This window comes from Corynebacterium sp. zg254, assembly GCF_024701495.1.
Classification (GTDB): Bacteria; Actinomycetota; Actinomycetes; order Mycobacteriales; family Mycobacteriaceae; genus Corynebacterium; species Corynebacterium zhongnanshanii.
Genome location: NZ_WIAR01000001.1, coordinates 1 through 115,343 on the forward strand (window position 1 = coordinate 1; position 115,343 = coordinate 115,343).

104 protein-coding genes, 2 tRNA genes, 2 rRNA genes and 1 pseudogene (1 of these 109 running past the window's edge) are annotated in these 115,343 nt (G+C 60.1%); 56 read left to right on the forward strand and 53 right to left on the reverse strand.

Annotation, left to right across the window (positions count from 1 at the left end):
- The 18 genes from GC425_RS00005 to der all read left to right on the forward strand — a co-directional run.
- A 23S ribosomal RNA gene (locus GC425_RS00005) occupies positions 1-119 on the forward strand; the annotation flags it as partial.
- Between the two features lie 117 nt (positions 120-236).
- Positions 237-353, forward strand: a 5S ribosomal RNA gene (gene rrf, locus GC425_RS00010).
- Between the two features lie 215 nt (positions 354-568).
- Positions 569-1,645 carry a lipopolysaccharide assembly protein LapB gene (locus tag GC425_RS00015; RefSeq protein WP_151844224.1) on the forward strand — a complete coding sequence of 359 codons (1,077 nt, stop codon included), beginning with the start codon at positions 569-571 and terminating at the stop codon, positions 1,643-1,645.
- Positions 1,646-1,649: 4 nt separating this feature from the next.
- On the forward strand, positions 1,650-2,726 hold the full coding sequence (locus tag GC425_RS00020; RefSeq protein WP_151844223.1) for an HAD-IIA family hydrolase: 1,077 nt from the start codon (positions 1,650-1,652) through the stop codon (positions 2,724-2,726).
- A 40-nt stretch (positions 2,727-2,766) separates the two neighbouring features.
- Positions 2,767-3,021 (forward strand): hypothetical protein, encoded by a 255-nt coding sequence (locus GC425_RS00025; protein ID WP_151844222.1) that lies wholly within the window; start codon positions 2,767-2,769, stop codon positions 3,019-3,021.
- A 4-nt stretch (positions 3,022-3,025) separates the two neighbouring features.
- On the forward strand, positions 3,026-3,859 hold the full coding sequence (locus GC425_RS00030) for a TlyA family RNA methyltransferase (RefSeq protein ID WP_151844221.1): 834 nt from the start codon (positions 3,026-3,028) through the stop codon (positions 3,857-3,859).
- Positions 3,856-4,821: an NAD kinase gene (locus GC425_RS00035; protein WP_151841440.1), complete on the forward strand. Its 966-nt coding sequence runs from the start codon at positions 3,856-3,858 to the stop codon at positions 4,819-4,821. The genes GC425_RS00030 and GC425_RS00035 overlap by 4 nt, the downstream gene beginning before the upstream one ends.
- Positions 4,822-4,852: 31 nt before the next feature.
- Positions 4,853-6,547 (forward strand): DNA repair protein RecN, encoded by a 1,695-nt coding sequence (gene recN, locus GC425_RS00040; protein WP_151844220.1) that lies wholly within the window; start codon positions 4,853-4,855, stop codon positions 6,545-6,547.
- Positions 6,548-6,614: 67 nt separating this feature from the next.
- Positions 6,615-7,796, forward strand: a complete 1,182-nt coding sequence (gene steA / locus GC425_RS00045) for a putative cytokinetic ring protein SteA (RefSeq protein WP_151844219.1) — start codon at positions 6,615-6,617, stop codon at positions 7,794-7,796.
- Entirely contained in the window at positions 7,793-8,692 is a 900-nt protein-coding gene (locus tag GC425_RS00050; protein ID WP_151841443.1) for a copper transporter, read from the forward strand. Before steA ends, GC425_RS00050 begins: the two co-directional genes overlap by 4 nt.
- Before the next feature lie 259 nt (positions 8,693-8,951).
- Positions 8,952-10,610 carry a CTP synthase gene (locus GC425_RS00055; protein WP_151844218.1) on the forward strand — a complete coding sequence of 553 codons (1,659 nt, stop codon included), beginning with the start codon at positions 8,952-8,954 and terminating at the stop codon, positions 10,608-10,610.
- Between the two features lie 74 nt (positions 10,611-10,684).
- Positions 10,685-11,374, forward strand: a complete 690-nt coding sequence (locus tag GC425_RS00060; RefSeq protein WP_151844217.1) for an NUDIX hydrolase — start codon at positions 10,685-10,687, stop codon at positions 11,372-11,374.
- 2 nt (positions 11,375-11,376) lie between these two features.
- Entirely contained in the window at positions 11,377-12,291 is a 915-nt protein-coding gene (locus GC425_RS00065; protein ID WP_151844216.1) for a site-specific tyrosine recombinase XerD, read from the forward strand.
- A gap of 111 nt (positions 12,292-12,402) precedes the next feature.
- Complete coding sequence (locus GC425_RS00070; RefSeq protein WP_187767981.1) at positions 12,403-13,221, forward strand: ParA family protein; 819 nt, start codon at positions 12,403-12,405, stop codon at positions 13,219-13,221.
- A gap of 34 nt (positions 13,222-13,255) precedes the next feature.
- Positions 13,256-14,080: a ScpA family protein gene (locus tag GC425_RS00075; protein ID WP_374707630.1), complete on the forward strand. Its 825-nt coding sequence runs from the start codon at positions 13,256-13,258 to the stop codon at positions 14,078-14,080.
- 36 nt (positions 14,081-14,116) lie between these two features.
- Positions 14,117-14,743, forward strand: a complete 627-nt coding sequence (scpB, locus tag GC425_RS00080; protein WP_231699716.1) for an SMC-Scp complex subunit ScpB — start codon at positions 14,117-14,119, stop codon at positions 14,741-14,743.
- Positions 14,744-14,872: 129 nt separating this feature from the next.
- Positions 14,873-15,904, forward strand: a complete 1,032-nt coding sequence (locus tag GC425_RS00085) for a pseudouridine synthase (RefSeq protein WP_374707616.1) — start codon at positions 14,873-14,875, stop codon at positions 15,902-15,904.
- 31 nt (positions 15,905-15,935) lie between these two features.
- Positions 15,936-18,299 carry a bifunctional cytidylate kinase/GTPase Der gene (gene der / locus GC425_RS00090; protein WP_151844215.1) on the forward strand — a complete coding sequence of 788 codons (2,364 nt, stop codon included), beginning with the start codon at positions 15,936-15,938 and terminating at the stop codon, positions 18,297-18,299.
- A 33-nt stretch (positions 18,300-18,332) separates the two neighbouring features.
- Here der and GC425_RS00095 read toward each other — a convergent pair whose 3' ends face one another.
- Positions 18,333-19,067: a hemolysin III family protein gene (locus GC425_RS00095; RefSeq protein WP_231699715.1), complete on the reverse strand. Its 735-nt coding sequence runs from the start codon at positions 19,065-19,067 to the stop codon at positions 18,333-18,335.
- Positions 19,068-19,185: 118 nt separating this feature from the next.
- The gene (locus GC425_RS00100; RefSeq protein ID WP_151844214.1) at positions 19,186-20,874 is read right to left on the reverse strand and encodes a formate--tetrahydrofolate ligase; all 1,689 of its coding nucleotides are present in this window, start codon (positions 20,872-20,874) and stop codon (positions 19,186-19,188) included.
- 228 nt (positions 20,875-21,102) lie between these two features.
- On the opposite strand from GC425_RS00100, the gene GC425_RS00105 reads away from it, so the two are divergent.
- From GC425_RS00105 to GC425_RS00140, 8 genes are all read left to right on the forward strand, one after another.
- Entirely contained in the window at positions 21,103-22,557 is a 1,455-nt protein-coding gene (locus GC425_RS00105) for a glyceraldehyde-3-phosphate dehydrogenase (RefSeq protein WP_151841450.1), read from the forward strand.
- A 38-nt stretch (positions 22,558-22,595) separates the two neighbouring features.
- Positions 22,596-23,375, forward strand: a complete 780-nt coding sequence (locus GC425_RS00110; RefSeq protein ID WP_151844213.1) for an MOSC domain-containing protein — start codon at positions 22,596-22,598, stop codon at positions 23,373-23,375.
- Positions 23,376-23,496: 121 nt separating this feature from the next.
- Positions 23,497-24,465 (forward strand): ABC transporter substrate-binding protein, encoded by a 969-nt coding sequence (locus GC425_RS00115; protein ID WP_151844212.1) that lies wholly within the window; start codon positions 23,497-23,499, stop codon positions 24,463-24,465.
- The gene (locus GC425_RS00120; protein ID WP_151844211.1) at positions 24,462-25,352 is read left to right on the forward strand and encodes an ABC transporter permease; all 891 of its coding nucleotides are present in this window, start codon (positions 24,462-24,464) and stop codon (positions 25,350-25,352) included. The genes GC425_RS00115 and GC425_RS00120 overlap by 4 nt, the downstream gene beginning before the upstream one ends.
- Positions 25,353-25,364: 12 nt before the next feature.
- Positions 25,365-26,156 carry an ABC transporter ATP-binding protein gene (locus GC425_RS00125; RefSeq protein WP_151844311.1) on the forward strand — a complete coding sequence of 264 codons (792 nt, stop codon included), beginning with the start codon at positions 25,365-25,367 and terminating at the stop codon, positions 26,154-26,156.
- An 86-nt stretch (positions 26,157-26,242) separates the two neighbouring features.
- Positions 26,243-27,721 carry an NAD-dependent succinate-semialdehyde dehydrogenase gene (locus GC425_RS00130; RefSeq protein ID WP_151844210.1) on the forward strand — a complete coding sequence of 493 codons (1,479 nt, stop codon included), beginning with the start codon at positions 26,243-26,245 and terminating at the stop codon, positions 27,719-27,721.
- 93 nt (positions 27,722-27,814) lie between these two features.
- Positions 27,815-28,243: a CD225/dispanin family protein gene (locus tag GC425_RS00135; protein WP_151844209.1), complete on the forward strand. Its 429-nt coding sequence runs from the start codon at positions 27,815-27,817 to the stop codon at positions 28,241-28,243.
- Between the two features lie 124 nt (positions 28,244-28,367).
- Positions 28,368-28,673, forward strand: coding sequence for a DUF2752 domain-containing protein (locus GC425_RS00140; protein WP_374707631.1), 306 nt, complete (start codon positions 28,368-28,370; stop codon positions 28,671-28,673).
- Position 28,674: 1 nt separating this feature from the next.
- Here the strand turns inward: GC425_RS00140 and GC425_RS00145 are convergent, their stop codons facing one another.
- Positions 28,675-29,559, reverse strand: a complete 885-nt coding sequence (locus GC425_RS00145; protein WP_192930380.1) for a hypothetical protein — start codon at positions 29,557-29,559, stop codon at positions 28,675-28,677.
- 374 nt (positions 29,560-29,933) lie between these two features.
- Here GC425_RS00145 and GC425_RS00150 point away from each other — a divergent pair, with 374 nt between their 5' ends.
- Positions 29,934-31,139 carry a pyridoxal phosphate-dependent aminotransferase gene (locus GC425_RS00150; RefSeq protein ID WP_151844207.1) on the forward strand — a complete coding sequence of 402 codons (1,206 nt, stop codon included), beginning with the start codon at positions 29,934-29,936 and terminating at the stop codon, positions 31,137-31,139.
- A 54-nt stretch (positions 31,140-31,193) separates the two neighbouring features.
- On the opposite strand, the gene GC425_RS00155 is transcribed toward GC425_RS00150, so the two are convergent.
- From GC425_RS00155 to GC425_RS00170, 4 genes are all read right to left on the reverse strand, one after another.
- Positions 31,194-31,706 carry a Fic family protein gene (locus tag GC425_RS00155; RefSeq protein ID WP_231699712.1) on the reverse strand — a complete coding sequence of 171 codons (513 nt, stop codon included), beginning with the start codon at positions 31,704-31,706 and terminating at the stop codon, positions 31,194-31,196.
- A 324-nt stretch (positions 31,707-32,030) separates the two neighbouring features.
- Positions 32,031-32,107: transfer RNA gene (locus tag GC425_RS00160), tRNA-Pro, on the reverse strand.
- A gap of 106 nt (positions 32,108-32,213) precedes the next feature.
- Positions 32,214-32,711 (reverse strand): ribonuclease E activity regulator RraA, encoded by a 498-nt coding sequence (gene rraA / locus GC425_RS00165; RefSeq protein WP_151843474.1) that lies wholly within the window; start codon positions 32,709-32,711, stop codon positions 32,214-32,216.
- A 104-nt stretch (positions 32,712-32,815) separates the two neighbouring features.
- Complete coding sequence (locus tag GC425_RS00170) at positions 32,816-33,748, reverse strand: alpha/beta hydrolase (protein WP_151844205.1); 933 nt, start codon at positions 33,746-33,748, stop codon at positions 32,816-32,818.
- A gap of 96 nt (positions 33,749-33,844) precedes the next feature.
- Between GC425_RS00170 and secA2 the strand changes: the two genes are divergently transcribed.
- The 5 genes from secA2 (at position 33,845) to GC425_RS00195 (ending at position 38,917) form a co-directional block, all read left to right on the forward strand.
- Positions 33,845-36,139 carry an accessory Sec system translocase SecA2 gene (gene secA2, locus GC425_RS00175; RefSeq protein WP_151844204.1) on the forward strand — a complete coding sequence of 765 codons (2,295 nt, stop codon included), beginning with the start codon at positions 33,845-33,847 and terminating at the stop codon, positions 36,137-36,139.
- A gap of 157 nt (positions 36,140-36,296) precedes the next feature.
- On the forward strand, positions 36,297-36,728 hold the full coding sequence (odhI, locus tag GC425_RS00180; protein WP_151841463.1) for an oxoglutarate dehydrogenase inhibitor Odhl: 432 nt from the start codon (positions 36,297-36,299) through the stop codon (positions 36,726-36,728).
- A gap of 143 nt (positions 36,729-36,871) precedes the next feature.
- Complete coding sequence (locus tag GC425_RS00185; protein WP_151844203.1) at positions 36,872-37,612, forward strand: MerR family transcriptional regulator; 741 nt, start codon at positions 36,872-36,874, stop codon at positions 37,610-37,612.
- A gap of 88 nt (positions 37,613-37,700) precedes the next feature.
- A complete protein-coding gene (locus GC425_RS00190) occupies positions 37,701-38,177 on the forward strand; it encodes a hypothetical protein (RefSeq protein WP_151844202.1) in 477 nt (158 codons plus the stop codon).
- A 158-nt stretch (positions 38,178-38,335) separates the two neighbouring features.
- The gene (locus tag GC425_RS00195) at positions 38,336-38,917 is read left to right on the forward strand and encodes a MerR family transcriptional regulator (protein WP_374707617.1); all 582 of its coding nucleotides are present in this window, start codon (positions 38,336-38,338) and stop codon (positions 38,915-38,917) included.
- On the opposite strand, the gene GC425_RS00200 is transcribed toward GC425_RS00195, so the two are convergent.
- Positions 38,918-39,517: a hypothetical protein gene (locus tag GC425_RS00200; RefSeq protein ID WP_151844201.1), complete on the reverse strand. Its 600-nt coding sequence runs from the start codon at positions 39,515-39,517 to the stop codon at positions 38,918-38,920.
- Positions 39,518-39,690: 173 nt separating this feature from the next.
- On the opposite strand from GC425_RS00200, the gene GC425_RS00205 reads away from it, so the two are divergent.
- Positions 39,691-40,743: an NAD(P)-dependent alcohol dehydrogenase gene (locus tag GC425_RS00205; protein ID WP_151844200.1), complete on the forward strand. Its 1,053-nt coding sequence runs from the start codon at positions 39,691-39,693 to the stop codon at positions 40,741-40,743.
- A gap of 24 nt (positions 40,744-40,767) precedes the next feature.
- Here the strand turns inward: GC425_RS00205 and GC425_RS00210 are convergent, their stop codons facing one another.
- Both GC425_RS00210 and GC425_RS00215 read right to left on the reverse strand, forming a co-directional pair.
- The gene (locus GC425_RS00210) at positions 40,768-41,670 is read right to left on the reverse strand and encodes a 3-methyladenine DNA glycosylase (protein ID WP_225723432.1); all 903 of its coding nucleotides are present in this window, start codon (positions 41,668-41,670) and stop codon (positions 40,768-40,770) included.
- Positions 41,671-41,675: 5 nt separating this feature from the next.
- On the reverse strand, positions 41,676-42,548 hold the full coding sequence (locus GC425_RS00215; RefSeq protein ID WP_151844199.1) for a DMT family transporter: 873 nt from the start codon (positions 42,546-42,548) through the stop codon (positions 41,676-41,678).
- Between the two features lie 47 nt (positions 42,549-42,595).
- Between GC425_RS00215 and GC425_RS00220 the strand changes: the two genes are divergently transcribed.
- Positions 42,596-43,483 (forward strand): LysR family transcriptional regulator, encoded by an 888-nt coding sequence (locus GC425_RS00220; protein ID WP_151844198.1) that lies wholly within the window; start codon positions 42,596-42,598, stop codon positions 43,481-43,483.
- Here the strand turns inward: GC425_RS00220 and GC425_RS00225 are convergent.
- The 5 genes from GC425_RS00225 to gndA form a co-directional block, all read right to left on the reverse strand.
- Positions 43,480-44,943 carry an MFS transporter gene (locus tag GC425_RS00225; RefSeq protein WP_151844197.1) on the reverse strand — a complete coding sequence of 488 codons (1,464 nt, stop codon included), beginning with the start codon at positions 44,941-44,943 and terminating at the stop codon, positions 43,480-43,482. The genes GC425_RS00220 and GC425_RS00225 overlap by 4 nt on opposite strands.
- A gap of 16 nt (positions 44,944-44,959) precedes the next feature.
- Positions 44,960-46,024: a hemolysin family protein gene (locus GC425_RS00230; RefSeq protein ID WP_257821479.1), complete on the reverse strand. Its 1,065-nt coding sequence runs from the start codon at positions 46,022-46,024 to the stop codon at positions 44,960-44,962.
- Positions 46,017-47,426, reverse strand: a complete 1,410-nt coding sequence (locus GC425_RS00235; RefSeq protein WP_151844195.1) for a hemolysin family protein — start codon at positions 47,424-47,426, stop codon at positions 46,017-46,019. Before GC425_RS00235 ends, GC425_RS00230 begins: the two co-directional genes overlap by 8 nt.
- 9 nt (positions 47,427-47,435) lie before the next feature.
- Positions 47,436-48,605, reverse strand: coding sequence for a DEAD/DEAH box helicase (locus GC425_RS00240; protein WP_257822376.1), 1,170 nt, complete (start codon positions 48,603-48,605; stop codon positions 47,436-47,438).
- Positions 48,606-48,854: 249 nt separating this feature from the next.
- The gene (gene gndA / locus GC425_RS00245; RefSeq protein ID WP_151844194.1) at positions 48,855-50,324 is read right to left on the reverse strand and encodes an NADP-dependent phosphogluconate dehydrogenase; all 1,470 of its coding nucleotides are present in this window, start codon (positions 50,322-50,324) and stop codon (positions 48,855-48,857) included.
- Between the two features lie 82 nt (positions 50,325-50,406).
- On the opposite strand from gndA, the gene GC425_RS00250 reads away from it, so the two are divergent.
- Positions 50,407-50,910, forward strand: a complete 504-nt coding sequence (locus GC425_RS00250) for a PaaI family thioesterase (RefSeq protein WP_151843462.1) — start codon at positions 50,407-50,409, stop codon at positions 50,908-50,910.
- 66 nt (positions 50,911-50,976) lie between these two features.
- Here GC425_RS00250 and GC425_RS00255 read toward each other — a convergent pair whose 3' ends face one another.
- Positions 50,977-52,407, reverse strand: coding sequence for an NAD(P)/FAD-dependent oxidoreductase (locus tag GC425_RS00255; RefSeq protein WP_257821480.1), 1,431 nt, complete (start codon positions 52,405-52,407; stop codon positions 50,977-50,979).
- A 280-nt stretch (positions 52,408-52,687) separates the two neighbouring features.
- On the opposite strand from GC425_RS00255, the gene GC425_RS00260 reads away from it, so the two are divergent.
- Positions 52,688-53,989, forward strand: a complete 1,302-nt coding sequence (locus tag GC425_RS00260; protein ID WP_225723434.1) for a class I SAM-dependent methyltransferase — start codon at positions 52,688-52,690, stop codon at positions 53,987-53,989.
- 21 nt (positions 53,990-54,010) lie between these two features.
- Here the strand turns inward: GC425_RS00260 and GC425_RS00265 are convergent, their stop codons facing one another.
- A complete protein-coding gene (locus GC425_RS00265) occupies positions 54,011-55,378 on the reverse strand; it encodes an MFS transporter (protein ID WP_151841476.1) in 1,368 nt (455 codons plus the stop codon).
- A gap of 254 nt (positions 55,379-55,632) precedes the next feature.
- Here GC425_RS00265 and GC425_RS00270 point away from each other — a divergent pair, with 254 nt between their 5' ends.
- The 3 genes from GC425_RS00270 to GC425_RS00280 all read left to right on the forward strand — a co-directional run bounded on the left by GC425_RS00270 (position 55,633) and on the right by GC425_RS00280 (position 60,487).
- Complete coding sequence (locus tag GC425_RS00270; RefSeq protein ID WP_151844193.1) at positions 55,633-57,345, forward strand: FAD-binding dehydrogenase; 1,713 nt, start codon at positions 55,633-55,635, stop codon at positions 57,343-57,345.
- Entirely contained in the window at positions 57,329-58,699 is a 1,371-nt protein-coding gene (locus GC425_RS00275; protein ID WP_151844192.1) for an amidase family protein, read from the forward strand. Before GC425_RS00270 ends, GC425_RS00275 begins: the two co-directional genes overlap by 17 nt.
- A 201-nt stretch (positions 58,700-58,900) precedes the next feature.
- Complete coding sequence (locus tag GC425_RS00280; RefSeq protein ID WP_151844191.1) at positions 58,901-60,487, forward strand: lipase family protein; 1,587 nt, start codon at positions 58,901-58,903, stop codon at positions 60,485-60,487.
- A gap of 403 nt (positions 60,488-60,890) precedes the next feature.
- Here the strand turns inward: GC425_RS00280 and mgtE are convergent, their stop codons facing one another.
- Genes mgtE through GC425_RS09880 form a run of 4 tightly spaced genes read right to left on the reverse strand, consistent with a single transcriptional unit; the run spans position 60,891 to position 63,692 of the window.
- A complete protein-coding gene (mgtE, locus tag GC425_RS00285; RefSeq protein WP_151844190.1) occupies positions 60,891-62,237 on the reverse strand; it encodes a magnesium transporter in 1,347 nt (448 codons plus the stop codon).
- A gap of 3 nt (positions 62,238-62,240) precedes the next feature.
- Positions 62,241-62,420, reverse strand: a complete 180-nt coding sequence (locus GC425_RS00290) for a hypothetical protein (protein ID WP_151844189.1) — start codon at positions 62,418-62,420, stop codon at positions 62,241-62,243.
- 2 nt (positions 62,421-62,422) lie between these two features.
- Positions 62,423-63,118, reverse strand: a complete 696-nt coding sequence (locus tag GC425_RS00295) for a YceI family protein (RefSeq protein ID WP_257821481.1) — start codon at positions 63,116-63,118, stop codon at positions 62,423-62,425.
- A gap of 58 nt (positions 63,119-63,176) precedes the next feature.
- Positions 63,177-63,692 (reverse strand): hypothetical protein, encoded by a 516-nt coding sequence (locus GC425_RS09880; RefSeq protein WP_308240232.1) that lies wholly within the window; start codon positions 63,690-63,692, stop codon positions 63,177-63,179.
- 140 nt (positions 63,693-63,832) lie between these two features.
- Here GC425_RS09880 and GC425_RS00305 point away from each other — a divergent pair, with 140 nt between their 5' ends.
- The gene (locus GC425_RS00305; protein WP_151841483.1) at positions 63,833-64,210 is read left to right on the forward strand and encodes an RNA polymerase-binding protein RbpA; all 378 of its coding nucleotides are present in this window, start codon (positions 63,833-63,835) and stop codon (positions 64,208-64,210) included.
- 136 nt (positions 64,211-64,346) lie between these two features.
- Here the strand turns inward: GC425_RS00305 and GC425_RS00310 are convergent, their stop codons facing one another.
- From GC425_RS00310 to GC425_RS00320, 3 genes are read right to left on the reverse strand one after another with little or no spacing between them, the layout of a single operon-like run.
- Positions 64,347-65,144 carry a polyprenol monophosphomannose synthase gene (locus GC425_RS00310; protein ID WP_151841484.1) on the reverse strand — a complete coding sequence of 266 codons (798 nt, stop codon included), beginning with the start codon at positions 65,142-65,144 and terminating at the stop codon, positions 64,347-64,349.
- Between the two features lie 46 nt (positions 65,145-65,190).
- The gene (gene lnt / locus GC425_RS00315) at positions 65,191-66,897 is read right to left on the reverse strand and encodes an apolipoprotein N-acyltransferase (protein ID WP_151844187.1); all 1,707 of its coding nucleotides are present in this window, start codon (positions 66,895-66,897) and stop codon (positions 65,191-65,193) included.
- Complete coding sequence (locus tag GC425_RS00320; RefSeq protein WP_151844186.1) at positions 66,887-67,378, reverse strand: FxsA family protein; 492 nt, start codon at positions 67,376-67,378, stop codon at positions 66,887-66,889. The genes lnt and GC425_RS00320 overlap by 11 nt, the downstream gene beginning before the upstream one ends.
- 167 nt (positions 67,379-67,545) lie before the next feature.
- Between GC425_RS00320 and GC425_RS00325 the strand changes: the two genes are divergently transcribed.
- Entirely contained in the window at positions 67,546-67,881 is a 336-nt protein-coding gene (locus GC425_RS00325) for a hypothetical protein (protein WP_151844185.1), read from the forward strand.
- A gap of 28 nt (positions 67,882-67,909) precedes the next feature.
- Here the strand turns inward: GC425_RS00325 and GC425_RS00330 are convergent, their stop codons facing one another.
- From GC425_RS00330 to GC425_RS00380, 11 genes and pseudogenes are all read right to left on the reverse strand, one after another.
- Positions 67,910-68,686, reverse strand: coding sequence for an SDR family NAD(P)-dependent oxidoreductase (locus GC425_RS00330; RefSeq protein ID WP_151844184.1), 777 nt, complete (start codon positions 68,684-68,686; stop codon positions 67,910-67,912).
- Complete coding sequence (locus GC425_RS00335; protein ID WP_374707618.1) at positions 68,676-71,411, reverse strand: DEAD/DEAH box helicase; 2,736 nt, start codon at positions 71,409-71,411, stop codon at positions 68,676-68,678. Before GC425_RS00335 ends, GC425_RS00330 begins: the two co-directional genes overlap by 11 nt.
- A 32-nt stretch (positions 71,412-71,443) precedes the next feature.
- A complete protein-coding gene (gene tatC, locus GC425_RS00340; RefSeq protein WP_308240233.1) occupies positions 71,444-72,529 on the reverse strand; it encodes a twin-arginine translocase subunit TatC in 1,086 nt (361 codons plus the stop codon).
- Between the two features lie 62 nt (positions 72,530-72,591).
- On the reverse strand, positions 72,592-72,912 hold the full coding sequence (gene tatA, locus GC425_RS00345) for a Sec-independent protein translocase subunit TatA (RefSeq protein WP_151841489.1): 321 nt from the start codon (positions 72,910-72,912) through the stop codon (positions 72,592-72,594).
- An 88-nt stretch (positions 72,913-73,000) separates the two neighbouring features.
- Positions 73,001-74,041, reverse strand: coding sequence for a YafY family protein (locus GC425_RS00350; RefSeq protein WP_257821487.1), 1,041 nt, complete (start codon positions 74,039-74,041; stop codon positions 73,001-73,003).
- The gene (locus GC425_RS00355) at positions 74,038-75,045 is read right to left on the reverse strand and encodes a YafY family protein (protein WP_257821489.1); all 1,008 of its coding nucleotides are present in this window, start codon (positions 75,043-75,045) and stop codon (positions 74,038-74,040) included. The genes GC425_RS00350 and GC425_RS00355 overlap by 4 nt, the downstream gene beginning before the upstream one ends.
- 145 nt (positions 75,046-75,190) lie before the next feature.
- Positions 75,191-76,591 (reverse strand): annotated as a pseudogene (gene pafA / locus GC425_RS00360) (Pup--protein ligase); the annotation flags it as partial.
- A gap of 71 nt (positions 76,592-76,662) precedes the next feature.
- On the reverse strand, positions 76,663-76,866 hold the full coding sequence (locus GC425_RS00365) for a ubiquitin-like protein Pup (RefSeq protein WP_257821491.1): 204 nt from the start codon (positions 76,864-76,866) through the stop codon (positions 76,663-76,665).
- A gap of 50 nt (positions 76,867-76,916) precedes the next feature.
- Positions 76,917-78,500: a depupylase/deamidase Dop gene (gene dop / locus GC425_RS00370; protein WP_257821492.1), complete on the reverse strand. Its 1,584-nt coding sequence runs from the start codon at positions 78,498-78,500 to the stop codon at positions 76,917-76,919.
- A 27-nt stretch (positions 78,501-78,527) separates the two neighbouring features.
- On the reverse strand, positions 78,528-80,168 hold the full coding sequence (gene arc, locus GC425_RS00375) for a proteasome ATPase (protein WP_151844178.1): 1,641 nt from the start codon (positions 80,166-80,168) through the stop codon (positions 78,528-78,530).
- 109 nt (positions 80,169-80,277) lie between these two features.
- Positions 80,278-81,111 (reverse strand): tRNA (adenine-N1)-methyltransferase, encoded by an 834-nt coding sequence (locus GC425_RS00380; RefSeq protein ID WP_151841495.1) that lies wholly within the window; start codon positions 81,109-81,111, stop codon positions 80,278-80,280.
- A gap of 206 nt (positions 81,112-81,317) precedes the next feature.
- Here GC425_RS00380 and GC425_RS00385 point away from each other — a divergent pair, with 206 nt between their 5' ends.
- Positions 81,318-81,995 carry a YoaK family protein gene (locus tag GC425_RS00385; protein WP_151844177.1) on the forward strand — a complete coding sequence of 226 codons (678 nt, stop codon included), beginning with the start codon at positions 81,318-81,320 and terminating at the stop codon, positions 81,993-81,995.
- A gap of 293 nt (positions 81,996-82,288) precedes the next feature.
- A complete protein-coding gene (locus GC425_RS00390; RefSeq protein ID WP_151844176.1) occupies positions 82,289-83,095 on the forward strand; it encodes a RecB family exonuclease in 807 nt (268 codons plus the stop codon).
- A gap of 88 nt (positions 83,096-83,183) precedes the next feature.
- On the opposite strand, the gene GC425_RS00395 is transcribed toward GC425_RS00390, so the two are convergent.
- The 6 genes from GC425_RS00395 to GC425_RS00420 form a co-directional block, all read right to left on the reverse strand.
- Positions 83,184-84,815: a hypothetical protein gene (locus GC425_RS00395; RefSeq protein ID WP_151844175.1), complete on the reverse strand. Its 1,632-nt coding sequence runs from the start codon at positions 84,813-84,815 to the stop codon at positions 83,184-83,186.
- Between the two features lie 227 nt (positions 84,816-85,042).
- Complete coding sequence (locus tag GC425_RS00400) at positions 85,043-85,786, reverse strand: hypothetical protein (protein WP_151844174.1); 744 nt, start codon at positions 85,784-85,786, stop codon at positions 85,043-85,045.
- Positions 85,787-86,607: 821 nt separating this feature from the next.
- Complete coding sequence (gene aspA / locus GC425_RS00405) at positions 86,608-88,191, reverse strand: aspartate ammonia-lyase (RefSeq protein WP_151841501.1); 1,584 nt, start codon at positions 88,189-88,191, stop codon at positions 86,608-86,610.
- 52 nt (positions 88,192-88,243) lie between these two features.
- Positions 88,244-88,999: an anti-sigma factor gene (locus GC425_RS00410; RefSeq protein ID WP_151844173.1), complete on the reverse strand. Its 756-nt coding sequence runs from the start codon at positions 88,997-88,999 to the stop codon at positions 88,244-88,246.
- Positions 88,996-89,592, reverse strand: a complete 597-nt coding sequence (locus GC425_RS00415) for a sigma-70 family RNA polymerase sigma factor (protein WP_192930379.1) — start codon at positions 89,590-89,592, stop codon at positions 88,996-88,998. The genes GC425_RS00410 and GC425_RS00415 overlap by 4 nt, the downstream gene beginning before the upstream one ends.
- 26 nt (positions 89,593-89,618) lie before the next feature.
- On the reverse strand, positions 89,619-89,978 hold the full coding sequence (locus GC425_RS00420) for a hypothetical protein (RefSeq protein ID WP_151841503.1): 360 nt from the start codon (positions 89,976-89,978) through the stop codon (positions 89,619-89,621).
- Between the two features lie 345 nt (positions 89,979-90,323).
- Between GC425_RS00420 and GC425_RS00425 the strand changes: the two genes are divergently transcribed.
- A complete protein-coding gene (locus tag GC425_RS00425) occupies positions 90,324-92,045 on the forward strand; it encodes a cytochrome c biogenesis protein CcdA (protein ID WP_192930394.1) in 1,722 nt (573 codons plus the stop codon).
- A 26-nt stretch (positions 92,046-92,071) separates the two neighbouring features.
- Here GC425_RS00425 and hisG read toward each other — a convergent pair whose 3' ends face one another.
- From hisG to GC425_RS00440, 3 genes are read right to left on the reverse strand one after another with little or no spacing between them, the layout of a single operon-like run.
- Positions 92,072-92,917 (reverse strand): ATP phosphoribosyltransferase, encoded by an 846-nt coding sequence (gene hisG, locus GC425_RS00430; protein WP_151841505.1) that lies wholly within the window; start codon positions 92,915-92,917, stop codon positions 92,072-92,074.
- Between the two features lie 33 nt (positions 92,918-92,950).
- Positions 92,951-93,241, reverse strand: a complete 291-nt coding sequence (locus GC425_RS00435) for a phosphoribosyl-ATP diphosphatase (protein ID WP_225723436.1) — start codon at positions 93,239-93,241, stop codon at positions 92,951-92,953.
- A gap of 20 nt (positions 93,242-93,261) precedes the next feature.
- Positions 93,262-93,981 carry an HAD family phosphatase gene (locus GC425_RS00440; RefSeq protein WP_151844171.1) on the reverse strand — a complete coding sequence of 240 codons (720 nt, stop codon included), beginning with the start codon at positions 93,979-93,981 and terminating at the stop codon, positions 93,262-93,264.
- Positions 93,982-94,109: 128 nt separating this feature from the next.
- On the opposite strand from GC425_RS00440, the gene GC425_RS00445 reads away from it, so the two are divergent.
- Complete coding sequence (locus tag GC425_RS00445) at positions 94,110-95,051, forward strand: thioesterase family protein (RefSeq protein WP_231699711.1); 942 nt, start codon at positions 94,110-94,112, stop codon at positions 95,049-95,051.
- Here the strand turns inward: GC425_RS00445 and GC425_RS00450 are convergent.
- The 3 genes from GC425_RS00450 to GC425_RS00460 are packed head-to-tail and all read right to left on the reverse strand — an operon-like array spanning position 95,048 to position 97,778.
- The gene (locus GC425_RS00450) at positions 95,048-95,560 is read right to left on the reverse strand and encodes a hypothetical protein (protein WP_151844170.1); all 513 of its coding nucleotides are present in this window, start codon (positions 95,558-95,560) and stop codon (positions 95,048-95,050) included. The two genes, GC425_RS00445 and GC425_RS00450, sit on opposite strands and share 4 nt — an antisense overlap.
- Before the next feature lie 14 nt (positions 95,561-95,574).
- Positions 95,575-96,897: a cysteine--1-D-myo-inosityl 2-amino-2-deoxy-alpha-D-glucopyranoside ligase gene (gene mshC, locus GC425_RS00455; RefSeq protein ID WP_151844169.1), complete on the reverse strand. Its 1,323-nt coding sequence runs from the start codon at positions 96,895-96,897 to the stop codon at positions 95,575-95,577.
- Between the two features lie 38 nt (positions 96,898-96,935).
- Positions 96,936-97,778 carry an undecaprenyl-diphosphate phosphatase gene (locus GC425_RS00460; RefSeq protein WP_151844168.1) on the reverse strand — a complete coding sequence of 281 codons (843 nt, stop codon included), beginning with the start codon at positions 97,776-97,778 and terminating at the stop codon, positions 96,936-96,938.
- Positions 97,779-97,844: 66 nt separating this feature from the next.
- Here GC425_RS00460 and GC425_RS00465 point away from each other — a divergent pair, with 66 nt between their 5' ends.
- Together GC425_RS00465 and GC425_RS00470 are read left to right on the forward strand one after the other, a co-directional pair.
- On the forward strand, positions 97,845-99,044 hold the full coding sequence (locus tag GC425_RS00465) for a hypothetical protein (RefSeq protein ID WP_151844167.1): 1,200 nt from the start codon (positions 97,845-97,847) through the stop codon (positions 99,042-99,044).
- A gap of 97 nt (positions 99,045-99,141) precedes the next feature.
- Entirely contained in the window at positions 99,142-100,251 is a 1,110-nt protein-coding gene (locus GC425_RS00470; RefSeq protein WP_151844166.1) for a quinone-dependent dihydroorotate dehydrogenase, read from the forward strand.
- On the opposite strand, the gene GC425_RS00475 is transcribed toward GC425_RS00470, so the two are convergent.
- A complete protein-coding gene (locus GC425_RS00475; RefSeq protein ID WP_151841513.1) occupies positions 100,248-100,805 on the reverse strand; it encodes a YbhB/YbcL family Raf kinase inhibitor-like protein in 558 nt (185 codons plus the stop codon). The genes GC425_RS00470 and GC425_RS00475 overlap by 4 nt on opposite strands.
- Positions 100,806-100,972: 167 nt before the next feature.
- Between GC425_RS00475 and GC425_RS00480 the strand changes: the two genes are divergently transcribed.
- From GC425_RS00480 to GC425_RS00490, 3 genes are all read left to right on the forward strand, one after another.
- A tRNA-Leu gene (locus GC425_RS00480) sits at positions 100,973-101,058 on the forward strand.
- A 42-nt stretch (positions 101,059-101,100) separates the two neighbouring features.
- Positions 101,101-101,814, forward strand: coding sequence for a TVP38/TMEM64 family protein (locus tag GC425_RS00485; protein WP_151844165.1), 714 nt, complete (start codon positions 101,101-101,103; stop codon positions 101,812-101,814).
- A 10-nt stretch (positions 101,815-101,824) separates the two neighbouring features.
- On the forward strand, positions 101,825-102,469 hold the full coding sequence (locus GC425_RS00490) for a DNA-binding protein (RefSeq protein ID WP_151844164.1): 645 nt from the start codon (positions 101,825-101,827) through the stop codon (positions 102,467-102,469).
- Here the strand turns inward: GC425_RS00490 and GC425_RS00495 are convergent.
- The 3 genes from GC425_RS00495 to GC425_RS00505 form a co-directional block, all read right to left on the reverse strand.
- The gene (locus GC425_RS00495) at positions 102,463-103,590 is read right to left on the reverse strand and encodes an SPFH domain-containing protein (RefSeq protein WP_151841516.1); all 1,128 of its coding nucleotides are present in this window, start codon (positions 103,588-103,590) and stop codon (positions 102,463-102,465) included. The two genes, GC425_RS00490 and GC425_RS00495, sit on opposite strands and share 7 nt — an antisense overlap.
- Before the next feature lie 36 nt (positions 103,591-103,626).
- Positions 103,627-104,067, reverse strand: coding sequence for an NfeD family protein (locus tag GC425_RS00500; RefSeq protein WP_151844163.1), 441 nt, complete (start codon positions 104,065-104,067; stop codon positions 103,627-103,629).
- Positions 104,068-104,151: 84 nt separating this feature from the next.
- Positions 104,152-104,997, reverse strand: a complete 846-nt coding sequence (locus GC425_RS00505; protein ID WP_151844162.1) for a DUF3097 domain-containing protein — start codon at positions 104,995-104,997, stop codon at positions 104,152-104,154.
- Between the two features lie 19 nt (positions 104,998-105,016).
- Here GC425_RS00505 and GC425_RS00510 point away from each other — a divergent pair, with 19 nt between their 5' ends.
- On the forward strand, positions 105,017-105,949 hold the full coding sequence (locus tag GC425_RS00510) for a hypothetical protein (protein WP_151844303.1): 933 nt from the start codon (positions 105,017-105,019) through the stop codon (positions 105,947-105,949).
- A gap of 44 nt (positions 105,950-105,993) precedes the next feature.
- On the opposite strand, the gene GC425_RS09885 is transcribed toward GC425_RS00510, so the two are convergent.
- Both GC425_RS09885 and GC425_RS00520 read right to left on the reverse strand, forming a co-directional pair.
- Entirely contained in the window at positions 105,994-107,949 is a 1,956-nt protein-coding gene (locus tag GC425_RS09885; protein WP_269434219.1) for a DIP1281 family NlpC/P60 protein, read from the reverse strand.
- 474 nt (positions 107,950-108,423) lie between these two features.
- Positions 108,424-109,002, reverse strand: a complete 579-nt coding sequence (locus GC425_RS00520; protein ID WP_151844161.1) for a DUF6676 family protein — start codon at positions 109,000-109,002, stop codon at positions 108,424-108,426.
- A 296-nt stretch (positions 109,003-109,298) separates the two neighbouring features.
- Here GC425_RS00520 and acnA point away from each other — a divergent pair, with 296 nt between their 5' ends.
- The 5 genes from acnA to GC425_RS00545 form a co-directional block, all read left to right on the forward strand.
- Positions 109,299-112,082 carry an aconitate hydratase AcnA gene (gene acnA / locus GC425_RS00525; protein WP_151841521.1) on the forward strand — a complete coding sequence of 928 codons (2,784 nt, stop codon included), beginning with the start codon at positions 109,299-109,301 and terminating at the stop codon, positions 112,080-112,082.
- Between the two features lie 160 nt (positions 112,083-112,242).
- Positions 112,243-112,803 carry a TetR/AcrR family transcriptional regulator gene (locus GC425_RS00530; protein ID WP_151841522.1) on the forward strand — a complete coding sequence of 187 codons (561 nt, stop codon included), beginning with the start codon at positions 112,243-112,245 and terminating at the stop codon, positions 112,801-112,803.
- A gap of 156 nt (positions 112,804-112,959) precedes the next feature.
- Entirely contained in the window at positions 112,960-113,229 is a 270-nt protein-coding gene (locus GC425_RS00535) for an ACT domain-containing protein (protein ID WP_151841523.1), read from the forward strand.
- Positions 113,230-113,353: 124 nt separating this feature from the next.
- A complete protein-coding gene (locus tag GC425_RS00540) occupies positions 113,354-114,724 on the forward strand; it encodes a PFL family protein (protein WP_151842371.1) in 1,371 nt (456 codons plus the stop codon).
- On the forward strand, positions 114,724-115,343 hold the 5' portion of the coding sequence (locus tag GC425_RS00545; protein ID WP_151841524.1) for a hypothetical protein. It continues 136 nt past the right edge of the window; only the first 620 of its 756 coding nucleotides appear in the window; the start codon lies at positions 114,724-114,726; its stop codon lies beyond the right edge, outside the window. Before GC425_RS00540 ends, GC425_RS00545 begins: the two co-directional genes overlap by 1 nt.

The window sequence follows — 115,343 nt, forward strand, 5'->3', positions numbered from 1 at the left end:
TGTTTCGAGATGAGGTTTCTTTTGAGGTTCCCTATAGATTATGGGGTTGATAGGCCGGATCTGGAAGCGCTGTGAGGTGTGGAGGTGACCGGTACTAATACACCGAATAAAACACAACCTGTTTTGCAGGGTGTTTACAAAAATGTTTGAGTTGTTGCTCGCGTCTGTTATGCAGTGTCTGGGATGACACGGCACACCCCCTTGGTGGGTGGTGTGTGTTTTCCTTTGTTTGGTTTGTCGGTGGTTTTAGCGATGGGGTCACGCCCGGTCCCTTTCCGAACCCGGAAGCTAAGCCCGTCAGCGCCGATGGTACTGCACCTGGGAGGGTGTGGGAGAGTAGGTCACCGCCGGCTTCAAAAATTTCATAGAGGGAGGGTGGGCGTTATCAATCACATGTTGTGGTTGGTAACGCCCACCCTCCTTTTTCGCTTGCGCGGATAACGTAGCGAAGGGGGTCTGTCGGTTTCTTGACTTACTGTGTGCCTTTGCCGTACAAGCATTCGCAATACAAGTACACAAGCGCTAACATTGAGTCCGCTATTTAATTACACAGGGAAGGCGTCCACACATGGTTGGAGAACACGGCAACGGCCGTTCACATCGAGGCAACTCTCATGGCCGAGGCGGCCGGCCCTCCTCATCCAACGGACGCTCTCACTCCCGCAACTCCGACCGTCAGGACGGACGGAGTTTCGATCGCAATGGTGGTCGCGACGGCCGTCGCGATGGCGGTCGTAACGGCGGACGGAATTCTGAACATCGCGGTGAACGCCGGTTTGAGCGCCGCGACGACCGCAACGGCGGTCGCAGCGGAGGCCGCACATTCGGCAATAAAAACGGCCGGAACTCCGACCGTCAGGGACCTCGGAATAAGGGCGGCTTCACACCGAACCGGGGCGGCGCACGCCGTGATGGTGTGGATCGCGCACGCGCTGCTGGCCCGCAGCGCTCTGGTTACCGTGAAGAGCGCATCGCCAAGCGGATGAACGAGCCCACGATTCCTGAGGACATCAATCCGAAGGACCTGGACCCATCCGTACGCCAGGAGCTGCGCAGCCTGTCGAAGGACAACGCCGACATGGTCGCCAAGCACCTGATCATGACAGCACTGCTGCTGGACAACGAGCCAGAGAAAGCGTTGGAGCACGCTCGCGCTGCAAAGGATCGTGCGGGCCGGGTGGCCGTTGCCCGCGAGACCTGCGGTATTGCCGCCTACCACTGTGGCGAGTGGAAGGAAGCCATCTCCGAGCTCCGTGCCGCGCGCAGGATGTCCGGTGGTCCAGGCCTAGTGTCCGTGCTCGCCGATGCGGAACGTGGGCTCGGCCGCCCTGAGAAGGCCCTCGAGGTCGCCGGCGACGTCACCGTCGCAGACCTCGATGCTGAATCCCAAGTGGAGCTCGCCATCGTGGTGTCCGGTGCTCACCAGGACATGGGCAACCTGAACCAGGCCGTGGAAGCTCTAGTAGGCCAGCTGGACAACCAGGACGCTCCGGAGGTGAGCCGCATGCGCCTGTTTTACGCCTACGCGGACGCCCTGGCCCAGCAAGGCCGCAAGGACGACGCCATCACCTACTTCACGAAGGCCCAGGAGCTGGATACCGAGAAGCTGATGGACGCCGCGGCACGCATCGAGGAATTGAGCTAGCGCTGTGCCTGCTCACCCGCTACTGAAAGATTACGACGCCCTGCTGGTCGATCTTGACGGCACCGTCTTCGAAGGTGGGCGCCCCATCGACGGGGCTGCCGAAGGCCTGGCAGAACACGCCGCGAGGAACCGGGTCATGTACGTGACCAACAATGCCTCCCGATCACCGGAGCAGGTTGCTGAGCATCTCACGCGGCTCGGCTTTCCCACAGAACCCAATTTCGTCCTCACCTCCGCTATGGCGGCCGTAGACCTTGCGGTGGCACATGTGCGCGCTGAGGGAATAGACACCCCCACGGCCTACGTCATCGGGGCTGAGTCCTTTCGGGAGCTTGCACGGACAGCGGGCTTGGGCGTCGTAGATAATGCGGATGGCAACCCGGATGTCGTCCTGCACGGCCACAGCCCCGACAACGGCTGGGCCACGCTCTCAGAGGGAGCATTGGCGATTCGTCGCGGGGCCACCTACATCGCATCTAACTTGGACACCACCCTGCCCTCGGAACGCGGCCTGCTGGTGGGTAACGGCTCGATGGTGGCAGCCGTGGTTAGTGCCACGGGAGTGGCCCCGCAGTCGGCGGGAAAGCCGGAACCTGCGATGTTCGTCAACGCGCAGGAACGGCTGGGCTCAGTGCGGCCGCTGGCGGTGGGGGATCGTTTAGACACGGACATCGCTGGCGGAAACGCTGCGGGCATTGACACGCTGTGCACGCTCACGGGCATTTCGGGACACTGGGACGTGCTAAAGGCACCCGTGTCGCAGCGCCCTACCCACATCGTGGGCTCGCTGCGGGATCACCTGGACGGCTGGTCGGCGGAGCAGGAATCCCTGGTTGATGGAACACATCGGATTGTGATTGCATCCGGCGAGGTGCCCGATGAGAGTGTCAGCGGGGGAGACGCGCTCGACGACCGCGCGGTGGCGCTCATGGCCGCCGAGGCTGTAGCCGTGGCCGCACCCTACGTGTGGTCCTTGCTGGACTCTGGCGTGCCGTGGGAGGCCATCACGTGCGTGCCAGCAACCACGAACGGGGTGGACCCAGATGCTTTCGCCGAGGCTGCAGTGAGCGTGTGGCGATAGGTTTCGTTCCGCGTTGTGTGAGCAAGTAACATAAAGCGCTATGACGCAACCACGCCCAGGACAGGGAGAGGCAACCAGCCCCGCCACGCTCGCAGCGGACGCGGCCCGTCGGCAGCACGAGGCCCAGATGCCTCCGGAGCAGCGGGTCCAGGAGTTGAGCGAGGAGTTGGCACGCGCGGTCGATGAGCTGTTGGCCCGGGACGTCGATGGGGCCGAAGAGGCAGCAGTCTTGGAGCGGGCCCAGAAGGTTGTGAATGACGCGCTTGGCGAGCACGGTCTGGGACGGGGGATTTAGAAGCATGGCGAAGAAGGGGCAGAAACTCCAACGCCTGGATGCGGAGCTGGTGAAGCGAAAGATCGCACGCAGCCGTGAGCACGCTCAAGACATGATCAAAGGCGGACGCGTGAGCGTCAACGGCATGGTTGCCACGAAACCGGCCACGGGCGTGACTGGGGAGGTATCCATCAAGGTCACGGAGAGCGACGACGACCGCTGGGCTAGCCGAGGAGCCCACAAACTGATCGGTGCCCTGGAGGCCTTCGAGCCGCTAGGCCTCAGCGTGAGCAACAAGACCGTACTGGACGCTGGTGCCTCCACCGGAGGTTTTACCGACGTGTGCCTAGATCGCGGAGCCTCCAGGATCGCAGCCGTGGACGTGGGCTATGGGCAGCTGATCTGGAGACTGCAGAACAACCCCAGGGTGGACGTGTTTGACCGGACCAACGTCCGCACCCTCACACCTGAGATTCTGGGCGGGCAGATGGACATGATGGTGGGAGACCTCTCCTTCATCAGCATCGAACTTGTCCTCCCGGCGCTGGCGGAATGCATCACTGAAGGGGGTGACCTGCTGCCCATGGTCAAGCCCCAATTCGAGGTCGGGAAGGACCGCCTGGGTTCCGGAGGGGTGGTACGTAGCCCCGAACTACGTACAGAAGTGACTTTGTCAGTGGCGCGGGCCGCAATGAAGTATGGTTTATCTACGAAGGCTGTTGTGGCCTCGCCCCTGCCCGGGCCAAGCGGGAATGTGGAATATTTCCTGTGGTTGGTGAAAGACGGTGGGTACGAAGCACCAACAGAAGAACAATTGTGCACCATGGTAGAGACCGCTGTGAAGGAGGGACCTCAGTGACAACAGCAGCACCGGACGACCAGCAGGACACTGCGGGTCAGAACCAGTCCGCCCCTGCGAAGCGCGAGGTTCTTCTCGTGGCGCACACGGGAGTGCATGAAAATCTCAGCCTGGCTGCGGAGGCGGCGTCGAAACTCAAAGACGGCGGGATCGATGTGCGCGTCATGGCGACCGCAGACCCGGCCCCCGTGGCACGGCACGAAATCCTCGGCCGCTTCCGTCGCTTCGGGCACACGCGTGAGGCTGCAACCGGAGTGGAAATGGTGCTGGTGCTCGGCGGTGACGGCACGTTCCTGCGCGCCGCGGACATCGCCCACTCGGCCGACGTTCCTGTACTGGGGATCAACATGGGGCACATTGGCTTCCTCGCGGAATGGGAGCAGGAATCCCTCCAGGAGGCCATTGATCGAGTGATCGCCCGCGACTACCGCGTGGAAGACCGCATGACCTTGTCTATCACGGCCCGGGACATGGATGGCCGCGTGCTGGGCACGGGATGGGCTTTGAACGAGTGCTCGGTGGAGAACCTGAACCGCCAGGGTGTGCTGGACACGATCCTGGAGGTTGATGAGCGTCCCGTGTCCTCCTTTGGCTGCGACGGCGTGCTGGTGTCCACGCCGACGGGCTCCACTGCCTATGGTTTCTCGGCGGGTGGCCCGATTCTGTGGCCCGAGCTGGACGCCATCTTGGTGGTCCCGAGTAACGCCCACGCCCTATTTAGCCGCCCGCTGGTCGTGTCACCTAACTCGTCCGTGGCCGTGGAGACGAACCCGTCGACCTCGCCGGCTACGGCCGTGATGGATGGTTTCCGTCAGATTCACATGCCGCCTGGCGCCCGCGTGGAGATTCGCCGTGGTCCGCAGCCCGTGCGGTGGGTGCGCCTGGATCAGGCTCCGTTCACGGACCGTCTGGTGCACAAGTTCCGTCTGCCTGTGACGGGGTGGCGCGGTCCACGTCACTAGGCACGAGAGTCGATAGCAAGGGAGCATCACCATACTTTCTGAACTGCATATCCGGAATCTTGGAGTGATCGAGGAAGCAACCGCGGAGTTCGCCGGTGGCTTCACCGTTCTTACCGGTGAAACGGGTGCCGGTAAGACGATGGTGCTTTCCAGCCTGCGTCTGCTGTCCGGCCACCGCGCGGATGCCTCCCGCGTGCGGGCGGGGAGTGACAAGGCCACAGTGGAGGGCATCTTTGATGTCTCCACGCTGGGGGCCGATCAGGATGTGCAGACTGTTCGCACCATGATCGCCGAGATCGATGGCTTTGCCGACGACGGCGAAGTAATCGCCACCAGAACTGTATCCTCCGCGGGCCGGTCCCGGGCACATTTGGCCGGGAAGACCGTGGCTGCAGGCATGCTGTCCCAGTTCTCCTCAGCCGTGTTGACCATCCACGGTCAGAACGATCAGCTGCGTCTCTTGGATCCCGCGCGCCAGTTGGAAGTGCTGGATGAATTCGCCGGCCACCACGAACTGCTGGGTGAATATCGGGAGGCGCGGCAGAGATGGCTGTTGGCGTCGAAGGATTTAGAACGACGATTGAAGGATCGCCGCGAGCTGGCCCTGGAATCCGAAACATTGCAGCGCGCGATCGGCATCATCGACGACATCGATCCGCAGCCCAACGAAGACGAGGACGTGAAGGCGCAGATTCGGCGGCTGCAGGACGCCGATGACATGCGGCGGAACCTCCAGCAGGCGCTGGCCATGGTGGATGGCAGCGAGGCCGAGGACCCGGAGATGGGCAACGCGCAGGATTTCCTGGCGCAGGCGGCATCCCTCCTGGCGGGGGAGGATGAGGAGCTGCAGGGCCTGGCTGATCGCCTGAACGAGGTGAGTGCGTTGCTCACCGATATTGCCCACGACGCCGGGCGCGCGTTGCTTCATGTTCCCGACCCGGAATCGCTGGAATCCTTGCTGGAACGGCAGCAGAGCCTGCGTGAATTGCGGAAGTTCGCAGTGGACGTCAATGGCGCCCTGGAGTGGAGGAGTCAGGCGCAGGAGCGTTTGGCGGCGATTGATGTCTCCGACGACGTGATCGAGGCGCTGCAGGAGCAGGTCGCGGCGGCGGAGAAGGATATGCTGGCGCTTGCTCAGCGCTTGTCGAAGGGGCGCCAGGCTGCGGCAGCGGAGTTTGGGAAGGCGGTGACCGCAGAGATCACTCGGCTGCATATGTCCTCCACGGTGACGGTGTCCGTGCAGCAGCAGGATCCGGGGGCGTCGGGAATCGATGCAGTGGAGTTTCGCCTGACCCAAGGCGGCCACGAGACAGCCTTGGCATCCAGCGCCTCGGGCGGTGAGCTGTCCCGCATCATGCTGGCGCTGGAGGTCATTTTGGCGCAGGGGACAGCGTCCACGGGTCGGACGATGGTCTTCGACGAAGTGGATGCGGGAGTGGGCGGCAAAGCTGCCGTGGAGATTGGCCAGCGCTTGGCGATGCTGGCGGAGGACAATCAGGTGATTGTGGTGACACACCTGCCCCAGGTGGCGGCGTTTGCAGATACACACTTGTATGTGGCGAAGCAGGCGACGGATTCTTCTGTGTCCTCGACGGTGCGAGCTCTCAGCGACGAGGAGCGTGTGGAGGAGTTGTCGCGGATGCTGGCGGGGCTGGAGTCCGAGACGGGGCGTGCACATGCCGAGGAGCTGATGGAGATGGCTCGGGCACGGCGAGGTATCAGCTAGGTATTGTTTTGGGAGGCAGTCGGCGCGCCTAACGCACCATCAGTCACATCCGTATCACAATGTGATCATGCTATTCTCTCGCTCTGACCTTCCAGGTATTCAGGGTGCAACCCGCGACCTCACTGGCCCAAAGGGGATCAACAAGCGTAAGTTGCACGAAGGTGATATTGCCGTCATCGACCAGCCCGACTTAAGCCGGGCCGATGCGCAAAAACTCATCGATGCCAAGGTAGCTGCGGTGTTTAACTTTGATAAGTTCAGCACCGGGCAAGTGCCTAATTTTGGTCCTCAGATGCTGCTCGATGAGGATATTATCCTGGTTGAAAAAGACGAGGAAAAGCCAGCCAACAAAGTGAAAAACGGCAAGAAAGGCCGGCTGGATAGCGGGGCGCTGTATTACGGCGAGCGCCTGATCGTTCGCGGTGATGAGCTGGACACGGAAACCGCCGCTGACCGATTCGACGAAGCCCGCGAAGCCCTGGGCGATCACATGGTTGCCCTGTCCGGAAACCTCGCTGAGTTCACTCGTTCGGAAGCGCCTCTGCTGGTGGATGGCCTGGGCATTCCCGACGTGGATGTGGACATGGACGACCGGAAGGTTTTGGTGGTTAGTCCCGATGAGGACGTGCAGGAGAAGCTCAAGGACCTGCGCTACTTCTTGAGGGAGTATGAGCCCGTCATCATCGGCGTGGGAACCGCCGCAGACGTGCTGGTGGAGACCGGCCACAAGCCGCAGGTGATCCTGGGAGACCCTGAGTCCTTGGCGACCGACACCCTGCGCAGTGGCGCCACCGTAGTGGTTCCCGCTGGTCCAGATGGGCACGCTCCGGGTCTGGAGCGAATCCAAGATCTGGGTGTGGCAGCCATGACCTTCCCGGCTGCCTCCTCCAACCAGACGGATCTTGCACTGCTGCTGGCGGACTACCACGGTGCGTCCATGGTGGTTCACCTTGGTGAGAATATGGATCTGGATCATGTGTTTGCGCAGTCGCAGGATCCAGAGACGCCGTCGGCGATCATGTCCCGTCTGCGTGTGGGCAGCAAGCTGGTGGACTCCACGGCGGTTGCCGAGTTTTATCGAGTGTCCAAGTCGAGCACTGGGTGGCTGTGGGCTATCCTCGGCATTCTGTTGGCGCTCGGTGTGATTATCGCTATCGCGGGACTATCCGGTGACTCTGGTTTTGTGGATAACTTGATTAATTCATGGAATAGCCTTGCGTTGAATGTCCAGGAGCTGTTTAAGTCATGAGTAAATCTTCAGTGATTGCAGGATTGGGCGTGGGTATTGCGCTGGGCACGGCGTTTGGCTTTTTCGCGCTAGCCCCCAATGTCGAGGGTGGGCCTGCGGGCAATTCCTCGGCGATTCAGCAGGAGCTTAATGCTGAGAAGAAGCGCGCTGATGTGGAGGAATTGCAGTCCAACGCGGCCAATGACCTTCTGAATCAATTCAACGGGGACATTGTGGATGGTTCGCTGGCTGACACGTCCGTTGCTGTGGTCCTTGCTCCTGATGCGGTAGACGCAGATGTTGATGCCCTCAAGAAAGTCCTGGAGAATGCAGGCGCCACGGTGAATGCAACCATCGAACTGACGGACAAGGCCACGTCCACGGACGGTGCGGATTCGTTGAAGTCGCTGGCGTCCAAGTCTTTGCCGTCGGGTGCGACCTTGTCTGAGGATAAGCTCTCCCCAGGAATGCACACGGGCCAGCTGCTCGGAGCGGCGTTGAGCGACAAGACCAGCGAGTCTGATCGCGCTGTGGCGATCGGTGCGTTGGAGAAGGAAGGATTCCTTTCCCACGATGGGGAAGTGAAGGACGCCTCCCTGGTGGTGGTTGTTGCTGGAAACGCGGACAAGGACGACCAGGACGGCAACTACTCCAATACGTTCCTGTCTGACCTGGCCTTGGGCGTTGACTCGTCCACCGATGGCGCCGTACTGGCCGCACGCCCATCCTCGGCGGCGAAGGGCGGTGCCGTGGCACTGGTGCGCGGAAGTCGTGAGCATGTGGAGAACGTCTCCACGGTGGACAACATCAACGCGGACTCTGGCCGTATCAGCGTGATCCACGAGCTGGAGAAGCAGAAGGATAACCAGAGTAAGCACGTAGGAGTGGGGGAGAACGCCTCGGCGCTGACGGCGTAAGCCCTGCACGTCAATCCGACCGCTGCTACGTTAACCCGGCCACCCGAGGCCGACACCAACTCACAGGCGAACGCTGCCGTGGCCAGCCCACTAGTGCAATTCTTTGCACCTGTGTTAGGCTGAAGTCCCGTAGGTATTCACCTGTGGGTTTTGTGTTTTTCGGACACGTTTCCTTTCGACTCCGAAGCGCCACGCGCTGCGAGGAATCCCGAGGAGATTGAACGCGCACAATCCCGCACCTTGACCATGGGGAGCGCATATGGGCAGCAGCCGCCTGGATAAAGACACCAAGTTCATTTTCGTGACAGGCGGGGTTGCCTCCTCGCTGGGTAAGGGCCTCACCGCCGCGTCCCTGGGGCAGCTGCTGAGCGCGCGCGGCCTACGTGTGACCATGCAGAAGCTGGATCCGTATCTGAACGTTGATCCGGGAACCATGAACCCTTTCGAGCACGGTGAGGTGTTCGTCACGGAGGACGGCGCGGAGACGGATCTGGACCTGGGCCACTACGAGCGTTTCTTGGACCGTAACCTGTCCGCCGCGGGCAATGTGACCACCGGCAAGGTGTACTCCAATGTCATCGCCAAGGAGCGCCGCGGCGAGTACTTGGGCAAGACCGTCCAGGTCATCCCCCACATTACGGACGAAATCAAGGAATCTGTTCTGGCGATGGCTAAGCCCGACGCCGACGGTGTGGTGCCTGATGTGGTGATCTCTGAAATTGGCGGCACGGTGGGTGACATCGAGTCCCAGCCGTTTTTGGAGGCAGCACGTCAGGTCCGCCACGCGGTGGGACGGGACAACATTGTGTTCATCCACGTGTCCTTGGTGCCGTACCTGGCTCCGTCCGGTGAGCTGAAGACGAAGCCCACGCAGCACTCCATCGCTGAGCTTCGCTCCATCGGTATTGTGCCGGATGCGATTGTTCTTCGCGCTGACCGTGAGGTTCCGCTGCCGATGAAGAAGAAGATCGCTCTGATGAGCGATGTGGAGCTGGAAGGCGTGGTGAGCTGCCCAGACGCGCCGAGCATTTACGACATTCCTAAGGTGCTGCACTCCCAGCATCTGGATACCTATGTCATCCGACGCCTGAACTTGCCATTCCGTGACGTGGATTGGAGCACGTGGGGCCAGCTGTTGGATAGCGTCCACAACCCGCAGGGTGAGGTGACCATCGGCATCGTGGGCAAGTACATCGACCTGCCTGATGCGTATCTGTCGGTCGCAGAGGCAGTGCGCGCTGGCGGCTTCGGCGCGGGCGTGAAGGCTCACGTGAAGTGGATTACGTCGGATGATTGCGAAAACGGCCAGGCTGCCGAGGCCCTGGCGGGCGTGGACGGCATCGTCATCCCCGGTGGCTTCGGTGTCCGTGGCATCGAGGGCAAGATCGCCGCGATTCGCTATGCTCGCGAAACCGGCCTGCCGACCTTGGGAATCTGCCTGGGTCTGCAGTGCATCGTGATTGAAGCAGCGCGCACCGCGGGTCTGGAGGATGCGTCCTCCACGGAGTTCGATCCAGAGGCTTCCACCCCGGTGATCTCCACGATGGAGGAGCAGCAGGCGGCCGTAGCAGGTGATGCGGATCTGGGCGGCACGATGCGTTTGGGCGCCTACCCGGCAACGCTGCAGGAAGGCTCCGTGGTCGCTGGGCTCTATGGCACCACCGAGGTCAGCGAGCGTCACCGTCATCGCTTCGAGGTTAACAACGCTTACCGGGAGCAGATCACCGAGGGCTCTCAGCTGCAGTTCTCCGGCACGTCTCCGGACGGCACCCTGGTGGAGTTCGTGGAGTACCCGAAGGATGTGCACCCATACTTTGTGGCGACGCAAGCTCACCCAGAGTACAAGTCCCGTCCAACCCGTTCCCACCCGCTGTTCCAGGGTCTGATTGACGCTGCCTTGGAGCGCCGCTCTCAGTAGCATGCCCGTCCGCGAGGTTGTCCGTCAGCGAGGAAGCGCGCTAGGCAGGCGGTCTGCCCGCTACACTGGTGAGCATGACTTCTGACTCACAACCCCACTCGGATTCCCAGCCTCTCTACGAGGTCAAGGAGTCCGAGTTACTCGTTGATGCGCCCATTATCGCCCTGCGACGGGATACGATTTCCACCGCCACAGGGGATGCGGTCCGGGAGGTTGTCGAGCACTTTGGCGCGGTGGCTGTGGTTGCCGTGAAGGACGGGTGCGTCCAGCTCATTCGCCAGTACCGCCACGCCGTGGGCGAATATCTGTGGGAGCTGCCCGCGGGCATCCTGGACAAGGTGGGGGAGAATCCCCTAGTGGCGGCGCAGCGGGAGTTGGCGGAGGAAGCACAGCTGAAGGCTGAGTCCTGGCATCTCCTGGGTGACGTGGTGACGTCACCGGGCTTCGCGGAGGAACGCGTGAGGATCTTCCTCGCCGAAGATGTCTCCGAGCTCAGCGAGCAGGACCAGGACGAGTTGGGGTTGGAAACGCAAACGGGTGAGGAGGCGGATCTGGACGTCTGCTGGCTGCCGGTCGAGGAGGCCGTGCAGTGGGTGCAGGAGGGCAAGATCATCAACTCCATCGCCGTGGCGGGTATCGCCCACCTCGCGCTGGGTACCCGCCGGAGCACGAACGAGCCGTTCACACACGTGTCTGGCCTGAAGAACCGCCGGGAGAACTCCGAGGGAGTGGAACCAGGCACCGACATGAAGAGCGTGCGCTAGGCATGTCTGCCGCCGAGGATAACCAACGCATCGCCACGAGGTGGTTTCGTCATCTGAAGACGGAGCGTCATCTTTCGGCGCACACGGTGGATAACTACCAGCGGGATATTCGTCGCTATGTGCAGTGGTTGGGGGATCGTGCGCTGAAGGATGTGCGTACGGACGAGGTGGAGCAGTTCGTGACGTGGTTGCGTACTGATGCGGGCACGGGCCGGGGGCTGGCGAAGTCGTCCGTGGCCCGTACCTTGGCGGCTGTGCGCGGGCTGCATAATTTTTGCCAGTCGGAGAGATACGTGGACCTGGATGTCACGGCGGACGTGCCGGTGCCGTCCTTGCCCCGGCCGATTCCGAAGGCGTTGAGCGTGGCCCAGGTGGAGGCGTTGTTGGACGCGATACCGTCAGGGGATTCAGCCTCTGCCCTTGACTTGAGGGATAAAGCCCTGGTGGAGATGCTGTATTCTACTGGTGCGCGCATTTCGGAGCTGATGGATCTGGACGTGGATGATCTGGATCGCGACCTCAATATCGTGCTCGTGCGGGGTAAAGGCGGCAAGGAAAGGATCGTGCCCGTGGGAATCCCTGCCCTTCATGCGATCGACGCCTACCTCACGCGCGCCCGGCCCGCGTTAAATACCACGGGCTCACCTGCGCTGTTCCTGAACAATCGCGGCCGGAGGATGGGGCGCCAGTCTGGTTTCAAGGCGGTGTCCCAGGCGGCTGAGGCCGCGGGCATCGGTCCTGTGTCCCCGCACAGCCTGCGGCACTCGTTTGCCACGCACCTTCTGGAGGGCGGCGCGGATGTCCGTGTGGTGCAGGAGCTGTTGGGTCACGCCAGTGTGGTGACCACGCAAATCTATACCAAGGTCACGCCTGATCACTTGAGGCAAGTGTGGATAGAATCTCACCCACGGGCGTAGGGCTGCTAATCTTAAGGATGTAATTCTCGACGGAAAGGGCTGCACGCAGTGTCACAACCAGACGCATTGTTCGATAAGCCCGAACAAAACATCGGCTTGACTGGCCGTCCCATGGCGGAGCTGCCAGATCCCGCGCCGTTGTCTTCGCACGGGCCGGCCAGCATCATCTCCATGTGCAATCAAAAGGGCGGGGTGGGAAAGACCACGTCTACGATCAACATGGGTGCGGCTCTCGCCGCGTTCGGGCGCAAGGTGCTCCTTGTGGACTTGGACCCGCAGGGTGCGCTCTCGGCCGGGCTGGGTATTCAGCATGATGAGCTGGATATCACCGTGTATAACTTGCTGGTCGATTCCGGCTCCTCCATCCTGGACGCTATACATAAAAGTCCAGTCGATAACCTTGACGTTGTTCCTGCGAACATCGACCTGTCCGCCGCGGAGATTCAGCTAGTGAACGAGGTGGGCCGCGAGCAGGCCTTGGCTCGCGCCCTGCGTCCGGTGGCAAAGGACTATGACTTCATCATCATCGACTGCCAGCCCTCCCTGGGGCTGCTGACCGTCAACGCCCTGTCCTGTTCCGATTCGGTCATCATCCCCGTGGAATCCGAGTACTTCTCTCTGCGCGGTCTGGCGCTTCTGATGGACACGGTGGATAAAGTGCGGGATCGCCTGAACTTCCGCCTGGAAGTGCTGGGCATTCTGGTCACGATGTTCGACCGCCGCACACTACATTCGCGGGAAGTGATGGAGCGTCTGGTGGAGGCCTTCGGGGATAAGGTGTTTGATTCGGTCATCACCCGCACCGTCCGCTTCCCAGAGACGTCCGTGGCCGGAGAGCCCATCAACACGTGGGCCCCGAAATCCTCGGGCGCCATCCAGTACCGCAATCTAGCTGCAGAAGTCATCAAGAGAGTCGCAGAACAGGCCTAACGTGACCAGCCCTCATCCGCCGAACTCCAGCGTGGTGGAGCAGTCGCCCGCCGCACCGGAGCCTGTGCAGCCCGAGATCACAGGCTTCCGTGTGGCCTTGGCTAATTTCGATGGGCCGTTCGATCTGCTCCTGCAGCTGATTAACTCCCACAAGCTGGACATCACGGAGGTGGCCCTGGCCACCGTCACGGATGAGTTCATTGCTTACACCCGGACGTTGTCCAAGTCCGCCGAGGATCTGGACGAGGTCACCGAGTTTTTGGTGGTGGCTTCCACGCTGTTGGATCTGAAGGCCGCCCGCTTGGTTCCGCGTGGCGAGGTGGAGGACGAAGAGGATCTGGCTCTGTTGGAGTCCCGCGACCTCCTGTTCGCCCGCCTGCTGCAGTACAAGGCCTACAAGGCGGTGGCGGACATGTTCGCCCAATGGCAGCGGGATGCGGCGCGCCGGTTCCCCGTCGCCTTGGCGTTGGAGGAACGTTTCACGTCCCTGCTTCCTCCCGTGAAGCTGGGGCACACCCCGGAGAGCTTTGCGGAGCTTGCCGCAGCGGTCTTCCGCCCGGCGAAGACAGAGGTGGATACCGGGCACATCCACCAGGTGGCGGTGAGTGTGCCGGAGCAGGCCGGCCGCATCTTGGACACCCTGAAGATTGCCGGTGCCGATACGTGGGTGAGCTTCGGGTCGCTCATCGCGGATTGCGACCTGAATATGACGATTGTGGGGCGCTTCCTGGCGCTGTTGGAGCTTTACAAGGCCCGCGCGATCGGCATTGAACAGCCCGAGCCTTTGGAAGAGATGTCCGTGGCGTGGACGGGCTTGGACGTGGACCCGGCTGTGGTCGCGGCGTCCAACTGGAACTAGGTACAGCAGAGTCGACACAACGGAAGAAGGATCAGCGTGAACCACTCCAACGGCAACCAGCCCGACGGCAACATTCTGCCCCCGGTATCCGTGGTGCGCAGCCGCGTGGAATCCTTGCTGCTCATCAGCGATGAGCCGGTGCAGCCCGAAGATCTCGCGCGAGTGCTGAACGCAGAACACCCCGATACCCCTGAGACGACCACCTCTGCCAGCGACGTTACCGCCGACGATGTCCGCGAGGTGCTGCGGGAGATTGCCATGGAATTCGACGCCCGCGGTTCTGGATTCGAACTGCGCGAGCAGGAAGACGGCTGGCGTTTGTACACTCGCCGCGCCAACGCCCCCGTGGTGGAGGCCAAGGTGTTGGACGGCTCGCAGCAACGCCTGTCCCGAGCCGCGTTGGAAACCTTGGCTGTGATTGCCTACCGCCAACCGGTGACCCGTGCCCAGGTCTCGGCTGTGCGCGGTGTGAACTGTGATGGTGTGATCCGCACGCTGACCGTGCGCGGCCTCATCGCCGAGGAGGCCGAAGAGACCGGTGCAGGGGGCGCGCACCTGTACTCCACCACCCCCTTGTTCTTAGAGCAGTTGGGGCTCAGCTCCTTGGATGAACTTCCTGACCTTGCGCCGCTGCTGCCCGAGGTCGATGCGATCGAAGAGTAGAACCGTCAGTGTGGGGTCAGTCGAGTAGAATGACCACGTAACAATGCGTTAGGCTTGAGAACTTCACCTCATCAGGTCTACACACCCAGGAGAATGAACATTCTCCACAAAGATGAATAGGAACATTCCTTGAATACACCCGCTCGCCGAGATGGCACACCGGACAAGAAAAAGGGACGCAAGAAGCCTGCCCGCCCGCAACGCAGCGGCGCCCGCCGCACCCACCGCGGACAGGATAAGCCCTTAAGCCGCGCACAGCGGCAAAGCCAGGAGATGAAAGCCGCACACGCCGCCGCCATGGCAGCGCAGCGCGCCCAGGATGAGGCCGCCGCGGTGTATGTCTCCAACGCGAAGCCAGCCAAGCGTCAGCACATCACGGACGAGGAACGCCGTGCAGCGTTGGCGTCGAATAAAAATAAGGACAGCCAGAACCTGGTACGCCTGCAGAAAGTCCTGGCCAGCGCGGGCGTGGCGTCCCGGCGCATGAGTGAGAAGCTCATCGCCATGGGGCGCGTGGAGGTCAACGGAGAGATCGTGCAGCAAATGGGCCTGCGGATCGACCCGCACACGGACATCGTGCGCGTGGACGGAACTCGCGTGCAGGTCAACGACCAGATGGTGTACTTCATCCTCAACAAGCCTCGCGGCGTCCACTCCACCATGAGCGATGAACTGGGCCGGCCCTGTGTGGGTGACTTCATCACGGAGCGTCTGGAGCAAGGCCAGGGACTGTTCCACGTGGGGCGTCTGGACGCAGAGACCGAAGGGCTGCTGCTGCTGACCAACGACGGCGAACTGGCTAACCGCCTGATGCACCCCAGCTACCAGGTCACCAAAACCTACATGGCGACCGTGCTGGGCGAGGTCAACCGCGGAATCATCCGTGAGCTGAAGGACGGCGTGGAGCTCGAAGACGGCATCGCTCGCGCCGATGACGTGCAGATCGTGGACGTGTGGCAAGGAAAGTCGCTGCTGCGTGTGGAACTGCACGAAGGCCGCAAGCACATTGTGCGCCGCATGCTCAAAGAACTGGGATACCCCGTTCAGGCCCTGGTGCGCACGAAGATTCACACCGTGCAGCTGGGCGATCAGAAACCAGGTTCGGTGCGCGCCATGAACGCCAGCGAACTCGCAAGCTTGTACAAGGTCGTTGGACTGTAACAGGTCGACAGGAAAGCACGAGAGTAACACTATGACTGATCACAACAATCAGGCCCCTCACGGCCTCGCGGATGTCGACAACGTGGTCGGCGGTGGTTTCATCATCGCAGTCGACGGCCCGTCCGGAACCGGAAAGTCCACAGTCTGCCGGCGGGTGGCCGAAGCGGCGGAGGCACGCTACCTGGATACTGGCGCAATGTACCGCGTCGCGACGCTCCACGTCCTGCGCGCCGGGATCGACGTGGACGACCCCACGCAGACCAACGCCATCATCGACGCTACGGCGGACCTGCCCCTGGAGATCAACGAGGACCCCCGCAGCACCGAGGTCATTCTGGACGGCGAGGACGTCTCCGGAGAGATCCGTGGTCCGCAGGTAACCGCCGCCGTGTCTGCCGTCTCCGCTATCCCCGAGGTGCGAGAGAATCTGGTGGAGCTGCAGCGATCCCTGGCGACGAAGGCCGGCCGCTGCGTGGTGGAGGGCCGGGACATCGGCACCGTGGTACTGCAGGATGCGCCACTGAAGGTGTTCATGACCGCCTCCGCGGAGACCCGCGCCCAGCGCCGCTACGACCAGGACGTGGCTGCCGGACGTGATTCTGATTTCGACGCCGTGCTCGCCGACGTCATCCGCCGCGACGAGGCGGATTCCTCCCGCGCTGTGTCCCCTCTGCGGGCGGCTGACGATGCCGTGCTGATCGACACCACGGAGATGGACATCGACGATGTGGTGAACCGGATCGCGGAGCTGGCGCGCGACAGCGCCGTGGAGGCCGCCACGGACACTGAGGGTGCGGACGACGACCTGGTGTTCCGCACCGCCGATGGCACCGTCATCGGCGACGACGTAGATCTCGTCGCGGAAGACTCCGACGGTGAGTTCGCGGATGACATCGCCAGTGACGCGGCGGGTGGCGTCGAATGGGATGATCAGGCGATACTGGCCGAGGACGAGGATTTCCCCGAGTTCATCGACGCGGACGACTTCGATCTGCTCACCGCCGACGGCCAAGAGACCGACTGGGACGCTGTGGAGGAAGCCTTCGGCTCCCTCGGCGAAGACGTGGCCGAGCATGAGTCCCTGTGCACCGTGGCCATTGTGGGACGGCCGAACGTGGGTAAGTCCACCCTGGTGAACCGCTTCATCGGCCGCCGCGAGGCCGTGGTGGAGGACTTCCCGGGCGTGACCCGCGACCGCATTTCCTACCTGGGAGAATGGACCGGCCAGCGTTTCTGGGTTCAGGACACCGGCGGCTGGGATCCCGATGCCAAGGGCATTCACGGCGCGATTGCCCGACAGGCTGAAACAGCCATGGAGACCGCCGACGTGATCGTGTTCGTGGTCGACACGAAGGTGGGTATCACCTCCACCGATGAGGTCATCGCCCGCAAACTTCAGCGCTCCACGGTGCCGGTCATCCTGGTCGCCAACAAGTTTGACTCTGACAACCAATACGGAGACATGGCCGAGTTCTGGTCCCTAGGCCTCGGGGATCCGTACCCGGTCTCCGCGCAGCACGGGCGCGGCGCGGCCGACGTGCTGGACCTCGTTCTGAAGTCCTTCCCGGAGGAACCACGGCAGACCTCCATCGTGTCCGGTCCGCGCCGCGTGGCACTGGTGGGCCGGCCGAATGTAGGCAAGTCCTCCTTGCTCAACAAGATCACCGGCGAGGAACGCTCCGTAGTGGACAACGTGGCCGGTACCACCGTGGATCCCGTGGACTCCATCGTGGAGCTGGAACAGCGCACCTGGCGATTTGTCGACACTGCGGGTATCCGCAAGAAGACCAAGACCGCCCGCGGCCACGAGTTCTACGCCTCCCTGCGCACCCGCGCGGCGATTGATTCCGCCGAGGTGGCCATTTTCCTGGTGGACGCCTCCGAGCCCATCGCCGAGCAGGACCAGCGCGTGCTGCGCATGATCCTAGACTCCGGCCGTGCGCTGGTGGTGGCATACAACAAGTGGGACCTGGTGGACGAGGACCGCCGGGACCTGCTGGAACGCGAAATCGAGCTGCAGCTGGCGCATGTTCCATGGGCACGCCGTGTGAACATCTCCGCGAAGACGGGCCGCGCGTTGCAGCGCCTGGAGCCTGCCATGATTGAGGCGCTGGACAGCTGGGATCAGCGCATCTCTACCGGCCAACTGAACACCTGGCTGCGGACCGTGATTGCGGAAACTCCACCTCCGATGCGCGGCGGACGTCTGCCTCGCGTTCTGTTTGCTACCCAGGCATCCACCAAGCCGCCGGTGATCGTGCTGTTCACCACCGGCTTCCTGGAGCACGGCTACCGCCGCTTCCTGGAGCGCAAGCTGCGTGAAACCTTCGGTTTCCAGGGCTCGCCGGTGCGGGTGGCTGTGCGCGTACGCGAAAAGAAGCAGCGCAAGCGCTAGCGGTCACGCACGCGCTTGCGGTCGCGTGCACCGCTAGTGCAGGATCAGCAGCCAGATGCCGATGTGGTGAAGGAGCGCGGCGATGATCGTCGCCGCGTGGAACACCTCATGGAAGCCGAACCACCTCTCGGAGGGGTTCGGCCATCTTTTTGCGTAAATGATGGCACCCACGCTGTAGACAAGACCACCGGCCACAAACAGGGCGCTCACGGCCACGCCAAGCGCCTGGTAGTACCCAAGAGCTGCGATCGCAGCCAGCCAGCCGAGGGAAAGATACACTGCGGCGTCGAGCCATCGAGGATGGTTGATCCAGACCACGTTGAGGATCACTGCGGCCAGAGCGGCCACCCAGCTGACCCCCAGGATCCATGTTCCACCCCAGGATAAGAAGCCGTCGATGGCCCAGAAGCGATCCCCGTAGGCGGCGACAGTGACCGGCCCGTAGGTGCCGGCGATGAACACGGCGATCATGGCGTGGTCGGCTCGCCGCCACACGTTAACGGCGGTGGTGCTGCGCCACGGTGCGCGGTGATACACGGCGCTGACCAGCAGCATTCCCACCAGGCAGAAGGAGTATAGGACGGTGACGAAGCTTAACCAGCTCAGACCGTTGTAGGCGAATGTCACGGCGCTTAAAGCCGTGGACGCTCCGCCGAAGTACCACGCCGCCGCGCTGTGCAGCCGCCCGCGCATAAATGGGCGGGGTCCGCGGTCGACGACGGGGCGTGGTGTGGCACTCGATGTGAGAGTGACTGTGTGACTAGACATGGGCTCAACTTTAGGCCTCCGCATTGTTTTTGTCAGAAAAACGCACGCGGTGTGCCGTGTGACACTGGTCAAGTCTCGATCACATCAGCACGGCGTCACTCAACCCAACTCAGCAGGTCTAGAACAATCCGCTGATGGTGCCATGCGCGTCCACGTCAATGCCCTCGGCCGCGGGCTTTTTCGGCAGGCCGGGAAGCGTCATGACGTCGCCGGTCAGCGCCACGATGAAGCCCGCGCCGATCCTGGGCAGGAGTTGGCGAACGTGCAGCGTGTGACCGGTGGCGGCGCCCAGCTGGGACGGATCATCGCTGAACGAGTACTGCGTCTTGCTGATCACCACGGGCAGCTGATCCCATCCATTGTCCTGAAGAAACGCAAGATCCTTCATCGCCGCGGAGGAGAATTCCACGTCACGCGCGCCGTAAATGGTGGTTGCGATGGTCCGAATTGATTCTTCGACGCCGAGGCTCGGGTCATACAACTGATGCTGAGAGGACTCGGCTTGCTGTGCCGAGGAGCTTCCAGCGTCCAGTACCTCCAATACCTCGTCAGCAAGCTCGGTGGCGCCGGCGCCACCGTTGGCCCACACCGTTGTCCGAGCGATGCGCACTCCAAACTTTTCAGCCCATTGCTCCACCAGCGTGAGCTCTTCGTCCGTATCGGAGGAAAAGACGTTGAGGGCTACCACGGGCTCTACATTGAACTTGCGGATGTTCTCCACGTGACGCTCCAGGTTTGCCAGACCGTCGCGCAGCGCTGGGAGGTCCTCGGAGGTGAGCTGATCCTTGGGCTTGCCGCCGTTGTACTTCAGGGAGCGGATGGTGGCGACCACCACAGCGGCACCGACGGAGAGGTCTCCAGCGCGGGCCTTGACGTCGAAGAACTTTTCAGCACCCAGATCAGACCCGAATCCGGCCTCGGTCAGCACCACATCAGCCAACTTCAGCGCCGTGGTGGTGGCGATCAAGCTATTGCAGCCGTGGGCGATGTTGGCAAAGGGGCCACCGTGTACCAGGGCCGGGGTGCCGCCGAGGGTCTGGACGAGGTTGGGGTTGATGGCATCCCGCAGGAGGGAAGCCAGAGCACCCTGGGCGTTGAGCTCACCTGCGGTCACGGGCTTGCGGTCATAAGTCTGGCCCACCACGATGCGAGCCAGGCGCTCCTTCAGATCAGCGAGGTCCGTGGCCAGGCACAACACCGCCATAATCTCGCTGGCTGCCGTGATGTCGAAGCCGGCCTCCCGTGGGGTGCCCTGGACGGGCCCACCCAGGCCGGTGACGATGTTGCGCAGAGAACGGTCGTTGACATCCAGGCAGCGGCGCCACGTCACCCGGCGCGGGTCGATGCCCAGGGCATTGCCGTGCTGGATGTGATTGTCCACCAGTGCCGCCAAGGTGTTGGTGGCGCTGGTGATGGCGTGAAGGTCGCCCGTGAAGTGGAGGTTGATGTCTTCCATGGGGACGATCTGTGCGTAACCACCACCGGCGGCTCCGCCCTTGATACCCATGACCGGGCCCAGGGACGGCTCACGGATGGCCACGAAGGTGGAACGACGCGACGCGATGGCGTCGGCCAACCCAATGAGTACGGTGGACTTGCCCTCTCCGGCGGGGGTAGGGCTCATGCCGGTGACCAGAACCAGCTGACCGGTGGCGGACGCATCCTCCGGCAGTGCCGTGACATCAATTTTCGCTTTGGTGGTGCCAAACGGGACAAGCGCCTGTTCAGGGATTCCGCCGCGTTCAGCGATGGTGTGGATGGGCTCTAATGTGTGAGCTTGGGCGATTTCGACATCGGTATTAGACATATATGTGACTGTAATGCCCAGCACGCACGCATGCCGGAAGCTTTTCCTATTTCAACACCCGAATAAGGGTGAATGTGGTACTGCCGGGGTGTTGGCACCACGTATTTCGGGGCAGATGCCGTTACCATGAGGGGGTGCGCTACACGAGGCCCACAGGTCTTATCAGAGGCCACAAGCCTTCAACACTCTGGCGCGACAACCGTAATGAAGCGACAAGCGAGGACAACGATGACCCTAGATGCACACAACCAATCCGATTGGGCAGAGCGCCTTCAGCTGGCGCAACAGATGCTGCCGCTGATCAGCAAGCTCCACAATGAGCACAACGTGGTGGTGTCCGTCTACGGTCGTCTGCTGGTCAACGTCACCGACATCGACATCATCAAGTCCCACCGCTACGCACGCCGCATCGTGGACAAGGAACTGTCCCTCAACTCCACGCTGGAGATCCTGAAGGAACTGGTGAACCTTGACCTCGGCACCGCGTCCATCGACCTGGGGTCCCTGGCTACTCGCTTTGAGAACCAGGGCGAGGGCGCATCCCTACGCGAGTTCCTGGAAAGCGAACTGACCGAAGTCATCGGCGAGAGCGCGAAGACCGAGCCGCGCGACGTAGTGCTCTACGGCTTCGGCCGCATCGGCCGCCTGCTGGCCCGCATTCTGGTGAGCCGCGAGGGCACCTACGGCGGTGCACGGCTGCGCGCCGTCGTCGTACGTTCCAAGGGCAAGGGCGACCTGGAAAAGCGCGCATCGCTGCTCCGTCGCGACTCCGTGCATGGAGCCTTCGACGGCACCATCTCCCTGGACAAGGAAAACAACATCATCTGGGCCAACGGCACCGCCATCCAGGTGATCTACGCCAACGATCCCGCTGAGATTGACTACACCGACTATGGCATCAACAACGCCATCGTGGTGGACAACACCGGCGTGTGGCGCGACCGCGACGGTCTGTCCAAGCACCTGGAGTCCAAGGGTGTGTCCAAGGTTCTGCTCACCGCGCCGGGCAAGGGTGATATCAAGAACATCGTCTACGGCATCAACCACGGCGACATCGATCCATCGGACAACATCCTGTCCGCAGCATCCTGCACCACCAACGGCATCACGCCAGTTCTGAAGGTCATCAACGACCGCTACGGTGTGCAGCACGGTCACGTGGAGACCGTCCACTCCTTCACCAATGACCAGAACCTGATTGACAACTTCCACAAGGGAGAGCGCCGTGGACGCGCCGCTGGCCTCAACATGGTTCTGACCGCCACGGGTGCAGCATCCGCTGTGGCTAAGGCTCTCCCAGAGCTGAAGGGCAAGCTGACCGGTAACGCCATTCGCGTTCCTACCCCAGATGTGTCCATGGCCGTGCTGAACCTGACCCTGGACAAGGCTGTCGAGGTGGACGAGGTCAACGACTTCCTCCGCAAGGTATCCCTGCACACCAACCTGCGTCAGCAGATCGACTTTATTAAGTCCCCAGAGGTTGTTTCCACGGACTTCGTGGGCACCACCCACGCAGGCATCGTGGATGGTCTTGCCACTATCGCCACCGGCAACCACCTGGTGCTGTATGTGTGGTACGACAACGAGTTCGGCTACTCCAACCAGGTTGTCCGCATCGTGGAGGAGATCGCAGGCGTGCGGCCAAAGGTACTGCCGAAGCGTAAGGACGCGTCCGAGCTCTAACAGCACGAGACGTGTTGGCACCGGTTACACTGTGAGTTATGACTGGTGCCACATCGTCCACAGCCTCTGAAGACTCCACAGCCTCCACGGGCCGAGCAGCCTTCGCTGCATCGTTGCCTGAGAGTACAACCGCTGGTGCATACCTTGGTGAGTGCGGGACAGTCCGCTCCACCAATATCGCGCAGGTCCAACCGGATCCTGGGGGCGCGGATCGCGAATCTGGCATCCACAAGGTGCCCGTGGATCACCTGGAGGTATTTGCACCGGGGCCCAATTATGGGGACGGCTCCGGTGTCGTGGGGGATTTTGTTGGGGATTCAGCACACCACGGGGGTGCGGATAAGGCAGTGTATGCCTTTGCTCGCGAGGAATTAGATTTCTGGAGTGGGCAACACTCGGACGCTCTTCCGGAGAACACTGAGCGTTTCCCCGACGGCTATTTTGGCGACAACCTGACCACCGAGGACGTGGATTGGACGCGCGCGGTCATTGGCCAGCAGGTTCGCGTGGGGGAGGCACTGCTCGAGGTATCGGTGCCGCGCCAGCCTTGTCGCACCTTCGGTGGATGGCTCGATATCCGAGGATGGATGAGAATCTTTACGCAGCATGCCGATTGCGGTTGCTACTTCCGAGTGGTGGAGCCGGGTGTGATTCGCCCAGGTGACGCGATTGAGTTCCTGCCAGCACCTGACCATGGCGTGACGATGCAACAGGCTTTCAAAGCCAAGATGGGAGATAAGGAGCTGGCCGCACTTGTCGTGGAGGCACAGTGCCTGCCGCCTCATCATCATGACCAGCTGGTGAAATTGCTCCGTTAGCAGGGAAGAGTGGGGCATCACCGGGGGTAATACGGTGACTTTTCCACAACAAGCCTTTTTCTATTGCTAAGTTAAGTTCCAAGACGTTTTCACGAGAACTTGCACAGAAAAGGAAAGAGGAATGTTGACATCCCGCTCCCGTATTTTCGCTGGTATCTTGGCGGTCAGCACAATGGTCCTGGCCGGCTGTGGAGGCACAGATTCGGCCTCCGGTGATACCTACAAGATCGGTATCAACCAACTGGTTCAGCACCCCGCGCTCGATTCCGCGGTCAAAGGCTTCAAGGAGGCCTTTGACGAGGCCGGAATCACAGCGGAGTTCGACGAGAAGAACGCCAATGGTGAGCAATCCACCGCGCTGACCATCGCCCAGCAGTTCGCGAGCGACAGCAAGGACCTGGTCCTGGCAGTGGCAACCCCTGCCGCGCAGGCCACTGCACAGAACATCACCGATAAGCCCGTGCTATTCACCGCGGTCACGGACGCCGTGTCTGCAGAACTGGTGGACTCCAACGAGAAGCCAGGAGCCAACATCACGGGCACCTCTGACGAAGCTCCCATTGAGGACCAACTGAAGCTCACCAAGGAACTCGTTCCCGATGCGAAGACCGTAGGAATTGTCTACGCCTCAGGCGAGGTGAACTCTCAGATCCAAGTGGATCAGGTGAAGAAGGCCGCCAAGCCGCTGGACTTGGATGTCAAGACCCAGACCGTCAGCTCCGTCAATGAAATCCAGCAGGCCGTGGAGGCGCTGGGTGATGTGGACGCCATCTACGTTCCTACGGACAACATGGTTGTGTCCGGCATTGCGTCCCTGGTGCAAGTTGCTGAACAGAAGAAGATCCCTGTGATCGGTGCTGAGGAAGGAACGGTGAAGGGCGGCGCCGCAGCCACGGTTGGTATCGACTACGAAGAGCTGGGTAAGCAGACCGGAAAGATGGCCATCAAAATCCTGAAGGACGGGGCCGATCCGGCAGACACTCCCGTGGAGACCGCCTCCGAGGTGACCTACTACGTCAACGAAAAGGCAGCGAAGAACTACGGCATCGAGATCCCACAGGCGATTCTGGACAAGGCTGAGCGCGTATGATCGGCGCCCTTGAGGTCGGTCTGATCTATGGCGTCATGGCGCTGGGCGTGTACCTCACGTTCCGTGTCCTCAACTTCCCCGACCTCACGGTCGATGGTTCCTTCACCACCGGCGCCGCAGTGGCGGCTACCGCGATTCTGGCAGGCTGGAATCCTCTTGTGGCCACGCTTGCGGGTTTTGGGGCTGGCTTCGTCGCTGGTCTCGTTACAGGGTTATTGCATACCAAGGGCAAGATTGACGGGCTCCTCGCCGGTATTTTGACCATGATCGCGCTGTGGTCGGTGAACCTGCGCATCATGGATGGTGCCAATGTTCCGCTCTTGCGAGCTCAGACGATGTTTACTCCTTTAAAGGACGCAGGCATCAAGGGCACGCCAGTGAGCATCGCTATTTTTGCCCTGGTGGTTATTCTGTTAGCGCTGGTGGTCTGGTGGTTTTTGAATACGGACCTTGGATTAAGCATCCGCGCAACGGGTGACAACGGTCCGATGATTACTAGCTTTGGTGTGTCCACGGACTTTACGAAAACGCTCACCTTAGGTCTTTCCAATGGGCTAGTGGGCATGTGCGGTGCACTGATTTCCCAGTATCAAGGATTTGCCGATATCTCCATGGGAATTGGCTTGATTTTGGTGGGCCTGGCGTCGGTCATAATGGGACAGGCGATCTTCGGCCAACGGTTCCTCTTGCTCGCTATCGTGGCTGTGATCGTTGGAAGTGTGCTGTACCGCATCATTATTTTCTGCGCCCTGCAGGTTGGCCTGGATCCGAACGATATGAAGGCAATCACCGCCGTGCTGGTGATTGTGGCGCTGGTGGTGCCTCGCTGGCGCGGCGCGCTGAGTGCATTCACGAAGAAAACGGCGAGCGCGAAGGCAGGTGCGTAGGACATGACTTCTATGTTGTCCATCAACTCCATTGCAAAAACCTTTTTCCCAGGAACTGTGAATGAGCGCCGCGCTCTGGCACAGGTAAACCTGAAATTAAAGAAAGGTGATTTCGTCTCTGTCATCGGTTCCAATGGCGCCGGAAAGTCCACTCTGCTGAATGCCATTTCCGGCCGCATGACGGTGGATAGTGGCTCCATTGTGGTGGATGGGAAGAACGTCACGTCCTTAGCCGAGCACAAGAGAGCTGCCTATATTGGCCGCGTGTTCCAGGACCCGCTGGCCGGCACGGCCCCGGACCTCACTATTGAGGAGAATCTGTCCCTGGCCTACCTGCGCGGACAAGGTCGCGGACTGGGGCGTGGCTTATCCTCCAAACGGCGCGCAGTGTTCGTGGAGGAACTCAAGAAACTGGAGCTGGGGCTGGAGGATCGGCTGACGGCGAAGGTAGGCCTGTTGTCCGGTGGTCAGCGCCAGGCGTTGTCCCTGCTGATGGCCGGTTTTACACAACCGAAGATCATGCTGCTTGATGAGCACACCGCCGCACTTGATCCCTCCCGCGCCGCCTTGGTGTCGGATCTGACCCACCGCATCGTAGAAGAAGGCGGGCTGACCACACTGATGGTGACGCACAATATGGAACAGGCGATCCGTCTGGGCAACCGCCTGATCATGATGCATGAAGGCCAGATTGTGTATGAGGCAGATCAGGACACGAAGAAGAAACTGACAGTGCGTGACCTGTTGGGCGAGTTTGCCAACATCAAGGGTGCCACGCTGTCCGATAAGGCGTTCCTGGGCTAACGCTCGTGTGATTTTTCGTTAGGGTGGGGTAGAAGAACGTTCATAGAGTAAACGCACTACCTCTTGATTTGAAGGAGCTTCACCCCATGACTAACTCCACCACTTTTCGTACACTGCCCAAGGATCTCCAGACTGGTCTGTGGCTAGACGGCGCTAATGTGCCAGCCCAGGATGGTGGCACGTTTGACGTGATCAACCCTGCCACGGAGGAAGTTCTGACGTCCGTGGCGGATGCCCAGTCTGCTGATTGGATGAAGGCGTTGGACCTCGCGGATCAGGCCTTTGCTGACTTTGCTGCGATGAGCCCACGGCAGCGTTCGGCGATTCTGTATGACATCTTTGAGGCCGTCAAGGAGCGCGAAGATGATTTCGCGCGCGTGATGACGTTGGAGATGGGTAAGCCGTTGGCCGAGGCCCGCGGCGAGGTGGCCTATGGCGCGTCCTATTTCCAGTGGTTTGCGGAAGAAGCCGTCCGCGCGGGAGGTCGAACTGCCCAGAGCCCCGCAGGTCAGGGCTCTATTGTGACCGTCCGTAAGCCCGTGGGTCCGGTGCTGGCCATTACCCCGTGGAACTTCCCGTTGGCGATGGCGGCGCGCAAGATTGCTCCTGCACTGGCCGTGGGGTGCCCGGTGATTGTGAAGCCGGCTGGGCAGACTCCGTTGACCATGCTGCTGCTGGGTTCTGTCATGGCGGAGGTGCTTGAGCGGCATGATGCGCCGGCGTCGGCTGTGGCGATTATCACGAGCTCCAGTTCGAAGGACTTGTCCAGCGAGTTGATGGCGGATCCTCGGTTGAAGAAGGTCACCTTTACTGGTTCTACGGGGGTGGGCCAGGTGCTGGTGAAGCAGTCCGCGGAGCACCTGCAGCGCACCTCGATGGAGCTGGGTGGCAATGCGCCCTTCGTGGTTGCGGAGGATGCGGACCTGGATCTGACGATCGAGGCTGCGGTGGCTGCGAAGATGCGCAACGGTGGCGAGGCGTGTATCTCCGCGAATCGTTTCCTCGTGGCGGAATCCATCGCGCAGGAGTTCACCGAGCGTTTGGTGGCGAAGATGCGCGAGTTCGTCCTGGGGGACGGACTGGACGAGGGAGTGACGTTGGGGCCGTTGATCAATGCTGAGCAACGCGATGGTGTTGCCGAATTAGTCGACGACGCCCGGCGCGCTGGAGCCTCGGTCCTCGTCGGAGGTGAGGTTCCGGATCGTTCAGGTTATTTCTATCCCGCCACGGTGGTGGTTGATGTTCCGAAGGGAACCCGCATCCTTGAGGAGGAGATTTTCGGGCCCGTGGCCACGGTGGTCACCTTCAAGGATCTGGATGAGGGCATTGCCATGGCGAACGATACACCGTTCGGCCTGGCTGCCTATGGCTTCACCACGAATATGGCGACCGCGCAGCGCTTTGCAGAAGAGTTGCAGGCCGGCATGGTGGGAGTGAACCGCGCCGGGATTTCGGATGCCGCCGCCCCATTCGGTGGTATTGGACTGTCCGGATTTGGTCGCGAAGGTGGCCTGGAGGGCTTGGACGAATACACATACATTAAGTATGTGGCTTTCCCGGCATAAATTGTCCTGCGGAGATCAATAATAGGTTTTTCTGACGAAAACTTCGTAAGCTGCTAGACTGGAGCGCACCCATATCAACGCAGGAGGATTCTCATGACCAATCCATACGCTGGTAATAGCTTTGATGACAACGATGCCAACAGCAACGCTCACGATGTGAACAGCGATGCTCACGATGTCAACAGCAGCGATGCTGACAGTCAGAACACCTTTGGCCAGTTCCCCAACGGTGACAATGCCCAAGAATTTGCAGATCTCGGGGGAGCGGCTCGCCCGAACACCTACTTGGTTTGGACGATTCTTGCCACTGTGGCGTGCTGCTTGCCGGTGGGTGCCGTAGGCATTTACTTCTCCACTCAGGTGGATAGCCGGTGGCATAAGGGCGACTTGCAGGGTGCTGAGGACGCTTCCGCGAAGGCAAAGAAGTTTGCGATCGCATCTGCTGTCCTCTCTGTGATCTTCTTTGCGCTGTACATGGTGCTCCTGTCCACGGGCGTTATTAGCTCTGACGACCTGAGCTAGTAGTTGAGGTTTTCGCAACACGGTGACGAACGTTCGGAATAAAGCACTCCCGCTTGCTGTGGGAGTGCTTTCCCTGTGTGCCTGTGTGGCGATCGCTGCAGCGGATCCAGAAACCCCGGGCGGTGTGATTCCGACGTGTCCTACGAAGGCACTGTTCGGTATCAACTGCCCGGGGTGTGGCTCGATGCGCGCAGTTCAATGCCTTGTTCAAGGGCGTGTAGCGGATGCTGCACACTACAATGCGCTGCTGTTGGTTTTCTTGCCCTTCTTAGTGTGGGCGTGGATAGCGTGGGCTGCAAAAGGCTGGGGGATTCGGCTACCCCGGTGGCAAGACATCCGCTATGCGCCGATCGCGGTGGGAAGTCTTTTTGCGCTGTGGTTTATTGCGCGACTGCTACCGTGGGAGCCTTTCCTCAGCCTTCGCGTATGAGTTAGCCCTGCTGAGGCGGCTGCTGGTTGTCGTCTTGCTCCCAGTTGTGCTGAGGTTGGGTCTGCTGCGGATCTTGGTTCCAGCTTTGCTGAGGTGGCTGCTGGTTGCCCTGATCCCAGCTCTGCTGGGGCTGGGCCTGCTGTGGGCCTTGGTTCCAGTTTTGCTGGGGCTGGGCCTGCTGCGGGCCCTGGCCCCAGTTTTGCTGAGGCTGCGCCTGCTGTGGGCCTTGGTTCCAGTTCTGTTGAGGCTGATGCTGTCCCTGGTAGCCGCCGTTTCCTACAGCTCCGGGGTTGAACTGCTGGCCTGCGGTAGGGCCATTCTGAAGGTAACCCATCTGGTTCTGGAAACCCTGAGAGTTCGACGCGTAGGCGTCGTTCCAAGAGGTTCCGGCACTCGACGCAGTGTACACGTATTCGTTCAGATGGTTCTTAAACTCGTTCAGCTTCGACTGCTCCAGGCAGGACACGAGGACTTCGTTCACGGCACCACCGTTGTTGGTGACCCCGAGGGCGCCACGAATGGCGTTGGCAGCAATGGCGAGGAGCATGATCGCCAGGAGAATCAGGAAGAATCCCGCTGCGCCATTGCTTCCCATAGCAAGGAATCCGAAGACCAGCAGCATGAGGCCGAGCAGCAGGAAGGTGATAAAACGTCCCGCCTGAACCTTGATGGATGCGTTGACGCCCGCAACGGAGCCGACGGGCATGCTGTTTTCCTGGTATCCCAAGGGGATGATGCCCAGAATCGTGTTGGGTGCCTTGACCGCGATCCTGCGGTTGGTGACGACGATGTTGGTCTTCAACCAAAACAGCACGAGGTTGGGGCTGAATTGCTGAGAGAATACGCCCTTTTCTCCTGGGGTGAGGAGGATGTCTGCATTGGACATGCTGTCGAAATTCCTTTCATGTGGCTGTAAGTCCACGTAGGTGGGGTGAGCAGGATGCGTGCACTTTTGTTGCAGTAACAGTGCAAGAGTCCGATTCAACGCGTCAGTGGGATGTTAGCATTAACCTCATAAGTTTCTCTGAGGTTTATCAGTCTATTCTCATGTAGTACCCCTGTCTACCCCCCCCCGAAACGCGCTGCGAGCAGCGTAAACAAGACTCCTTACCTAAGGTGCTCTATTTTCGCCGGGGATGTTAGGGGATCCATCATGTGTATTTCTTAAACTTTTCCACGCCTTTTGGGGTGACTGAGTGTTCGGCCTTCGGCGTGAAACTATACGACACGAGCCTCAGCGTGCGCGATATGATCGTCCTCATGACAGGGCAACAACAGCAACAGCAGTCGTCACGTCTCAACGATCCGGGAGTGACACGCCTTCGGTCATTCGGAGATTCCATCTTTGGGTCGATGAGTGCACGGGCAATGGAGCTGGGGGCCATTAATCTCGGTCAGGGATTCCCTGATAGCGATGGGCCGGCGTCGATGTTGGAACGGGCACAGGAAGAAATGGCCAGCGGAAACAATCAATACGCACCGGTGCAGGGATTGCCCGAGCTGCGCGAGGCTGTGGCCCGGCACCAGGGCCGATACGGGTTGCACGTCGATCCCGACACAGAGGTCCTCGTGACGGTGGGGGCGACAGAGGCGATCACCGCCACGATTCTCGGCCTTGTTGAACCAGGTCAAGAAGTTATTGTGCTGGAACCCTATTTCGATTCGTATGTCGCGGCCATTGCCCTGGCGGGTGCGCAGCGGGTTGCGGTTCCGCTTCGTGAGGTGCAGTGCGGCGATGGCAGAGCGTGGGATGTGGATCTGGAGGCGCTACGCGCCGCTGTGACAGAGAAGACCGCGATGATTGTGGTGAATTCGCCCCATAATCCCACGGGATCGGTGCTGAGTCGCGAGGGGCTGGAAGGAATCGCGGAGCTGGCCCGCGACAGGGATCTGTTTGTGTTGTCGGACGAGGTTTATGAGCATCTCGTGTTCAGCGGGCATGAGCATGTGTGCTGTGCCAGCTTGCCGGGCATGTGGGAGCGCACCATCACAGTCTCGAGTGCTGCCAAGAGTTTTAATGCCACGGGATGGAAGACCGGGTGGGCCGTAGCCCCTGAGAATCTGTTGCGTCATGTGCTGAAGGCTAAGCAGTTTCTCACTTATGTGGGCGTGACTCCCGTGCAACCGGCAGTGGCGCAGGCGCTGGACACAGAATTGTCGTGGGTGGAGGATATGTCCGCACGCTTGGAGGAGAAAGTTCGTAAGGTAGCCACAGCCTTGGAGGAGTGTGGCCTGGACGCATATGTGTCGCACGGAACCTATTACGTCATCGCCAGGATCCCAGAGCGTTTTAAGGACGATGTTGAGTTCTGCCGTTTCCTCGTTGAAGAGGTGGGAGTAGCGGCAATTCCGGTGTCCGCATTTTCCGATCACACGGAGCAGTGGAAACGTTTCGTTCGCTTCGCATGCTGCAAACGTGACGAGGTTTTGGACCAGGCGATTGAGCGATTGAAGGGTGCTATGTAGCGCTATGCAGCGACATTTCTTCTTGATGGCTTCTGCTAGGCGTGAGGAGCCGGGCTATCGGGATGATTCTGCAAGGCAGTCGTAGAGGAACTCCATGAGTTCAGTGGCATCGTCTGTGGAAAAGAGTTGGTCAAGGGCCAGGTTAAATTCCAGGCGGCGGGCGTTGGGAATATTCAGCGCGCTATATCCCGCCGTCATCAACATTCCGGATGCTATGAGCCGGGCTGTGCGCTTGTTTCCATCAAAATAAAACTGTGTTCGCGTGGCGGAACAGAAATAGGCGAGTGCGCGCTCCACGGGATCGTCGAGAAGATTGAGCGACTCCACGAGATCCGAGAAGGCCTCATGTAATCCCTCGGCGGGATCAAAATCAACGAAGCCACCGTTCATGAGCCTTACCCCGCCACCATCGCCCGCGACGGCGCCGTCGCCGCGAAACATGCCTGCGTCTAATGCTTCATTGCGTGCGACGGCTGTGTGAATGCGATGACTGACGTGGGACGTGACCGAGAATTCCCCTGTTGACACTAGAGTGTGGAGTTCTCCGAACGCTTCCGAGAGGTCCAAGATTTGTTGCTGCTCCTCCGGGGATTTACTGTGTACAGCCTGACCCGTGAGTAGCGCTTGTACATCCGTCAACGTGCATGAATTGTCTTCTAATGCCGCAGCGTTCCAGACAAGATCAGTCTTTCGTTCGAGGAGGCATTCTAACGAATTCTCTGTCCCTACTGGGTCTACGGGCGGGCGTTCTTGTGCGCGCCACGTGACGCGACTGGTGTGTTTAAACAACGACATATTTTGTGACCTAGGGGAGCGATTTTCTAGGACGTGTTCTTGCGTCCGATGCGGCAAAAGCCGGGCATAGCTTTCGCTATGTCCCGGCTAAAAAATTGGTCGGACTGACAGGATTTGAACCTGCGACCCCCACACCCCCAGTGTGGTGCGCTACCAAACTGCGCCACAGCCCGATTCTGACCGCATGGCCAGAGTCCCTATTATGCTACACACAGTGGCATGTAAGAAAATCGCCACGTCAGGACGTTTTTTCGGTAGTTGTTACTGAAGCAGTAGCCGTTACTGCGGCTGGACCGGCTCCTCCGTGATCACGATGCCATCGGAATCGCAGTAGACGTAGTGGCCAGGAACGAAGTCCACGCCGCCAAAGGACACCACAACATCACGCTCACCAGCGCCCGTCTTCGTGGATTTACGAGGGTTCGTGCCCAAGGCCTTGCAGCCAAACTCCATGCCACCAATCACCTTGGAGTCGCGGATCGGGCCGTTGATAATTACGCCATTCCAGCCGTGATCCTTGCCCAGCCCCGCAATGATGTCGCCCACCAGTGCCGTGTGCATCGACGCCTCACCGTCCACCACCAGCACACCGCCGGGATTGTCCTCACCCAGCACGGACTTCAGCAGCGCATTGTCCTGGAAGCACTTCACTGTGGTGATCTTGCCTGCAAATTCAATGTTTCCGCCGAGATCCCGGAACTGGGTATCGCAGGAGCGTACGTCCTCGCCGATAATGTCCACAAGGTCAGCGGTAGGGATGAAAGTCAACTCACTCATGGTCTTCAACCATACGCGCCACTGCCGCCCTGAGTGCCTTCATTCACCCCACGAGCGCCTTCATTCACCCCACACGGGTACCCCGGACGACTCACCACACGCATTCACCCCAGATACGCCTGCGCCCACAACGCGATCAGCTCACCCACACGCTGACCACTGCCAGGCTTCTTCAGCAGATGATCCGCCTCTGGAATAGAAATCAAAGACTTCGGCTGGCCTGCCGCCGCATACAGCTTCTCCGCATGCTCGTAGGGAACCAAGTCATCGGACGGCGGATGAATAAACAACGTCGCAATCCCCTGGGCGCTGGGCTGGGCCGCATCGGCGGCGGCGTCGAATGTTGATAGATCATCCAGGAGTGGACGCCCGAGCTTCACGCCACGGCCGGGGATCTCGACGGCGTGGATCGAACGATCTTCCCGCAAGCGTTGCTCCAGCTTCGGCATGGTGCTGGTGACATGTGAAGGATTAAACGGTGCGCCCACCGTCGCCACCGCACGGACATTCGCCACCCGCGGCGCTGCCCGCAACACCGCAGCCCCACCCAGCGAGTGCCCAACCAGGATCCTGCCCGGATTGTCCTCGCGCGTGGAGGAATGCTCATCGAGCCATTCCGCGGCGCGACACACGTCGTCGATCTGGCGAGTCAGCGTGGAATCCTCCATCCGCCCATCGGAATCGCCCAACCCCTCCATGTCGATCCTCAAAGACAGGAAACCCAACCTCGCCAACGTCTTGGAGATCTTCGACGTGCCCACGGCCCGGCGGTTACAGGTGAAGCAATGCACCACCACCGCAGTCGGGAGATTGGCATGCGGCAGCTTCGCCACGGACCCGATATGCGCAGGAAAGTCCAGCGTCCCGGCGATGTTCCGGCCGTCGCGGGCGGTGATGGACACCGTGACGCTGCGCGCAGGGGCTAAACGACGCGGCGCGACTGCATCAGGAACAGCCCCAGTAGCGGAGCCAGCACTGGAGCCAGCAACGGGGTCAGAAACGGGGTTAGAAAAAGCATCACCGGAAGAAAAGCTCATAAAGATACTTATACCCGCGCGAGGGGATAGGTAGACTCAAGAATCTACAGGCAACACGCACGTACACCAACGCACACAAGCAAAGGATGACCGTCAATGGCGATGGACTGGTTCTGGAAAGCAATGGGAACCTCACCCAAGAAGAATCAGAAAAAGAGCAGGGCGGTTGTGGCGCAGGCCAGCGCCGAGCGCTTTGCTGGCGTTGATGATGATGCGCTCCGAGCTGCCGCCCGCGAGGCCGTGCGTACGAGCAATGGCCAGCCGGATTACCCGGCCTTGCTCGCCGCCCTGCGCGAAGCCGTCAACCGCACCCTGGACGTGCAGCCCTTCGATGTGCAGATGGAGGGCACACACCGACTGCTTCACGGCGACATCGTGGAAATGGCTACGGGCGAAGGCAAGACTCTCACGGGCGCGATGGCCACTGTGGGCTACGCCTTGCGCGGCCAGCGCGTCCACGTGATCACCGTTAACAGCTACCTCGCCGGGCGCGATGATGCGTGGATGGGCCCCTTGTTCGACTTCTTCGGACTCAGCCACGGAGCCATCCACGAGGATCTCGACGCCGACCAGCGCCGTGACATCTACCGCAGGGATGTCATCTTCGGCGCCATCAACGAAATTGGGTTCGACGTCCTGCGCGACCAACTCATTACCCGCCGCGAAGACCAGGTGCGCACCCCCGCCGACGTGGCCGTGATCGACGAGGCGGACTCCGTGATGGTGGATGAAGCCCTGGTGCCGTTGGTGCTTGCCGGATCTGAGCCAAGCCCGGCGCCTACCAGCGAGATCACCCGCATGGTGAAAACCATGGAGGAGGACGAGCATTTCCAGATCTCTGCGGATCACCGAAATATCTACCTGACCGATACCGGCGCCAGCTACGCAGAAAAATACCTGGGCGTGGAATCGCTCTATGGGTCCGAGGAACACGGGGGAGGGGACCTGCTGGTCCAGATCAACGTTGCACTGCACGCCGAGCATCTTCTGGCTCGCGATGTGCACTACATTGTGCGCGACGGCAAGGTGGCCCTGATCGACGGGTCTCGTGGACGCGTGGCAGAGCTGCAGCGATGGCCGGATGGACTCCAGGCAGCGGTGGAAGCGAAAGAGGGCTTGGATGTCACCGACGGCGGGCGCATCCTGGACCAGATCACCATTCAGGCTCTGGTGGGGATGTACCCACACAAGTGCGGCATGACCGGAACGGCGATTGCCGCCAGCGACCAGTTCCGGCAATTCTATGACCTTAAGGTCTCCGCCATCGACCCGAATGTCCCCACCCAACGCTTCGACGAAGCCGACCGGATCTATGCCACCCTGGAGGAACGCGACCAGGCTGTGATCCGACACATCATCGAGGTGCAAAAGACCGGCCAGCCTCAACTGATCGGAACCCAGGACGTCGCGGAGTCCGAACGACTTGCCGACGCCCTGGTGCTCGAAGGTGTGGAGTCCAACGTCCTCAACGCCAAAAATCACGAGGCTGAGGCGGCCATCATCGCCGAAGCCGGCCGCCCCGGACGCGTCACTGTGTCCACCCAGATGGCCGGACGTGGAACCGACATCAAACTGGGTGGTATGAACGAGGAGGAGCGCAGCGTAGTTGTCGACGCCGGCGGTCTCCACGTTGTCGGCGTGGGCCGCTTCCGCTCCACACGCCTGGACAACCAACTCCGCGGACGCGCAGGACGCCAAGGCGATCCAGGATCCAGCGTGTTCTTCTTGTCCTTGGAAGACGACATGATTGCCGCCGGCGGCAGCGACCAAGAACTTCACGCCACCCCGGACGAGGACGGCTTGCTGGCCCAGAAGCGCGTGTTGCAATTCGTGGACCACTGCCAGCGCGTCACCGAGGGGCAACTGCTGGATATTCATGCCACGACCTGGAAGTACAACAAGCTGATTAAAGACCAGCGGGACATTATCGCCGCGCGCCGGGATGATCTGTTGGATACGGATGCGGCGTGGAAGCACCTCTCCCGTGTACACGGGAACAAGGCTGACGAACTGGCTGAGCGCGTAGATCAGGAAGTCCTGGAGCAAGCTGCACGAGAAATCATGCTGTACCACCTGGACTTTGAGTGGAGCGAGCATCTGGCGTACCTGGATGACATCCGTGAATCCATCCACTTGCGCGCCATCGCCCGTGAATCGCCCATCGATGAGTTCCACCGGATGTCCATTGCCGCATTTGCTGATCTGGCAGAACGTGCGGTAGCGCGAGCAGAGGAGACCTTTGCTGAGGTGCACATCGACGCCGATGGCGCTCACCTGGAGAATCTGGGACTGCAGAAACCGAGCGCTACCTGGACATATATGGTCAACGATAATCCGCTATCCGCGGACGGACGATCGGTCCGAAACTCAATTGCTAGAATGTTTAAATAACTTTTTGAACAAGATTTCCCGCTATCCGCCTTCCGGCTCCCCAGCTAGGGCGGAGGGGTAGTATGGTGGACAACGTCCATCTAATGACCCCCTGAACAACTGATGGTTGATTCAGTGCGGTGGCTTCGGCGTCAGCCGAATAATGAGAGGAAAAGATATGAGTGAAAACACTGGCCACTCTGAGGCATCCGTAGAGACTACCTCTGTGTACCGTTCCGACCTGCTGAAGGAAATGGAAGCAGGACAGAATGATGCATCACCTGCCAGTGTGGAGGGTCTGCCAGAAGGCTCCGCGCTGCTGGTGGTTAAGCGAGGACCTAACGCTGGTTCCCGCTTCCTGCTCGATCAGGAGAACACCGCTGCGGGTCGCCACCCAGATTCCGACATTTTCCTGGATGATGTCACCGTCTCCCGTCGCCACGCAGAGTTCCGTCGCAACGGCGACGAGTACGAAGTTGTAGACGTGGGATCCCTGAACGGAACCTACGTGAACCGTGAGCCTAAGAACTCCTCTGTTCTGGCCAATGGCGATGAGATCCAGATCGGTAAGTTCCGTCTGGTGTTCCTCAACGGTACAAAGGACGCGTAAAGCAAGTCCTTCGCCAACCTAAGCAGTCAAGCATTTTTGCTTGACTGCGACCCGTTTTCGGCAGGGGTTAACTGCCGGACTGTGAGTGCTTTAAAATAGTCACAGACCATAAGCTTTTTGCGTTCATTTGGGAGAAATACGACGTGAGTGCACAGCCACAGCCAGCACATGATTCCGCCGTTCGCCGCGGTGCCGCATCGACATCCGGTGTGCTTCCGACCATTGGAATTGGCGATGTGCTGAAACAGCTGAAGGCTGACTTTCCCGATGTGACGGTCTCCAAGATTCGCTTTCTGGAATCCGAGGGCCTCATCAGCCCTCGCCGTAGCCAGTCGGGCTACCGTCGCTTTGCGCCAGAGGACATCTCCCGCCTGCGCTACATCCTGACGTTGCAGCGCGATAACTACCTGCCTCTCAAGGTGATCCGCGAGCAGCTGGAGGCTATGGATTCCGGCAAGGTCACCGCGGTTTCCTCGAAGCGCGCGGTCCAAGGTGCCGTGAGTGCCGAGCAGATGCGCTCCGTGGGGACACGCCGCCTGACCCGCTCTGATGTGTCTACTCGGGCGAGCGTGGAGGATTCCTTCACGAACTCCCTGATCCGCATGGGGTTGATTAATGCCGACGCCTCCGGTTTCTTTTCCGTGGACGATGTACACATCGTCCAGCTCGCTTACCAGCTGACGGAGTTTGGTTTTGACGGCCGTCACCTGAAGTCCCTGATGACCATTGCAAACCGCCAATATGACATGGTGGCGGCCGTGTCCGAGCCGCTGGCGCATGCGCGTGATGAGAACGCGAAGCAGCGCTCTGTCGAGACAGCACATGAGGTATCGGCGCTGTTGATCTCATTGAACACCGCATTGATTAAGGGGAACCTTGGCTGATTGTAAAGTCCGGTTGCTGGGACGTCTGAGGACTCGCCGTGAAGGTGGGCCAGATGTCCTTCTGTTTTACACTCTGGATTACACTCGCGTGCTTCCGATATGGATTGACGGCGCACGAGACCTGGGAGGGCGCCCTGCCCACGGAAAATTGTTCGCCCAGGCGATGGGGGCTGATCTTGACTCGGGTCGCTGGGAGGCAGAGATTTCCACGGTATTTCGCGGGCAGTTCACCGCCACGTTGACTCGTCAGGAGCAACGACTGGATGTTCCACCGTCGACTGTGGAGTTTCTGAGTCATGCCGGCATCCTGGAGAACATCTCTGTGAAGGAAACCCTGGTGGACAAGATGCTGGACGTGAACCCGGAGTGGGTCCAGGCGATGATCGAGCTTGTGGGGGAGCAGGCGTTTGCTGATAACGCTGATAGCTCTGATGAACGGGGCGTGGTGTATCTTGAGCCTGACCTGGAACCCTTTGAAGCAGACGGCCACACGCCGGAGCTGCAGATCGATGCGCTGAGTGACGCGGACTTCGATGATGAGCTGAAAAAGCTCCTCGGAGAATAACAGGGGAATAACACGCGTGTTGTTACAATTGTGAAATTTGTGACTCGTGTTAAAGTAGACTCTAAACCACTGCTTGAGGCTTTGGTGGGTGTCATGTTGACTCCCACGGCTTGCTAGCAGACAATGACACAGTGGGTTACATGTCAGGAGTGTAGGATATGCGCGAGCGCAACCAAGTCGACACCGAGATGGGCGTTGATGGTCCAGAGCAGGGTGCTTTGTTCGACATCTACGGTGCCGAGGACGAGGTTGGGTACCGTGTGCCCATCGCCTGCCAAGTCGCAGGCATTACCTACCGCCAATTGGACTACTGGGCACGTACCAACTTGGTGAACCCCACCGTCCGTGGCGCTCACGGCTCCGGTAGTCAGCGCCTCTACAGCTTCCGGGACATCCTGGTCCTTAAGATTGTGAAGGGCCTGCTGGACACGGGCATCTCCCTGCAAAATATCCGCAAGGCCGTGGAGAAGCTGGAGAACCTGGGCATCGATGACCTCTCGGGTATCACCTTGGTCTCCGATGGCACCACGGTCTACGAATGCCGCTCCCCAGAAGAGGTCATTGACCTGCTCAATGGCGGCCAGGGCGTGTTCGGCATCGCCGTGCCAGGGCTGCTGAAGGAGCTGAGCGGCACCATCAAGGCGTTCCCCAGCGAGAAGATCACCCCTGCTGCATCCGTTGCAGAAGACACGACCGTGGACGAACTGGCCGCGCGCCGACGCCTGCGTGGCGCGTCCTAACTAAGGCCGGGGGAACTCCAGGTCGCTGAGTGGGACCTGGGCCTCGGCGCCTAAGACCTCAGCGGCGAAACTCGCGAAGGCTGACCCCGCCGATTGGTTGACGATGGTCTCTGCCTCCGGGGTGCTGATCGGAAGAAGCGCGTACGTCGCGCTGCCGTTACTCATCATGCTTACCACTGACGTGTTCACCGCGATCTGGGCGTCGCGCGCCGCGCCGATAGCCTTCGTAGTGTCCTGCGGGATCCATATTCCGGCCATAGTCTGGGCGCTGCCGTGATCAATGGACGCCGCGTCCAGGCGCGCGATGGCCTCCGCATCGCTTAATGCCTTGACCGTTGCCTTAATGCAATGCTGCGCGGCCACCGGCTGGGACGTGTTGAAGCGCTTCGCCAGCGCTTTCGTGGAATCTTTCGCCTCCGGCGTGGCCCACACCGTCATGGTGAAGGAGCCGTCCGGGCAGTGCCGGGCCTGTTCTTCGGTGTCCCGATAGATGGACCAGCAGATCGTGAGCGTCATGATGACGACCGCAATGCCCACGGCGGTCAGCAGCCGCGAGCGCGCAGGGGCGCTCGGCGCTGGTGGCTGTGCATGACGACCCACAGGTAAACCTCCCCACGCGCACGTTGGTGTGTAACTGACTCTGACAGTGTAGCGAGTGGAGGAGCCATTGCCGGGGCACGCCACGGGCGTGGAGGTGAACTGTGGTGGGGTGCGCTGGGCGTCGGATAAAAAATTATTGAACATGTACTGAAAACACGCGTAGGCTTGTTGTCATGACAATTACCTCTCGAGTACTCCAGAAGACTGCACCGGACGCACCCTTCCAGATCGCAGAGATCGAACGCCGCGATCCCCGCGAGGATGACATCGTCATCGACATCAAAGCAGCCGGGATCTGCCACAGCGACATTCATACCATCCGCAACGAATGGGGCGAAGCCCACTTCCCCCTGACCGTCGGCCACGAAATCGCCGGCGTGGTGGAAGCCGTGGGGAATAAGGTCACGAAGTTCAAGGTGGGTGACAGGGTCGGTGTGGGCTGCATGGTGAACTCCTGCGGCGAGTGCGAACAGTGCCTGAACGACCAGGAGCAGGATTGCCTCGAGGGCAACGTGGGCACTTATAACGCCGAGGACGTGGACGGCACCATCACCCAAGGCGGTTACGCCCAGAAGGTGGTGGTCAACGAGCGTTTCGTGTGCACCATCCCGGACTCCCTCAGCTTCGACGAGGCCGCGCCGTTGCTCTGTGCCGGCATCACCACCTACTCGCCGCTGGCCCGCTGGAACGTGCAGAAGGGCCAGAAGGTCGCCGTGGTCGGCCTGGGTGGATTGGGCCACATGGGTGTGCAGATCGCCGCGGCCAAGGGAGCAGATGTGACTGTTATTTCCCGTTCCAAGCGTAAGGAAAAAGAAGCTCTGGAATTGGGTGCGCAGCGTGTGTTGGCGTCCGGCGAGGAGGAGGATTTCTTTAAGAATCACCGCGGTGAATTTGACCTGATTCTCTCCACCATTTCTGCCACGTATTCGCTCAATGATTACCTGAAGTTGCTGAAGCCGCACGGCATTATGTCCGTGGTGGGATTGCCGCCCGAACAGCTGAAGGTGGGCATGGGCAACCTGATTATCGGTGGCAAGGTCCTGACCGGAAATAACATCGGCGGCATCAAGGAAACCCAGGAGATGCTGGACTTTTGCGGCGAGCATGGCCTGGGTGCGGTCATTGAGAAAATCAGCGTGCACGAGGTGGACGAGGCCTACGATCGAGTTGTCGCGGGCGACGTGAAATTCCGCGTGGTCATCGATACCTCAACGTTTGAGGATTAATTTTTATTCGACGCCCAGCTGGCCCTACCCGGCCAGCTGGGGAAAAGCGCACTCCACCGAGGCGAGTAATTCCTGACGGAGTTGCTGCCCGCGTTCCATGAGCGCTTGTTGGCGCCGGACATACTCGGCCCGCCCGGCGGGGGTTTCAATTTTTACGGGGGAAAAGCCCCAATCCGTGAGGTCGTAGGGGCTTGCCTCCATATCAAGCTGGCGCACATCGCAGGCCAGCTCGAAGGTTTTGAGCCATAGCTCGCCGGAGACCAGCGGGCCTAGCTTCGCGGCCCACTTGTAGAGGTCCATGGAGGCGTGCAGGCAACCGGGTTGCTCAAAGTCAGGCTGGGTCTGGCGCGTGGGCTGGTGTTCGTTTAAGGGGGCGGCGGCTTCGGTGAAAAAGCGGAAGGCGTCGTAGTGCGTGCACTTGATGTTGGCAGCCTCCACCACGGCCTGGGTTCCCTCCGCCTCGAGGCGCAGTGGTTCCGGGTGGCGTGGAGTGTCCTTGTAGACCATCGCCCATTCGTGGAGGCCGAAGCAGCCCAGTTGCGCGGGCCGGTGGAGGGTGAGGCTCACGAGCCTGTGGATGTAGCGGATGCCCTGTCCTCGTTTCTCCCACACCGCGTCCGTGTCCAAGGCCCAGACGGCGCCGCCATCGGTGGGGTACTGCTTGTAGAACCCCTTGTGTTGTGGCAGGCGTTCCTGATCGGCCTCGGTGATGCGCAGCTGTGTTCCGGGGCCCGGATGCCATTTCCGCAGCTGGCCGGGCTTGATGGGGTAGTAGGAAAACATGAAGTCCCACACGGGGTGACGCTGGCCCTGCTGGCGCCGCTCCACGGCGTCGCCTGTGAGTTCGTCCACGCGCCGTCTGTGCTGGTCCTGCAGGGTGTGCCAGTGGTCGCGCTCCAGGATCTCGGTCACGGCTGCATTAGTCACGTCTTCTATTGTGGTGTGCGGGCTGGCCGAAGTGAAATCAGGCAGGCTGCCGCGCCGAGGATGATGCCGATGATGGTGAAGCCGCTGATGGCCTCGCCCAGCGTCACCCAGGCCATGAGGCTGGCGGTGGCAGGGATGATCGCAAACAGGATGGAGGCGGCGCGGGCGCCGGCGCGGTGAATGCACGCGGAGTACAAGGTGGTGGCTGCCACCGAGGAGATGATGACCATGGCACCAACGATGGCGAGCCCCCGCGTCCAGTCCTCCACGGGACCGGGCATGAGTATTGTTGCTAAAGCCGCGATCGGGATGGACGCGGTGATGGCTACGGCGGTGATGACGAGTGGGTTCGTGCCGCGCACAAGCCGTCCCTGGTAGTTCCCTCCAACCGTGAGTCCGGCTAGTGCCACGCCCACGCCGATGAGCGGCAGCCCGATCGAGTGATCTTGCGCGATGCGTGGTGCGCAGGCACACACGACTGCTGCGAGTGCAAGGACAAGGGATACGACGCCACGGCGGTCTTCCTTAGACTGTCCCATCACCAGCAGGAGCACTGAGGTGGTGACGGGATTGAGGGCGATCAACAAGGACGCAAGGCCCGCGGAGACCCCTTCTTGGAGCGCCCAATACAGGGCGGTGAATTGTACACCCTGGATCATGAGTCCAGCCACGGAGCAGTGAAGGAGTTGCTGCCGCGAGGGCAGCGGGATGCGCAGTGCTGCGACGAGTCCCCAGAGGACCACGGCGGAGGCGCTAAAGCGGAGAAGCAGGACCAGTCCGAAGGGCATGACTGCGACGGAGGCGCTGCCTAAGGGGTATCCGGCGGCGTAGGTCAGGATGGTGGCGATGGCGAGCCACACGGGAAGTTGTGCTTTCATGAGTCACGATTGTGGTTGAGCGCCGCTGGGAGCACTAGAATGTCAACATGTCATTGACAATTGAGTGCTTGCGCAGCATGGAGGCTGTGGCGTCGTTTAATAATATGACCCACGCCGCCCAAGCCCTCGGTATCACCCGGGCGGCGGTGAGTGCCCACGTCAAGAAGCTCGAAGCGCAATTGGGATGCCAGCTCGTCAAACCCCTGGGGCGGGGGATCATGCTCACCGCCGATGGGGAAATCTTGGCGGCACGGGCACGCGACATCATTACCCTGCACGACGATACGTTCCATGAGCTCGCCCCGCCTCACAGCAACGAACTGGTGATCGCCGCCACAGAGCACACAGCCCACAGCATTGTTCCTGACCTGCTGCATGCCCTTCGCGAGGCACAGCCACACCTGTCCTTCAGGGTGCGCCTGACCCGAAGCAGTAAAGCGCGCGATATGCTGCTCGACCAGCGGGCGGACATCAGCCTCTTCCTACGGCACCACATGCCGGGAGCTCAACACGTGGCGGATCTTCCGTTGGAATGGGTGGGTGTGGAAGGCTCGCCACGGGATGCCATGGTTGCGTTCCACAGGCCGTGTGCGGTGCGGGACCAGGCAATGGCGCACTATCAGGCCCATGCGCCGGGCGGATCTGCCATGACCATTGTGAAGGAGTGTGAGGACTTGGCCAGCGTGATGCAGGCTGTGGCGCACGGGCAGGGGATCACGCCGCTGATCCGCACGATTGCCTGGAGTAAACCGTTTAAGACTGTGTCCTTGCAGCCTTCAGCGGGAGATACCGGGAATGCGGGGAATGCGGGCTACATCGGGCGCGTGCCCTTGTACCTCGCCACCAGCGCGCGTGTATCACGCGCCATGATGCACGAGATCCTCCACATCCTGCGCCAAAGTCTCGGGCGCGTGGACCCGGGGTTGTCAAGCTAATGCGCCGCGTGAGCCCCACCGGACTTCGGGTTCGTACGGAAGCACCAGGCGGTGATACCGGCGAACACTGCCATCGCCAGCACCAGTCCAGCAATTGTTGACCCATACGCGCTGGAATAGGCCCCAGCCGCAGCGCCATTCTCCGCGCCAACGTGGAGGGCATCCATCCCCAACGCACGCAGCTCCTCCGGAAGCCGCGTGCTATACAGCGCCGGCACGATCGAGCCCGTCACGGCAATCGATAGCAGCGTGCCCAGCTCGTAGGACACTTCCTCCATGCTGGCAGCCATGCCCGTGCGCTCCGGGGGAGCCGCCCCAATGATGGCTGTCGAGGCCACGGACATGGTGAGGCCCGCGCCGATGCCCGTGATGATCAGCCCACCAATGAATGCGTAGAGGTGATCGTTGCTCTCGGCGATCACTGCTACCGTCATGCCAGCGCCCATCGCCAGAAAGCCTGTGACGATGATGTTTCTAAAACCCCACCGGTGCAGGTTCGCCCCGCCCAGGGCAGACATGGGAAGCGCCGAGAGCGCCACAGCAGAGATCACCAGACCAGCCTGGAGCGGACTGAACGCATCCACCAGCTGCAGCTTCTGTGTAGTGAGCATTTCCAGCCCCGCCATGCCAAACATCGCGCCGGCAGCCGTGACCACACCACCAGTGAAAATGGGGGAGCGGAAAATATCAAAGGTGAGCAGCGGATCTGCAAGCTTCTTCTGACGCTGAGTAAAGGCCCAGGCGCTCAGCACGCATAGGATCGCTGCACTCAAGGCCAGCGCCACATCGGGATGCGTGCTGGCCACAGATTTGATGCACAGCACCAGAGAGGACAAACTCACCAGAGCATAGAGGGAGGACAGCACATCCCACTGCTTGTGGGGGTTCGGCATATTGGGTGGCGCCAACCACGTGGTCAGCGCAATTGCGATGAGCACGATCGGCACGTTAATGAGAAAGACCGACCCCCACCAGTAATGCTCCAGCAGGAACCCGCCCACGGTAGGACCACTTGCTGCACCGACGACCGCGACAGAACCCCAGATGCCGATAGCCGTGTTGCGTTCAATCTCATCGACGAACGTCACGCGAATCAGCGCCAGCGTCGCCGGCATCATAATCGCGGCACCCAGCCCCAGGAACGCGCGGGCCGCGATCAGGAATCCCGCGGAGGGGGCCACGGCTGCGCTCAAGGAAGCCAACCCGAATACGGTAAGGCCGATCAGGAACATCCTGCGGTGCCCCACACGATCGCCCAAGGTGCCCGTGCCCAGGAGCAGGCCGGCCAGGGTGAGCGCGTAGGCGTTGATAATCCACAACTGTTGGGTGGGAGTGGCGTGTAACTGCTCGCTGAGCGCGGGCAGCGCCGTATAGAGGATCGAGTTATCCAGGCCAATGAGCAGCAGCCCCAGGGATACCACGCCCAGAAAGGCCCAGCGTTGCCTGCGTGTTGTCTGCATGATCTCCTGCGAATCGTTAATCGTCGTGCGTCCAATCTCGAACGGTGCCTACCAGCTCTTCGATGATGTCTTCCAGCGTCACCATACCGATCACCTGCCCGTGCGCGTCTTCTACCGCGGCGATATGACTGGAGGTACGCCGCATGTCTCGCATCGCCACGTCGAAGTTCACTCCGGACTTCACGCGGATCAGCGGGCGCACATCAGACATATCCAGCACCGGATCCTGATCCGAGGTGCCATCCTCAGCCAGGTTATCCAGCATGTCCTTGATGTGGATATACCCAGTCCAGTGGCCATCCGCATCCGTGATGGGGAAGCGGGAAAACCCTGTCTCCGCCACGGCGCGTTCCACGTCTTCCACCTTGATGCGCGGTCCGGTCTGCCGAATCGCATGGATCTGCGACAACGGAATCAGCACTTCCTCCAAGGTTCGACGGGACGACCCCAAAGCCTTATCCAAGCGGTTGGCCTCCGCGGGAGCGATGAGCCCCTCGCTGCGAGACTCCGCAATCATGGATGCCAATTCCGACGGCGATACCCGGGAATCCAGCTCATCCTTTTGCTCCACACCGAACAGGCGCAGTGTGTGGCGAGCCACCCAGTTGAGCATGACCATGATCGGATGCGCAATTTTCATGAAGAGCAAATGCGGTCCGACCAAGTAGGTTGCCACCGTTTCCGGACCGGCCAAGGACACATTCTTCGGCACCATTTCACCCAAAATGATGTGCAAAATCGTCACGATCAACAGGGAAATGGCAAACGCCACCGGATGCAGAAGATTCTCCGGCATACCCAGGGCATGGAACGGCCTCTCAATGAGGTGCGCGATCGCCGGCTCGCCGACTTTACCCAGCAACACAGAGGCCAACGTGATACCGAACTGTGCGCCAGCCAGCATCATGGACAAGTCTTCAATCGCCGTCACGACCGATTGGGCCTTCCGGTTACCGGAGGCGATCATCGAATTAAGGCGATCCTTGCGGGAGGAAATCAGCGCGAATTCCACAGCCACGAAAAACGCATTCACCGCCAGAAGAAACACGGTGAGAAGTACGCCAAAGTAGTCACTATTCACCGCGATCCTCCTTGCTGTCATCCAGATTCAACTCGCGCAATTCCTGCTCCGAGAGGGGACGCACCCGCGCCCGATCCACGCGGCGATTATCCATGTCCTGAACCTCAGCCACCCAGCGATTGGGTAACCCGGACTCAAAACCATCCATGAACTCCCGATCATTTTGCGGAAGCAGCACGCTATCACCCACGGACGGAATCCGCCCCAACGTGGACATAATCAAGCCGCCCAAGGTTTCATAGGGGCCCTCGGGGGCGTGGTAGCCCACCGCATCGGAAAGCTCGTCCACGCGCACCAATCCAGAGATCTCCCAGGACTGGCCGGCCTTGCGCACCTCGGCGTCCTCTTCCTTGTTATCGTGCTCATCCCACACCTCGCCCACGATCTCCTCGACCACGTCCTCAATGGTGACGATGCCCGACGTGCCGCCGTATTCGTCGGCAACCAGGACCAGCTGAGATCCCGCGCGTCGTACATGGTTGAGTACGGCGTCGCCGCCCAAAGAATCGGGGACGGTGGGCACGGGTCGGCATAGATCCTTGACCATGGTCATGGCGCGACGCTCGGCGGGGACAGTCAATGCGTCCTTAATATGAACGACGCCAATGGTCTCGTCCAAATCGCCTCGCACCACAGGGAAGCGCGAATGCCCGGACTCCCGTGCCATCTGGATCAGATCCAGCGCCGTGTGTTCCGCCTGCAGGGTCTCCACGGTGGATCGGGGAGTCATGATGTCCTCGGCAGTCGCCTCGCCGAAGCGCAGAGACTTCTCCAACACGGTGGCCTTCGACAAGCTAAAGCCGCCGGCGCCCGTGGAATTGCGCACGAGGGCGGACAGCTCAGCCGGGGAGCGGGCAGACGCCAACTCATCGGCCGGCTCAATCCCAAGCTTGCGCACGATGGCGTTGGCGGTGGAGTTCAAGGCGTTGATGAACCACTTGAGGCACTTATTGAACGTCCACACGGCCAGCACCGTGGTCCGCGCGGCCGTCAGCGGCTTCGCAATAGCCAGGTTCTTCGGCACCAGCTCACCAAACACCATCGATAGGAACGTCGCAATGATCAGGGACAGGATCAAGGCGATGGCCATCGAGCTGTTTTCGGGAAGCCCGATGGCCTCCAGGACAGGGGTGAAGAACTGCGCCAGGATCGGCTCCGCCAAATAACCCGTGGCCAGCGTGGTCACCGTGATGCCCAGCTGAGCCCCAGACAGCACGAAGCTTAAGTTTCCATGGGCACGTCGCACTAAGCGCGCTGTGGCGTCGTTCTTTTCCTTGACATGCTCATCGACGGTGGAACGTTCCAGCCCAGTCAGAGCGAATTCAATGGCCACGAACAAACCGGTCGCTGCTGTGAGCGCAACGAATCCGAGTAGGCCGACAATGGATAACACAATATCCATCGCGCGCGGTCACCTCCCTTTATCCACCAACGAACGGACTGTAGTCACAAGCTCACTGCGTGTGACGATATTCGGGGACACTCCAGCCTTCGTCATCATCTTTACCGTGTCCTGCTGCACATCCTTGAACGTCAGCGTGACCACGGTACCTTCGCTGCCCGCACGAGCCGTGCGGCCAGCTCGGTGGACATAGGCTTTGTGCTCGGCAGGCGGATCGATGTGCACCACCAGATCCACGCCCTTGACGTCGATGCCACGCGCGGCGATATCCGTGGCGACCAGCACTTGTGCCTCGCCCGAGGCGAAGGCGGCGAGGGTTTTCTCCCGGGTCGACTGGCCCTTATCGCCGTGGAGAGCCACGGCGTGCACACCACGACGGTTCAGCTTCTTCGCCTGACGATCCGTGGCGTGCTTGGTGCGCATGAACATCACCGTCTTCACGCCGAGAGCACCCAGCTCGATGACCGCATCGTTGCGCTCCTCGCGGTCAGCCATCACGCCGAGCACGTGATCCATGCGATCCACTGTGGCCGTGGCATCCCCGGTGGAATGGGTTACCGGATCCTTCATGTACTTGTTGACCAGCACCTGCACATCGCCATCGAGGGTGGCGGAGAACAACAGATGCTGAGCTTCGGGGTCAATCAAGTCCATCAGGCGGGTGACCTGGGGAAGAAAGCCCATGTCCGCCATCTGATCGGCCTCGTCAACCGCCACCACGGACACAGCATCAAAGCTTAAGATCTTCTGATCAATCAGGTCCTGGGCACGTCCCGGCGTGGCCACCAAAATGTCCACGGGCCGCGCCAATGCCGTGATATTCCGGGAAATCTTCACGCCACCCACCACGTCAAGAACGCGCTGGCCCGCCGCATGCGCAATGGGCTCCAAGCGTTGACGGATCTGCGTGGCCAGCTCGCGGGTCGGTGCCAGCACGAGGGCACGCGGTGCGCGTGGGGCAGAGGCACCGCCCTGCAGGCGGGCCACCATCGGAACACCAAAGGTGAAGGTCTTGCCGGAACCCGTAGGCCCACGGCCCAAAATATCGCGGCCCTCCAAAGCCTGGGGGATCGCCGCTTTTTGGATGGGGAAAGGATGCCGGGCACCTTCCGACGCCAGAGCCTTTGCCAACTCGTGAGGCACTCCGAGATCCACGAAGGTCACCGAGGGGTCCGCCATCGTTTGTGAGGACAGCGACGCTGGCGTGGTCGCGGTAGACGCGGCGCGCGTGTTCGCGGAAGCCTGAGCGTTGCCACGCTTTCGTTGCTGTGGCTTCTGAGTGTGCGTACGACGCTTTGGCTGAGCCGAACCAGAACCATGATTCTTCCGGCGCCCGCCGGAAGAATCATTAATCACGCGGCTACCGCGCCGAACCACGCGGCGCCGCGGCGATGAACCAGAAGAACCGTCTGATGAGCCTCGGGGCACTTAAGCTTCAACCTCGCTACGGTCGCCAGACCACAAGGTATGGAAGCTCCCATCACGATCCACACGCTTGTACGTGTGGGCGCCGAAGTAGTCGCGCTGGCCCTGGATCAGAGCAGCAGGGAGACGCTCGGCGCGCAGTGAATCGTAGTAGGACAGGGAAGAGGCGAACACCGGAACCGGCTGGCCCAGCTGGGTTGCGATCACCACAATCCGGCGCCAGGAATCAATCAGCTCGGTCAGCTCACCCTTGAAGTATGGATCCAACAGCAGCGACGGCAGGGCAGGATCGGAATCATACGCCTGCCGGATACGGTTCAAGAACTTCGCGCGAATGATGCAGCCACCGCGCCAAATGGTGGCCAGGTCGCGCGGATCAACATCCCAGCCGTACTCATCGGAACCAGCCTTGATTTCATCAAAGCCCTGGGCGTACGCAACCAACTTGGAGGCGTAGAGCGCGCGGCGGACATCCTCCACGAACTGGTCCTTATCGATGTTCAAGGTCTCAAGGGTGGACAGCTCACCCGACGGTAAAGACCCGATGGTGGCGTTGCGCTGCTCCCGGGCGCCAGACAGCGCGCGGGCAAACACAGCCTCGCCGATACCCGTGGTAGGAATGCCCAGGTCCAGCGCAGCCTTCACGGTCCAGCGGCCCGTGCCCTTTTGTCCCGCCGAATCCACAATCACATCCACCAGCGGCTTGCCCGTGGCGGCGTCCACCTGAGACAACACCTCCGCGGTGATCTCAATCAGATAGGAATCAAGGTCGCCTGCATTCCAAGTCTTGAAGACCTCGGCAATCTCCGCGGGCTCCATGTTCGCCGCATAGCGCAGCAGCTGGTAGGCCTCGCCGATCACCTGCATGTCCGCGTACTCGATGCCGTTGTGCACCATCTTGACGAAGTGCCCAGCGCCGTCAGGGCCGATGTGCGTCACACACGGGGTGCCATCCACCTTCGCCGCCACGGACTCCAACAATGGGCCCAGCGCTTCCCAGGATTCCGCAGGTCCACCAGGCATGATGGACGGACCATTCAGGGCGCCCTCCTCGCCACCGGAAATGCCAGCGCCCAGGAAATTGATCCCGCGCTGGGACATCTCCGCCTCGCGTCGGATCGTGTCCGTGTACAGGGCATTACCGCCATCGATGATGATGTCGCCCTCATCCATGGCATCGGCAAGCTGCTGGATGACCGCATCCGTGCCGGCACCAGCCTGAACCATGATCAATGCACGGCGGGGACGCTCCAGCGAGGACACGAATTCTTCGATGCTCTCCGCGGGAACGAAGCTGCCCGTGGAACCGAACTCCTCCATGAAAGCCTCAGTCTTGGCAGTGGTTCGGTTGTACACCGCAACGGTGTGTCCATTATTGGCAAAGTTCCGTGCAATATTGGCGCCCATCACAGCCAGACCCACCACACCAATGTGTGCGGACCCAACAGCGGAGGAATCGAAAGAAATAGTCATGTTTTCCTATTCTAGCCTGAACGCCACGAGCCATGGCTAGACTACGGGTCTAAGAAGTGTCACAGAAGAAAGGCAACACACCATGGCACCGTCCCCAGATAAGGCAGAAGTGATGAAGCGCTTCCTGGAGCTGTCCACCATCGCCAGCCAACGCGCACTGGACAGCTCTGAAATTGACGAGATCAATCAGTTCACCGCCCTCGCTCCCACCCTGGACCGCACCCTGGGCGTGACCTACGTGGCAATCGAACCGCAGAAGCAAGTGCTCCGCCTTGAAATCGACGCCAAGCATCTCCAACCCTGGGGCGTGACCAATGGTGGAGTCTATGCCTCCTTGGGTGAAACCGCGGGATCGATGGCAAGCTACATCGCCGCAGGCTCTCAGTCCGTTGTGATGGGAACCTCCAACGAGACCCACTTCCTCCGCCCCTCCAAAGCAGGAGACGTCATCATCTCCACCGCCACTCCCGAAAATCTCGGGCGCACCACTCATCTGTGGCGCATCGAGCACGTCAATGAAGCCACTGGAAAAGTCTGCGCACTCACCTTCCTGAAGACAGCCGTGATGCCGAAGACACGCTCCTAAAACAACAGCGCCGCCACTCGATGTGGCGGCGCTGTGAGGCTGGCGTCGGAGATTATAACAATCTCATTAATCGGACACGGCGCGGGTATCGCGGCCCTCGCCGAAGCGCAGATTATCGCGCACCTCGATGGAGCGAATGTTTTCCTTATCCTCCAGCTCACGCAGCTTGCGCAACGCATTGCGGGCGTGGAGCTGCTGACGCGTCGCCACCAACTGCCAACGACGGCGAGACACAGAGTTCAATCCCCAGGAAATGCCGGCGACCAGGCGGTTGCGGAAACCAACCATGTACATCAGGTGCAGCACCAGCCACATGACCCAGCCGACGAAACCGGAGACCTCGGCCTTGTTCATCTTCACCACAGCATTGAAACGGGAAATGATGGCCATGGAGCCCTTGTCGAAGTACTCGAAAGGCTTGCGGGCCTCAGGGGACGCACCATTTTCCACCTCGTCCACAATGGCATTCGCGGCATACTGGCCACCCTGCATAGCAACCTGAGCCACACCAGGCAGGTTGTTGAGGTTCATCATGTCGCCCACGATGAACACGTTGTGGTCAGAGCCCACACTCAAGTCATCATTGACCATCACGCGGCCCGCGCGGTCCGTCTCCACGCCCAGCTGCTCGGCAATGTGCTTACCCAGAGGGGACGCAGACACACCGGCCGACCAGATCTTCGCGTAGGAAGGGATGAAGTGCTCTTCGTCGGTCTTCATGTCCTTGTAGGTCACGCCCTCCTTGGTCACGCTGGTGACCATGGAGTTCAGCACAACCTCCACGCCCATGTCTTCCAGGATGCGTGCGGCCTTGCGGCCCAGGCGCTTGCCGAACGGCGCCAGCACCTGCGGGCCACCGTCCACCAGGACGATGCGCGCGTTGTTCGTGTTGATCTCACGGAACTCATCACGCAGCGTGCGGTGAGCCATCTCCGCCAACTGGCCGGCCAGCTCCACACCGGTAGGGCCACCGCCCACCACCACGAAGGTCAGCAGGCGCTGGCGCTCATCGGGATCATCGGCAATCTCGGCACGCTCGTAGGCGCCGGTGACGCGCGCGCGGATCTCCAGGGCATCGTCAATGGACTTCATGCCCGGCGCGAACTCGGCGAAGTGCTCGTTGCCGAAGTAGGACTGACCGGCGCCGGCGGCGACGATGAGGGAGTCATAGGTCAGGATTTCGTCCTTGCCGCCCAAGTCGGCGTAGACGGTACGGGCGTCGGTATCAACCTTGCGAACCTCGCCCTTGACCACGCGAACATTATCCTGATCAGCCATGATCTGGCGGATGGACGGTGCGATTTCGCCGGAGGACAGGATGCCCGTTGCTACCTGATAGAGCAACGGCTGGAAGAGGTGGTGGTTTGTACGATCAACGATGGTGACTTGAACGTTCTTATCCTTGAACTTCTTTGCTGCAAAAAGTCCACCGAATCCTGCACCGATAATGACTACTTGGTGGCGGCCATTGCTGGCGCGCTGGGTGTTGCTGCTCATGCGGCGGGTTTCTCCTCTATTGGCGCTTCTATGTTCCACACCATCCTAATAGCATCGGGTGGTTTTCACTTAGCCAGGGATGGTCTAGGGGCTCAAGTTCGCAAGAAAAGTGTTGAAAGTGCGGTGTCTTCCAGCGAAAAATGTGGTTTTCCTAGTAACTTCGGGGGAGGTTCCCAGTCTGAGAGCCGGGCGATCGCCGCGGAGACGGTGGGCCCGCCCGCCCAGCTGGTGATGAGAGTATAAGTACCCACGCATGTAAGGAAAGAGGCGACGGTTAGGGGTGAAACGCTCGGACGGATACATCGATCAGCGGCGCTGGCCACAATTATCGCGCACACCAGAGGCCGTGATGATGTTTCGCCGAGCAGCAACGGTCACTCAGCGCCTCAATGCTCTGTTGCGCGAGCACGGGGTGGCGCTGGACTCCCAGACTGATCCCCACATGATTGTGCGCGACGGCCAGCTGATCGATCGCCTGGTCGCCGCCGGGTGGCTGGGGCTGGCCGAAGGCTACATGGCAGGGGAGTGGGATGCCGATCCTCTGTCCGAGGTCCTGAAGGTCCTGCTGACGCAACCGTTCGAGGCGCGGCTGGGCCAATTCCTGTCTCGCCGCCAGCCGTCCGTGGCCGATCGCGCGGGCGAGCCCATGCCGGGGGAACTACCGGAGGGTCTGATCGAGCTGTACGCGGGTGCCACGCGGGCGACGGGCTCGGCGTTGTTTTCCTCCTCCTCCCGCACGACGTCCCGCGAACACGTGGACGTACGGGTGCGCGGGTCAAGGGGGTCGAAGGTGGCGCCTGTGACGATTGAGCAAACCTGGCTTGGCTCGCCCGTGGAGGTGGAACGCCAGGATTTGGACGACGCCCAGCGTAGACGCATTGAAGTCATGCTTGACCATGCTGGGGTTCGCCCTGGGGACAGGGTATTGGAGCTTCCCTCGTCGGGAGGGCAGTTGGCCATCCAGGCTGCGCTGCGCGGCGCACACGTGGACGTCCTGACGGGGGACGAGGATCACGCCGAGGCGGTGATGGCCCGCGCACGTGCCGCGGGTCTGTCCGGTGCGATCCATGTCGAAGTGATTAGCACGCCGATCCCCAGCCCGCGCCAATGGTCGGGCCGCTACGAAGCGATCTTTTCAGTGGAGCGCATGGAGACCGTGGGTAAGGATCGCCTGGTGCATTTCCTGCGCGCAGTGGACCGGCTCCTGGCCGCCGATGGCATCGCAATCATCCAGTCCATCGTGGCTGCGCCGGGCATGCGTGAGACGGCCCGTGAGTCCCTGGACGTGATGCGCGCGTACGTGTGGCCGGGGATGCACTATCCCACGGTGGATGAGGTCCGCTCGACGGTGCTGAAGAGCACGGATCTGAGTGTGACGGCGGAGAGTTACCTGGGGGCGCACCTGGGGGCAACGCTGCCGCTGTGGCGTGCGAACTTCCTGTCACGGGACCGCCAGGCTGCGGCGGCGGGATTTGACCACGTGTTCCGCCGCTTGTGGGATTATCAGCTGGCGCTGCACCAGGCCCTTGTGGAGAGCAAGGACATCGAGTGTGTCCAATTTGCTCTCCGTCCGCGGCGCTAGTCGAGCCGAGTCGGTCGGCGATTAGACCTCGTCCATGTTGATGTGGCGGGTTTCCTTCATGGCGATCACACCGAGCAGTGTAATGAGGGTGACCACGCCGAGGTACACGCCCACCATGTGCACGCCGTACTCATTGACCAGGGAGGTGGCGATGAACGGAGCCACCGCTGCACCCAGGATGGACGACACATTGTAGGAGATACCGGATCCGGTGTAGCGGACATTGGTGGGGAACATCTCCGGAAGCACGGCGGACATGGGTCCGAAGATCATGCCCATCAGGCTCATGCCGATGGCCAGCCAGATGCCCACGGACAGCTCGGTGGCCTGGTCTTGAGCCAGGAACAGTGGGAAGGTTGCACTGAAGATCAGCATCAGAACGGACACGGTGGCCAGGAACTTCTTACGGCCGAAGCGGTCGGCCAGAAGTCCGGAGATGGGCACACAGATCGCGAAGAAGAAGATCGTAATCAGCTGGATTTGCAGGAAGTCCACGTAGGGGATTCCCAGGCCCGCGGTCTTTTCTGGGTTGGCGATGCCGTAGGACAAGATCCAGGTTGTCACCAGGTAGAACAAGGTGTAGGTGGACAGCATGACCACCGTTCCCAGGATCAGCGGCTTCCAGGCGGTCTTGAAGACCGTGCCCAGGGGCAGGCCTACCTTCTTGCCGTCGTCCAGCGCCTTTTTGAACACGGGCGTTTCTTCCAACTTGAAACGGACGTAGAGGCCGATGGCTACCATGATGATCGACAGCAGGAATGGGATACGCCAACCCCAGCTCATGAACGCGCCGGTGATGTCGCCGCTTTCGTGGCCGAGGGACAGCACCAGAATCAAGAAGAGGCCATTGGCGAGGATGAAGCCAAAGGGAGCGCCGAGCTGAGGCCACATTGCTGCCCAGGCGCGCTTGCCGGGCCGTGCATTCTCCGTGGCGAGGAGTGCCGCGCCGGACCATTCACCTCCGAGTCCAAGTCCCTGGCTGAAGCGCATGAGCGCCAGCAGCGCGGGAGCCCACAGGCCAATCTGGGCATAGGTGGGCAGAATACCGATAATGAAGGTTGCGATACCCATCGTGAGGAGGGAAGCGACCAGGGTGACCTTGCGTCCCATGCGGTCACCGAAGTGGCCGAAGAGGATGGAGCCCAAGGGGCGGGCAACGAAGGCCAGTCCGAAGGCCGCAAAGGAGGCCAACAGGTTGACCTTCGGATCCTCGTTCTTAGGGAAGAAGAGGTAGGGAAATACTGCCACCGCAGCTGTTGCGTAGGCGTAGAAGTCGTAAAACTCGATGGTGGTACCAACGGTTGATGCGACGACCACGCGGCGACGCGTTGTCTTGTCATCCATAGGATGTGGGTCTGTGTTCACCGCCGATGCAGTGCTCGTTGTCATAGGTTCTCCTCACATGGAACGCCAGTAGGAACGTCGTGATGGCAAAAACGTGCAGTGCGATTGAGCTGAATCGCTGACGTGATTGTGTTAAGCACCCTAGTGCAGGGCCTTCCATACAGTGGAATGAGCGATGGCATAAATGGGGGTAGTGTGACCATGAGTTTGTTACTCGTTGAGGAAAAACCCTGCTACAGGCTTCAGCTGCAGCTATCGTTTCTACTAGAAATTAATCCCACTGTGTGAGAGGAAATGAGATGGCTACGCAGAACCAACAGTTCAACGTCATCATTGTTGGAGCGGGACTGTCTGGCATGGTCGCCGCATACGAGGCCGCGCGAAGTGGACTGCGGGTCCTTGTTCTGGATCAAGAAAACCGGAAGAATCTGGGCGGCCAGGCATTCTGGTCCCTCGGTGGTCTGTTCTTCGTGAACTCTCCCGAGCAGCGCCTGATGGGTGTTAAGGACAGTGAAGAGTTGGCCTGGCGTGATTGGCAGAACTCAGCGCAGTGGGACGACGCTGCCCATGACTACTGGCCTCGCCAATGGGGACGTGAGTACGTGCGCTTCGCTACCCACGAAAAGCGTGACTACCTGCGCGCCCTGGGGCTACGTTCCCTGCCGACGGTCGGCTGGGCCGAGCGGGGAAGTGGTGACGGTGCCGGGCATGGAAACTCCGTCCCGCGATTCCACGTCACCTGGGGTACAGGTCCGGAAGTGGTGCGTATCTTCCGGGAACCACTGGAGGAGTTCGAGCGGCAAGGCAAGGTAGAGTTCCGTTTCCGTCACCAGGTCGATGAGCTGATCACTGAGGATACGGCTCAGGGCACCAAGGTGGTGGGCGTTCGCGGCTCATTGCTGGCTGAGGATGATTCCGATCGTGGTGTGAAGTCCAGTCGCGAGGTGGTGGGGCAGTTTGAGGAGCGCGCCACCGCCACGGTGGTGACCTCCGGCGGTATCGGTGGAAACCTGGATCTGGTGCGTAGGTCCTGGCCCACGGAGCGCTGGGGCGAAATGCCGGACAACATTGTGGTGGGCGTTCCTGCCCATGTGGATGGGCGCATGATCGAGATCTCCCATAAGGCCGGCGCCAACTTGGTGAACACTGACCGCATGTGGCATTACACCGAAGGCATGATGAACTGGGATCCCATTTGGCCGAAGCACGGTATCCGTATCATTCCGGGACCATCTTCTCTGTGGCTGGATGCCACGGGTAAGCGTTTCCCCACGAATATCATTCCGGGCGGCGATACTATCGCCACGATGGAGGAGATCGGAAAATCCGGCCATGGTTACAGCTGGTTTATTCTCACCAAGGCCATCGCGGATAAGGAGTTCATTTTCTCCGGGTCGGAGCAAAACGATGACATCACCATCAAGACCGTGAAGAACCTGGTGCAGAAGGTGACCAGCAAAGAGACTCACTATGCGGTGAAGAACTTCATGGATCACGGTGAGGACTGGATTCTGGCTGATAACTTGTCCGATTTGGTGACTCAGATGAACGAGCTGGTGGGCCCTGATAATCCGCAGATTGATGAGGATGATCTGCGGCGCACCATTGAGCACCGCGATTCTCAGGTGGATAATAAATACTCCAAGGATGCGCAGATTAATTACATTCGCATGGCCCGCGGCTATCTGGGAGACCGTATTGTGCGTTGTGAGGCTCCGCATAAATTGCTCGACGAATCAAAGGGCCCGCTGATTGCCATTCGCATTCGCTTACTGACGCGCAAGACGCTGGGTGGTATCGAAACGGATCTGTCTGGACGTTGCCTGACCAGTGACGGCGAGGTGCTGCCTGGCTTGTATGCCGCCGGCGAGGTCGCTGGTTTCGGTGGTGGCGGTGTCCACGGAAAGAATGCCCTGGAGGGCACGTTCCTGGGCGGATGCATCCACTCGGGTAAGCGCGTGGGTGAGGCGCTCCGGTCGCAGGTGGAGGCTTTGGATGCCGACGCACGCTGACGATCCAGTGCACTGGCACACCCTCGACGCTCATCAGTGGCGCGATGCCGCCACTCAACACGGGGCGGTGACGGGCATCCGCGCGGCCTTGGAGCGTATCGAGCGGCGTAACGACTACCTCAATGCCTTCACGATCATCCTGCGAGAAGAATCCCTCAGTCAGGCCGAAAAGCTTGACCAGCTTCCCGCCGATCAGCGCGGCCCTCTGCACGGCGTTCCCGTGGCGATCAAGGACGAGGTGGACGTGGCCGGCTGCGTGACAAGTTTCGGAACCTCGGGAAACTCCACACCGCGGACAGAAGATTCTCTCATCGTGCAGCGCCTCCGAGCCGCCGGCGCGATCATCATCGGCAAGACAGCCATGCCTGCGTTCGGCGCGTTTCCCTTCACCGAGTCCCAGCGCTTTGGCATCACCCGCAATCCCGTCCATCCTGCACACACCCCGGGCGGATCGTCCGGTGGGTCGGCGGCCGCGGTGGCCGATGGCATGGTTCCCCTGGCAATCGGCGGCGACGGCGGGGGATCCGTGCGCATCCCCGCCGACCACTGTGGCATCGTGGGCCTGAAACCCGCCCGTGGTGTTGTTCCCTCCAGCCCCTACGAGCACTTGTGGTACGCGCTCGGCACCGCAGGCCCGCTGGCTCGGACCGTCGCCGATGTGCGCTTGGCGTATTCCGTCATTGCTGGGGATAGTGCCGAATCTTATATATCCGACGCCGAGCCTCCCGCGCCGACACCCTTGCGCATAGGCGTCAGCGTGCGCCCGCTCAGCCCGCTGACGCGACTAGTGAGAGAGAACCGGCGGGCGGTGCGCCGGGCGTCGGATATTTTGCGCAGCCAGGGGCATACGGTGACGGACATTGACCTGCGTCACCCGGATCCCGCGCCGGCGTTTCTGGTGCAATTTTTTGCCGGGATTCGGGCGGAGATCGCGGGGCTGGAGCATCCGCGGCGGATTGAGGCGCGGCATCGGTGGACCAGGGTGCTGGGCGCGTGGGCGAGTGGTCCTGTGCTGCGCTGGGCGCTCGCATGGTCGGAGCGCTTTGGGCAGAGGATGGAGCGGACGTTCGCTGAGTACGATGTGCTGCTCACGCCCACGGTGGCCGGGCGGCCCAGGAAGGCCGGCGTCCTGACGGGGAAGGGGCTAGTGGGCGCGGGGCTCGCGAGCATGCCGTCGGTGGCGTATACGGCGGTGTGGAACGTCTCCGGACATCCGGGGTTGACGGTGCCGATGGGGCTGGGGGAGGACGGGTTGCCCACGAGTGTGCAGCTCATCGGTTCCGTCGGGGACCGTGAGGTGGCGGCGTTGGTTCGGGCAGGGGAGCAGCTGATGCGGGCAGAGGGTGCGTCCTAAAGGGTGTTCTTTGGGGCGTCCCTGGGCCGCGTATGAGCGGCGCGCCTGCCACTTTTGGGGGTAAAAACCATTGTTTGTGAAAGAAAAACAATATTTTCAAGACAATGGCTCATAGAAGGAACATACTTTTGACTAGCCACAGCCACTGGCGGTGGCGGTACACGTTCGTTTCTACCGTTTCTACGAGGGAAAGCTACAAGCATGAAAAGAAGGACCACCACTAACGTCCGTCACCGTTCCTCATCGCGCAGCCTGGGGTTGAGGCTGTGCGCTGCGGTCAGCGTGCCATTGTTCGCTGCAGCGGCGTTCGCGCCAGCGGCTAACGCAGCCAACGCCAGCGACATTGGGTCGCTGCAATCGATCACCGCACTGAGCTCTCAGGGTGCCGCGCCCGTCGTGGTGAGGGGGCAGAGCGATGATTTCTACAACATCCATGACGTCAATCCCACCACGCCAGGGGAGATCCTGCGGAAGAAGGAGACTGCTTACAACCGCCTGATGGGAGATGCCGATTTCAATCTTCCCGACAAGGCCACCAAGATCATGTACACCACAACCACGCAGCACGGCGACCTGGTTCCTGTGACCGGCTACGTTGTGGAGCCGAACGTGGAGTGGAAGGGCCCTGGCCCTCGTCCAACCTTGGTGGTCGGCCGTGGAACCGTTGGACAGGGTGACCAGTGTGCGCCATCGCGGCAGTGGCCACTGGACAACCAGCCAGACCCCATCACTGCCGGGCGCCTGGTGAATCTCGAGGGGCTCTATGACTGGGTCTTCCTGAACCAGGGTGTGCGCGTGGTGGTCACGGACTACGTGGGCATGGGAACCGAGCCGGTTCACACCTACATGAACCGTCTGGACCAGGCACACGCCATGGCAGATGCCGCCCGTGCAGCCAGGAACCTGGTGGGTGCCGAGAACTTCGGAAAGATTGGTTTCTACGGTCACTCCCAGGGTGGTGGTGCTTCTGCCGCTGCCGTGGAGGAAGTTAGCACCTACGCTAAGGACCTGGATGTGGCTGGTGCGTATGCGTCGGCGCCACCAGCGGACCTGAACGAGGTGCAGAAGAACATCGACGGCTCCGACCTGGTGGGCGCGATCGGCTTCTCGATCAACGGCCTTCTGGCGCGTTACCCAGAGTTACGTCCGATCCTTGACCAGCACCTGTCTGCTAAGGGTAAGGAGGTGCTGGAGGACCTCAAGACCACCTGTACGGATGAGATTGAGGACAAGTACGGCAATCAGACCACCAGCCAGTGGACGAACTCCGGCAAGAGCCTGGACGAGATCGTGGCCGATAGCCCCGAGGCTCAAAAGGCCATGGACGATCAGCTGATCGGTAAGGGTGTTAACGCGGCACCGATCATGATCATTTCCGGTCGCTACGACCAGAACGTGGAATACAAGCAGGCGAAGACCCTGGCGCGGAAGTGGTGCGAAAAGGGCGGAAAGGTTGTCTACCGCGATGACATCCTGCCTGAAATTGGCAAGTACAACCACTTCATCCAGGCGATCTCTGGTGGTGCCTTTGGCTTCGGGTTCATGTTGGATCGTTTCCGCGGCGTACCGGTGAGCGGCGAATGTCAGATTTCCGACGACGCGGCTCCCGGTGGCGCAGGGTCCTCGCCAACGGGATCGGCTGAGGCGTCTTCGGCGCTGTCCGCCGCGGGATCGCTGGAGCGTCCAGCAGCTGGCTCGGCACAGGCGTCCAGTGACGGTCGTGCCGCCCAGGCGATCGGATCTCTGTTCCGGAAGGGCTCCGGCGGAAGCTCGCTCGGAAGCTCCTAGGCGTTAGGTCGATGCCGGAGAAGGCTAAGCCGGCGCTGATGTGCTGAGTCGGCCAGGGGAGAAACCCCTGGCCACGGCCTATAAACTCAAAGTGTCATAATGTATATTATCGGTATTTAATGACCTTGGGAGAAGTAGTGAACGACGGTGAGTTCCGCCTCACCGTTCACGACAATGAGCTCTCCTGAGGTGTTTAGCTTGCGCTGTATCGCTCATACATGCTGCCGGGTGTGTGTTGCGGTGACTTGCCGAGTGCGCGCTTTGGCGATCAGTAGCCAGCGATCTTGGTTACTGGTTCTGGTTGGAGCGGTTCTTTCGCCTTGATCGCGCACGAAACACACACCCCCCTTAAATCTTCACAAAACGTCACATTGACGAATTGCTGGAAAATCTCGCGCGGGGGCTAGCTCATCGCTGCGGCGATCTGATCTGCCAGGATAATATTGGCGATTGTGAAGTAAATGATCAGTCCAGTAGCGTCCACGAGCGTAGAAACCACAGGAGTGGAGAAAACGGCCGGATCAACTTTCAGCTTCTTTGCCACCAGCGGCAATACTCCGCCCACAATGCATGCCCAGCCGCAAATAAAGACAATCGTCAAACTGATCGTTGCCGCCACATCTGCCGCGTACAGCAGCCACAGAATGGGAAATACCACCAAGCCCAAAAAAGCGCCCAGAGAAAGTCCAACGCGTAGCTCACGCCAAATCACGCGAACCACATCTCGCGGTCTCACCTCATTCACGGCGAGTGCACGCACCACCGATGAGGCCGCCTGTGAACCAGCATTGCCGCCCGTACCAATAATCATCGGCACGAAGACGCTCAACACCACAATCGCCTCGAGTGTGGACTCGAAGGACTCCATCACGTTGATCGTTAAGAACGCCGCGAAAATAAGAACAATGAGCCACACGCCACGCTTCTTAGCCAGCGTGAACACAGTCGCATTCAAGTAAGGCTCATTCAGCGGCTCGGCACCACCGGCGCGATATGCATCCTCGGTGGCCTCTTCTTCCAGGACCTCCATGGCGTCATCAACCGTCAAGAAGCCCAGCAGGCGTTGCTCATCATCCACAATCGGCAACACCAGAAGGTCAGCCTCCTGCATCAAGCGCGCAGCGACTTCCTGGTCCACCACTGCGTTGACCTGATGCTTTTCCTCCAGGAGAAGCTCATCCATAATGGTTCCGTCGTTCGCCGCCACAATCGTGGACAAGTGAACCAGCCCCACGAGGCGCCGATTATTATCAGTGACGGCGATCGTTGGCATCGACACATGATGCGATTGCAACTTAGCCAGCGCCTCTTCGCGACTCACCGAACGATCGAGAACCGTGGGCGTCGGGGTCATAAGGCGACCCACTGACTCCTTGGGGTAACCCAGCAACGCCGAGGTACGCTTACGCTCCTGGTCATCCAAACCATCAAGCAGACGAGCTGCTACCTTGGCGGGCATCTCCTCGAGAACCTGGACACGGTCATCCACCTCGAGATTCTCGAACAACTCCTCTACATTCTCATGGCGCATTACTTCCAAAAGTTCTGCCTGGTGAGGTGGATCCAGATGCTCGAATACAGTGAGGGCGCGATCTTTCGGCAACAATCGAAACGCGACAACTTGGGATCTATGGGGCAAAAAGCCCAGCTCGCCAGCAATGTCGACAGAACTCTGGGATGTAAGCCACTGCTTTATCCCCTTGAGATCATTCGCACTGATTAAATCTTGCAAATCTGGACCGGTAGTCATTATCTACCCTCCTTTAGTGTAAGAATCCCACAACTGCCACGCAGTTAACGCAGCGATGATACCACAGGTAGCAGCAAAGGCGTAGTGTACCCAGGTCTTTTCGCCAAGAAGAAGGAAGATAATAAAAGCAATCAGCACCACAAGGCGCATGATGCGAGAATAAAGGACAAGCTGAGGATTCATTCTTAACTCTTCTGTAGAACAAGAAGCACATCCAAGGTGCCCTGTTCCTCAATCTTTGCAGCAACAAACTCCGGGGTTTTTACACCAAAATCTAGACGATTAAAAGGAATATTCGCAGACAGGACAACATTGTCGCCCGTTCTCAACACCTTGAAGGTGGCCGTCACCTGCTTCGTCTGACCATGGATATACAGATCTCCCGTCGCCGCAATCTCCCCAGTGGTGCCATCCTTCGGGAGCGATGACACATCCACAGGATCCGTCAGAGTAAACGATGCCTCGGGAAACTCCTGTGTTTCCAGTATCTTCTTGCGCACATTAATGTCACGTTTTTCCACGTCACTACTAATGCCATCGACGCGGACACTCACGACCGCTTCGGTCAGCACATCATCGTGGACAGTGACATGCCCCTTAATGTTCTGCTCCTTGTGATTATCAGCGCGGCCAGATGTTTCCTTCGCTCCCGCTGGGAGCACCTCGTGGAACGTATAGCCCACCTGGGACTGATTCGCGTCCTGGCCAGGGATGATCACCCAGGATCCGTTCATGTCCGTCGTTGCAGGATCACCACCCTTGCTGATGCTTGCGGTCCGGAGTCCTGGATTGCCGACGAACATGTTCACGATCGGACGCAGCGCAAACACTGCGCACAAAATGATGCCGATGGTTCCGAACGTGATGATGGCTTTACGCATGCCTCTTAGCCTAACGGGGTGGTGTTATGGATGCCTAATTAAACATGTTCCTTGACTCCTAGGTGATACGGAAGCGCTCCACCTTTCGGGCGAGGTCCAACAACTCGTTGGTTAACTCCTCCATAGCCTGTGGATCCTCGCCCTCGGATACGGCTGTGACAATGTCCTCTGCCGCACACCGCAACTCGAATAGCTGATCGTGGAGAGCATTGACAGCTGAGGGGCGCAGAATGATGGAGTCCTCTTCGATGCCCGTGTTCTTTAGCCGAGCGCGCTGCTCGTAGGCTCGCTGCCGGCAGGACTGCCCACAATATTTGCGATGACGGCCCTTAGGGTTGGGCTGCACTTCCCTGCCGCACCATGCGCACGGAACAGGCTTGCGTCGGGCTCCTCGCCTCTTCGCGAAGGGCTGCCCGAAAGGGCTGAGGTCAGACGATTCGTGGGTCTGTCCAGCGGCTCGGCCAGCGTCTTCTCGTGTCTGCGGAGAGCGAGAGCCGGACGCCGCAGAAGCGAAAGAATCGATAGCATCTGACGAAGGGGAAGAATCTGAAGAAAAAGAAGAATTGGCAGCCACGGGAACAAATTCTACGCGTCGTACGTTGAATAGGGGTGTGAAGGGCTCCTCTACCCCATCACCCGGTAGACTATGGGAGCTGAATAATTGATGCGTGAAACATCGCAGACGCAACAAACACGAGGAGTGTGAGGTTCACAATGGCAGATCGCGTACTGCGCGGAAGTCGTATGGGTGCAGTGTCCTATGAAACGGATCGCGACCACGACCTGGCTCCACGCCGCATGGTGAAGTACCGCACCGACAATGGCGAGGTCTACGAAGTTCCCTTCGCCGATGATGCGGAAATCCCTCAAGAGTGGATGTGTAAAAACGGCCAGCTTGGTGTGCTCGTGGAAGGCGATGGCCAGGAATCCAAGCCTGTGAAGCCACCACGTACCCACTGGGACATGCTGTGCGAGCGCCGCAGCATCGAAGAGCTGGAAGTTCTCCTGGATGAGCGTTTGGAGCTTCTGCGCAAGCGTCGTCGTAATGCCGTGAAGCTGCTGAAGGAACAAGAGTCAGGATCCTCCCGCTAGGACACGCAGCGCACTCAAGGCATCTCAAAAGCATCGCTGCACAGAGCGATACACGCGCACGACCTGTAGAAAACCCCTCCCGCCTGAGATAACAGGCCGGAGGGGTTTCATCGCATCTGAGTCCTGAAGCGATGCCCTAGTTGTTCAACATGGACTTCACAGAGCCGGAACCGATACGCCAGAACTCCTTGCCCAACTGGCTCACCTGGAATGCGCGGTGCGCAACTCCCCACTTGGTGACCTTCAGCATGGCCTCCGAGATGATGTTTCCGCTCATCTTGGAGTCGCCAATTTCACGCTCGGTGAAGGTGATGGGCACCTCGCGAACGTCGAATCCCATGGTGACTGCACGCCACGCCAGGTCCACCTGGAAAACGTATCCGGCAGAGTCAATAGCATCCAGGTCCATGGCCTCCAGCACCTCGGTGCGGTAGGCGCGGTATCCGCCGGTGATGTCGGACAGGCCGGCGCCCAGCGCGATGGATGCGTATACGTTTCCTGCGCGGGAGAGAATCTGGCGGGAGACCGGCCAGTTCACCAGCTTGCCGCCCTTGACGTAACGGGAACCGATGACCAGTTCTGCGCCGGTATCGATGCGGTCCAGCAGCAGGTTCAGCTGCTCAGGGCTGTGGGAACCATCTGCGTCCATCTCGCACAGCACTTCGTAGTCGTGCTCGATGCCCCAGCGGAATCCTGCGATGTACGCGCCGCCCAGTCCGCCTTTGCCTTCGCGGTGCAGGACCTTGATGCGCTCATCCTTGGATGCCAGTTCCTCGGCAACCTCGCCGGTGCCATCAGGGCTGTTATCGTCGACGACCAAAACATTCACACGCTCCGGCTCTGCGGTCAGCAGTCGGTTAATGATCAGCGGGAGGTTTTCGCGTTCGTTGAAGGTAGGGATAATGACAAGTGTCTTATCGCTCAGCTTTGCCATGTGTGGGGATAAACCTTTCTTCTATTCTCCGCTAGGTAGTCCGTTGTCACCGGGAGTGTATGCTGCGCCGGGTTCGCTTCCGCACACGAGTGCGGGTGGGGCGAGGCTTTTCAGCAAGGAATAGTCCAAGGACAGCACACAGTGCACCAGCGGCACATATTATCCATTCTACCCAAGGACCTACAACTGCTGACAGAGTGATCGTGTTTCGCAGTTCCACGGACGATTGCAGGACCGCGGGCTGGAACAGTCCCGATTTCTGGACCACTCGTCCGTCGTGATCCACGATTGCGGACACGCCACTGGTGGCAGGGACGATGATCGCGCGGTCGTATTCAATGGCTCGCATCCGGCTCATGGCCAGCTGCTGATAGGTCATGTCGGTGAACCCGAAGGTGGCGTTGTTCGTCGGCGTGGTGAGCAGTTGCGCACCGGCACGCACGGAGGTTCGGAATGCCTCATCGAAGGCCACCTCGTAGCAGGTGGCGATACCGATGGGGATCTCCTGGCCCTGATTCTCTCCCCTTTCCGGAGTCATGTGCACCAGCCCGTTGCCGTGGCCAGGCTTGAAGTCGCCGGCACGATCTACCAGCGGGCTGACATGCCTGAGGAGGTCCCGCAGGGGCATGTACTCTCCGAAGGGTTGCAGGAAGCGCTTGTCGTGCGTGTCCGCTGGCTGCTGCTCGGTCCACACCACCATCCGGTTGTGCTCGGGAGTCACCGTGCCCAGCAGAATCGGGGCACCGATCGCGTGGTTCACGCTGTTGAGAATGGTCTGGGCATCCTCGTTGACATAGGGGTTGATGTCGGAGGCATTTTCCGGCCACAGCACCAGGTCGGGTTGAGGGGCCGTTCCCTGCCGCACCTCTTCGGCCAGCTTTCCTGTCTGAGCGGCATGGTTATCGAGCACTGCACGTCGTTGGGTGTTGAAGTCCAGCCCTGCGCGCGGAACATTTCCTTGGATTGCTGCAATGCTGATGGTGGAGGCGGCGGGCTGCTCGTCCGTTTCTGGCAGAACAGCGTCCGAGAAATACGCGCAGACGCTGATCACCGCGATCACCGCCAACGCGACGATGGGGGCGAGCGGCCGGGAGCTGGGCAGGAAGGGCGAATGCCGACGTGCGTGCCCCCGTTCCGTCGCCGCACGCATGAGGATGTTGATCAACGACGCCAACAGCGCGCCCACCAACACCACCGCGAACGTGACCAGCGCTGGACCGCCAAAGGATATGAGCGAGGCGAGAGGACCACCCACCTGTCCCCAGGTGATACGTCCCCATGCGAATCCACCGAAGGGCCAGGAGGAACGCAGCCACTCCGTGGCGACGAACCAAGCAGCTATCGCCCCTGCTGAAAGCAGGGAGTGCTGGAGTTTCTTCCAGCCGAGCAGACTGCGCAGTCCCCAGCCGAAGAGGAACGAGTAGAGCGATTGGACAAGAGCCAATCCAATCCAGGCGATGGCGCCGACGTACTCCCCCACCCACGGCAGCAGGAACCCGTAAAGAGTAAGGCCATGAATCCAGGCGAGGCTGCGGGCATTGCGTGGCGTGACGATGAGGAATAGCAGCGCAAAGCCCGCCGGTGCGGCCCACCACAGTCCGGCGGGTTGAAAGCTGAGAAACACCAGGACTCCACTGAACGCGGCGGCGAGCGCGCGCAGAAGATACAGCGCAATTGCTGTGGTGCGCGTGGTGTGGTGTGAGTTGGCCGCGGAGCTCCTCGTGGTGGCCTGAGATCGTGCCCTAGATGTCATTGCGCCGATCAGGGGTGTTCGAGTTGCCATCGAATTCGTCGTCGCGGTGGTCGATCACTTCTCCCCAGCCGGGGATGCGGTTGCTAGCCTCGGGAGCACCGTAACGTGTAGCGGTGACGAAGGCGGACCCGCCGAATCGGGCCAGTGCCGCCCTAGCGGCACTGCCCATGATCCGCCGGGCGATGGCACGGGTGGTGGGGATCAGCAGAAGCACGCCCAGCACGGAAGTCACGAGTCCCGGCAGCGCCACGGCCAGTGCTCCCACCACTGAGAGCGCGGCATCAGCGGTGAGTTTTCCTGGCTGCTCCGTGCGGTTGAGCGCACGGACCGCGATGGCTCGGATCTGCTGAGCTGCAAGGAACATTCCCACCACGAACAGCGCCACGAGCAGGAGGACCGTCCACCCGAAACCGATCCACTTGCCGACGAGGTAGAAAGCGAGGGCTTCGACGATCAGGTACGCCAGGGGCACATAGGGCATGTAGTCTCCTTGAAAAGATGTGCGCGTTTTGAGTAGAGAAACAAAAAACTTTGGTGAAGTGGTAACAAAGACACCATTCTAATCGCTTACATGAGTGATCTGTCAGCGACAGCTCGCTGATCGAACAAACGTTATCCCATTGAGACACTTGAGTGAGGAACTACACAATGAAGCGCCGTGGAATTATCGCATTGGCACTGGCCGCGGGCCTGTCTTCCGGACTGGTTGCCCCAGCAACGGCACACGCGGCAGAAGCCCCTGGAAGCTCGACTGCTGCCACTAACTCTCCAACCCCAGGTCAGGGTAACCCTCCGAAGCCGGGAACGGGCACCACTACGGGACAGGGTGCTGACGATTCACCGAACAGTAAGTCCAGCCTCGATACGGGTGACGCCGTGAAGGACTTCCTCCTGAAGTTCTCCCTGGGCGTGTTCGCAGCCTCCGCCGCGTTCGCCTTGCTCGGCATGCTCCGCACGCTGGTGTTTAACATCGCTCACGTGTAAGCGTGTCAGCGCCTGAGAGAGGCGCTGCCTAGCGAGGTGCCCGTCGCCACAGCCACCGGGGTACCCATTGCATGATCTGCGCGAGCAGCTTCAGGCGTCGGGGAATCCACACATCTCCGTGAGCACCCGGGTGGTTTTCGCTGTGCGCAATCGCCTCCACCGTGGCGTCCGCCACGACATCAGGGGTGGTGGACATCGGAGCGGGATCCATCCCCTGGGTCATCCGGCCAATCACAAAACCAGGCCGCACGATGATCAGGCTCACGCCCGTTCCCACCAGCGCATCCTGCATGCCCTGGCAGAACCCATCCAAACCGGCCTTGGCCGAGCCATAGACATAATTTGGTCGACGCACTCGGGCACCCGCGATGGACGAATACGCCACCAGGATGCCGCGCCCGCGCCGCTTCATGCGGGAGGACAGCTCGGTCAGCAACACCGCCTGCGCCGTGAAATCGGTGTGGAGAATCCGGTAGACCTCTTCCCCACCGTCCTCCGCCGCACTCTGGTCGCCCAGAACCCCGAACATCGCCAGAGCCGTATCGATGGGGCCCGTGGCCTCGATCTGGTCAAGGACAGCGCTCATGCTGTCGGTGTCCATCGCATCAAAGTCCACGCACTCCACTGCCGCCGCACCGAGTTCTTCTAGGTCGCGGGCCAGTTCGGACAGCGCGCTGTGGCGTCGACCAGCAAGGATAAGATGCTGGCCTGGCGCCATACGGCGAGCGATTTCCCCGCCAATCTCACTGGTTGCGCCGAATATCGCGATCTTCTTCGCGCTCGGGCTCTTCACGTTAGGATTCATCGAGAGCTACAACTCCTCTATTGATGGCGGCGACAGCCTTGCGTGCGGCCGCCTTAACCTCGGCAGAGTATCCAGTGTGCTTGATTTGCTCCAGCAGATCAATCACCCGGCGGCACCAGCGCACAAAATCACCCGGCGTGAGCGACGCACCAGCCGCTTCCGCCGCCATCAGGCAATACTCCAACGGCGCGCCGGCCGTCCACTGGTGCAATGCCGTGGCGCAACCCAACTGCGGAACCCTAGTGACGGACAGATCATGCCGCTCCTCGTCGGTAGACAGCTCGTTATAAATGCGGATCGTTTGATCAATGGCGGTCTCCAACGCTTCCGTGGGCAACTCGATCTGCCCTCCGGTCTCACGGCGATTCTCAAACACACACACGCTTACCACCGCGGCCAGCTCCGCCGGATCCAGCGCGTCCCACACACCGCGACGCAAACACTGGGCCACCAGCAGATCGGACTCATGGTGAATCCGCGCCAAGCGCTCCCCCTCCACCGTGATCCTCGCCGACGTGGGCGTGGAAGTGCCATCGCGATCCAGCTCCACATAATCCAACTCCTCCAGCAGGGACAGAATGCGGTTGAACTGGGACGCCAAAGAATCGGTGGATTCCGGACTCACAGATTCTTCATACTGCACTCGGCGCTGGGACTTGAGATAGGTCTGCGCGGCGCGGGCGATCTCCTCGCGGGCGGGCCATAGGTGGACGTGATGGCTGTGTACCTCATCGCGCGCCTTCGCCACCTCCATCGACCCTCCGCGGGCTTTCGCCTTCAGCTTGCGAGGGCGCTCCACCGGGAGCCTGCGTAAGTGAGAAGCCACGCTGCGCGCCTGGCGCTTCGGGTTGCGCTCCACACCCTTGTGCAGCGTCATCGAACCGATAATCAGCGGAGTGTTGCCGAACATGTCGACGTTAATCCGCTCCACCCAGCCTTCCTCCGTAATGATCGTCGGGCGCGGGTTATGCGGCTTGTGATCCGCCCGCACCACCACCGCAATCAACGGGTTTTTGCCGGTGGGCAAGGCAATCACATCGCCCACCCGCAGGCCCTGGAGCAGGCGAAGCACCTCCTTCGCCGAGTGCTCCCGGGCGTAGCGCTTTGCGTGGCGTTCCTTGGCGGAGAGCTCACGGCGCTTCTCCGCATACTCCAGCACGTCCTGAAGCGCCTGGTCGAGGTTCATCGATCCGTCGGAGTTCAGCAGGGACTCATCGACCAGATGCGGGGACACATCCTCCAGCAGCTCCTGGAGCTCGTGCTTATCGGCCGCCAGCTCCCGCCGGCGCCTCTCCAACTGCTCGGCTCGCTCCACCACGGAGCTGTTGGCCTGGTACTGCGCAAAGGAGCGCTCCAGCAGCCGGTGACTTGCCTCCAACCCCTTCGTGGCGATGAGATTGACCGCCATGTTGTACCCCGGCCGGAAGGTGGAATCCAACGGGTAGGTGCGCGTGGAGGCCAGATCGGCGACCGCGTAGGGGTCCATGCCCTGCGACCACAGGACCACCGCGTTGCCTTTCGTATCAATTCCTCGACGCCCAGCGCGCCCTGTCAATTGCGTGTACTGACCTGGAGTGAGATCCACGTGGGCTTCCCCGTTGAACTTAATCAACTTCTCCAACACCACTGAGCGCGCGGGCATGTTGATGCCCAGCGCCAGCGTTTCCGTGGCGAAGCAGACTTTCAGCAGCCCGCGGGAAAACAGGTCTTCAACAATGTGCCGAAAAGCCGGCAGCATGCCCGCGTGGTGCGCGGCGAAGCCCCGGGACAAGGCTCTGCGCCACTGGCGGAAGCCCAGGACATTGAGGTCTTCCTCGGTCAAACCCTGAACGCCTGCGTCAATGGTCTTTAAGATCTCGGCTCGCTGGCGATCCGTGGTGAAGTCCACCCGATCCACCAGCAGCTGCTTGACGGCAGCGTCACAGCCCACGCGGGAAAAAATGAAGTAGATGGCCGGCAGCATGCCTGCGTTAGCCATGTGCAGCACGGCGTCCGAGCGCTTCGTGCCGCGTCGCTTTCCGGATTCCTCGGCCTTGGCTGCTGCCGCGATGACAGCCCGGTTGATCGCACCGAGGTGCTGCTGTTGCTCCGCCTGCCCGCGCGTTTCAAACATCGGAACAATCTGGCGGCCCACCATCATGAACTGATTCAGTGGAACGGGACGTTTCTCCGTGATGATGATGTCCGTGTGTCCACGGACGGTGCTGAGCCACCCACCGAACTCCTCCACATTGGACACCGTGGCCGACAGGCTCACCAGGATCACCCGCGGGTCGAGGTTGAGGATCGCTTCCTCCCACACCGGCCCTCGCGAAGGATCGGCCAGAAAGTGCACCTCGTCCATCACCACGTGGGTGAGGGTGCTGAGGCGGTCGGAGTCCGCGTAAATCATATTGCGCAGCACCTCTGTGGTCATTACCACGATGGGTGCGTCCCCATTGAGCGTGACATCGCCGGTCAGCAGACCCACGTTGTCCTCACCGTAGCGCGCCACTAAATCGTGATACTTCTGGTTGCTCAGAGCCTTGATCGGGGTGGTGTAAAAACACGTCCCCTGATTGTGGAACGCGGTGTATACCGCGAACTCCCCCACGATCGTTTTGCCGGCACCCGTGGGGGCAGCGACCAAAACGCCGCGCCCCTCCGCGATGGCCTGGGCGGCGTTTAGTTGGAAGTCATCTAAGTGAAAATCATAACTTGCGGCAAACTGCTGCACGTCAGACACAATCTCTCCTTCAGGAGGGGCACGGCACGGGTTTAGAGGACGTCGTCGAAATAGGACCCTCCACCCTGCTGACCCGAATCGGGTTTCTGATGAGGGTACTTGCTCGGTTGTGGTCGGGCGCCGCTACGGCTGCGCGGCGCAGGGGCCGGCTCAATATCATCCGTGGATAGATCGCTGGATGCACGGACAGGTTCAGCTGGGGCCACAGGCCCACTGGAACCGGTGACAGGCGCGGCGGCGTCGATGGTGGAGGCGGATTCATCATCCACGGCGAGCCATTCTGCGGCCTTTTTCTTTCGGCGTTTGTCATTCAGGCGGGCGATCTGCGTGGCGATCTCCATCATCAGGCACAGGGACAGCGCCAAAATCACCATCGAGATTGGATCTTGGCCAGGGGTGATGAAGGCAGCGAAGATAAACAGCAACACGATGATGTATCGGCGCTTTTCCTTTAGCTGTTCGTAGCTCAGCACCCCGGCGACATTCAGCATCACGGTGATGAGTGGAACCTCAAAGCTCACGCCGAAGACCAGGAGAAGGCCGATCGCGAAACTGAAATAGCGCTCACCATTCAGCGCGGAGATTTGCGCTTCGTCACCGATCGTCAGCAGGAACTCTAGACCCAATGCCAGTACGAAGTACGCCAGCACCGCGCCGATCATAAACAGGGTGCCCGCGACGGTACCCACGATCAGCGTCCAGCGCTTCTCATTCTTCTGCAGGCCAGGGGTGATGAACCCCCAAATCTGGGAGAGCCAGATCGGTGAGGAAAATACCAGCCCCGCCAGGGCGCCCACCTTGAAGCGGAGCACAAACATCTCAAACACGCCGGTCGCCAACAGACGGCACTCGCCATCGGAGGCGCCGAATCGCGCCTCGGGAGGCAGCGAGCAGTACGGGCCACGAAGAATCTCACCCAAACTCGGGATCGTTCCCACGTGCGGGATCGGGCCAATGTGCGTGTCGTACCAGATGTAGCCGAGCACGGTCCCCACGGCAATGGCGGCCAGAGCCACCAACAGGCGGCGCCGCAATTCCTCGAGATGCTCCAGAATCGGCATCTCTCCCTTGGGGTTCTTCGGCTTCTTCGTGCGCCGGAACTTCCGCCGAGAGTTCATCGCCTGATTGGCAACCCCTTGCTGAAGAGGTGCCTGCTGCGAATCAAAAGACGTCATTGGATTTAACGAGCATCGCCTTCGGGCTTGTTCACATTCTGGGCCTCAGGCTGAGGAGCGACCTGGGGATCAACCTGCGGCTGAGCCTGTTGATTCAACTGCTGCTCCTGCGGGGACTGGGGAGCCTGAGCAGCCTGGTCCGTGATCGCCTGGTTATTCGGCGTGGAATTCGCAGCATTCTTGTCATTTTTCATCTCGTCCATCTCGGACTTGAAAATGCGCATGGAGCGCCCCAACGAACGGGCGGCGTTGGGAAGCCGCGTGGCTCCGAATAGCAGGAAGATGACCAGAAGGATCAGGATAATTTCCCATGGACCCAAGGACATGTGACCACAAGCCTTTCCTAGAACAATTAAGCGGAATGTCTACTCAGCACGCACAACGTACAAGCAACGTATAGGAACAGCGTGCTGACTAGCTGTCCCCTTGACTATAGGCCGAAAGGCCACGAAGCGCCCGTTGACGCACCCGGTCTCCCAGCCCTTCGGGAGCTATCGGCGTGATGCGCTCTGCATTTGCCACCAAGAAACGCTCCAGCCACACACCCGTATTGGGGAAGGCCACCGTGATCGACGAACTGCCATCATCCTGGGTATCGGGGGTCTCCTGCCACATGGGGTAATACTCCAGCATCCATCGCGCCTGTGGAGATAACTCGAGGCTGGCCCAGGCGTCCGGGGTGCTGGTGGCGTCGAATCCAAAGGGGTCGGACGGGTCGATGGTCGGAGCCTTGCGCAGGCCTGCGAAGTCGGCGCTGCCCGCGGTGTCGATGTCTACGTGCTCCATGCGGTCGAGCCGGAACTTCTTGTGCGTCAGCGCCGCGCGCCCCTCGTCGTCTACCTCGCGGGCCCACAGGTATGTGGTGCCTTCAATGAGACCTAGGTGATCCGGCACCAGAACCCGCGCGCTGAATGTATCCGAATGCAGGGAGCGGTACTCGCACCGTACCAGGCTGCGTTGAGCAACCGCCTGGGACATGTCCTGCGCCAATCCGGTCAGCGGCCCGTGCGACGTGGTGCCCGATTCCGCGTTGTCCTGTTCGACGCCGGCCGCGGTCAGCGCAGCCCTCTCCCCTCGCATGAGAGCCTTGATTTTTGCCACCGCGGAATCCACCGCAGCATGGCGGTGGTCAGGTAGCGTGCTGCGCACAGCCTCCAGACTGAGCAGCAATGCCCCAGCCTCCATCACCGACAGATTGAGAGGCTTCGACAACCCAGCATCCTGCATCACCGAGGCGCTGGTCCGGCCAATATTGATATCGATGAGGAAGCCCGTGTCCTTAGAATTCGGCAGGCCGCACAACATCAATTTGCTCAGCTCATGACGAATCTGAGGAACAGAAATGTTCAACTCCTGCGAGGCGCGCAGGAACGACGCATCCGGATGATTCCGAAACCACGCCAACAACGTCAACGAACGCTCGAATTGCTGCTGCATCGTCAACTTCGGGTTCATGCCTGCTCCTTACCCGCAGCCCGCGTCAGCAACGCCACAACATCCGCGACGACATCAGGCGGCGCGGTGACCACGGCGTCGGGGGCATAACTTGCCGCAGCACGGACAATCGTATCCCGATCGATCGGGCCGATTGTGCCGTCGTCATTGCACATCGCCTTGAGCTCTTGCGCACCGGGGCCCGGGAACTCCACGGTGACCGTCACACGCTGACCCGTGCGGGCCAGTCCCTGTTCGATCAGTTCCATCGGCGTGCCCCCAGGCACTTCCTGCTGGCCGGGAGTGTCCGTGACCTCGATAGAGTCAATCCGGGACAGGCGGAACGTGCGCTGCGCGCCGCGATCCACATCAAAACCCGTCAGGTACATCTTCCCGCCGATGGCGCCGAAGGCCCATGGTTCCAAACGGCGCTCCACCGGCTCCTCAACCAGCGACGGGTAGTAATAAAACTCGATAACCTTATGCTCATCCAGCCCCCGGAACATCGCATCCAGACTGTCAGCATCCAGCGTGGTCATATCCGGAACATTGGATAACACCATGGAGGAATCTGTGCGGCTTATTCCCAGCGCGGATAATTTCGCATACGCAGATTGCGCTGCCGTGCTCATATTCTTGGAATGAGCCCACAGGCCCGCGGCACTAATGACCTCAGCCTCGGCATCCGTGAATTCAATATCGGGAAGCTCAAAATCTTCGCGGCTAATGCTCCACACAGATTCCTTGCGCGACGAACGGCCCGAGACGGCAAACGAGTCATCCTCCACCTCTGTCAGCGTGGTGGTGATGTGCACCCCCGCCCGCGCTAACGTGGCCCGATCGCGACGCAGCATCTGCTCCTGGGTGTGGCGGTTGACCTCGCGCGCCGGGCGCTTATAGCCGTCCACATTCTCCAGAATCCAGGTCACGCTGCGGGGACCATAATTAATCAACGCAATAACCAGGTTGAAGAGGCGCTCAGCGCCCTCTTCCCACGTCACAGCGACAGGCTGATTAGCTTTCATGAGTTCTTCCAGCCTAGGACAGGTCCAAATGCGTTGGGGTTCGCAGACACACCTTATTGCCGCCGCCGTTGAGGATTCCACTGATCTTATCTTCGAAATCCAAGCCGCAGTCTTTACAGTGCGAATCCTGAGCGCCGAAACTACACATGCTCAGCACCATTTCATCCACATCGCTATTGATGTGGGCAAAAGGATCACCCAGCATCGTTTCCCAGCCGCCTTCGCCGTTGATTTTCAGCCGGGTCCAGTCCACCGTGATGCTCACATTGTTATCGCGAGCAGCCCTTAAGAACGCTCCACGCAGAGCCGCTCTAGTGGTTTCCGGCGCATGGGCCTGCGCATGCCGAATCTCCTCCTGTGTGAGCAAAGTCTTGGCAAACCCACGCTTGGCGAGGACATGGAACAGACCGCGATCAGGGTGAATATCGTGATAGGTCAGATCCACCTGCGCCAGGCGGGGATCGACAGGATCCAGATTGTTGCGCTCGGCCATGCGGTCCATGAGTGTCTTCTTGATGACCCAGTCCACCTCGGTGGCGACGGGAGAGAAATCTCCGCTGTCGAAGCAGTCAAGAACACGGCCCCACAGATCCACCACCGGCAGCAACTGTTCGGCAGGAGTTCCCAGCCACCGGCCGTGTTCATCCTGCTCAGGTTCCGGACGGTCCTTCAGCCAGCGTAGCGCGGCATCCAAGAACGCACGCTGGATCTCCAACGGTGTGGCTACCCCGCCCCCGCGCAGGTTCAGCTCCACTGTGCCTGTGAAGTCACGAGAGACGTCGCGGATAGAGCGAATCTCATTGGCCATCTCGAAGTTCGGAAGCGCCACGCCAGCCTCGATCATCTCCAACACCAGCAGTGTGGAACCGATCTTCAGGGCCGTGGTCACCTCCGACATGTTGGAGTCTCCCACGATCACGTGCAGGCGCCGGTAGCGAGAGGAATCCGCATGCGGCTCATCGCGAGTATTGATAATCGGACGCGACCGCGTGGTGGCGCTGGATACACCCTCCCACATGTGATCGGCGCGCTGACTCATACTGAAGCCGGCCTCCACCTGGTCGTTCAGGGTCCCCATCGAGGGCGTGACAAGCTTGCCGGCGCCACACAGTAGCTGGCGCGTCACCAGAAACGGCAGAAGCTGGCGGGACAGACCTTTGAGGGACACGTCGCGCCCCACCAGGTAGTTCTCGTGGCAGCCGTAGGAATTGCCCAAGGAATCCGTGTTGTTCTTCAGCAGGTACACGGACCCGCCCACACCCTTAGCCGCCAAGGCTTCCTCCGCGCGCACGGCCAGGTCGTGCACCATCATGTCGCCCGCGCGGTCGTGCGCGATCAACTGATGCAGCGAGTCGCACTCCGCCGTAGCAACCTCCGGGTGAGCGCCCACGTCCAAATACAGCCGGGAGGCGTTATCCGCATAGATGTTGGACGACCGATGCTGCTCCACAATCGGCGCAAACAGCTGACGCGAGATTTCATCCGGGCCCAGTCGGCGAGAAGAATTTAGCACATTCGTGATGCCGTATTCGGTTTCTACACCCATGATTCGCCGAATGTGGGCGCCGGATACAGATACAGAGGACACAGCTTCAGGGGACACAGGCTCAGAGATTCCTACTGCCCGCCCTTTTGAACATAGGAGCGCACAAACTCCTCCGCATTGCTTTCCAGCAATCCGTCGATCTCATCCAAAAGATCGTCAGTGCCAGAAACCTGCAGGTTCTCCTGGCCACCCGTGACGGAATTCGGGTCAAAAATGCTGTCATTATCGCCGCGACTGCCGCCGGCGTTGACCTGTCCAGATCCACCTGTCGTCATGGTGTGCGCTCCTTCCCATGTTTATTCCACGCCAATAGCACAAGTGTACTCTAGCCCACACCGACCACCTTGGTGGGTTGTGCCGCGGCGATGCCGTGAACTACCTCCTCCAGGGGGCTCAGAGAGTCCGACGCCGGCGCGCTGGCCGAATAGCACGGGAACAAATCACCCACCTCGCGGTGAGTAAAGCCCACGGGCTGGTCCAGGAGAACGCGGGTGGCTTGATGGTCCTGCCACGGGGTGTCCACCACAATGGAGTCCCAGTTCGCGGCCAGTACCTGCTGAGAATAGGCGCCCACCAGCTGCCCGCGCAGCCAGGCTCGAGTATCACGCGGTGGGCACACCACCGCGTGATCGATGTCCTTCTGGGACACCAGCGTGCGCATACGGCCCTTGCGCACCAAGGCGTAATACAGCCCGCGAGCGGGATCAATATCGCTGTACTGAATATCCACCAGTGCCATCCGCGGATCCGACCACTCCACACCTCGAGCGCGGTAAGCGTTCAGCAGCGCCAGCTTCGCGGTCCAATCCAGCCGATCTGCGGTGGACAGCGGGTCGCGCTCCAAGTCATCCAGGATCTGGGCCCACAGGCGCAGCACCTGGCGGTCGTCGTCCTCAGCCATCGGAACGCCGAACCATCCCGCGTTGTCCAGCGTGGACTCCACACGGGACAGGATCTCGCGCTGCACCTGGATCGCAGTCATGGAGCGATTGCCGTAGAATTTCAGCTCCTCGGACACACTCAAGTCGCGGCTGACCTGCTGAACCGCCGGAACCGGGTCCAGCAGCGCCAGATCGGAAAAGTCCGCACCGTGTTGCACGGCGGCCAGCACCAACGCGGTCGTACCGAACTTCAGGTAGGCCGCGGTTTCAGACATGTTGGCGTCGCCAATAATGACGTGCAAACGGCGCCACTGATCGGCATCTGCGTGCGGCTCGTCTCGCGTATTAATAATTCCACGGTTCAGCGTAGTTTCCAGGGAAATATCCGTCTCGATGTAATCCGCACGCTGGGAAATCTGAAAGCCTTCCGTGCCCCCTGTGGCACCCAGGCCCACTCGTCCTGCGCCGGTGAAAATCTGGCGCGTCACAAAGTGAGGAATCAATGCCTGCTGCATGCGTTGCACATCAACGTCGCGGGGGAACAGATAATTCTCGTGAGAGCCATAGGACGCACCTTTTCCATCCACATTATTCTTGTAGATTTTCAGCTCTGGCTGCCCGTCCACCTGTCCCGAGGCCTGAGCTGCCTGGTGCATAATCACGTCCCCCGCTTTATCCCACACCACGGCGTCATAGGCGTTCGTGGTCTCTGGCGAGGAATACTCCGGGTGGGCATGGTCCACATAAAAGCGCGCGCCGGAACCAGTAATCACATTCGCCGCACCAATTGCATTCGGATCCATCACCGGCGCCGCACCCGAACGATAACGCCGCAAATCAAAACCGCGAAGATCCCGCAGTGGAGACTCATTCTCGTAATCCCAGCGCGTTCGGCGGTTAATCCCCTGGCCGCTAGTATCCGCATAGGCAACAACAGCCTGGGTGCTGGTGATGATCGGACTGATGTCCGGATCATCCACAGCCACAATTCCGTATTCCGTTTCCGAACCAATGATGTGACGCCCCATGGGACTTCCCTTCTAACTCAGCCGTTCCTAGAACAAAGACATGTCCACCACGCGCTTGGACGTATGGCCATAAATCCGAGCCCACTCCGCAGGATTCGTGGTATCCGGAAGGTCCTCATTGTCATGAGCCTCCTTCGCGACCGCCGCAGTAATGTGCTCAAACGTCAGACCGTGCGGGGCGCGCTCCCCCGACTCCGACGCAGCATCATGCGCATTTCCGATCGCCTCCTTGACCGCCAAGGTCTTCGCGCGATCCACGATGTTGGCCAGCATCGCTCCCGAGAGGAAGTCGGACCAATACAAATCCTGGGCAGTGCCATCGGCAAAGTGCAGACGTACATACCGGTGCTCATCGTCCTGAATAAACACCTGGCGCACAATCTCCTGGCGAAGAGCCTCCGCCGCGGCCTCAGGAGACCCGTACTCCTCCAGCAGCGAAGGATGAATAGGGGTATCCGCCGTCAAATGCTTCGAGAGGATATCGCACGCCGCGCTGGCGTCGGGACGTTCGATACGGATCTTCACATCCAAACGACCCGGGCGCAAAATAGCAGGATCAATCAACTCCTCTCTATTCGACGCACCAATAACGATCACATTCTCCACCCCCTCAACACCATCCAATTCCGCCAGCAACTGCGGAACCACCGTGGACTCCATATCCGAAGACACGCCCGTGCCACGCGTCCGGAACAGAGCCTCCATCTCATCGAAAAACACAATCACCGGACGGCCAGAACTCGCCGCACGCCGAGCCTGCTCAAAAATCTGACGCAACTGCCGCTCCGTCTCGCCCACAAACTTATTCAACAGCTCAGGGCCCTTAATGTTCAGGAAGTAGCTCACATCCGAATCCCCCACAGACGTTGCCAAAGAATTCGCTACAGCCTTCGCAATCAACGTCTTTCCATTACCCGGAGGGCCATACAACAACACGCCCTTCGGAGGCCGCAAACCGTACTCCGTGTACACCTCCGGGTGCAAAAACGGCAGCTCCACCGCATCGCGAATCTGCTCAATCTGACGCGACAAACCACCAATATCCGAGTAATTAATGTCCGGAACTTCCTCCAACGCCAGACTCGTCACCTCAGTGCGCGACACAGCCTCAAAAGCCCACCCGGACTTACGATCCACAATGACGGACTGGCCCGGCGTGATGTCCTTATTCAACACATCCTCACGCAAACGCCCCGCAGCCTTCACCACGGACTCCTCGCCCAATTTATCGGCCACAATCAACCGCTCGCCCACGATCTCCACAACCTGGGCAACATCGCCGGAATCCTCGTAGCCCGAGGCCTCCACCACCTGCTGGCCCTCCCCCAAACGCACCGTCGAACCCGGAATCAAACTCGACCGCTCCACCAGCGGAGACACCTGCAAACGCATACGCCGACCCGCCGTAAAGACCTCGGCCGTCAACCCCTTAGGATTCACCTCCAACAACGTTCCATACGTGTTCGGAGGCTCCGCCAACGCCTCCAGCCGGCTATTCATCTCCTCCAATTTCTCCCGGCTGGACTTCAACATCTCTACCAATTTGGCATTACGCGCACCCAACGTCCGGTTCGCGATCTGAAGCTCACGAACCGAATGCGGTCCCTCAGACTCAGAAGAAGAATCTTTCGAAGAATCCTTCGGGTCACTGTGAAAAGTCTCAGTCATCGTGGAGTACAACCCCTCTCAAATGGGAAGAAAATAATGTCAAAAATCAGCAGAACAAACAACGGCAAAAACTACGAAAACGAAAAACCTCAGGCAGTAGCACCCACGCCTAGCGCCGCGCCCTCCGCTGAGGGCGCGGCGCGGTCACACCATCAGCTAGGCGTCGGGCTAAAATCAAAAAGGCAGTATGGGCATTCATCCGGTGCTCAGGGCGCGTCGCCAAACCCTCCACCTTCCACTCACGCACCAAAGACTCCCACGCCTTCGGCTCCGTGAAACAACCCAACTCACGAATCCCCTCCATCACCTTCATCAACTGCGGCACCGTCGCCACATACGTCATAAACACCCCACCAGGAATAAGAACATCCTTCACCGTGTCCAACATCTCCCACGGCTCCAACATATCCAGCAACACACGGTCAACCTCCCCCACATCAGCCTTCGTCACGCCCTTCAAATCCCCCAAACGCACATCCCAATTCTCGGGATGGCCGCCGAAATACTCACGCACATTACTTTCGGCATACTCCAAATGATCCTCACGGATCTCATAAGAAATAACCTTCCCCCGCTCGCCCACCGCACGCAGCAGCCACGTCGACATAGCGCCAGAACCAGCGCCCGCCTCCAACACCGTCGCACCAGGGAAAATATCACCCTCAACCAGAATCTGCGCCGCATCCTTAGGGTAAATCACCGCAGCACCACGCGGCATCGACAACACATGATCCACCAACAGATGCCGGAAGCACAGATAATCAGCGCCCGTGGACGAGGTCACCACCGTGCCCTCGTCAGAGCCAATAATCTCGTCATGCTTAATCTCGCCCTTATGCGTGAAAAAGCTCTGACCTTCCTCCAACGTAATAGTGAAATGACGCCGCTTCGCGTCCGTCAATTGAACACGATCGCCAGCCTGAAAAGGTCCAGAATAAGCCATGACGGTGGAAAGTCCTTCGCTGATAGAGAGTACGTACCCTCTGATCCTAGTTGTCCTGGCCTCGACGTGCGGTGGCGGGGGCGATCCACGGGTTCAAGTATTGTCCACGACCAGGCAATACCGCTAAAGTATCTGCCGTCGGTGAATACACCAGCAGACATGTATACACCAGCTGACATGTAGCAGACATGTAAAGGACACAACCGATGATCAACTTCCGCCTGGGAGAACGCATCCTAGCCTTGGCCCTTACCTTCGTTGCGGGGTACGTGGACTCGGTGGGATTCATCCATCTTGGCGGCGTGTTCCTGTCCTTCATGTCCGGCAACACCACGCGCTCGGCAACGTCCCTGGTGGAAGGGAACGTGAACCAGGCCACGCTGGCAGGCTCGTGCATCATCCTGTTTCTGATCGGCGTGATGACTGGAGCGCTCATTACCCGCCTGAGCACCAGGACGTGGGATGTGTACCGCGGTCGCGAGGCGGTGATGTGGAGCATCACAGCGGTGTTCGGGATCACCACGCTGTTGATCCTGGCGGACATGGAACACATCGCGATCCTCAGCTTGTCCGTGGGTATCGGCATGATGAACAGTGTGTTTGAACGCAATGGAGAAGTCTCCATTCCCTTGACCTATATGACGGGCACGTTGGTGAAGATGGGGCAACGCTTCGTGGACGCGTTCTTTGGCGGCAAGCACTTGGTCTGGATTCTGCATCTGGCGCTGTGGATCTCTTTGTCCACCGGGGCGATTGTGGGTGCTTTGATGTATCACCACTACCAGCTGACCTCCGTGGCCTGGATCTTCCTGGTGATCTTGTTGTGTGCTGCCGCGAATCAGCTTGTCAGGCGCCACAGGCGGCAGCATGGCCTGCCTTTGTGATGCTGGTGTGTGATGTTGTCTGCAGTTTTCGTGTGATGTTTTCTGCAGGCTTCTCTGCATGTAAGGCGTCTTTACATACAAGCCTTCTCTCCATCCAGGTTCTCTTCACATCCAAGACGTCGCTATGAGCAGATGTGTCTGAGAACGTCGACTCGATCGCCTCCAGATTTTTGCGAAACTCTCTGACCTGCGCAAACGAAAATCACCCTTTCATCGAGTCGACGTTCTCAGACACCGCCCCTACGTGCGCAGTGGAGACAGGGCTTGGGGTGGGATGTATTAGTGTGGAGAAGGTGAAAACAAAGCTGGCTCTCTCCCCTTCCCGCGCGAGTGATTACAAGCAGTGTCCATTGCTGTATAGGTTCCGTGCCATTGATAAGTTGCCTGAGCCCTCGACTCTCGCTCAGGTGAAGGGCACGTTGGTGCATGCTGTCCTGGAGAATCTGCATCAGCTTCAGCGCGACGAGCGTACCTACCCTGTGGCCGTGAAGATGCTGAAGCCCGAATGGGCAAAGATGACAGACAAAGAGCCGGAACTGATGGAGCTTGTTCCAGATACCGAGGAGGACACTCTGGCTTTTCTAGTGGAATGCCGAGAGCTGGTCAAGGGTTACTTTCGGATGGAGAACCCGCAGGGCTTCGATGCGCACGAGTGCGAGAAGTATGTGGACTTCACGTTGCCGAATGGTGTGCCCGTGCGTGGATTCATCGACCGTGTTGATGTAGCAGAGTCCGGGGCTGTCCGGGTGGTGGACTATAAGACCGGAAAGAAGCCGATCCCGCGCTTTGCGGAATCGGCTCTGTTCCAGATGAAGTTTTATGCGCTGGTGTGGTGGCGCATGATGGGTGAAATTCCGGCTCAGCTTCGGCTGATGTACCTCAAGGTGGCCGATGACATGATTCTCACCCCCACTCCTGCGGAGTTGAACTACTTTGAACGAGATCTGGGGACCCTGTGGGATCAGATCTCTGCGGATGTCCGGTCTGGAAACTTCCAGCCTAAGACGTCCAAGCTGTGCGGATGGTGTTCCTTCCAGGAGCTGTGCCCCGCCTTTGACGGGACACCGCCGGAATACCCCGGCGCTCCAGAAGGCTTCTAACCAAAAGGCACTCAACGGATCCGAGCCAGGGGCCCGGATCCGTGAGATGAACTGGCGAGCGATCAGTGGGGTCCGCCTCGGAGGGTTTTTAGCCCCGCGTGATCACTCTATTGACGGTTCGCTTCGTCTCCCGCTTCCCCATGAATTCCCGCAGGAAGTACTCCCGAACTACGGAGTTAGCCTTCAGCGATGAGCCAGCGTTAGCCGATGATTGAGACCCCGATCCGCGACCCATACCAGCCCCAGCAAAGCCACCGAACCCAGATGTAGCACGGGAAGAACCTCCATTGCCTCCCATGGACAGTGCAGAGCGATTAGCAGGCCCGCCCGCGCCGGGCGACATCATGGCAGATGTGCCACCCCGAACACCAGCGCCTGCGCCAGCCTGTCCACCGGCGCCTGTGTAGGCACCTTGGCCGTTCATCATTCCAGCGCTCTGCCCGTTCATCATGTTGGTCGCCGAGTACGGAAGCTGAGGAAGGCGCGGTGACCCAAACCTCTGCCCTGGCTGGGCAAACTGATTGTGTGGCGCGCCCCCGAACCCTGGCGTTGGCGCCATACCCGTGGACGGTGTGGGCGCTGGCTTTCCAGATACTGCTCCCTTCATAGTGTTGGACGATGGTTGCTTATGAGCTGCTCCCTCTTGGTGCATGCGCACTCCAAGCTGGGAGTTGGCATGTCCCACGGGTGCCATTGCATGTGTGAGGTTGTGAGTGCTCGCAGCGTGAGTCGATACGGCATGTCCCTGTCCTGAAGCGTGGAGACCTCCTCCGTGGGCGCCGAGTCCCATCGCGGGAGTGGGCGTTCCTGCGTGAGCGCCAGCTCCAGCGGCGGAAACCGTCCCGGACGGATTCACGTGTGCTGCTGCAGCAGGTACCTGGACTGGGGCGTTGGAGGGAGCGGTAGCTGCTTGCGCCGCGTTCGCATTTCCATGCCCCGCGGCTTGAGCGGCGTCCGCTGCTCGGCTAGCAAATGCCTGAGAGCCGTCGGATGCGGTGGCCTGCGAGAGATTGCCTCCGATGTGATGGATACCAACTGGGCCGCTGGCAGTGCCCGATGCGTAGGCAGACAGGGAACCCCCTCCTGTGTGCCCGGCTACCGGAACTCCAAGATTGACAACAGGCGGTTTCACGAGCTCGAGTGAGGGCTGCAGCGTGGAGGTGACGTAGGTCGCTACGGCAGCTTGTTCGGCAGCGATCCGTTCTGCTTGCTCGGGAATTGCCGCAGTGGAGGCTTGAATTGCCTGTAGTGCAGAGAGGTTAGTTGCTCGAACCACAGGGAACTGCCGTACCGACTGCTCCATGATCCGGGTGTTCGCAACCACGATCTCTCCCATGGACGTGATGTCCTGGATGGCACTGCGTGCAGCATCGAAGGACAACCCCTTCAAGTTGAGCCCAATAGATGTGGAGGCATTGTGAAGGTCCTGTAGCGCTGTCTCCAACTGGTTTCCTACTGAACGCCATTGCTCTGCAACCATCAACGGTGCAGCGTCATCCGAGGTGAACATCGCGATGAGGGCTTGGAGCGGCATAGTTGCCTCTGCTACTCCTGGTGGCGTTGTGTAGGCGAGATTGTGAATCGGTTCGAGATTTCGTTGTGGAATTACTTTGGACAGTCCCATGTTGAGGAATGGGTCTGATCCATCGTAGATCCGGTTCAGGACGAATGCGGAGCCAGCCTCTTGCTCGGCGAACACCTCGGTGTGGACCTTAAACACAGATCGGAGCCATCGTGCATCCAAGAATAGTTTCTCTACGACATTAAAGAGCGCGCCTGCTTGGCCAAATAATGTAGACACGTGCTGGGCAAAGGCTGCGTTGAGCGTCGGAGATTGCGTGAATTTTCCTGTTGCAATTGAGCAACGTTGGGCGATTTCCATTTCGCTGGCGGCTGTGCTGATTCTTTCGAGTATGGATTGTATGTCCGCATGATTGAATTCGAGCATCATTCTGGTTCTCCTTCGGTGTACATGTGTAGTGTTCCTCCTTGAATATTTTTAAAGATCTGACGAATCTTGAGCGCTTTCTGACACTGATCCTCGCGGCGGGAAATGCCCATGTCGCCTATTGCAAAATACTCAAACATGTCTGGTGCTACGTAGCCAGTGGTGACGCAGCAAAGTTGCTCGAAAACTGGGTTTAGATTATATAATCCTTCCCCTAGTTTCTGGTACGCTGCTTCCGAAATATCGCCTGCTTGGTAGTTCCTCGAAATGATGTAGGTAGCAACGTCCTCTGGATACTCCCACAGACTGCATGTCAGTAATAGTGGTGTTTTCTCCCAAAGATGTGGAGTGGGCTTGATTCCGATTTCTCCGAGCCGTTTCACAAATTGTGGGTCGCATAGGTCTGGTTTTCCTTTAAAGACCTCTGTTAGATCCTCTCCCTCTAGTGTTCGCAGCGTTAGCGGTTTGCCGATGAATCGCTGCGATCTATAGACCAGTTTGTCCAGCGGATCCGTGGGTTCCGCGTCAAACCAGATGTCCCCTTCAGTATCTTTCTGTGGCGTCGATTCGCGAGCAGCGTTGCTGCGCGCATCCCCGTCTCGTTGAGAGACGGGGCTGACGCTGTGCCCGACTGAGTGAGAGTTGGACGAAGTGTCCGCGCTGCACCCAGTCACCAGGAGTGCCATCGAGATGATGATGGCTACTCCTGTGACCACGTGCTTTCCCCAAAGCGTTGTGGTCATGGCATCCTCCTTTTAATGAGCTCAGTTCAGCTGGCTCTCAACGCATTGACCGTTGTGAGTCGCGGTGCTGATCCTTCCTAGTACGGAACGCGTATCAGCGTGGCTGAACTCGAGCATCATTCCGGTTCCCCTTCAGTATCCATGTGTAGTGATCCCCCTTCAGTATCCATGTGTAGTGATCCCCCTTCAGTATCCATCTTTAGTGATCCCCCTTCAGTATTCTTGAAAATAGTCATAGCTGAAGATGCAGACCTGTGGTGTGTTGAACCGAAGTTGTGAAGCAGGCTCGATTCCGATGGCCTCGAGCCGCTCCACAACTTGCGGGTCACACAGATCTGTTCTTCTGTAAGTACCTCCTTAATCTCATCCCCCAACAGTGGCTGCAGCGCCAGCGGCTTGCCGGTGGAGCGCTGCGATTTATACACCGGTGTGTCCCACGGATCCGTAGGATCCGCGGACCACCAGTGTTCCCCTTCAGTATCGCGCTGAGGCGTCGATGCTCGAGCAGCGAGGCTGCGCGTGCCCCCGTCTTGTTGAGAGACGAGGCCGACGCCTTGCCGGGCTGGGTGCGGGGTGGACTTAGCATCCTCCCCACACCCAGCCACCAGGAGCGCCATCGGTGTGGTGATGGCAACTCCTGTGACCACGTGCTTTCCCCAAAGCGGTGTGGTCATGGCAACCCCCTTCAGCGTGCTGAATCTAACCTAGATATCAGCGGTGTGAGCTGGGGCTGAACGGGTGCTCAGCCCCAGTTTTACCTCACGGAAGGTATCTTAAATCAAACTACATACGGAAGGGAATACCTTTGGCAAAAAATTTTCCTATTTTTTCTTGCCTTGCCAACGGGGGTTCAATAGGTTCTCAGGAGAGAGCACGTCATCCAGGGTTTTTTCGTCAAGAAGTTCTTTTTCCAGCACCAATTCACGGACTGACTTGCCAGTTGCCGCGGCCTCCTTACCGATCAGATCACCGTTGTGGTGGCCGATCAGGGGGTTCAAATAAGTGATAATTCCAATAGAATTCTCGACGAACTCGCGGCAGACGTCCTCGTTGGCGGTGATGCCCACCACGCACAGCGTCCGCAGCGTGGTGCACGCGCGAGCCAGGAAGCGCACCGACTCAAAGGCGCACTGCGCAATGACAGGCTCCATCACATTCAGCTGAAGCTGCCCTGCCTCCGCCGCCATAGATACGGTCACATCATTACCGAACACCTTGAAGGCGATCTGGTTCACAACCTCCGGGATCACCGGGTTGACCTTGGCGGGCATGATGGAGGATCCTGCTTGCCGCGGAGGCAGATTAATCTCGTTGAGCCCGGCACGCGGACCGGAGGACAACAAGCGCAGGTCATTCGAGATCTTCGACAGCTTCATCGCCACCCGCTTCATTGCCGCATGTGCGTTGACATACGCACCTGTATCGCTGGTCGCCTCGATCAGGTCGGATGCGGGAACAATCTCCAGTTTGGTGACCTCACTGAGGTGTTTGATCACAGCATCCTGATATCCGGGAGGCGTATTCACCCCGGTTCCGATCGCGGTGCCGGACATGTTGACCTCACGCAACTGTGCCTGAGCTCGCTGGAGCTGCAGCTTTTCCTCCGAGAGGTTGTTTGCGAATGCCTTGAACTCATCCCCCAAGGACATGGGAACTGCATCTTGGAGCTGCGTGCGTCCCATTTTCAGAATGTGTTTGAATTCGCGCCCCTTGGCCTCGAAAGCACGCCGCAATCCCTCTAGATGCATAATCAGTTGGTCGATCGCGAAATGCAGTCCCAGCCGGAATCCGGTGGGATAGGCGTCGTTCGTGGACTGGGACATATTGACATCATCGTTGGGGTGAATCACGTCATAGGATCCCTTGGGTTCGCCAATATATTCCAGCGCCAGGTTGGCAATCACCTCATTGGTATTCATGTTGACGGACGTTCCCGCGCCACCCTGGAAAACATCAATGGGGAATTGATCCATGGCACGGTGGTTCTCCAGCACCTGGTCGCAGGCCCACACAATGGCATTTTTCTTGTCATCAGACAGCGCCCCCACCTCGTTATTGGCTAGCGCAGTCGCCTTTTTCACCATGACCATTCCACGGATGAATTCGGGAAGTTGGTTGATGGTGGTTCGGGAAATCTGGAAATTATCGACAGCGCGGAGGGTATGCACGCCGTAGTAGGCGTCGACGGGAATATCCAATTCCCCCAGCAGGTCCTCTTCGGTGCGGAAATTGTTGGATGAGCGGGCTTCCAGAGAGTGCGTCTCCGCGGACGTGACGATGTCTGTGGAGGAGACCAGCGGGGTGTTGCGCCGCACGCTGGAATCTTGATCTTGGCCCTTGCCTGCTTTCTCGCCGGGGTGAGCTCGGTATGTGGGTGAGGTGCCTACCTCGTAGTCTTCGGCCATTGCGGGGATCCTAACTTTCGTTGTGTTGGCTAGTATCCCCACCCTAACAGCGTTAGAGTTTTTGCTCAGCCAAAATTTCGCCAGACGGCTCGTGTGAGCCGGAGATGGGCTCTTCCGTGACCATTACGCTCATCGTATCTGCTGGTAGAGGCATCCAGACGTCGCTGTGCGGCTCTTGCGCGATCACGCCGGCGGATCGTGCTCGGCCGTGTTCGTCGATGGACCATACTTGTGCGCCCATACCTTTATCGACCGCGGAGAAGCCGTTGACCATCGCGCCGCCCTTGCCCATCGAGTGGGACACCACCACGTCCAGATTCGCCCCGTCGGCGTTGATCGACGTGGATCGCACGTCATGCGCCGCCATGATCGAATCCATGACGTCGTGCGCCGCGTCGCCTTGAATGACCTCACCCGCTGCTTCGTGCTGGGTTGTGTTGGTCGCCGTATCCTGAGGGCTCCAGATCGTTGTCCCTCCCACGATGAGCAATACCGACGCCGCCGCGGCACCCACCGCCCATCGAGCCCCACGGAACGCCCTCCTGCTGTCAAGGTCGACGACCGTCCGATCGTCACCAGCAGACTCGCTATCCTGCGCTGTGAGGTCGTGTGCTGCGGAGTCTTCCTCGCCTGCAGCGTGCGCTTCCGGATCCTGACGATCAGGAAGCGCGTCGAAGAGGGATGCCTTCAACTCAGCGGATGGCTCCACGGGCGTCACGGAATAACCGATGAGCTCCTCCAACTCCGGATCCCAGTTGCGGAGCGACCGCGGGGACGGATAATCAGAATCATTGCGAGAAGCGTTCATCGCGTTCCTCCTTCCTGAGCATCGCTGCGAAGTGCTGCCTTCAGTTTCTTCAGCCCATCCCTGATACGTGTTTTTGCAGTTCCCACTGCCACTCCAGTGGTCTCGGCGACTTCCCTACTGCTCAATCCACCAAAGTATGCCAGGCGGACGGCGGTGGAATGGGGCTCCCCAATAGCGATAATGGCATGCGACAGACGGTCGTGCTCGACCGCCGTGAGTGCTTGATCTTCCACCGAGCTGTACGCGCGAGCGCTATCTAGCCGGTACTCGCGATCATCGCGTTGCTGGCTCGCCTGCCAGGAACGCAAGCGATCAATGGATCGCAGGCGCGCCAAGCGAAACGCCCAACTGGACGCGGAGCCCTGGCGTGCATCGAACTGGGACGCATTGTTCCACAGTTCAATGAACACCTCTTGGGTCACTTCTTCCGCGATAGCCCGGTCACGCAGCACATGGACGCACAGGCCCAAGATTCGCGGCGCGAGGGCGTCGTAGAACAAGGAAAAGGCATGCTTATCCCCACGTTGAACGCGCACCAGAAGATCCTCCAGGGAGGGCATCTGCTCCGTGCGAGTAGGTGGGGATAAGGACATAGATTCAGATAATAGCGCTACTGTGGCTATTTCTGTTCCATCTTGTCGGCCTGTTCACCCATTTTCTCGGTCATCTCGCCCATCTTGTCGGACATCTTGTCGGTCATGGCAGGCTCGTCGGACTTCTCGGACATCATGTTGTCCTTGTCCTTCATGGCCTCCTCGGACTTGTCAGACATCTTGTCGCTCATCTCGCTCATCATCGGAGTTTCGGAGCTGTCGGACATCTTGTCGCTTTCGCTCATCATTGGAGCTTCGGAGCTGGTGCTGGACTCCATCTTGGAGTCATCCTTGCTGTCGTTGCAGGCTGCCAGGCCCAAACCAACGGTTGCCATGACAGCAACGGCCAGAACGCGAACTCCAGTGCGGTGGACAGAATTGTTCATTGTGTAGTCCTTTCGGTAGGCGCCTCACGTGGAGGCATTGTGTGAGACAAAGCTCGCGAGGGGTGTGCTCCCTCCGGAGGCTTCATGAGTCCATACGGAGCCCAGGGGTGGGGTGGATTGAACTTTTTTAATTTTTCTTTACGGGGGTGGGTGAAACCTGCCCCCGCTCCGGTGCTGCTCAGCCCTTCTCCGCTACCCCCACAATCCCTACGCCGTAGCGCTCCGTAGTGCTTGATGACAGTGCCTGTGACTAACACGCCAGCGCCCGGTGCGCTGAATGCTACGCGAAACAATCCATGCGCGCTCACTGAAGCACTGAACAAGAAATGGAGAAACACTACTGTGATCTGGGAATATATTCTCATTGGGGTTATCGGCGGACTGGTGACGGGCGTATCTCCGTGCATCCTGCCGGTGCTCCCCGTTGTTCTGGCCGTCTCGGCGGATCAGCGGCGTAAGCCCGTGTTGGTGGCCACGGGCATTGCGTTAAGCTTCGCTCTCACCACGTTGGTGGGAACTATCATCCTCCACGCGCTGGGGCTGCCGACGGCCACGTTGCGCTGGGCTGGCGTGATTCTGCTGGTGCTTGTGGGGTTGGGTATGTTTATCCCGCGCGTGGGCGAGCTGCTGGAGCGCCCCTTTACCTACCTTCCGCATTCCAAGAAACTCGACGCCCTCACTCGCCGTTCCGGGTCCGGCTTCGGCGTGGGCTTGGCTCTAGGTTTGGTGTACGCTCCCTGTGCTGGGCCTGTGCTGGCCGCGATCACCGTCGCAGGTGCTACTGGTGACATTGGGTGGCAAACCATCGCCCTGACCGTCAGCTTTGCTGCGGGTGCATGTACCCCACTGTTCTTCCTGGCGACGGCCGGTTCCGCGCTCAGCCAACGCGCCCAGATTGTGCGGAAGCACCGCACGCGCATCAGCCAGGCGGCGGGCGCGCTGGTGATGGTTCTGGCTCTGGCAATCGCTTTGGATGCACCCGCCGCGTTGCAGCGTTCGCTGCCGGACTGGACGGCCACGGCGCAGGAGAAGTTCAACTCCAACGAATCCACCCAATCCGCACTGCGTCATGCCACGGGTGCGGGCGGACACGGCGCCCTGGAGGACTGCCGGATGACCGCAGCTCATATTGCTCAAGACTGCGGCGAGGTGCCAGAGCTGAAAGGCCTGACGAACTGGATCAATACGGATCACCCGATCGATCCCCGGACCAACAAGACCGTCACCCTGATCGACTTCTGGGCCTTTGCCTGCATCAACTGCCAGCGCGCCAACGAACACGTCACGAAGCTCTACGACCGCTACAAGGACGCGGGCCTTGAGGTGGTCGGTGTGCACGCCCCGGAATATGCCTTCGAGCACGATGCCCAGAATGTTGCTCGCGCTGTGCAGGAGCAAGGCATCCACTACCCTGTGGCTCAGGACAACGACTTCCGCACGTGGAAGCAGTTTAATAATAAGTACTGGCCGGCGCACTACCTGGTCGATGCGCAGGGCAAGGTCCGGCAGATCCACGAGGGCGAAGGTGCCTATGGAGAGACCGAACAGTTGGTGCGCGATCTGCTGACGCAGGCCAACCCCGGTGTGAAGCTTCCTGATCCCGTGGAGGATATTCACGGCGGAAACAAAGGAAATGCCCTGGTCCAGGGCCGCAATCCAGAGACCTACATTGGTGTGGAACGCGCACAGTTCTTCGATACGGCGCTGAACCCTGAGCAGGAGTACAGCCTCGGTCAGCACGACTTCGCCGCCGGTGTAAGTGCACAGGATGCGGTACAGCGCGTTGCTACTCAGCGCTATGCCCTGGGTGGGACATGGACCCTGGATGGTGAAAAGGCTACCGCTGGCAAGGATGCCTGGGTGGTGCTCAACTACCGCGCCTCCACCGTGCAGCTGGTGTACTCCCAGGCACCGCAGCCTGGCAAGATTCAGGTCAATGACACGGCGATGAAGCTCAGCTCCCGCGATGGGACGATCAATGTGATTGATACGAAAAGCCCGGAGGCCGGACGAGTGGTGCTGAAGGTGCCCGAGGGCATGAGCATCCACTCCTTCACCTTCGGATAAGCCGCGGCACGGCCGAGTGGCTGAGGCTAGATGCGAGCGATACGAATATCCGAGGCCAAGATGGCCTTCGCCCCCATGGCGGACAGCCTGTCCATTAAGTGGTTGGCTTCCTTGCGAGGAACCATCGCTCGCACAGCCACCCAGTTTGCATTCGCCAACGGGGACACCGTCGGGGCGGACAAACCAGGAGTGATCTGGGATGCTTCCTCCAGCTTGTCCGCCGGAATGTTGTAATCCAACATCAGGTACGTGCGCGCGTGCAGGATGCCCTCGATGCGCTTGATCAGAACATTCATCTCGTCCGTGACCGGGGCATCCTTGCGGCCCACAATAACAGCCTCGGAGGTGCACAGCGCCTCACCGAAAGGCTCCAGACCCTGCTTGCGCAACGTCCGGCCGGTGGACACCACATCGGCGATAGCGTCCGCCACACCTAAGCGGATAGAAATTTCCACCGCGCCGTCCAAACGCACCACTGTGGCGTCGATCCCACGGGCATTCAGATCCTTGCGCACCAAATTCGGATAGCTGGTGGCGATACGGCGTCCCTGCAGCTTCTCGATCGACCAGTCCTCGCCCGCCGGCGCAGCATAACGGAACGTGGAGGCGCCGAAGCCCAACGGCAGCAGCTCGTCGACCTCCTCGCGCGTATCCGCCGCCAAGTCACGGCCGGTGATGCCGATGTCCAAGTGACCCGAGGCGATGTAGATTGCAATGTCCTTCGGGCGGAGGAAATAAAACTCCACGCCGTTGGCGTCATCGGTGATGGTGAGCGACTTAGAATCGCCGCGGGTGACGTACCCGGCTTCCTTCAAAATCTCTGTAGCAGTTTCGGACAGTGAACCCTTATTCGGGACGGCAACGCGCAACATCTACTGTGGTTTCCTTAAAAACTTTGATGGGGATTACAGATATTTGTAAATATCCTCAGGGGTGAGCCCACGGCCCACCATGACAACCTGCAACCAGTAAATCAGCTGGGAGATCTCCTCGGACAACTCCTCATCGGACTGGTACTCCGCGGCCAACCAGACCTCGCCGGCCTCCTCGACGATTTTCTTGCCCTGGAAATGGACACCGTTATCCAAGGCTTGAACAGTGCCGGACCCTTCAGGTCGCTCCTGTGCCTTCTTGGCCAGCTCTGCAAACAGAGACTCGAATGTCTTTTGCTCGGAATTTTTCGCGGAATCACTCACGGTCATCTATTCTGCCACGCTCACGATGAGGATGCGCCGATGCCTCCCGCTTTGGGGGCGAGTGGCTCGATGCGCGCAAACATATCCTCCAGATCCGCGATGCTCATTCCAGCCAGCGTGTTTTGTCCCGCCAACTCGGAGACCGTGGGAACACCGTCCGGAATTGCCACGTCATCCTCCGTGGGTACACCCAGCACACGGCACCCGGCCGCGAGGCCCGCCTGCATTCCCGCGGTGGAATCCTCGAGCACAAGGCAATCGCCAGGATCCACGCCCAAGGCCTTTGCCGCCGTGAGATATAGATCTGGCGCGGGCTTGCCGGCATCCACCTCATCGGCACAGACGGTGAAGTGGAAATGGTCCTCGTTGATGGTGTTCAGCGCCAGCGCCGTGAGGGATCGCGTGGTGTTAGTGGCCAGCGCCATGGGGATGTTCCGCTGGTTCGCTTCGGCGAGGAGCTCCGGGATATTCGGCCGGAACTCCAGCTCCTTGGATAGAAGTTCGCCGACTCGGTCGAACATCCACTGCGCCCAGTCCGCCTCCTCCTCGGGCGTGAGCGTGAGGTCGTTGAACGTGGCACACAGGCGCACCGTGTTCTCCGTGGTTCCCCCCACTGTCTGTGCGCGGACATCCTCAGTGATGCGGGCACCCATCTTCTCGGACATCTCGTACGTTGCGATCCCCCACAACGGCTCCGAGTCCACCAGCGTTCCGTCCATATCCCACACAATTGCCTTCATAATGTGTCCGATTTTAGGGGAATCGCAGACAATGCGCCCAACGGCTTCTAAGGTGAGGAGTGTCACATGTATGTAGAAGATCAAAACAACACCACTACAACACCAACCCCGTGCGAAAGGTAGCGAACGTGTCACAACCCAAGAATGCTGAGCAGGCCTATTTCGTGGCTCAAGAGAGTTCCCTCAACAACAGTCCTCATGCAGCCACCTCAGGCGCAGCCGCCCCAGACGCAGCCAATCAAGCCGAACAGGTCCTCACCGCCACGTTTCTGCCCACCGTTCACACCGAGAGCCCGTGGGGCGGCGGCGGTTTCCAACACGGCTCTCCCCCAGCCGCGCTGGTGGCCGTGAACCTTGAGGCGGCGGCGAAGCAGTTCGGCCTGGACATGGTGCACGGCCGCTTCTCCCGCATGACCGTGGAGCTTCTGGGCCCGGTTCCCCTCTCCGAGCTGACGTGCACCTCTCGCCTGCTACGTGGAGGCAAGCGCATCAGCTATATAGAAACGGTGATTACCGATGCCGACGGTCGGGAGTTTATCCGTGGAACAGGCTGGTGGATTAAGTCGGACTCCACGGTAGATCTGGTGCGCCACGTCGCCGAGGATATTCCCGGGCCCGAACATGGAGTGCGCGCGGAGCAGTTCACGGAGTTCTGGCGCTCGGGCTACATTGACTCCATCGACGTGGTGCAGATCGACCGCCCTGAGCAGGCAATTAAGCATCACTGGGACTTTGACAGCCCGATCCACCACGTCTACTGGTCGCGCAGTAATTTACCGGTTGTGCTCGGCGAAGAGGATAGCCCGTGGGTGCGGCTGATGAAAACGGTCGATATTTCCAACGGGCTGAACCAGATTCTGGATCCGCGCGAGTGGACGTGGATGAATGTGGACATGACGGTGTACCTGCACGCCGTGCCGGATGGCGAGTGGGTGGGCCATGTTTCCGAGGCCAACTATGGTCCCGATGGCGTGGGCACCACCGTCACCAGAATCTACGACGAGCGGGGACCTGTGGGAACCGTGAATCAGGGGTTGCTGCTGGCTCGTGTGCGTGAGCCGCGCGGCTAGTCTTCGCACACCGCTCGCACGTGTCCGCCCACCACCGAGGATTGCGCGCCGCTGTCCTCGGCGAGCACCTCGACGATCTGCACCAGCTCGTCGATTTCCTCCACGTCCAGCACCGCGCCGAGGTGCTGATCCGACAGCTGCTTCAACTGCTCAACGTGGGGCTGGATCTGTCCAATCATTTTTTTCGACGCCGGCGTGGGCTCCTGCCGCACCTCGTCCTGCTCTAGGGTGCTGTGGGGAACGCGGACCGTGATCGCGTCAGAGGCAGCAATCGCGTGAGTAGACGATACCGCGTTCTCGGCGGCAGTGCCGTTCGTGTTGCGCGCGGCGTCGATCATATGGGACAGGATCGACTGCGCCTGGTCGACCACGGTTTCTGGGTACGGTGATTCCCAGAAGGTCTTATCCTCGGGGCGCAGGTAGCTTCCGGTGGACAGCGCTCGAAGGTTGGAGATGAACTCGGTGGCGAGGCCTTCGGCGCTGCGTTGGTCTGGGGTGTTCGTGGACATGCGCTCCTCCGGCACTAGAGGCTGAGCCCCAGCAGGGCATTCAGTCCGGTGCGCACGGAGGTGGCAAGCTCCGCAGCCTGCTCAGCTGGCTCCGCTTGCTTAGTCTGCGGTGTGCGGTCACCGTGCTGGCCTGCGTCCTGAAGGCACAACTCAGCCCACTGATCGATCCGGTCCAAAGCGGCGGGGGTATTCAGATCGTCGGACAGGCACGCACGGACATCGGCAATGAGCGACCGCGAATCAGCCAGAGCCTGCTCGCTCACACCAGCCCCGCGCACGGCATTCACAGCGCCACGCCAACGAGCCAGGCGCTCTTCCGCAGCGGCCAAGATGGCGTCGGACCAATCACGATTATCACGATAGTGACCGGCAAACACCCCCAAGCGGATCGCGGACGGTTCGTGTCCCGCTTCGGTGAGCTTGTGGACAAAGACCAGGTTGCCGAGCGACTTGGACATCTTGGTGCCATCCAACGCGATCATGCCGGTGTGGACGTAGTGTCCCGCCATGCGCTCCTCGCCGGTGGCAGCCTCTGCATGGGCGGCGGAGAACTCGTGGTGTGGGAAACGGAGGTCGTTGCCGCCGCCCTGGATGGCAAAAGGCGTGCCCAGGCGCCGGGTGGCAATGGCGGAACACTCCACGTGCCAGCCCGGACGGCCCGCGCCAAAGGGAGCGTCCCACTGCGGCTCGCCCTCTCGGTGGGCCCGCCACAATAACGCATCCAGAGGATCCTTCTTCCCAGGGCGGTCTGGATCGCCGCCGCGCTCAGCGAAGAACTGCTCCATCGTGGCCTGGTCATAGCGGGACTCGTAGCCAAACTGCTGCGTGAAGTGACGGTCGGCGTAAATGTCCGGGTATTCATCCTCAGTGAGCTGGTAGGCGGCGCCGGCATCAAGGAGCTTCTGAGTCATCTCTACCACTTCATCGATGGACTCCATAGCGCCCACATAGTCTCGCGGCGGGATGACCTGCAGCGCTTCCATATCGGAACGGAACAGGTTGATCTGGTCGGTACCCAAGTCGCGCCAGTCCACACCGTCGCGCTCGGCGCGTTCAAAGAGAGGATCGTCCACATCGGTGATGTTCTGGACGTAATGAACGGAGTGACCTGCGGTGGTTAGGTATCGGTGGACCAGATCGAAGGCCAGATAGGTGGCAGCATGTCCCAAGTGGGTGGAATCGTAGGGCGTTATACCGCACACGTACATGCCCACCTCCCCGGAGTCCCCTCCCGAGACATCGACCGGTTTGACCGCGTCATCTGCAGTGTCATACAAACGCAGTTCTGGGGCTGGGTCGGGAAGTACAGGGACATCAGGAATAGGCCACGAATGCATGTGTCACATTCTACGGCAGCAACTTGTTGATGGGACAACTACAGGGGCTGGAGTACACCAAACGCCAGCAGTCCCATCACCAACAGACCCACGGGGATGCGCCAGACGGCAAACCACGCAAAGCTGTGATTAGCCACGAACTTCAGCAGCCATGCAATGGAGGCATACCCCACCACAAAAGCGATCGCGGTGCCTACCAGCAATTGCGCTCCGCTCGCGGACTGGCCGCCGGATGCGGGGCTGAAGGCGTCGGGCAAGGAGAAAATACCGGACGCCAACACGGCAGGAATTGCCAGAAGGAAGGAAAAACGCGTGGCAACCTCACGGTTGAGGCCCAAGAACAGACCCGCGGACACCGTGCCGCCGGAACGGGACACACCCGGGATCAGCGCCAGGCACTGGGCAAGACCCATCCACACAGCATCCTTCATGGTTAGCTGCTCGAAGGATCGCTTATGCGTTCCGATCTTTTCGGCCAGCATAAAGACAAAGGAAAACAGAATCAGCATCGCCGCGGTGATCCACAAATTGCGCAAGGAATCGCGGATCAAGTCCTTACCCAAGTAGCCCAGCAGGCCAATAGGAATAGTGCCGACAATCACCATCCAGCCCATCCGATAATCAAAGCCTCTCTTCGAGGAATCGGTGAGGCCCATCAGCCACCCCTTGGCGATGGTGTAAATGTCTTTCGCGAAGTACACGAGCACGGCGGCCTCGGTGCCCAATTGGATCACTGCGGTGAACGACGCACCGGCGTCCGCTCCCCAGAAGAGCTCGGAGACGATGCGCAGATGCCCCGACGAGCTCACAGGCAGGAACTCGGTCAGCCCCTGCACAATGGCAAGGACAATCGTCTGTGCCCACGAAAGTTCTGTTGTCATGAACACAGACCATACACCTAAAGACCCAACGCGGTAGCGCAGTGAAAGGCTGGTAGCCTTAATAAGGTGAAAAACCTGCTGCACACACCCACGCTGCGAAAGACCGCAACCCGTATGTCGGTGGCCGTTTTGGCAGTAGCTGGCCTGGGCTTAAGCTCCTGTGGTTCCAGCCTGCCGGGCCTGCCGGACGGAGATACTCAGGATCAGGGGGCGCCGAGTGTTGCCGATCTGCCGATGAAGGCGACGGATTCTCCGCAGGCTCAACCGGACGACGTTGCAGGTTCCGTTGCCCGGGGTGTGTTTGCAGACGCCGATGTGAAGGACGGCAACACCGCGAACTTCCGGTCGGCGGCGTTTGGACCTCTCGGTGACAACGCTCACGAGAGTTCCCAGAGCATCGGCGTGCTGGCTGGATCCTCCCTGCTGATCGCCTCCCCTGGCGACGCGAAGGCCCGCTCCGTATCCGTCCCCGATGACTGCACGGACATCGCCACCTCTGGCGCTGGTGTGGCCCTGGCCTGTGGCTCGAGCCTCATCGAGTACACGGCAGAGGGAAAGGAAGCGCGGAAGGTCGACACGAAGGGGACTGTGCGAAGCGGCACATTCACCGCGGACGGCCTGGGCGCCTACAGCACCAGCGATAGCGACAAGGTCTATTTCTTTGACGCCGAGGGCAAGACCGTCGGCGATGACATTGTGTCCAAGGACCTGGATCGCAGCGTCCTGGTTCAACCTCATGATGGCTCGCAACGCGTGGCCATGATCGACCGCACCCGCACCAGCATCAACGATGTCGCTCCCACAGACAAGGCTTACAACGCAGCACTGCGCATCGGCCAGGGTGTGGGCCAGGTTGCTGCCAGCGCGTCCACCGATGGCGTGGTGGTGGCCAGCGATACCCGCCAAGACCAGTTGCTCATCTACACGATGAACGACGTGGTCCGCCTGCATCAGTCCACCCCCACCGGGCATTCGCCCTTCGCGGTGGCCTGGGATAGCCAGCGGAACTTGGCTTGGGTGTCCACCACCGCAGATAACACGCTGACCGCTTATGACATCACCACGGGCGTTCCCGTCGCTGTGGCTGACATGGCGACTCTGGGCAACATCGCGGCGGTCTACCCCACCGCTGATCGCGGTCTGGTGCTGCTGTCCAAGAACGGCGATGTACAGACCATTGAGGCCTCCGCGATCGACACCGCGGTGAAGAAGAACGCCGACAAGCCATCCACCCAGTACCCCGTGAAGAAGATTGCGGGCGAATAACCGGCGGCTATGCGGAGAAGACAGCGCCGGACCAGCTGCGCCGGAGTGAACGCCCTCGGTGTGGCTGCCACCTACGAAGTGTAAGGAAAACAACACCATGGCATTGCGAGATATTCGAGGAAAAATCTACGACGTGGCAGTGAAGGATGTGATGTTTCGGGTCGCGCCTGAGCGTATCCACGGGGCGATGTCCGTTGCTCTGAAAACCTTCGCCGCCCTTCCGGCCGCACACAAGCTGCTGGACAAGACGATGGTGGTCCACGACCCAGTGCTGTCCCAGACCGTGGCGGGCATCGACTTTCCGCGCCCCTTGGGACTTGCGGCTGGTTTCGATAAAAATGCCGAGGAGGTCGACGCCTGGGGTCCCATCGGATTCGGCTTTGCAGAAGTGGGAACGGTGACCTCGGTGGCACAGCCGGGCAACCCCACCCCGCGACTGTTCCGTCTGCCGGAAGACCGTGCGTTGCTGAACCGCATGGGCTTCAACAACGACGGTGCGGAAGCAGCTGCGCGCCGCTTGGCCCGGAGGTCAACCAACATCCCCATTGGTGTGAACATGGGCAAGACGAAGCGCTGCGAGCCGGAGCAGGCTCCAGGTGATTACCGCGCATCCACCGCGTTCGTGGCCGATGTGGCGGACTACCTGGTGATTAACGTCTCCTCCCCCAACACGCCTGGTCTGCGCGACCTGCAGGCGGTGGAGTCCTTGAAGCCGATCATCGCGGCTGTTCAAGAGACCAGCGATAAACCCTTGTTCGTGAAGATTGCCCCTGATCTGTCGAACGAAGATATCGACGCCGTGACGGACCTCGCCCTGGAGACCGGCATTGCCGGGCTGATCGCCACGAACACCACGATCAGTCGCGAGGGCTTGGCCACCGACGGCACGTATGTTCGTTCGCTGGGTGCTGGCGGAGTCTCGGGCGCGCCAGTCGCTGCCCGAGCCCAGGAAGTGCTGGAACGGATCTACGCCCGCGCTGGTAGCCGCCTGATCCTCATTGGTGTGGGAGGAATCGAGACTCCTCGCCAGGCCTGGGAGCGCATCGCTGCTGGCGCTACCCTGCTGCAGGGCTACACGCCGTTCATTTATGGTGGCCCGGATTGGATCCGGGACATTCACCTCGGCTTGGTGCAGCAGGTGCGAGCCCACGGATTCAGCAACATCTCCGAAGCCGTGGGTTGCGGCCTGCCGTGGCGTGAGGTTTAGTTCTCAGCCCATCCCCACAGGATGCCGCGGGCCACAGCCTTGAACTGTAGGTTGAAGCCCAGGACTGTGGGGGTGTTGCGGTCCCCGATCTCGAGCTTCTCGCCTACGGCATGGACGGCAAAGAGGTAGCGGTGTGGGCCGTGTCCCTCTGGTGGCTGTGGGCCGTAGTAGGCGTAGGAGCGGCTATCGCCGCGCAGTGCAACGGCACCATCGGGAAGGCCGGAGAGATCCCCGGAACCTGCGCCGAGGTCCAGCGAGGTGACATCAGCAGGGATGTTAAAGACAGCCCAGTGCCAGAATCCGCTGGCGGTGGGCGCGTCTGGGTCGAAGCAAGTTACGGCATAGGACTCGGTTCCCTCTGGTCCTGGGGTCCAGGACAGCTGCGGGGAAATGTCGTTTCCACCCAGCTGATCCTCGGGGATGCGGTCACCATCGGCAAAGGTCTCGCTGGTAACGGTCAGCTGAGGAAGGTCCGCCAGTGGTGCATAAGGATCTGGCCCTGGGAAACGATCGTCAATGTAGGTTGGCTGGTGAAGGCGTTCGTTGGAAGGCATGCCCCTCATCTTAGTGAAAGTCACTACCTAAAGCCGAGGAAAATCACCTGAGAATTCCCTGAGAGTATATCTATAACGATTGTGTTGAGCTGTGCATTTGTTTTCTCAGTGCCACTGGTACTAAAGTAATCCGCGTTGCCTTCACAACTGTGAAGAGCTTCACCCAGGTCCGGGTGGCGGAATGGCAGACGCGCTAGCTTGAGGTGCTAGTGTCCTACTAATGGACGTGGGGGTTCAAGTCCCCCTCCGGACACACTTCTTTCCCTCCGTGATCAGCTTTGGGGGTTCACAGCTTATGGATCAGCAGAGGGAAAACCACACACAAGACACGGGGCGTCCTCACTTTTTCCGCAAGTATCGGAAGATTTTCCTCGCCATTGTCCTGTTGCTCGCCCTGCTGGCGGTCATGCGCTTCGCGCCACTCCCCGATCCCGAAGACATCAGAAACCGGGTCCAAGCCGCAGGGACCTGGGCCCCGGTAGTGTTCATCGTCCTCATGGTGTTTTTCACGCAATTCCCCCTGCCCCGCACCGTCTGGACCATTGCTGCCGGCCTGCTCTTCGGGGCCGTTCTGGGCAGCGTTGTGGCGCTGATTGGCCTGTCGCTGTCTGCCATGATCTCGCTGACCTTAGTCCGACGTCTCGGCCGGCGATGGGTCGAAAAGAAAACTCAGGGAGACAACCGCCTGCACCTTCTCCAGGGCATCGTGGCTGAGCGTGGATGGATCGCGGTCCTGGGTATGCGGATGGTCCCGGCCATCCCTTTTTCCATCCTCAACTACTCCTGCGGGTTGGCGATGATGCCCATGGCTGGCTTCCTCTTCTCCACGGTGGTGGGGTCGGCGCCAAACACCATTGCCACGGTGATGGCAGCGGACGCCCTGGCGTCGGGTTCCAGTCCATGGATCCTGGCCTTGAGCTTCGTGGTTGTAGTCAGTGGATTTGCCTTGTCTGCCCGAGAGCTGCTGAACTGGCGTGCCCAACTCAAACAACACGACACGTCGGTGTAACTTAAGGGGTATGTTCGCAATCCATGCATCGTACCGAGGTTGCTCTCGTCGACGGGCTGCCTATGTACGCGACATTGTTCACGCACTCTCCCAATCCGCCGCAGTCCTGTCCGTGGACGCCATCGGCGTGGAAGATTTTGTCTGCCTGTCGGACAATGCAGAACACACCGGCGGCCTGGTGCTCAGCCTGCTTCAGGCGGGAGACTTCGCCATCGGCATCGGCGTGATTGCCGGAGCCGAGTCTCAGCTCAACGAGTTCTACGACTCCGTTGAGGAGATTCACCAGCACCTCAAAGACGCGGCCCAGCGGACAATCCAACCCAGCCTCAAGGCAACGCACGTGGCCGTGCGGGTCGAGATGCCAGGTCCCGGTGCGGTGGTCGCCCCGGGATATGCCTCCGAGGTGGCCGACGACGTGGTGTCCGCCTTTACACTCCTCGCCCACGTGCTGGCCCGTCGTACCAAAGAAGGCCGCGAGGCCACTGCCCTGTTGCGATCGGGTCTGAGCCAGAGTGAGGCTGCGGCCGAAGTAGGAATATCAAAGCAGGCTATGAGCCAGCGCTTGGCCGCAGCCGGATGGCAGGCCGAGCAAGCGGGATGGAACCTCGCCATCCACATGCTCGCCCGCGTGGAGCAGCTGCAGTCCCCCTACTGACCTAAGGAGTTCGTGGGTGCAGCCTGGTCCACGGTCTTCGCGGCCTCGGCATTGGCCTGAGCCACTGCCTCGGCAATCTCCTCCGTAGCGCTGGACTGCAACCAGTGCTCCTCCTCGTCCTCCGTCGCCAGCTTCTTCGTCTCCTCGTCCACCGGAGCGGGCTCGAAACGGAACACACCATCGGAATCCGCGGAGCCCATAGAACGGGCGAACTGCTGCAGAGAATCGCCAAACTGCGTAGGAATCATCCACGTCTTGTTGGCGTCACCCTTGGCCAGCTCAGGCAGCGTCTCTAAGTACTGGTAGGCCAGAACCTCCGGCGTGATCTGCGAGGATCGGATCGCGGCGCTGACCTTCATGATCGCCTTGGCCTTACCCTGGGCCTCAATGTAGGCGGCAGCACGGGAACCCTCAGCGCGCAGGATCTCCGCCTGGCGCTCAGCCTCGGCAGCCAAGATCCGCGCGTGTTTTTCACCCTCGGCGGACAGAATCTTGGACTGCTTCTCACCCTCGGCGGTGCGGATATCGGACTCACGCTGACCCTCAGCGGTCAGAATCATGGCACGCTTCTCACGCTCCGCGCGCATCTGCAGCTCCATGGACTTCTGGATGCTCGGTGGCGGATCAATCGCCTTGAGCTCCACGCGCGCGATGCGCAGGCCCCAGTTGGTGGTTGCGGTGTCCAACTCTCCACGAAGCCGCTGGTTGATGGTCTCACGGGACGTGAGGGTATCCTCCAGCATCATTCCACCCACCACGTCACGCAACGTGGCGGTAGAGACCTGCTCCACGCCCACCAGGTAATCGTTTACGCCGTAGATGGCCGCGGCGGCGTCGTTAATTTGGAACGTCACAACGGTATCAATCGCAACGGTCAGGTTATCTTTGGTGATCACGGCCTGCGGCGGGAAACTCACCACCTGCTCGCGGATGTCCACCTTGGCGCGGATGCGGTCGATGAAGGGGACAAGGAGGGTGAGCCCTCCAGATACGGTGTGGGTGTACTTGCCGAGACGCTCGATGACCGCTGCCTCGCCCTGAGGAATCAGGGCGATGGATTTCAGCATGATCACAATAATGAGCGCGACGACGATACCCGTGACAATGAGTGATGGTGACATCTGTCTACTCTCTTTGCTGGTAGTGGGCTTAGCGTGCTAGATGCCTTTCCAGACGATTGCGGTATTCCCGCGGATCTCAAGAACTTGCACCACGTCGCCCTGCTTTAAGTCTTCGCCGGCGTGTGCGGCCTGGGCTGTCCAGAAATTGCCGTCGATGGAGACCATCCCGGAGGATCCGGATGCCGCAGAGATCGCCTCCACCACGGTGGCGGTTTTGCCCTCCAGCTCTTTGGTGCTGAAGCGCTCCGAGCCGGAATCGGTGTGAAAGCGTTTCTTTAACAGAGGTCGAATTGCCAGCAACGTCACCAGGGAGGAGACAGCAAAGGTAACGATTTCCACCCACAGCGGCACATCCGCGAGCGCCACGCCGGACACGGCGAGCGCGGACAATGCCAACATCAGGAGGGAAAAATCCATCGTGAGCATTTCGGCAACAGCGAACACTACAGCGACGATTAACCAAACAATTGGACCCATAGCTCTACCTTATCTGTTGACAGCATTTTGTGCAGCGAACAATTCCACGCAGGGAATTGTCCAGCGGTCTAATAGTCCACTGGTCTAATAACCCTGCGGCTCGGTCACAAAATCAATCAACCGTTCCACCGCGCCGATCAGCGAGGAATCGAGGTCGCGGAAACTGTGCACGGAACGGTACACCCGCGCCCAGCCCTCGCGCGGAGTCCCCCACCCCAGTCGCTCGCACACTCCCGTCTTCCAATCCTCCCCGCGCGGCACCTGCGGCCAGGCTGTGATCCCCACGCTGGAGGGCTTCACCGCCTCCCAGATGTCAATGTACGGATGGCCGGTGACCATGACGTGCGGTCCAAGGTCCCGGGCGATGTGGGATTCCTTCGTTCCTTCAATGAGGTGATCGGCCAGCACGCCCACGCGTCGGTCGGCGGTAGGTCCGAACTCCCGCAGCATCTCTGGCAGGTTATCCAGCCCCTCGATGAACTCGACCACCACTCCCTCGACCCGCAGGTCATGGCCCCACACCTGCTCCACGATGGCGGCGTCGTGCAGTCCCTCGACCCAGATGCGCGAAGGGGCAGCAACCTTGGCCTGAACCCCCTGCACCTTCCGGGAGCCGGAGTTGGACATGCGCTGCTGCGGCGGGAGGAGCGTGGGGTCGATGTAGCGCGTCAGCGTGACTTGCTGCCCCTCCAGCAGGAACGCTCCCTCGCGGAGTTTAAACAGGCGGGTGGCGCCGTAGCGATCCTCGAGGCGAATGAAATCCCCCTCCGCGGTTCGTTCCCCGCCGACGATAGCGCCCACGAAATCATCCGCGATGACCTCGACAACCATGTCCTTTTCCGCAGGGATCTGGGGATAGGTCTTCCGTGCTTGGCGGGCATGACCCTTGAGAATATCGCCGCCATAGGGATCGTGGTGATTGAAGCTCATGGGCAACAAGCTTAGGCTAATGCGGGTGACGTACATCGAATCTCCCAACACTTTGTATCGACAGCTGTGGTCGCCTGTGCAAAATACTGCCCTGTGGTTGGGCTGGTGGTTGCATGACGTGATCGGTGCGGATTATGTGATCGATGCGTTTCATGCGGTGCAGGGCTCGAGGCATCGTGTGGTGTTCGCCGATGAGGTGGTGGCGATCGCCCCGGAGATCGTGCCGGAGGCGCCGGTTGCGGGGTTGGTGGGTCTGATGGCCAAGGCCCGCGAGGTGACCGAGGGTGCACCGATGGGGCTGGAGGATCGCCCGTTGGTGTCTTTGTTGTTGGCTGGCCCTGGCGATGTTCCCCTGTTGCCTGCGGGGACGGGCGCTGCCGATCATGTGATGCGGGTGGGATCTGGGATTGTTTTATCCGACGCCCAGCCTGCTCGGTGCCACGTCCTCGTCCCAGATGTGGGTGTGGTGTCGGGTGAGTCTCCGAGGCAGGACCACGCTCCAGGTCTCGTTTCTGGCGGGGGTTTCGAGGGCTTTCCCGAGGAGGTTTTGTGGACGTGGTACGTGGTGGATCAGCCCGTGCCTCCGCTGCCCGTGTACAGTCCGGGAGAGGCCGATGAGATGCTGCGCCACGCGGTGGAGAACTCCACCCGGATGGTGGAATCTTCGGGCCACAGCCCGGGGCTTGTGTCCTTCCGCGGTGGCGCGCAGGGCGTTCGCTTGGCGGTGGGAAGCCTGGCCGATGCCTTTGGTCTGCCTGGTGTCCCACCGGGGGTTCCCACTCGGAGCCAGCGCCTGATGGCGAGGGCGGACACAGTGGCGGCGATTATTGACCTGAGCACACGATCGGCAGGAGGCGCGGATCTGGATCCGCACCTCCTGCCGATGATGAAAGCTGTCCGTGTGGCGAGGATGGTTGCCGTGGATTATGCCCTGCGGGAGCTGGTGCGCTAGCGGCTCGCAGATGTTGGCGCGCTAGCGGTTACCGTGCGAGCGCGTCACTCTATCAAGCGCACGGCCATGGGCTGGATCCCGCTCCAGCGGACGTTGGACACCTGCACCGTGGAGCCGGACTGTGGTGCCTCGATCATCTGTCCGTTACCGAGGTAGAGCGCCACGTGCTGGCTGCCGCCTGGTCCCCAGAAGAGCATGTCTCCACGCTTTGCCTCAGAGACCGGCACCTGCCGACCGGCGGTGTATTGGTATCCGGAGTAGTGGGACAGCTGGATGCCCACGGCGGCGAAGGCGTACATCATGAGTCCGGAGCAGTCGAAGCCTACCTTGGCGTAGTCGCCGTGGGCGTCTGCTACTCCACCGTCGCGGATGCCGAGTGTTGGGCCGTTCGGTCCGCCGCCGCCCCAGGCGTAGCTCACGCCCAGCTGGGAGTTGGCGCGTGCGATGACGCGTTCGATCTTTGCTGCGGCATCCCCAGAGGTGTCCACGCTGGAGTCGGCGGGCTTGGTGCTCTGAGTGGTCGCGGTTCCGTTGTTGCCGGTGGTGCCCGTAGCACCGGTGGCAGTGGAGTCAGAGTCCGTGGTTCTAGTGGTACCCGTGGTCGAGTCCATGGTGTCGGTCGTACCACCGGTGGTCGAATCCGTCGTTCCCGTGGTTGTGGTTGCCGTAGCGCTGTCCGTCGTGGTGGTCGTCGTAGTACCGCCACCAGTGGTGGTGGCGCTGGCTTGGTTCGCCATCGCCGCGTCGTACTGTTCGCCGGCGACCCGGCGGCCTTCCTTGATGGCTGCCTGGGCGGCGGTCTTCTCGTCACCCTTGCCGGCGTAGGCCGTGAAGCCTGCCAGTACAGCAGCCTCGCCAGCCTTCACCAGGCCGTTAATAGCCTGTTGGCGCTGCGAGTCCCCGGAGGAGGAGCCTTCAAACGTGGTTTGGATTCCGGATACATCAGGAATCTTCACGGACGACGTGGCCTTCTTCTTTTTCCCGCCCTTGGCGGTACCCGCCCAGGGGGTGACATCGGCGGAGTTGGAGTCCATGTCGCTGTCAGCATTAGACGCGTCGCCCTCAGCGGCCTGAGAGTCCTCTGCAGCTTGGGTGTCTTCTGCTGCCTGAGAGTCTTCAGTCTGAGCCTCTGTCTCGTCCTCATCCTTGGCTGCGTCGATAGCGCTGATGTCGTTATCGGCCTTGCTGACCGCTTCCTCGGCGGCGCGGCGCTTATCAAAGCTCGACGCCTCCGGGTTGGAGTTGGCCAAGGTATCGACGGCGCTGCGCGCAGCGCGGAGACGAGCCTCTGCCTTCTCGCGGTCAACCTTCAGCTGCTGATAGCGCTGCTGAAGTTCGGCCAAGGTGTTCATGGACTGCTGAAGAGCTTCGTTCGCCTGTTTGTATGCATCGACTGCGGAGGACAAAGCACTGTCCGCAGTGGATCGGGATGCACGCAACGTGGATTCTTCGTTGGCGGTTTGGGTACGAGCAAGGTCGAGGCGATCAACCTCGGACTGCTGCTTCTCCGTGGCCAACTTGATAAACGAGCTGCGATCAAGAGTGTCAGCAACGGCATCGGAACCGCCAGCGGCCAGGTTCACCGCCAGGGCGTCGCCGCCCTGTGCGTAGGCGGAACGAGCGATCTCGTCCAGCTTGCTCTGGGCATCCGTGACGTCCTTGTCACTCTTGTCCAGGCGTTCGCGAGCTGAGTTCACCGCGTCCTGGGCCTTCTGGGCCTCATCCTGCGCCTGAGCGAGGTCAACGCGAGCCTTATTACTGGACTCGCGCAGTCCACCGATCTTTCCTTCAAGTTCAGACACTTGACTCTCAGCGTCGGTTACCTGGCCGACCAGGTCGGCGAGGTAAGACTCGACGGATGCCTGATCGTCTGCCAGGGCGGTAGGGAACGTAGTCGCATGGAAGGTGACGCCTGCGGTTGCAGTGAACGCCAAGAGTGCGCGACTGCTCCGCCCGATCTTTGCGGTAGTCGCGCGGCGTTGGATCTGCCGTGTGCTCACGTAAAACTCCTGTAGAACTCTTCGTGTGACGCACTGATGAGGTGGTGCCGCCGTACCGCATGTGGCACGCGCGTCTCCCCGGTCCGGCTAATCGCACTTCCCCATGCGGCTAGTACCGGTCCCGAAAGAGACTCTTGCGCTCTTCACGGTGTGGCATGCGATTCCTCATGTGAATCACAGTGGGTCAAATCCGTAACTCGGACTGACAGCAAGAACCCTAGGACACTCTGGTCAATCCTGTGAACTCTTTTCCCGCTTACACCATGCTTCACATTAGTCACATGAGTCGCGACTGCTGACTTGACCAGGGCGTTACCAGATCGTTATATAAGAATTGTGATACTCGTCACATTTTAGAAAGTGGCGGCGTGGTGTGTTGCGAAACCCTCAAGTAGTCCCATAACTCTCAATGGAAAAATGAGACCCGTCAAGTCTGCGTGCTTGACGGGAAAGATAGTTATTTTTGCTGCGGAATTACCGGCGATGACGGGATATCTCTGATCGCTTCTTTACGTGCGGGAAAGTGATGAGCGCGGCCCAGGTAGAAATCAGAACTGTGACGATCACTGCAGTCAAGGTGAGGGAATTGACGGCAAGGGTTGATTCAGGCTCTGCGATGGCATGAAGGTAGCTCTCGATAGATTCGGCTGACTGTTCGCCTGAGAGCTTCGGCAGGTTCTTCTCAATCCGAGCTCGCGAAATGGAGGTAGACACTGTGTCGTTATGGCGGCCAGCTTGGGTATCCACCACCACGGTGTCCGCATCCGTGTTGTCCAGTAGTGCCTGCCCGATATCGCGTGCGAATTGTCCGTTCTGCTCACTCCGGCTCACCACAACCACCTTGACTACCCCAAGGGCTTCCTTCATTGCGGGATCTGCCAGCGTTGAATCAATAGATGCCTGAATATTGTCGGACAGCGTTGTGACGGAGGCTTCGGCGTCGGGTCCAAAAAGATCGGAGGAGACATAGACGTCACCGGTGCGCAGGACGTTGGCTATCGCGGGGAGGTCAACGGTTCCCAAAGACCCAAAAGACGTGGCGTCTAAGGACATCTATAGCTCCAAAAATAGAAGTAATTCACTGGTGTGCAGCGACGGGCTACCCAGGTTTTTACCAGCCTCACTAGTTTAGGGGGGTTCGTGACACGCTGGTAGCCCACCAATTCGGCAGCATAACGACCGTACTGTTAAACTCTGAGTCGACGTCGCGCGACGACTTCTGCCTACACTGTAGTAGTTGGCACCCGCGCCCAACGTCCTTGACGAACTCGGACCACAAAGCACCGATACCCTCGATGCTTTCGCGGTGGCGACACGAACGACTAAGAGAAGAGACTCAGGAGCTACCTATGACTGAAAGCGTTAACTCCTTTGATGCCAAGGGCCCACTAGAGGTTGGCGAGAAGACCTACGACATCTTCCGCCTGTCCGCAGTGCCCGGCATGGAGAAGCTGCCATACTCCCTGAAGGTTCTGGGCGAGAACCTGCTGCGCAACGAGGATGGCAAGAACATCACTCGCGAGCACATCGAAGCAATCGCCAACTGGGATCCAACCGCTGAGCCAAGCATCGAGATCCAGTTCACCCCTGCACGCGTAATCATGCAGGACTTCACCGGTGTTGCTTGTATCGTCGACCTCGCCACCATCCGCGACGCAGTGGTCGCGCTCGGCGGCGACGCAGACCAGGTCAACCCGCTGAACCCAGCCGAGATGGTGATCGACCACTCCGTGATCATCGAGAACTTCGGTGACTCTGAGGCCTTCGAGAAGAACGTTGCCATCGAGTACCAGCGCAACGACGAACGCTACAAGTTCCTGCGTTGGGGCACCGGCGCCTTCGAGAACTTCCGCGTTGTTCCTCCAGGAACCGGTATCGTTCACCAGGTCAACATCGAGTACCTGGCACGCTCCGTCTTCGACAACAACGGCGTGGCATACCCAGACACCTGTGTGGGTACCGACTCCCACACCACCATGGAAAACGGCCTGGGCATCCTGGGCTGGGGTGTTGGTGGCATCGAGGCCGAGGCAGCAATGCTGGGCCAGCCAATCTCCATGCTCATCCCTCGCGTTGTTGGCTTCAAGCTGACCGGCGAAATCCAGACCGGTGTGACCTCCACCGACGTCGTTCTGACCATCACCGACATGCTGCGTCAGCACGGCGTGGTCGGCAAGTTCGTTGAGTTCTACGGCAAGGGTGTCGCCGAACTGCCACTGGCTAACCGTGCAACCATCGGTAACATGTCCCCAGAGTTCGGCTCCACCGCCGCCATGTTCCCGATCGACGAAGAGACCATCAAGTACCTTGAGCTGACCGGCCGCGACCAGGAGACCCTGGACCGCGTTGAGGCCTACGCCAAGGAGCAGGGCATGTGGCTGGACCCAGAGGCCGAGGTCGAGTACTCCGAGTACCTCGAGCTGGACTTGTCCACCGTCGTTCCTTCCATCGCTGGTCCAAAGCGCCCACAGGACCGTATCGAACTGTCCGACGCCAAGGCTCAGTTCCGCAAGGACCTCCATAACTACATCGACGTGGTGGACACCGAGGCTGCCACCGACATGGACTCCGAAGGTGGCGTGGAGCAGACTCCAGCATCCGCAGCGGACGCTAAGGGCAACCTGCCATCCGCAGCACGCGGTGCAGACGGCCGCCCATCCAACCCAACCGTTGTGAACTACAACGGCGAGGACATCGAGCTGGACCACGGTATGGTTGCCATCGCATCCATCACCTCCTGCACCAACACCTCCAACCCATCCGTGATGATCGGTGCAGGTCTGCTGGCACGCAACGCTGCTGCCAAGGGCCTGAAGTCCGCTCCATGGGTGAAGACCTCCATGGCCCCTGGCTCCCAGGTTGTCAACGGCTACTACGAGGCTTCCGGTCTGTGGAAGGACCTCGAGGCTATGGGCTTCTACCTGGTCGGCTACGGCTGCACCACCTGCATCGGTAACTCCGGCCCGCTGCCAGAGGAGATCTCCGCAGGCATCAACGAGGGCGACCTGGCTGCCACCGCTGTGCTGTCCGGTAACCGTAACTTCGAAGGCCGCATCAACCCAGACGTCAAGATGAACTACCTGGCGTCCCCAATCCTGGTTATTGCCTACGCAATCGCCGGAACGATGGACTTCGACTTCGAGACCCAGCCACTGGGTCAGGACCAGGACGGCAACGACGTCTTCCTGCGCGACATCTGGCCAACCACCCAGGAGATCGAGGAGACCATCGCCTCCTCCATCACCAAGGAGCTGTACACCGCCGACTACGCGGACGTCTTCAAGGGCGACGAGCGCTGGCAGGGTCTGGAGACCCCAACCGGCAAGACCTTCGCCTGGGACGAGAAGTCCACCTACATCCGCAAGGCTCCATACTTCGATGGCATGAGCAAGGAGCCAGAACCAGTCAACGACATCGCTGGCGCACGCGTTCTGGCACTGCTGGGCGACTCGGTCACCACCGACCACATCTCCCCTGCTTCCACCATCAAGCCAGGAACCCCTGCGGCACAGTACCTGGACGCCAACGGCGTGGAGCGCAAGGACTACAACTCCTTGGGTGCTCGCCGTGGTAACCACGAGGTCATGGTGCGCGGTACATTCGCGAACATCCGCCTGCAGAACCAGCTGCTGGACGGCATCTCCGGTGGTTACACCCGCGACTTCACCCAGGAAGGCGGCCCACAGGCCTACATCTACGACGCTGCACAGAACTACGCAGCGCAGAACACCCCACTGGTCGTTCTGGGTGGTAAGGAGTACGGAACCGGTTCTTCCCGTGACTGGGCTGCGAAGGGTACCCTGCTGCTCGGCGTGAAGGCTGTTATCGCAGAGTCCTTCGAGCGTATCCACCGCTCCAACCTGATCGGTATGGGCGTTGTTCCACTGCAGTTCCCTGCTGGCGAGTCCTGGAAGTCCCTGGGCATCGACGGCACCGAGACCTTTGACATCAAGGGCATCGAGGAGCTGAACAACGGAACCACTCCAAAGACCGTGAAGGTTATCGCAACCAAGGAGTCCGGCGAGACCGTTGAGTTCGATGCAGTCACCCGCATCGACACCCCTGGTGAGGCTGACTACTACCGCAACGGCGGCATCCTGCAGTTCGTGCTGCGCAACATGATGGCTCAGTAGTCATCCAGCGCTCACGGAGCTCACAGGATGAGGCTTCCCCCCTAAGGGAAGCCACCACGATGAAGGCGGCGCGCGTTGAGACGATTTCTCAACCCCGCCGCCTTTGTTGCACCATCCTGCGACTGTTAACTATCACCATGGCAGAAAGTTCTAGAAGATCATGCCAAAAGTAAGTGATGTGGACTTAGCGGAAAAGAAATCCGAAATCCTCAGCGGAGCTCGGCATTGCTTTGCGACCTATGGATACGACGGGGCCACCGTCGCGCGGCTGGAAGAAGCAACCGGGAAATCCCGCGGTGCTATTTTTCACCACTATGGGAATAAGGACGCATTGTTCTTAGCAGTAGCCCACGATGACATGAAGCGCATGGCGGATATTGCTGCAAGCGAAGGACTGATTGGCGCCATTCGCGTCATGATGACTGATGAAAAACTGAATGACTGGTGGGGCATGCGCGTGGAGATTATTCGCCGCGTGAATATGGATCCGTGTTTCTCTGCCAAATGGGAATTGGATCAAGTGTCCTTAAGAACCACCGTTCGGGAACGCTTGAGGGAACAACAGCACAGTGGCCAGTTGCGCACAGACGTTTCCGTGGAGACCATGGCGCAGCTGCTGGAAACCGTGCTGGAAGGCGTGTTGGCTCGCCTGGCCCAAGGCCAAGGCTCCACTGATGTGCCGGCCACGCTGGACTATGTGGAGAACATGCTCCGCGCGTAGGCGCCGTGTGCGCATAGCGTAGGCGCTCTGCGTGTACAGCGTAAGTGCTCTGCGTGTATAAAGGCCCCCGGATAACCGGGGGCCTTTATATGTGAACTACACCTCGGGGGCTCCCCTAACGCGCATGGGGCACGGCGCCGGGTTACGATAGATCCCATGATTGCAATTATGACTGTCACCGGATTGGACCACACCGGCATCATTGCTGCTGTTTCTGCAAAGTGCGCAGAGCTGGACGTCAATATCCTCAATGTCTCCCAGACCATCATGGACAAGTACTTCACGATGATTCTGCACGTACAGTTCGACGATGACGTCCACGGCATTTCCGATATTCAAGATGCCATGAAGGCAGTCGAGGACCAGGAAAAGCTGGTCATCCGGGTGCAGTCTGAAGCTATTTTCAGCGCGATGCATCAAATCTAGCGCTCAGTTGCCACCGAACGTGTCCCGTGACCTCTCCTCGATAAAGGAATCCCTGTCTGTGACTTCCCGCTCTTCCTCCTCCTATTCTGAATCTTCCAGCTCTGGCCTCTCCTCCCCCTCCACAATGTCCGCGTTTGGCGACGGCAATAGCATGAATATTCTCGAAACTATCGAGATGATTGAACGCTATCGCCTGGATATCCGCACGGTGACCATGGGCATTAACCTTGTGCCGTGCATTCGCGCCACGATGGAGGACACCGCGGAGGCCGTCTATGACCACGTGGTATCCACGGCTCGAAACCTGGTTCCCGTGTGTGAAGAGATTGAGCGAGAACTAGGCATCCCGATCGTCAATAAGCGCATTAGCGTGACCCCCGTGGGCGTGTTGGCGACGGCGGTGGAGGGCAACCCCGTGCTCATCGCCCAGGCGCTCAATCGCGCGGCCAATGAAGTGGGAGTGAACTTCATCGGAGGCTATTCCGCGCTGGTGGAGAAGGGCGCCACGGCCGGCGAAAAGCGGCTCATTAATTCCCTACCCGAGGCACTGTCCACCACCGACGTTGTCTGTGGATCCGTCAATGTGGCAACCTCCCGCGCCGGCATCAATATGAATGCCATTGGCCGCTTGGGTCACGTCATTAAGGAATGTGCGGAGATGACGAAGGATGAGGCCGCCATCGCGTGCGCTAAATTGGTGATCTTCGCCAATTCCGTGTCCGATAATCCGTTTATGGCGGGCGCCTACCATGGTCTGGAAGAGCAAGACGTGGTGATTAACGTGGGCGTGTCCGGCCCCGGTGTGGTGGATCGCGCCGTGGGATCCCTGGAGGGTGCCACCCTCAACCAGGTTGCCGAGGAAATCAAGCGCGCAGCCTTTAAGATCACCCGAACCGGCCAGCTCGTGGGCGTAATGGCCGCGGAGCGTCTGGGAGTCAACTTCGGCATTGTGGACCTGTCCCTGGCCCCTACCGCCGAGCTGGGCGATTCCGTGGCTCACATTCTGGAACACATGGGCCTGGACCAGGTGGGTACGCACGGAACCACGGCGGCGCTGGCGCTGCTCAACGACGCGGTGAAGAAGGGCGGGCTCATGGCCTGCTCGCGTGTGGGTGGTCTATCGGGCTCCTTCATCCCTGTGTCTGAGGATAAGGGAATGATCGACGCCGTCCGTTCCGGCTCCATTTCCATCGACAAGTTGGAGGCCATGACGGCCATTTGCTCGGTGGGCTTTGACATGATTGCCGTTCCCGGTGATACGCCTGCAGCCACGATTTCCGGCATGATTGCCGACGAGGCGGCTATCGGTGTGATGAACCACAAGACCACCGCTGTGCGGGTCATCCCTGTGCCGGGTAAGGGCGTGGGCGACGAGGTGGACTTCGGTGGTCTGCTGGGGTACGCCCCGATCATCACGCTGAACTCCGTGGGCAATCAGAAGTTTATTGACCGTGGAGGCTTCATTCCAGCGCCGGTTCACGGCTTCAGGAACTAATGAAGGTTTTTGACTACGCGCACGCCAGTACCACTCACGGGCAGGCTGAGGAGGCGTTGGCGCAGCCGAGTGTCCTTGCGAGCATCTCTTCTCCCCGCGAGGGCGAGAGCACGGATCCCCGTCAGACCGGCTTCACCGAGGCCTTGGCGAGTCACGGACAGTTGCCCGTACCGCGTCCCGTCGCCGGTGTGGGTGTGGGCCGAGGTTTATGCCTGCTGGGCGCGGCTGGCTGCGTGATCTGGGCCGTTGCGGTGGGCTTGGCCGGGAACGTGCTCCTGGCCGTTGCCGTGGGGGTCATCGCGGTAGCACTGCTGGCGGGTGTGGCGGTGAGTCATCGCGCCTACCGACGCCGCGTGGCGTTGGTAGAGCGCGCCTGGGACAACGGCTGGGTGCGCTTCGCGCCCGCCCGCGTGGGGGCCGTGTGGGTGTCCCACATGTCCCATCACCAGGGGACGAAGGCTCTGGATCAGGACACGCGCTATTATTTCCAGGCTCGGGTGCAGGTCTGTTCGGCGGAGGGCGAGGAGTTATTCCAATTCGATTCTGCGCCCTTCTCCGCGCCTGCGGATAGGAACGGTGTGCCGTTGGATCTGCACACGGCTCCTACCCCGTTGGATCT

Excerpts from the sequence above, each read along its gene's own strand:
- GC425_RS00475 (WP_151841513.1), bottom strand. The coding sequence starts at position 100,805 with ATGCCTTCCAACGAACGCCTTCACCAGCCAACCTACATTGACGATCGT.
- GC425_RS00510 (WP_151844303.1), top strand. The coding sequence starts at position 105,017 with ATGCGGGTGACGTACATCGAATCTCCCAACACTTTGTATCGACAGCTG.
- GC425_RS00535 (WP_151841523.1), top strand. The coding sequence starts at position 112,960 with ATGATTGCAATTATGACTGTCACCGGATTGGACCACACCGGCATCATT.
- GC425_RS00415 (WP_192930379.1), bottom strand. The coding sequence starts at position 89,592 with ATGTCCTTATCCCCACCTACTCGCACGGAGCAGATGCCCTCCCTGGAG.
- dop (WP_257821492.1), bottom strand. The coding sequence starts at position 78,500 with ATGGGGCGTCACATCATTGGTTCGGAAACGGAATACGGAATTGTGGCT.
- GC425_RS00110 (WP_151844213.1), top strand. The coding sequence starts at position 22,596 with ATGACTGGTGCCACATCGTCCACAGCCTCTGAAGACTCCACAGCCTCC.
- GC425_RS00305 (WP_151841483.1), top strand. The coding sequence starts at position 63,833 with ATGGCAGATCGCGTACTGCGCGGAAGTCGTATGGGTGCAGTGTCCTAT.
- GC425_RS00290 (WP_151844189.1), bottom strand. The coding sequence starts at position 62,420 with ATGAATCCTCAGCTTGTCCTTTATTCTCGCATCATGCGCCTTGTGGTG.
- arc (WP_151844178.1), bottom strand. The coding sequence starts at position 80,168 with ATGACTGAGACTTTTCACAGTGACCCGAAGGATTCTTCGAAAGATTCT.
- GC425_RS00025 (WP_151844222.1), top strand. The coding sequence starts at position 2,767 with ATGACGCAACCACGCCCAGGACAGGGAGAGGCAACCAGCCCCGCCACG.
- aspA (WP_151841501.1), bottom strand. The coding sequence starts at position 88,191 with ATGGCCGAAGACTACGAGGTAGGCACCTCACCCACATACCGAGCTCAC.
- GC425_RS00220 (WP_151844198.1), top strand. The coding sequence starts at position 42,596 with ATGTCATTGACAATTGAGTGCTTGCGCAGCATGGAGGCTGTGGCGTCG.
- GC425_RS00145 (WP_192930380.1), bottom strand. The coding sequence starts at position 29,559 with ATGTCCAATGCAGACATCCTCCTCACCCCAGGAGAAAAGGGCGTATTC.
- GC425_RS00065 (WP_151844216.1), top strand. The coding sequence starts at position 11,377 with ATGTCTGCCGCCGAGGATAACCAACGCATCGCCACGAGGTGGTTTCGT.
- GC425_RS00355 (WP_257821489.1), bottom strand. The coding sequence starts at position 75,045 with ATGAAAGCTAATCAGCCTGTCGCTGTGACGTGGGAAGAGGGCGCTGAG.
- secA2 (WP_151844204.1), top strand. The coding sequence starts at position 33,845 with ATGGCGATGGACTGGTTCTGGAAAGCAATGGGAACCTCACCCAAGAAG.
- GC425_RS00235 (WP_151844195.1), bottom strand. The coding sequence starts at position 47,426 with ATGGATATTGTGTTATCCATTGTCGGCCTACTCGGATTCGTTGCGCTC.
- GC425_RS00310 (WP_151841484.1), bottom strand. The coding sequence starts at position 65,144 with ATGGCAAAGCTGAGCGATAAGACACTTGTCATTATCCCTACCTTCAAC.
- GC425_RS00505 (WP_151844162.1), bottom strand. The coding sequence starts at position 104,997 with ATGAGCTTCAATCACCACGATCCCTATGGCGGCGATATTCTCAAGGGT.
- GC425_RS00275 (WP_151844192.1), top strand. The coding sequence starts at position 57,329 with ATGCCGACGCACGCTGACGATCCAGTGCACTGGCACACCCTCGACGCT.
- GC425_RS00105 (WP_151841450.1), top strand. The coding sequence starts at position 21,103 with ATGACCCTAGATGCACACAACCAATCCGATTGGGCAGAGCGCCTTCAG.
- GC425_RS00100 (WP_151844214.1), bottom strand. The coding sequence starts at position 20,874 with ATGTCTAATACCGATGTCGAAATCGCCCAAGCTCACACATTAGAGCCC.
- GC425_RS00135 (WP_151844209.1), top strand. The coding sequence starts at position 27,815 with ATGACCAATCCATACGCTGGTAATAGCTTTGATGACAACGATGCCAAC.
- GC425_RS00150 (WP_151844207.1), top strand. The coding sequence starts at position 29,934 with ATGACAGGGCAACAACAGCAACAGCAGTCGTCACGTCTCAACGATCCG.
- GC425_RS00440 (WP_151844171.1), bottom strand. The coding sequence starts at position 93,981 with ATGAAGGCAATTGTGTGGGATATGGACGGAACGCTGGTGGACTCGGAG.
- GC425_RS00530 (WP_151841522.1), top strand. The coding sequence starts at position 112,243 with ATGCCAAAAGTAAGTGATGTGGACTTAGCGGAAAAGAAATCCGAAATC.
- mgtE (WP_151844190.1), bottom strand. The coding sequence starts at position 62,237 with ATGACTACCGGTCCAGATTTGCAAGATTTAATCAGTGCGAATGATCTC.
- acnA (WP_151841521.1), top strand. The coding sequence starts at position 109,299 with ATGACTGAAAGCGTTAACTCCTTTGATGCCAAGGGCCCACTAGAGGTT.
- odhI (WP_151841463.1), top strand. The coding sequence starts at position 36,297 with ATGAGTGAAAACACTGGCCACTCTGAGGCATCCGTAGAGACTACCTCT.
- GC425_RS00470 (WP_151844166.1), top strand. The coding sequence starts at position 99,142 with ATGGCATTGCGAGATATTCGAGGAAAAATCTACGACGTGGCAGTGAAG.
- GC425_RS00060 (WP_151844217.1), top strand. The coding sequence starts at position 10,685 with ATGACTTCTGACTCACAACCCCACTCGGATTCCCAGCCTCTCTACGAG.
- GC425_RS00490 (WP_151844164.1), top strand. The coding sequence starts at position 101,825 with ATGTTCGCAATCCATGCATCGTACCGAGGTTGCTCTCGTCGACGGGCT.
- GC425_RS00015 (WP_151844224.1), top strand. The coding sequence starts at position 569 with ATGGTTGGAGAACACGGCAACGGCCGTTCACATCGAGGCAACTCTCAT.
- GC425_RS00225 (WP_151844197.1), bottom strand. The coding sequence starts at position 44,943 with ATGCAGACAACACGCAGGCAACGCTGGGCCTTTCTGGGCGTGGTATCC.
- hisG (WP_151841505.1), bottom strand. The coding sequence starts at position 92,917 with ATGTTGCGCGTTGCCGTCCCGAATAAGGGTTCACTGTCCGAAACTGCT.
- GC425_RS00270 (WP_151844193.1), top strand. The coding sequence starts at position 55,633 with ATGGCTACGCAGAACCAACAGTTCAACGTCATCATTGTTGGAGCGGGA.
- GC425_RS00255 (WP_257821480.1), bottom strand. The coding sequence starts at position 52,407 with ATGAGCAGCAACACCCAGCGCGCCAGCAATGGCCGCCACCAAGTAGTC.
- tatC (WP_308240233.1), bottom strand. The coding sequence starts at position 72,529 with ATGAACTCTCGGCGGAAGTTCCGGCGCACGAAGAAGCCGAAGAACCCC.
- GC425_RS00130 (WP_151844210.1), top strand. The coding sequence starts at position 26,243 with ATGACTAACTCCACCACTTTTCGTACACTGCCCAAGGATCTCCAGACT.
- GC425_RS00365 (WP_257821491.1), bottom strand. The coding sequence starts at position 76,866 with ATGACGACAGGTGGATCTGGACAGGTCAACGCCGGCGGCAGTCGCGGC.
- GC425_RS00320 (WP_151844186.1), bottom strand. The coding sequence starts at position 67,378 with ATGCCCTATGTGCCCCTGGCGTACCTGATCGTCGAAGCCCTCGCTTTC.
- GC425_RS00055 (WP_151844218.1), top strand. The coding sequence starts at position 8,952 with ATGGGCAGCAGCCGCCTGGATAAAGACACCAAGTTCATTTTCGTGACA.
- GC425_RS00205 (WP_151844200.1), top strand. The coding sequence starts at position 39,691 with ATGACAATTACCTCTCGAGTACTCCAGAAGACTGCACCGGACGCACCC.
- GC425_RS00450 (WP_151844170.1), bottom strand. The coding sequence starts at position 95,560 with ATGTCCACGAACACCCCAGACCAACGCAGCGCCGAAGGCCTCGCCACC.
- GC425_RS00460 (WP_151844168.1), bottom strand. The coding sequence starts at position 97,778 with ATGACAACAGAACTTTCGTGGGCACAGACGATTGTCCTTGCCATTGTG.
- steA (WP_151844219.1), top strand. The coding sequence starts at position 6,615 with ATGCTATTCTCTCGCTCTGACCTTCCAGGTATTCAGGGTGCAACCCGC.
- GC425_RS00240 (WP_257822376.1), bottom strand. The coding sequence starts at position 48,605 with ATGGCGGACCCCTCGGTGACCTTCGTGGATCTCGGAGTGCCTCACGAG.
- GC425_RS00095 (WP_231699715.1), bottom strand. The coding sequence starts at position 19,067 with ATGTCTAGTCACACAGTCACTCTCACATCGAGTGCCACACCACGCCCC.
- GC425_RS00215 (WP_151844199.1), bottom strand. The coding sequence starts at position 42,548 with ATGAAAGCACAACTTCCCGTGTGGCTCGCCATCGCCACCATCCTGACC.
- rraA (WP_151843474.1), bottom strand. The coding sequence starts at position 32,711 with ATGAGTGAGTTGACTTTCATCCCTACCGCTGACCTTGTGGACATTATC.
- GC425_RS00030 (WP_151844221.1), top strand. The coding sequence starts at position 3,026 with ATGGCGAAGAAGGGGCAGAAACTCCAACGCCTGGATGCGGAGCTGGTG.
- mshC (WP_151844169.1), bottom strand. The coding sequence starts at position 96,897 with ATGCATTCGTGGCCTATTCCTGATGTCCCTGTACTTCCCGACCCAGCC.
- GC425_RS00070 (WP_187767981.1), top strand. The coding sequence starts at position 12,403 with ATGGCGGAGCTGCCAGATCCCGCGCCGTTGTCTTCGCACGGGCCGGCC.
- GC425_RS00495 (WP_151841516.1), bottom strand. The coding sequence starts at position 103,590 with ATGTCACCATCACTCATTGTCACGGGTATCGTCGTCGCGCTCATTATT.
- GC425_RS00195 (WP_374707617.1), top strand. The coding sequence starts at position 38,336 with ATGCGCGAGCGCAACCAAGTCGACACCGAGATGGGCGTTGATGGTCCA.
- GC425_RS00380 (WP_151841495.1), bottom strand. The coding sequence starts at position 81,111 with ATGGCTTATTCTGGACCTTTTCAGGCTGGCGATCGTGTTCAATTGACG.
- GC425_RS00170 (WP_151844205.1), bottom strand. The coding sequence starts at position 33,748 with ATGAGCTTTTCTTCCGGTGATGCTTTTTCTAACCCCGTTTCTGACCCC.
- GC425_RS00120 (WP_151844211.1), top strand. The coding sequence starts at position 24,462 with ATGATCGGCGCCCTTGAGGTCGGTCTGATCTATGGCGTCATGGCGCTG.
- tatA (WP_151841489.1), bottom strand. The coding sequence starts at position 72,912 with ATGTCCTTGGGTCCATGGGAAATTATCCTGATCCTTCTGGTCATCTTC.
- GC425_RS00265 (WP_151841476.1), bottom strand. The coding sequence starts at position 55,378 with ATGACAACGAGCACTGCATCGGCGGTGAACACAGACCCACATCCTATG.
- GC425_RS00410 (WP_151844173.1), bottom strand. The coding sequence starts at position 88,999 with ATGAACGCTTCTCGCAATGATTCTGATTATCCGTCCCCGCGGTCGCTC.
- GC425_RS00385 (WP_151844177.1), top strand. The coding sequence starts at position 81,318 with ATGATCAACTTCCGCCTGGGAGAACGCATCCTAGCCTTGGCCCTTACC.
- GC425_RS00325 (WP_151844185.1), top strand. The coding sequence starts at position 67,546 with ATGAAGCGCCGTGGAATTATCGCATTGGCACTGGCCGCGGGCCTGTCT.
- GC425_RS00500 (WP_151844163.1), bottom strand. The coding sequence starts at position 104,067 with ATGGGTCCAATTGTTTGGTTAATCGTCGCTGTAGTGTTCGCTGTTGCC.
- GC425_RS00115 (WP_151844212.1), top strand. The coding sequence starts at position 23,497 with ATGTTGACATCCCGCTCCCGTATTTTCGCTGGTATCTTGGCGGTCAGC.
- gndA (WP_151844194.1), bottom strand. The coding sequence starts at position 50,324 with ATGACTATTTCTTTCGATTCCTCCGCTGTTGGGTCCGCACACATTGGT.
- GC425_RS00540 (WP_151842371.1), top strand. The coding sequence starts at position 113,354 with ATGTCCGCGTTTGGCGACGGCAATAGCATGAATATTCTCGAAACTATC.
- GC425_RS00400 (WP_151844174.1), bottom strand. The coding sequence starts at position 85,786 with ATGACCACAACGCTTTGGGGAAAGCACGTGGTCACAGGAGTAGCCATC.
- GC425_RS00050 (WP_151841443.1), top strand. The coding sequence starts at position 7,793 with ATGAGTAAATCTTCAGTGATTGCAGGATTGGGCGTGGGTATTGCGCTG.
- GC425_RS00350 (WP_257821487.1), bottom strand. The coding sequence starts at position 74,041 with ATGAACCCGAAGTTGACGATGCAGCAGCAATTCGAGCGTTCGTTGACG.
- GC425_RS00520 (WP_151844161.1), bottom strand. The coding sequence starts at position 109,002 with ATGTCCTTAGACGCCACGTCTTTTGGGTCTTTGGGAACCGTTGACCTC.
- GC425_RS00250 (WP_151843462.1), top strand. The coding sequence starts at position 50,407 with ATGGCACCGTCCCCAGATAAGGCAGAAGTGATGAAGCGCTTCCTGGAG.
- GC425_RS00125 (WP_151844311.1), top strand. The coding sequence starts at position 25,365 with ATGTTGTCCATCAACTCCATTGCAAAAACCTTTTTCCCAGGAACTGTG.
- GC425_RS00280 (WP_151844191.1), top strand. The coding sequence starts at position 58,901 with ATGAAAAGAAGGACCACCACTAACGTCCGTCACCGTTCCTCATCGCGC.
- GC425_RS00295 (WP_257821481.1), bottom strand. The coding sequence starts at position 63,118 with ATGCGTAAAGCCATCATCACGTTCGGAACCATCGGCATCATTTTGTGC.
- GC425_RS00485 (WP_151844165.1), top strand. The coding sequence starts at position 101,101 with ATGGATCAGCAGAGGGAAAACCACACACAAGACACGGGGCGTCCTCAC.
- der (WP_151844215.1), top strand. The coding sequence starts at position 15,936 with ATGACTGATCACAACAATCAGGCCCCTCACGGCCTCGCGGATGTCGAC.
- GC425_RS00420 (WP_151841503.1), bottom strand. The coding sequence starts at position 89,978 with ATGAACAATTCTGTCCACCGCACTGGAGTTCGCGTTCTGGCCGTTGCT.
- lnt (WP_151844187.1), bottom strand. The coding sequence starts at position 66,897 with ATGACATCTAGGGCACGATCTCAGGCCACCACGAGGAGCTCCGCGGCC.
- GC425_RS00330 (WP_151844184.1), bottom strand. The coding sequence starts at position 68,686 with ATGAATCCTAACGTGAAGAGCCCGAGCGCGAAGAAGATCGCGATATTC.